Raw genomic sequence first — 90,037 nt, forward strand, 5'->3', positions numbered from 1 at the left:
GCACAGCAGGGTCGCCCTTTCTTTGGTGACTTTCTTTCGGCGAGACGAAAGAAAGTTACTCGCCCGCCGGGGCGAAATCCCGGCCCCGGGAAGCAAAGGCCCAGCACCCGCCAGCACCGCCCCGGCAGCACGCCCAGGCTTCGCCAAGCTAACCCCGAAGGGTCTGTTTCCTCGGTCGCTACAAGCAAGACTTCACCAACAAACCGAGATCCGTAGTAGCAAGCGCCCACCCACAGGGCGCAAAGGCGGAAAACAAAAAAAAACGCCCGGGAACCCCGGGCACCCGCCAACCGCCAACCGCCAGCCAACGCGAAAGCAAGTCAATTCATTGCGGTACAGGGCAGGAAGGGAAAGGCGGATCAGCTTCACACCCCACCCTTCCTCACCCCGCTCAAACCCTGAGCGCCTCTCTCAACCGCTCACCCGCCCACCCCTGGGCCTCCCGAGCCTTCTCCAACACTGCAGCCGCCCCAAAGAATTCGTGCGCAACCCCTTCGTAATCGCGCCGCTCCACAGGCACACCGGCCTCCTGCAGCGCATCTTCCAGCTTCGCCCCGTCACCCCGCAGCGGATCGATGCGGGCATTGATGATCGTGACCGGGGGCAGGCCCTTCAGGTCCGCGTCGACCAGGCTCAGGCGCGGGTCCTTCAGGTCGTCCTCCGAGTGGATCAGGTGGTCCACGAACCACTTCACCATGGCGCGGTTCAGCGGTTTCGCGATGGCGTTCTCAAGATATGACTCGGTATTCAAGCTGGTCTGCGCGACCGGGTAGACGCTGAGCACATGGCGTGGCGCGGGCAGGCCGGCGTCACGCGCGGCGACGGCCGTGGCCACGGCCAGGTTGCCGCCCGCGCTTTCGCCGGCCAGGGCCAGGCGGTGCTTGTCACCGCCCAGGGTGTCGGCATGGGTCGTCAGCCAGCGGTAGGCCGCCAGGGCATCGTCCCACGCTGCGGGGAACCGGTGTTCGGGCGCTTGCCGGTAGTCCACCGACACGACGATGGCATGCGCCTGCTGGGCCAGGCCTCGCGCGCCGCCGTCGTACACCTTGCGGTCGGCGATCACCCAGCCTCCGCCGTGGAAATACAGCACCACGGGCAGGGGGCCGACGGAGCCGCCTTCGGGCGTGTAGACCGTCGCAGGCAGCGACCCTGCGGCACCGTCCACCATGATCTCCCGCGTCGTCACGCCCGGAACGAGTTGCGTGGGGTCCGTGGAGCGGCCCTGTTCACGCAGCAGGTGGTTCACCGCGTCAGCCACGGTGGGCTGACGGCGGGCCTCGGCCACTTCCAGCTTTTCAATGGCCTTGGGCTCCAGCGCTTCATGCGCCTTCGCCAGGGCCAGCTGGTCGTCGTCCGCGCGGAGAGCGGCCACGGCGTTGGACACGGCGTTGAGAATGGGGTTCGGCTTGCCTTGGTCGTTGTCGCTCATGGGCGTCCTTGATGGGTGAAGCGGTGGGTCGGGGGGATGCAAAAAGGTGGCAAAAAAGCCATCGCAGCAAGCTGCTCGCTGCACTGCACCCACACTATAGAAACCACCCTGACGCCTCTCTGTGGGACGCCGGCCTCGCCGGCCGTGGTCGGCCGACCTGCTGCCGCGAGGGCGTTGCCTGACAAGGGGGGCCATGCGCCCGGCTGTCAACTTGATGACCCGCCCATGGCCCAGCCCCGGCGATACGCGCCGTGAACGCATGCGCCGGAAAGCCCGCGAACAGCATCCCTGCCAGCCAGCGCCATCTCGTTGGCGGGGTGAAATCACCGTCCACCCGGTGTCCCGCGCATCGCGTTCTGCGGCACTGATGGTCGGGCGGAATGGTTTGGGATGCTGGGCGCAGGCAGGCGCCTGAGTGACATCGGGCACTGGCGTGCCGGAAGGGGAGGCTGTGGTCCCCTCAGCAGGAATCGAACCTGCATCTAGCGCTTAGGAGGCACTCGTTCTATCCATTGAACTATGAGGAGGACAGCCCGGCATTGTACGGGCGCCGACAAGAGCCTTCTGGCAGCCCGATGGTGCTGCGCCCTGGCTCCTGCTGCCGCGAGAAAGTGGAGCTCCAGAGCGTGGCGACAAGGGCTGCCAGCCGTTCGCGGTTCAGGTGAAAGCACGGTGGCTGACCGCGCAGATGCAGCCGCGGCGGTGGAAAAAATGCGCCAGCTGCCGTGCCGCCTTTCACACTCTGCAGGTGAGCACGCCCAGGCTCAAAGGACCAGCAGGGCCGTGGCGGCAACGGCGGTGGGCAGCAGCGCACCCAGCAGCAGGGCGCCCACGCTGACGGTGCCATCCTGGAAGCCGGCCTTGAGCAGGGCCACGCCGGCCGGATTGGGCGCGTTGGCGATGACGGTGAGACCGCCACCGGCCACCGCGCCGGCCACCAGCATGTACTTGGCCGGGTCGGAAATGCCGTCGATCAGCGAGCCCAGATAGGTCAACGCGGCGTTGTCGGTGATGGCTGTCAGGCCCAGCGCGCCGAAGAAGAGCATCAGCGGTTCCATGCCTTCGACCATCGGCCGCAGCCACCATTGCTGCATGCCGCCCAGCACCACCAGCCCGCCGAGAAAGAACCCGACGAGCAGGGCTTCCCTGAGAATCAACCGGCTCTGGTGCTGCGGGTAGGCCTGCGCCATGCCCAGGAAGAGCAGGAACAGACCCAGGAAGATCACCGGGTGGTGCGCGCTTGCGATGACCGCTGCCAGCAGCGCGACGTGCAGGGCCACCAGGGCGAGTGGCGTGCGGTCGGCTGCCGCGTCTGCGTCTGCCCGCGTGGTGTGGGTGAGATGCTTGCGCAACACGAAGGTTGCGACGGTGGCATTGATGGCTACCGCCAGCGCGGACTTCCAGCCGAAGTGCGTCAGCATGAACCACGAATCCCAGCCCCAGGTGGCGGCGACCATCAGGACCGGTGGCGCTGCGTACGACGTGAGCGTGCCGCCGATCGACACGTTCACGAACAGCACGCCAAGCGCCAGGTACTTCACGCGCTCGGGCACGTCCTTGCGGAACATCTGGCCGGCCAGCATGAGGGCGGCCAGGGTCATGGCGGCCGGCTCGGTGATGAGCGAGCCGAGCAGGGGAACGACGGCCAGGCCCAGCCATGCCGCCGCCACGGGCGTGCGCACCGGCATGCGCCGGGCAGTCCAGTCCAGCAGCCGTCCGATGGTCTGCACGATGGGCCTGGACGCCGCCATGACCATCACCACGAACACGAACAAGGGTTCGGTGTAGTTGCGGGATTCGGCGTAAGCAATGGCTTCGGCGCCGCCCATGACGGCGGCCATCACGGCGACGAGCACGATGGCCCACAGCCCGAAGACCACTTCCACCTCACCCAGGAAATGGAACACACCGGAATGCCGGGGGAAGCGATGGGCGAGGCGTTCGAACTGCCTGGCAGTGAACGTGTGCACCACGGCCAATGCGAAGAGAAGAGCCGCAATGGACTCCATGGGAAGAGCGGGCATGGGAAGGGTCGACAGAGTTCCGCGAGGCGGCCCGACCTTCGCTCTACCTGCCGCACCCCATGTGACGACACCCTGCGCAGGATTCTAGCGACGCCATCCCCTGCGGCGCGTGGGGAATGCCGCCGGCCGCAGCAGTGGCCAGCGGGTGTGCGCCACCTCGCCCCGGCGCCGGCGCCAGGGCAGGACGTTGCCGACCGCATGCGGGGCGCGGCGCGCTCTGCCACGCAGCCGCGCACGCCCATTTGGTCAGTCGTAGCGCAGCGTGTAGATCAGGTCCACCGCGCTTTGCGCGCCCGTCTGGCCGCGCAGCGTCAGGCGCTGCGACAGGTCATAGAAGATGTAGAGCGTGCCCAGTGCGCCCGACAGGCTGCGCTCATAGGTCACGTACAGGTCCTTGGACAGGCGCTTGCCGAAAGTGAGGGCGGCGGCGCTGGCGTCTTCGCCGCTGCCCGGGCCACGGAAGCCGATCTCGTCCAGGCCGACGCGGCGCGCGAAGTTGCCCGATCCGCCGTCGCCGTTGCCGCCCAGCAGCGCCAGCGCGGCCTGCTGCAGCAATGCGGCTTCGGCCCCGCCGGCGGCGGCACTGCGGCCCAGCACCACCCACGACAGCTTCTCGGCGTCGGGCAGGTCGGGGTCGGAATAGAGCCGCACGCGCGGCGCCTTCGCCGAGCCGGTGACCTGCACGCCCGCGCGCACGCTGATGTTCGGCCGGATGGCCAGGATGTCGAGCGCCGGGTTGTCGTACGGGCCGTTGAAGCGAATCAGGCCGTTCTCGACGTCCAGCGACTGGCCCCAGGCGCGGTAGCGGCCCTGGTCGGTGCGGATCTCGCCCGTCACGCGGGGCGGCGCGGTGGCCGAGCCGGCGCTGCGGATCTCCAGCTCGCCCGTCAGGCGGGTGGTGATGCCATAGCCCTGCAGCGCGAAGTCGTTGCCCAGGTTGAGAGTGACGGCGATGTCGGGCGGCCGGGCGGTTTCGACCTTGGCCGAGGCGGTGGCCGCCTTCTGCGCCTGCTGCATCGCTTCCCGGTCCTTGGCGGCAGAGCGCACGACCACGTCGGAGCCGAGCGTCGGGGCGCCGGCTTCGGGCAGGATGATGGTGGCGCGGTCGGTGGTGAGCCGGCCCCGCAGCGTGAACTGCCCGCCTTGCAGCCGCGCCTGCAGGTTGCCCGACACGCTGACCTGCCGGTCGGCGCGCACCAGCACCTGCAGCGCGTTGGCCTGTGCATTGAAGTCCATCGCGATGCCGGAGCCGCCGCCAGTGCCAGCTCCGGCGGAGCCCACGCCGGCCCAGGACACGTTGCCCGAGCCCGTCAGCGTGCCGCCGGAGCGCGGTGCGTTGGTGCGGTTGCCGCTGAAGCCCGCGATCCGCGCATTGCTGCCGCTGCCGCCGTTCACGCGGAATTCGGTGATCTCCAAACGGTCGCCGCGCAGCACGGCGCGCAGCCGGCCGTCCTGCAGATCCACACCGTCGAGCAGGGAGCGCACGGCCAGCTGGTCGGCGCCGAGCGTGCCGCTCCAGCGTGGTGCGCTGCGGGTGCCCGACAGCGCGGCGTCGGCCTGCAGCGTGCCCTTCACGCGCCAGCCCGGCGGCGCCAGCGCCGACCACACGCCCACGTCCGGCATCTGCGCCTTCACCGTGGCGGCCAGCGGCGCGTCCTCGGGCCACAGCCAGCCGCCGTCTGCGCCACGCGCCAGACGGGTGTTGCCGTCGGCCTGCAAGCGGCCGGCCCGTTCGCTGTCCCACATCACGCGGGCGCGCACCGTCTCGCCTTCGGCATCCAGCCGGACCTCGGCCTGGCGGATGCCGGCGGGCGTGCCCGGCCCCTCGGCTGCCTGCGGGGCGCCGCTGCCGGTACCCTGGCCGCTGCTGCGCACCACGGTGGTGGTGGGCATGCTGTCGCCGGCCAGCACGCGCAGGTCGCCGCTGGCCCGGCGCACACTGGCGCTGGCACGCAAGGTGTCGCCCAGGTCGATGTTCCAGTCGCCATTCAGCACCAGGTTGCCGCCCAGGCCCAGGCGCTGCAGCAGCGGCTGGTCGCCCTGCGCGAAGGCATCGGCCCAGCTGGTGGGCAGGCCCTGCAGCGCGCCCTGCGTGCGCAGGCGCATGTGGCCCTGCGCGGTCTGTTCATACCGCACCGGTTCCCAGCGCAGGCGCACGTCGCCCGGCACGGGGCCGGTCACCGTGGCCTGGCCGGCAGAGGTCTCCACCAGCAGCGTGGGCGCCTGCCGCGCCGTCACTCCCAGAGGCTGGGTCAGCTGCACCGTCCATGGGCCGGGTTGGCCTGCGGGCGATGCGACCACGCGCAGGTCGGCGATCTGCGCACGCCATTGGCCGGCTGCGCCCGTGTTGCCGCCCTCGGCGCGCAGGCGCACGCTGGCGCGCTGCTCGCCCTGGCGCACCTGCCCCTCCAGCGACAGGTTGAGCTGCGGCACGGAGCCCGCCAGCGTGGACTGCAGGTCGGTGAGCTGCAGCGTCTGCGGGCCGGTGTTGGTGCCCGGGCGGGGTGGCAGGTCGGCTTTCAATCGCGGCACGGCGAGCTGTGCCTGCAAGGTGAAGGTGCTGTTGCCGGCGCCTGCAGCCACGGCCGGGCCGCCCAGCAGGCCGGCCACCTGCAGCTGGCGCTGCAGCGTCTGCCAGCCACCGTTCCAGCGTGCGGCCAGGGTGGCGCTGCCTTCCAGCACGGCACCCTGCAGCAGGCCGGCGGCGCCGGGCACGGTGTTCAGCCAGCGCTGCAGTCGCTGGGCGTCCGCCACGCGCAGGTCCAGCGTGCCGGCCCCGGTGCGGGCCGCCATGGCGCCGTTCAATTGCGCGCTGGCGCCCGGCAGCGTGGCCTGCAGCTGGCCTTTGGCGGAGGACTCGGCCAGGTTCACCTGCACCTGCCGGGCACTCACCTGCGCCTGCAGCGCATCGAGCTGCAGGCGCGTCAGGTCGAGCCGGTCGGTGCGCCAGGTGCCCTCGGCCGCCAGGCGGTCGATGCGCAGGGGTGCAGTACGTGCGGCCGTGGCCGTGGTCTTGTTGCGCGCAGCGCTTCTTACCGCGCCCGTCGCGCCTGCGGAAGCCGCACCTGCGGCGCCGCCGCGAATGTCCGCCGTGAAGCGGATCACGCCGTTCTGCTCCCCATCGGCGCTGGCGGTGCCGCTCAGGGGTGTCGCGTCCAGCCGGCTGTCGATCGCGTCGGGGCGCAGGTTGCGCAGTTGCGCCTTGCCTTCCAGCGCACCGGTGGCGGGCGTGTAAGCGCCTTCCGCCTGCAGGCTGCCGGTGCCGACGGTGACCGTGGCCTGCGGCACCGTCCAGCGCGCGCCGTCGAAGGCGGCCTGCGCTTGCAGGGCGCTGACGGGCAGGCGCTGCCGGTCCCAGGGGCCGGGCAGGGCGTTCTGCAGCTGGGCGGCGATGTTCCAGCCCGTGGGTGCCGATGGGGCGGCCGTGCTGTTCGCTGCGGCCTGGCCCGCCGATGCCGCCGCCGTGGGGGCCGTAGCGACAGAGCCCGGAGCCGCGCCTGCCGCAGCCGCAGTGGCCGACGGTTCCACGCGCACGTCGCCGCTCAGCCGGGTGACCGGCGCCTGCGGCCACAGCGCGGCCAGGTCGAGCGCGCGCAGTGCGGCCTGGGCCTGCAGCAGTGGCTGCGGCGCCCAGGGGGCGACCTGTACCTGCACGTCCGCTTCCATGAGCTCGGGCGGCGGGGCCTTGCTGGCGGCCCGCGCGGTGGCGGCGGGCTTGCCCGTGCTTTTGCTGCGGGCGCTTGCCTTGGGCTGCGGCGCGCTGGAGGCGGCCACGGCGCTGGCCGGGGCCGCCGGTGCCGACGCGGTCGCGGCCCCTTCGGCAGCTTCCGCCACCGCCCCGCGCAGCTGCGCTGCCACCTGCAGCCGCGCGGCCTCGGTCGCGAGCGTGCCCTGCACCGTGGCGTGGGCGTTGGCCTGCAGCTCGGGGCCGCCGCCGGGCGGGGCGGTGCGCGCGCTGCCGTCCAGCGTCAGGTCCAGCGGCATGGGGGCTTCGGCGCCCAGCGTGCCCCGCGCCACATACCGGCCTTGCGCGAACTCGACGTTGTCCACCACCAGTTCGTGGCGCGTGCCGTCGTAGCCATAGCGGCCCTGCAATTGGCGGATCGTGACCGGGTCTGCGGCGGGCGGCGCCCACACCACCTCGTCCAGTTGGAAGGGCAGGTCCACCTGCACCGGCAGCGCCAGGCGTTGCAGCGGCTGCGTGGGTTCGGCGGGCTTGTCGATCGGCTGGGGGGTGATGACCACCCGCGCGGCATGCACCTGGCCCAACTGCACCTTGCGCTGCAGCAGCGGCGCCAGGCGCCAGCCGATGTCGGCGTCGTTCACCTCCACCGCCATGCCAGGGCCGCTCCAGCGCAGCCAGCCGATGCGGCCACCGCCGCGCACCGAGCCGGTGACGTCGCGGCTCTCCAGCGTCTGGCCGGCAGGCAGATACCGGGCGACGCGGTTGAGCGTGGCGGCCAGCGACGAGTCGCCGCCGGTCCACCACCATGCCGCGCCCAGCAGCACGGCGACCAGCGCCAGCAAGCCCAGCAGGCTCCATGCGGCGATCAGCCAGCCGTTGCGGCGGCGCGGGTGGGGCTGGGGCGCCGCGGCGGCGGCGTAGGGGTTCTTGGGGGTCTGTGGGATGGCCATGCGAAGAGCGGCGCGCACGCCTTCCGGAAATTGATTAGAAACTGAAGCCCAGCCGCAGGTGCAACCGCACCGCCTGCGACTTCACGCCATAGGCCACATCGGCCTGCAGCGGCCCGACCGGGCTGCGCCAGCGCAGGCCCGCGCCCACGCCCACGCGCGGTTCCAGGTCGCCCGCCTTGTCCGCGACCGCACCGGCGTCGATGAAGACGGCGCTTTCGAAATCGGTGCGGTTGCCGCGCAGCACGATGGGGCGCTGCCATTCGGCGCTGCCCACCGCCAGATAGCGGCCGCCGTAGAGCGTGTCGTTGTCCGTGCGCGCGCCGATCTTGCGATAGCCATAGCCACGCACCGTGGTGTCGCCGCCCGTCAGGAAGAGCTGGGTGACGGGAATGTTGGCGCCTTCGCGCGCCAGCACCGCGCCGCCTTCGGCGCGCAGCGCCAGCCGGCTGTCGCGGCGGATGCCTTCGCCCAGGTCGACCGGCCCGAGCGGCACGTAGCCCTGCCAGCGCAGCAGCGCCCGCACGAACGGGTCGCGCTCGGGCGTCAGCGTGGTGCCGACCCCGATCTCGGAGGCCACGCCCCAGCCGCGGGTGGGGGCGGTGTTGTTGTTGAAGTAGCGGCCCGTCCACGCATAGTTGGCGGTGATGGACGAGCTCGATGGCGGCGCGGCTTCGCCCTGGCTCTTGGCCATGTCGTATTGCAGGAAGTAGCTGCGGTCGATGTGGTCGCTGTTCTTGGTGCGCCCGCCGCGCACGCGCCCGCTGTTGACCTCGTAGCTGCCGGTGGTCTCGCGCTGCAGTTGCGCGCCGGTGAACCAGCGCCAGCCGTTTTCTTCCGGCAGCGCCGTCCATTCGGTGGACGCCAGCTTGTTCTTGCGGTCCACCGACAGCTTGCTGACGGCGCGCCAGCCCAGCCCCGGCATGCGGTTGTGGATGTGGTCCAGGCTCAGCCGCGGGCCGCTGTCGGTCGACAGGCCCACGCCGAACACCACCTTCTTGAGCGGCGCTTCCCGGACCTGGGCGACCACCGGGGCGGCCTGCGGGTCGGTGCCGTCGGTGTCGACGGACAGGAACACCGCGTCGTAGTAGCCGCTGCTGGCCAGCCGTTGCTGGGCGTCGAGCAGCGCGGTTTCGCTGTACTCGTCGCCCTCGGGCAGGCGGGCGATGCGGCGCGCGCCATCGGGGTCGTAGCGCTCGCTGCCCGACACGCGCAGCGCGCCGAACCGATAGGGCGGACCGGGCGCGTAGGTGACGGCGAGCTTGGCTTCATTCTTGTCGGCGTCGATCTCGGCACGGCTGCTGTCGATGCGCGCGGTGGGGTAGCGGCGCGTCTGCAGCTGCCGCAGGCCCTGCGATTTGGCGCTGTCCCAGGCGGACTGGGTGAACGGCTGGCCCGGCTGCAGCGACCAGTCGCGCTGGATGCCGGCCCTGCGCTCGGCGAAACCCGGTGACTCGGCCTCGTCGCCCGTGAAGGCCACGTCGGCGTCGCGCACCACCGTGCGGGGACCGGGCTCCACGGTCACGACGACCACGCGCGGCGGCCGGCCGGGTTCGGAAACTTCGCGCATCTCGATGGTGAGCGTGGGGCTGAAATAGCCCATGGTGCCCAGCAGGTCGCGCGCATTCGCGTCGGCCGCGCCCAGCAGGCGCGACAGCTCGGCGGCCTGCAGATCGGGCAGCTTGCGAAAGCGCTGCAGCTCCATGTGGCGCTCCAGCTGCTCGCGGATGGCGTCGGGCGCCTGTACCTGCAGGGCGAAGGCATCGGGCGCGTTCTTGTCGCCGATGGTCTGCACCGCATCTTCGGCATCAGCGTCGGCATTGCCCTTCTTGGCGCCGGGCAACAGGCTGCAGCCCTGCAGTACCAGCACGCTGCACAGCAGCAGGGCGGACCAGGGGACTTGGCAGGACGGAGGAGACGCGGTGCGGGGGGAAGCTTTCAAGAAACGGAGCCCGGAAGTGGTGGCAAGAGGGTGTCAGAGCGACGGATGGCACCGCGCCCTCATGCGCCCCGACCCTCCGTAGGACTATTTTGACAAAAGCCGCATCGTCTCTTCCAAACCCTTGAGCGACAGCGGATACATGCGGTGGCCCAGGATCTGCTGGATGACGCCGATGCTCTGGCGGTACTGCCAGACGCCCTGCGGCTCCGGGTTGATCCAGGCATGGTGCGGGAAGGCGTGCAGCAGCCGCGTGAGCCACTCGGCGCCGGCCTCCTCGTTGTTGTATTCCACGCTACCGCCGGGCTGCAGGATCTCGTAGGGGCTCATCGTCGCGTCGCCGACGAAGATGAGCTTGTAGTCCTTGTTGTACTTGCGGATGATGTCCCAGGTAGGGAATTTCTCGGCGAAGCGGCGGCGGTTGTTCTTCCACATGAAGTCGTAGACGCAGTTGTGGAAGTAGTAGAACTCCAGGTGCTTGAACTCGCTCTTGACGGCCGAGAACAGCTCTTCCACCCGCTGCACGTGTTCGTCCATGGTGCCGCCCACGTCCATCAGCAGCAGCAGCTTCACGTTGTTGTGGCGCTCGGGCACCATCTTGATGTCGAGGTAGCCGGCGTTGGCCGCCGTGCTGCGGATGGTGCCGTCCAGGTCCAGTTCCAGTTCGTTGCCCTCGCGGGCGAACTTGCGCAGGCGGCGCAGGGCCATCTTGATGTTGCGCGTGCCCAGCTCCTGCGTGTCGTCGTAGTCGCGGTAGGCGCGCTGGTCCCACACCTTCACCGCGCTCTTGTTCTTGCCGGCGCCGCCGATGCGCACGCCCTGCGGGTTGTAGCCACCATGGCCGAAGGGGCTGGTGCCGCCGGTGCCGATCCACTTGCTGCCGCCCTCGTGGCGCTCCTTCTGCTCTTCGAGACGCTTCTTCAGCGTCTCCATCAGCTCGTCCCAATCCATCTTCTCGATGGCGGCCTTCTGCTCGGGCGTCAGTTCGCGCTCCAGCACCTGGCGCAGCCAGTCGGCAGGGATCTCCTTGCGGAAGTCGGCCACCATTTCCACGCCCTTGAAATAGGCGCCGAAGGCCCGGTCGAACTTGTCGAAGTGCTTTTCGTCCTTGACCAGCACCGTGCGGGCCAGGTGGTAGAAGTCGTCGATGCTCCAGCCGTCCTCCGACTTCGGGCCGACCACGCCGGCCTGGAGCGCTTCCAGCAGCGACAGATACTCCTTCACCGACACAGGCAACTGGCCGGCGCGCAGGGTGTAGAAGAAGTCGATCAGCATGCCGTGCTTTCAGTGGGTTTCAAGGTCGAAAGTGCCTGTGGCGCTCATGCCGCCTGGGCTCTTTGCTGCAAAAGATATAGCAGCTGGGCCCGCGCCTCGGGCCATTCGCCCGCGCGCATGCTGTACATCACCGTGTCGCGGATCGTGCCGTCGCGGCGCAGGGCATGGCCGCGCAGCACGCCGTCCTTCTTCGCGCCCAGCCGCTCGATGGCACGCTGCGACGCGAAGTTGAAGTTGTCGGTGCGCCAGCCCACCACGTGGCAGCCCAGCGTGTCGAAGGCATGCGTGAGCAGCAGCAGCTTGGCCGTGGTGTTGACATGGGTGCGCTGAACGCGCTTGGCATACCAGGTCCAGCCGATCTCCACGCGCCGTATGGCCGGCACGATGTCGTGGTAGCTGGTGGTGCCGACCACCTCGCCGCTGGCCTCGTCGATCACCGCGAAGGCGAAGCGGTGCCCTTCGCGGCGCGCCTGCAAGGCGGCCTCGATGTAGGCCCGTGTCTGGTCGGGCTCGGGCACCGACGTGATGCGCAACTGCCAGAGCCGGCCATCGGTCGCCGCGGCGGCCAGGCCCGCTTCATGGGACAGCTCCAGCGGCTCGAGGCGCACGCCGCGATCCTGCAAGGTGACGGGTTCTACAAAGGCCATGGCGTTCCGTGGGCAGAGGGGGGAGGAAAAAGGGGGGAAGACCGTGCCGCTGCGTCAGCGCGGTTCGCTGCGCCGCCGGCGCCAGCGGCGCGCCGCATGCAGGCCCAGCCCGCCGCCCAGGCCCACCAGCGCGATCGCCAGCAGGCTGGCCGTACCGTAGCCCGGCGCGAACAGATCCAGGCCGAGCAGCCGTCCGAGCCAGTAGCCCGCCAGCGCACCGAGGGTGAAGCCCACGGCATCCGAGATGCCTTCGATCAGCAGACGGCGCGCTTCGCTCATGGGCCGGGCTCCAGTCCTTGCGCTAGGCGCACATCAGCGGTTGCGCTGGTTCATGAACACCAGCTTTTCGAACAGGCTCACGTCCTGCTCGTTCTTCAACAGCGCACCCACCAGCGGGGGCACCGACACCTTCTGGTCCGCGCTCTGCAGCGCCGCGAGCGGAATGTCTTCGGCCACCAGCAGTTTCAGCCAGTCGATCAGCTCGCTGGTCGACGGCTTCTTCTTCAGGCCCGGCAGGCCGCGCACGTCGTAGAACGTCTTCATCGCGGCAGACAGCAGATCGCCCTTGAGCGTGGGGAAATGCACCGCCACGATCTGCCGCATGGTGTCGGCTTCCGGGAACTTGATGTAGTGGAAAAAGCAGCGGCGCAGAAACGCGTCCGGCAGTTCCTTTTCATTGTTCGAGGTAATGAACACCAGCGGCCGGTGCTTGGCGCGGATCAATTCCCGCGTTTCATAGCAATAGAACTCCATGCGGTCGATTTCCCGCAACAGGTCGTTCGGGAATTCGATATCGGCCTTGTCGATCTCGTCGATGAGCAGCGCCACCGGCGCATCGGCCGTGAAGGCCTGCCACAGCACGCCCTGCACGATGTAGTTGCGGATGTCCTTGACGCGCTCGCTGCTCTCTGCGTCGCCCAGCTGGCTGTCTCGCAGCCGGCTCACCGCGTCGTATTCGTAGAGGCCCTGCTGTGCCTTGGTGGTGGACTTGACGTGCCACTGCAGCAGCGGCAGCCCGAGCTCGCGCGCGACTTCCTCGGCCAGCATGGTCTTGCCCGTGCCCGGCTCGCCCTTGACCAGCAGGGGCCGTTGCAAGGTGATGGCGGCATTCACCGCCAATTTCAGGTCTTGCGTGGCAACGTAACTCTCGGAACCTTGGAATTTCATGGGCCGTGAATAGGGTAATCGTTGATGAAGGAAGCGGCGGGCCCCCTCCTATAATTCTTCATATTAGAGAGACAACCACCACGGGATTGTGCGCGCAAAATGAACAAAATACGGACCACGGTATTGGGCATGCTTGTCGCTTGTGCGACCGGTGCGGCGTTCGCGCAGGAGATCAAGGGCGACGCCCAGGCCGGTGAGAAGAAGATCGCCATGTGCATCGGCTGCCACGGCATTCCAGGCTATCAGGCCAGCTTTCCCGAAGTCCACCGCGTGCCCATGATCTCCGGCCAGAGCGCACGCTATCTCTCCTCGGCGCTCGACGCCTACAAGAAGGGCGACCGCCGCCACCCCACCATGCGCGGCGTGGCCGATTCGCTCACCGAGCAGGACATCGCCGACGTCTCCGCCTACTACGCCGCGCACCGCGCTCCGGGCGCCGCGCCGGAGGTTCCTTCCAAGCCCCGCCGCGAGCCCAGCGTGCAGGTGGCCGCCCTGCTGCAAAAGGGTGCCTGCGTCTCCTGCCACGGCGACAACTTCGCCAAGCCCATCGACCCGTCCTACCCCAAGATCGCCGGCCAGCATGCCGACTATCTTTATGTGGCGCTCAAGTCGTACAAGGCCGAGAAGAACCCCAACCTGGGCCGCTCCAACGCCATCATGGCGGGCGTCGCCAAGCAATTTACCAATGCCGAATTGAAGGCGATGGCGGGCTACATCGGTTCGCTCGACGGCGATCTGCAGGTCGTGCGGCAGTCGCCGTTCCGCTGACGCTGATGGCGCAGGGCGTCGCGCACGCCCCCATTCGTTCACTCACTCCCTTTCCCACTCGCTCTCCAGGCCCGGACCTCCGGGCCTTTTTCATGCCTGCCCGTCGTTCGGCGCGGCCGCGGGGGCCGTTGCTGCGGTGCGGGGCGCGGGGTCTTCTGCAGACGGCGCCCCCTCATCGGCGAGGCCGATCGTGCGCACCGACAGATCCAGTTCGGGCAGCGGCACCGGATGGCCGAAGCAGAACCCCTGCGCCGCATCGCACTGCAGCGCGCGCAGCCGGCTGGCCTGGGCCTGCGTTTCCACGCCTTCGGCCACCACCGTGACGCCGAGGCCCCGCGCCAGGCTCAGCACCGACTCCACGATGGCGGCGTCGCGCGGCGTCTGCAGCAGCGACCGCACAAAGCGCTGGTCCATCTTCAGGGAGTCGAAGGGCAGATCGGTCAGGTAGGTGAGCGACGAATAGCCCGTGCCGAAATCGTCGATGGCGATCTTCACGCCCAGGGCGCGCAGGGCCGTGAGCCGCGCCCGCGTGCCGCTGTCCCCGTCGCTGATGCGCTGCGACTCGGTCAGCTCCAGCGTCAGCTGCCCCGGCGGCAGCCCGCTGGTGCGCAGCGCCTGCCGCACGCGGGTGGTGAAGTCGGACTGGATCAGCTGCCGCACCGACACGTTCACGTGCAGGTTGAAATCGGGCGGCAGCGAGCCCAGGCGTTCGGCCACGGCCTGCGTTGCCGTGCGCAGCACCCATTCGCCCAGGGGCAGGATCAACCCCGATTCCTCTGCCGCCGGAATGAATGCCGCGGGCGACACCAGCCCGCGCAGCGGATGGTTCCACCGCACCAGGGCTTCGGCGCCGGTGACCCGGCCGCTCGCCAGGTCGATCAGCGGTTGGTAGTGCAGCACCAGCTGCTGCCGGTCCAGCGCCTGCCGCAACTCCGTCACCAGCCGGCCCCGCTGGAGGGACAGCTCCATCATCGGAGCGTCGAACACCACGCACTGGTCGCGGCCGGCCTGCTTGGCCTCGCCCAGCGCCACGCTGGCCTGGCGCAGCCATTCGGGCAGATCGGCGCCCCGCAGCGTGCCGCCGACCACCCCGACCGAGGCGCTCAGCAGCAGTTCGTCCTCGCCTGCGGAGAACGGGGTGGCAAAGAGCTTTTGCACCGCCTTGCCGATCGCCTGCTGCGACAGTCCGTCCACGCCCAGGTGCAGGATGGCGAACTCGTCGCCGGACACCCGCGCGATCAGCAGCGGCTCGGGCAGGCGCGCGCTCAGGCGTGCGGCGACGGCGTGCAGCAGCTGGTTGGCGGTGGCAAAGCCCACGCCGTGGTTGACGGAGCGGAACGCATCCAGCCCGACCAGCGTGAGGGCTGCGGCCCGCTCGTCCGGCCAGTCGGCGCGCTCCAGCAGCCCGCGGCGGGTCAGCACGCCGGTCAGCGGGTCGGTGCGCAGCTGGTCCTGCAGCTGCTCGAACGAGTGCCGCAATTGGGCCGCCATGCGCTGGAAGGCGCGCGACAGCACGGCGGTTTCGCGCAACCCCTCGTGCGGCCGGGCCAGCAGCTCGGAGGCGGTCGACCAGTCGCCCTGGGCCAGCCGGTCGGCGGCCTGCGCGGTCTGCAGGATGGGGCGCGACACCCGCTGCACCGCCCAGAGCGCCGCCAGCAGCGCGATCAGCGCGCCCAGCACTGCGGCGAGCGTCCAGTGGCCCAGCCGCTCCCGCGCGTCGCCCAGCAGGTCGGCCTCGGGCAGCAGCACGACGATGCGCCAGTCCAGGCCCGGCCCGGCGGTGAAGGCCGACACGCGGCCGAAGTAGAGCGCGTTGCCCTGCACCAGACGGAAGCTGTGGCCTTCGGCACCGACCGGGTCCAGGTGCGTGGCCGCCGCCCGCACCAGCGGATCGGCGCTTTGATGGGCATGCAGGCGGGTGCGGGGCGACAGCTGCGAGCTGCCGCCGCGCTCGCCCACGATGGGCGACGGGTGGCTCTGCGCGACCAGTGTGCCGTCGGCCTCGGCGATGAACAGGCTGCCGTGGCCGCGCAGGGGTTCGGCGTGCAGGAACCGCTGCAGCGAGTCGAGCCGGACGTCGGCGCCCACCACCCCGACCGTCTCGCCATCGACCACCACCGGCGTGGCGGCCGAGATGATGACGTCGCCCTGCCGGCTGGCGGAGGTGTAGATGGGCGACCAGGCCGTCTTCCCCGCGTGCAGGGCGGCGGTGTACCACGGCCGCTGGCTGGGCTGGAAGCCGGCCAGCGCACTGGTGACGGCGGTGGTGGTCTCCAGGCCTTCGTGGATGTGCATCAGCCCGCCGGTGGAGCGGTCCTGCAGGATGAGCCGGAAGGCGTCGTCGCGCCGCACGGCGGCATAGGCGTCGTCGCGGCCGCCGAATCCGAGCAGGCCGATCTGTGCGAATTCGCTGTAGCGCCCCGGGAACACGCTGCGCAGATAGGCCGCCACGGCGCTCGCATCGCCAGGCCGCTGGAGCCGCTGGCGGCTGATGGTGTCGGCCAGCGTGCGCTGCACCTGGTAGGGCGTCTCCAGATAGGCCGCCAGCCGGATCTGCGAAGACGCTGTGATGGCGCTCAGCAGCCGAGCGCCTTCCTGGTCGATGAGGTCGTTGATCTGCCGGTGCTGGCTGAGCGCCAGCAGGGCCACGGTGACGCCGAACAGCAGCGCCAGCGGCACCGCGATGGCCGCGCGCAGGGAAGGCTGCCAGCGGCGCGGCATTCAGCGGCGGTCGGCGCCCGGGCACGGGGGCGTCTGGACCAGTGGGAAAGCGCAGAGAATTTGAGTCAAATACGCCTCCGGCGCTCTATCTGTAAGGACATTATGCTATAAATATAATAGCAATTGACTCAGTGGAATGCCGGGGCTGGCGTCAGTCCCGGGTGGCGCGCCGCTGCACGCAGGCGACGTAGGCCTCGCCGTCCGGCGGGCGGCCCGAACGCTGGCTCTGCCAGAGCATCTCGCCCAGGCAGTCCATCACGGCATGGTGGGCGTCGTGCAGCGAATCGAGCCGTGCGGCCAGCAGCTCCACCGCCTGGCGGATGCCGCGCGGCTGGTCGATGCTGCACTGCTCGCTGATGGACAGGTGCATCGACAGGTGCAGGAAGGGGTTGGTCTGGCCCGGTGTCTCGTCGTAGTTGCGCGCCAGGGCGGCATTCACGTCCGCCAGGTCGGCGTGGTATTCCGGGTGTTCGGCGATCCACAGGCTGGCCAGGGTCTCGATGGCCTCCATCGGTGCGCCGGCCTGGCTCTTGGCGTGCACCGCGCAGAAGAAGCGCCGTACGTCGGCTTGGGAAGGGTTGAACATGGATCGATGAGCGTAGCACGCGGGTTGCGCGAACCCAGGCGACTCTTCCGGCGGGCCGGCCATTGCGTCAACAATAACGTCCCGATTCCAGAAACCTGCCGATCCATGTCGCTTTCTCCCCACTTCCGCCTCGCCCTGGGCCTGGCCGCCGCGCTGTGCCTGCCCCTCGCCGCGCAGGCCGACAGCTTCGCCTCGTCCGCCTCCAGCGCGGGGTCTGCCTCCAGCGGCAGCGCTTCCGACTCGCTCAAGGGCTCCAGCAACAGCTCGAGCGGCGGCGACCGCAAGAGCGCCGACGCCGACTACCGCATCACCGACGTGGCCGAAGCGCCCGGCCGCGCCGGCTTCGTGCGCGTGACCATGGAGGCCGCGCCCGCCCAGCGCCTGGTGCTGGAGTTGCCGGCCGCCGTGTTCACGCCCCAGCGCCTGGCCCCGGGCGATGCCATCCACGCCGCCGAGCGCGACTGGGGCATGGAATTCGCCCGCGCCGATACGCGCGAGGCGTTCTTCCTGGTGCTGGCGGACGACTGGCACCGCGAACTGGAGCCGCGCCGGGTGGACCGCGCCTCGTGAGCGGGGCGCGATGCGGCCTCTGGCGCCGTGCAGGCCGCTGGGCCGCAGCGCTGGGCGTCGCGGTCTGCGCGGCGCTGTCGGCCCCGGCCCAGGCCGGCGGCCCGGCCTTTTGCGGCCGCAGCCAGCCGCTGACGGCGCCCGAGCAGGCCCGGCTGCTGCAGTTCACCGGCGTGGTGCGCGCCGCGCTGGCCGGGACGGCGGCGCCGGTGGTGCTCATCAGCCGGGCGGGGCTCGACCTGTCCCGGTTCGGCATCCGCTATTCGCACGCGGCCCTGGCCTGGCGGGACGAGCAGGGCGCCTGGCAGGCGCGCCAGCTCTACTACGCCTGCGACGAAGGTCGCCCGCGCCTGTATGACCAGGGCCTGGCCGGTTTCGTCATGGGCGTGGACGACCCTTCCCAAGGCTACGTCTCCCTGGTGCCCCTGACGGGGGAAACCGCGGCCCAGGTGCGCGCCGCGCTGCTGGACACGCCCCGCGCGCTGCGGCTGCTGTCGGCCCGCTACAGCGCCAACGCCTACGCCTTCGGGCAGGACTACCAGAACTGCAACCAGTGGGTGGCCGAAATGCTGGTGACCGCCTGGGGCGATCTGCCGGACGGGGACGACCTGCGCGCCCGGGCGCAGCAGTGGTTGCGCACCGCAGGCTATGCGCCGGCCCCCGTGCCCGTCGATTCGCACTGGCTGATGTTCGCCGCCGGCTTCGTGCCGCTGATCCATCTGCGCGACCATCCGGAAGAAGACCGCTATGCAATGCAGCTGCACGTGAGCCTGCCCGCCAGCCTGGAAGCCTTCGTGCGCCAGCGGCTGCCCGGGGCCGAGCGCACCGAGTTCTGCCACGACGGCCGGCAGGTGGTGGTGCGGCGCGGCTGGACGCCCATCGCGGAGGGCTGCGTGCCAGCGGCGGGCGACCGGGTTCTGCCGATCGACGGCTGAGAGGCAGCCAGCGCAGCCAGCGCAGCCGGGGCAGGGAGGTGCGGCAGGCCCCGCCAGCGCTACCGCCGCCGCGTGCCCAGCGTGCGCGAGATCGCCTGCGAGGCCTCCAGCAGCGCAGGCAGCAGCTGCTCCTGCATCATCTGCGCGCTGGTGCGGTTGGCCTGGCCGCTGATGTTGAGCGCCGCCACCGTGTGGCCTGCGCGGTTCTTCAGCGGCGCGGCGATGGAGATCAGCCCCTCTTCCAGTTCCTGGTTGACCAGGCACCAGCCCTGTTGGCGTGCCTCGGCGATGCGCGCCAGCAGGGTCGCGTCGTCCAGCGCCGTGTGGGGCGTGAACGCGTGGCGGGGCACCTGCGCCAGCCGGGCGCGCATGTCGTCCTCGGGCAGGGCCGCCAGCAGCACGCGGCCGAGCGACGTCCAGAACGCCGGCAGGCGCGAGCCCACGCCCAGGTTGGTGCTCATGATCTTGTGGGTGTGCACGCGCAGCACGTAGACGATCTCGTGGCCGTCCAGCACCGCGGCCGAGCACGACTCGTGCACCCGGTCCACCAGCGCTTCCATCACCGGCTCGGCCAGGTCCCAGATCGGCATCGACGACAGGTAGGCGAAACCCAGGTCGAGGATGCGCGGCGTGAGGCAGAACAGCCGGCCGTCGCTTTCCACGTAGCCCAGCGTCTGCAGCGTGAGCAGGATGCGCCGCGCGCCGGCGCGCGTGAGGCCGGTGGCTGCGGCCACCTCGCTCAGGGTCTGCTGCGGCGCGGCGGCGCTGAAGGAGCGGATCACCTCCAGCCCACGCGCGAACGACTGCACATAGCTGTCGCCCGGCTTCGGGTTAACACTGAGATCAGAGGGGGTGTCATCCATGGCGATCCATTCTAAAATTCTTTATGCGAACATTTGTTCTATATGCGAACAAATTCTTTCGGGGCAGCAGTGTTGCAGGCCCCGGATTTTCACTTCCAGTCGGGCAGGCACATGATCAACAAGATTGCGGATTCGATAGCAGAGGCGCTGGCAGGCATCCGGGATGGCTCCACGGTGCTGATCGGCGGCTTCGGCACCTCGGGCATTCCGGGTGAACTCATCGACGGCCTGATCGCCCACGGCGCGCGCGATCTGACGGTGGTCAACAACAACGCCGGCAATGGCGACACGGGCCTGGCCGCGCTGCTCAAGGCCGGCCAGGTGCGCAAGATCATCTGCAGCTTTCCGCGCCAGGCCGACAGCTGGGTGTTCGACGAGCTCTACCGCAGCGGCAAGCTGGAGCTGGAACTCGTGCCCCAGGGCAACCTGGCCGAGCGCATGCGCGCCGCCGGTGCCGGCATCGGCGCGTTCTTCTGCCCCACGGCCTATGGCACCGACCTGGCCCAGGGCAAGGAAACGCGCGAGATCAACGGGCGCCACTATGTGCTGGAGTACCCCATCCACGGCGACGTAGCACTGATCAAGGCCGAGCGCGGCGACCGCTGGGGCAACCTCACCTACCGCAAGTCGGCGCGCAACTTCGGCCCGGTGATGGCCACTGCGGCGCGGCGCACCATCGCCACCGTCCACGAGATCGTGGAGCTGGGCGGGCTGGACCCCGAGGCCATCGTCACGCCGGGCATCCACGTCAGCCAGATCGTGCGCATCGAGCGCACGGCGACCCAGGCGGCCGGCTTCAAGAAAGCCGCCTGAAGCCTCGCCCGCACCCGGAAATCACAGTCAAAATGGCCTCCAGCGCCCAAGGAGTCAGCGTGAGCAGCTATCAAAAGAGAAGCAAGGACGACGTGGCCCGCCGCGTTGCGCAAGACATCCACGAGGGGGCCTACGTCAACCTGGGCATCGGCCAGCCGACCCTGGTGGCCAACCACATCCCGGCCGACCGCGAGGTGATCCTGCACAGCGAGAACGGCATCCTGGGCATGGGCCCGGCGCCGGCCGCGGGCGATGAGGACTACGACCTGACGAACGCCGGCAAGCAGCCGGTCACGCTGCTGGCGGGCGGCGCCTACTTCCACCATGCCGACAGCTTCGCCATGATGCGCGGCGGCCATCTGGACATCTGCGTGCTGGGCGCCTTCCAGGTCAGTGCCACGGGCGACCTGGCCAACTGGAGCACGGGCGAGCCCGGCGCCATTCCCGCCGTGGGCGGCGCGATGGACCTGGCCATCGGCGCCAAGCAGACCTGGGTGATGATGGACCTGCTGACCAAGCAGGGCCAGTCCAAGGTCGTGGCGCAGTGCTCCTATCCGCTGACCGGCATCGGCTGCGTCAAGCGCATCTACAGTGACCTGGCCACCCTGGCCTGCACGCCGGACGGCCTGGTGCTGATCGACACCGTACCGGGGCTAGAGCATGCCGAACTCGAACGCCTCGTCGGCCTGCCCATCGGCCGCGTCTGAAACCCACCGGAGACTCCCAATGACCCCCAACGCATCCCAAGCCTTCATCTGCGACGCCATCCGCACGCCCTTCGGCCGCTATGGCGGCGCGCTGTCCAGCGTGCGTACCGACGACCTGGGCGCCATCCCCATCAAGGCGCTGATGGACCGCAACCCCGGCGTGGACTGGGCGGCCGTGACCGACGTGCTCTACGGCTGCGCCAACCAGGCCGGCGAAGACAACCGCAACGTGGCCCGCATGAGCGCGCTGCTGGCCGGCCTGCCCATCGACGTGCCCGGCGCCACCATCAACCGCCTGTGCGGCTCGGGCCTGGACGCGGTGGGCACGGCGGCGCGTGCCATCAAGGCGGGCGAGGCCGGCCTGATGATCGCGGGCGGCGTGGAAAGCATGAGCCGCGCACCGTTCGTCATGCCGAAGGCGGAAACGGCCTTCAGCCGCAACAACGCGGTGTACGACACCACCATCGGCTGGCGCTTCATCAACAAGCTGATGAAGGCGCAGTACGGCGTCGATTCGATGCCCGAGACGGCCGAGAACGTGGCCACCGACTTCGGCATCGAGCGCGAGGCGCAGGACCGCATGGCTCTCGCCAGCCAGCTCAACGCCGTGGCGGCCATCGAGGCCGGCCATCTGGCGCGCGAGATCGTGCCCGTCACCATCCCGCAGAAGAAGGGCGACGCCATCGTGGTGAGCCAGGACGAGCACCCGCGCTCGACCAGCCTGGAGGCGCTGGCCAAGCTCAAGGGCGTGGTGCGGCCGGACGGCACGGTGACCGCCGGCAATGCCAGCGGCGTGAACGACGGCGCCTGCGCGCTGCTGCTGGCCGATGAAGCCAACGCCGCCAGATACGGCCTGAAGCCCCGTGCCCGCGTGGTGGGCATGGCCACGGCTGGCGTGGCGCCGCGCATCATGGGCTTCGGCCCCACGCCCGCCACCCAGAAGGTGCTGGCGCAGACGGGGCTGACCATCGACCACGTGGACGTGATCGAGCTGAACGAAGCCTTCGCCGCGCAGGGCCTGGCCGTGCTGCGCGCATTGGGCCTGAAGGACGACGACGCCCGGGTCAACGCCTGGGGCGGCGCCATCGCCCTGGGCCACCCGCTGGGCGCCAGCGGCGCCCGGTTGGTGACCACCGCCGTCAACCGGCTGCACGAACATGCCGGCCGCTACGCGCTCTGCACCATGTGCATCGGCGTGGGGCAGGGCATCGCCGTGATCCTCGAGCGCGTCTGACCGCGCCGCCTGCCAACCAGAAGGAAAGCCTGTGTCCACCACGACCCTCCAGACCCCGGGTGGCGCGTTCTGCGTGCGCCTGGACGGCCCCGCCGACGCACCGGTGCTGGTGCTGTCCAACTCGCTCGGCACCACGCTCGAGATGTGGGACGCGCAGGCCGCGCGCTTCGCCCAGACCCATCGCGTGCTGCGCTACGACACGCGCGGCCACGGCGGCAGCGTGGTGTCGCCCGGCCCCTACACCTTCGACCAACTGGGCGGCGACGTGCTGGCGCTGCTGGATGCGCTGGGCATCGAGCGCGCGAGCTTCTGCGGTATCTCGATGGGCGGCTTCACCGGCCTCTGGCTGGGTGTGCATGCACCCGGACGGCTGAACCATCTCGTGGTGGCGAACAGCGCAGCCAAGATCGGCACGGCAGAGGGCTGGACGTCGCGGGCCGCCCTGGTGCGCGACACGGGCGCGGCCGGCATGGCCGAACTGGCGGCATCGTCGCCGGGCCGCTGGTTCACGGCCGCCTTCGCCGCGGCGCAGCCCGCTGTGGTGCAGCGTGCGCAGGGCTGGATCGCCGGCATTGCGCCCGAAGGCTACGCCGCCTGCTGCGAAGCCCTGGCGCAGGCCGACCTGCGCAGCGCCATCGGGGGCATCACCGTGCCCACGCTGCTGATCGCCGGCAGCGCCGATCCGGTCACCACCGTGGCCGATGCGCAGGCCATGCAGGCTGCCATCGCGGGCGCGCAGCTGGCCGAAGTGCCGGCCTCGCACCTGTCCAACCTCGAGGCGCCCGAAGCCTTCGACGCCGCGCTGGCGCGGTTCGTGGCGCCTGTCTAGGAACGTGCCCATGGAACAACCTCCACACACCCAACCCCGCTGGAAGCACCGCCCGGCAGGTTCCACCTGGGGCGACTTCGGTCCGGACGACCAGCTGGGCCGCCTGAACCTGCTGACGCCCGAGAAGGTGCGCCAGGGCGTGGCCGAAGTGCGCGAGGGCTTGAGCTTCGCGCTCAGCCTGCCGCTGGACTACCCCGGCGGCAGCGCGCTCAACCCGGCGCGCCATCCGCCCGTGCTGCGGCCCACGGTGCGCAGGGGGCTGGTCAACTTCAACTGCCTGCTGGCCGAACTGGACGCGGGGCGCACCGACGTCATGTCGGACGACCTGGCCATCCTGTACCTGCAGTACTCCACGCAGTGGGACAGTCTGGCGCATGCCGGCTCGATGTTCGACGCCAACGGCGACGGCCTGCCCGAGGCCCTTTACTACAACGGCTATGCGGCCGGGCGCCACGTGGTCGGGCCGCAGCACCTGGACGATACGGGTGTGCCCGCCACGCCGGGCGCGGCCGGCGCCAGCACCTCGGCCGCGCATGCGCTGGGCATCGAGAACATGGCCCGCACCGGCGTGCAAGGCCGCGGCGTGATGATCGACCTGCGCGCCCACCTGGGCGATTCGCGCACGCTGGTGGGCTACGACACGCTGATGCGCGTGCTGGAGGCTGACGGCGTGGCGGTGGAGCCGGGCGACATCGTCTGCCTGCACACGGGCTTTGCCGACGTGGTGCTGGGCATGCGCCGCCACCCTGACCCGGCCGTGCTGCAGAACGCCTGCGCGGTGCTGGACGGCCGCGACGAGCGGCTGCTGCAATGGATCACCGACAGCCAGCTCGCCGCCATCGCGGCCGACAACTACGCCGTCGAAGGGCTGCCTGCGCGCCCGGGGCCCGCGTGCTGCGCGGCGCTGCCGCTGCACGAGCACTGCCTCTTCAAGCTGGGCGTGCACCTGGGCGAGCTGTGGCACCTCACGCCGCTGGCCGAATGGCTGCGCGCCCAGGGCCGCCATCGCTTTTTGCTGACCGCGCCACCGCTGAACCTGCCCGGCGCCGTGGGTTCGCCCGTGACGCCCGTCGCCACGGTCTGAGCCGTTTCTTTTTTTGCCGTCGTGACGCAGCGAGCCGGCCTCGGGGGATGCCCCGGGTCGTCGGCCTGCTGCGCCGTGTGTTCCTCTCCTTTCTGAAGGCCACGCCATGCCCTACATCATCGAAACCTTCGACAAGCCCGGCCACCAGCACGTGCGCCAGGCCCACCGCGCCGCACACCTCGAATTCCTGAATCGGCACAAGGAGTTGCTGCTGGCCTGCGGCGCCAAGCTGGACGACGACGGCACAGACCTGGGCGGCGGCCTCTACGTGGTGGCGCTGGATTCCCGCGAGGAGGCGCAGCGGTTCATCGAAGCCGACCCGTTCCATGCCGCTGGTCTGTTCGAGCGCGTGACGCTCACGCGCTGGCGCAAGGCCTATGTGGCCGGCCAGTGCTATCTGTGAACGCCTTCTCCAACCCCTCGATCGACGGACCCTCACCATGACCCAGGCATCTGCACGCGAACGCGTCCTCATCACCGGCGGAGGCGCCGGCATCGGCGCGGCCACGGCCGAGCGCTGCCGCGCCGACGGCTACGAGCCAGTCGTCATCGACCGCAGCGTGGACCATGTTCCCGGCGGCATCCAGGCGGATCTGTCCAACCCTGCGGAAACCGCCCGCGCGCTGCAGCAGGCGCTGGCCGGCGGCCCGATCACGCGGCTGGTCAACAACGTCGGCATCGTCGTGCCGGCCGAGGCGGCCGAGCAGACGCTGGAGCAGTTCGACCTGGCCGTGGCGCTGAACCTGCGCTGCAGCCTGCAGTGCATGCAGGCGCTGCTGCCCGGCATGCAGGCGGCGGGCTTCGGCCGCATCGTGAACATGTCCTCCCGCGCCGCACTGGGCAAGGAACTGCGCACGGCGTATTCGGCCACCAAGGCGGGCCTGATCGGCATGACTCGCGTGTGGGCGCTGGAGCTGGGGCGCCACGGCATCACCGCCAACGCCATCGGCCCGGGGCCCATCCGCACCGAGCTGTTCGATCGCGCCAACCCGCCCGATGCGCCGCGCACGCAGGCCATCATCGATGCGGTGCCGGTCAAGCGCGTGGGCACGCCAGATGACGTGGCGCATGCCGTTTCCTATCTGCTCGATGCGCGCAGCGGCTTCGTCACGGGTCAGGTGCTGTACGTGTGTGGCGGCATGACCGTTGGTGTCGCCGGGGTCTGACGGCCGCCTTTTCCCGCTCTCTCTTTCTCAAAAACTCACAACACCAAAGAGACAAGTCACATGTCGAAAATCACCGCCTTCTTCACCGAACTGATGCGGCGCTACCTGCCCGATCCGTTCGTCTTCGCGATCCTGCTCACGCTGCTGACCATGGCGCTCGCCTTCGGTGTGGAAAGCCGCCCCATCGATGCCGTGGTGCAGGACTGGGGCAAGGGTTTCTGGAGCCTGCTGGCCTTCACCACGCAGATGGCCGTCATCCTGGTGATGGGCTACGTGCTGGCGGCCGCGCCCATCGTGGACCGGTCCCTCGACCGCATCGCGGCGCGGGTCAGCACGCCGCGCCAGGCCATCATCGTCGCGACGATCGTGGGCTGCGTGGGCAGCTACCTCAACTGGGGCTTCGGTCTCGTGATCGGCGGCATCATGGCGCGCAAGCTGGCGTTGAAAGTGAAGGGCGTGCACTACCCGCTCATCATCGCGGCGGCCTATACCGGCTTCACCATGTACAGCCTGGGCTTCTCGGCGACGATCCCCGTGCTCATCTCCACCAAGGGCCATGCCTTCGAGGGCACGATGGGGCTGATCCCGCTCACGCAGACGATCTTCTCCGCCCCCATTTTGCTGACCAGCCTGGCCGTGCTGATCGCGCTGCCGCTGCTGAACGCCACCATGCACCCCAAGGCCGGCGAGAAGGTCGTCGAGCTGGACCCGGCCACCGTGGCCGATGCGAAGCCCGCCGCCAGCGCCGAAGGGTTGCTGGGCGACGAGAAGACGCTGGCTTGGCGCCTGAACAACAGCCGCGTGCTGAGCCTCTTGATCGGCCTGTGCGGCATGGCGTACGTGGCCATGCACTTCATGAAAGGCGGCAACCTCGACCTGAACATGATCAACTTCTTCATCCTGTTCCTTGGCGTGCTGCTGCTGGGCACGCCGATGAAGTACGTGGAGAAGGTCAACGAGGGCGTGAAGACCATCGGCGGGATCATCCTGCAGTTCCCGTTCTACGCCGGGATCATGGCGATCATGCATGGCTCGGGGCTGGTGGAATCGATTGCCCATGTCTTCGTGAACATCTCCACCGCCGCCACGCTGCCGCTCTGGGGCCTGGTCAGCTCCTTCGTCATCAACTTCTTCGCGCCCTCGGGCGGCGGCCACTGGGTGCTGCAGGGCCCGTTCATGATCAACGCGGCCACCACGCTCGGCGCCTCGCAGGCGCAGACGGCCATGTCGGTGATGCTGGGCAACGGCTGGAACGATTTGGTGCAGCCGTTCTGGATCCTGCCGGCGCTGGCGCTGTCCAAGCTCAAGCTCAAGGACATCATGGGCTACACGGTGGTGTCGATGCTGCTGGTGGGCGCCATCTACGCCGTGACCATGCTGGTCTGGCCGCTTCTCTGACCGCGTTCCCGTTTCCATCCTCGCCTTCTTCACCACTTTCTCTTTTCCAAGGAGCAAACCATGCTGTTCATGGCTGAAATGACCGTCCGCATCCCGTCCACGCTGGCCCCCGAAGTGGCCGACGAGATCAAGCGCAAGGAAAAGGAATATGCGCAGCAACTGCAGCGCAACGGCCAATGGCGCCACCTGTGGCGCGTCGTCGGCGAATACGCCAACGTGAGCATCTTCGACGTGTCCGGCAACGACGAGCTGCACACCATCCTGAGCGGTCTGCCGCTGTTCCCGTACATGGAGATCAAGGTGACGCCGCTGGCCAACCACCCGTCGTCCATCGTGCAGGAATGAGGCGGCGGCAGCGCCTCCACCTCATTCACCATCCATCAGAGACCTGAGGAGACAACCATGACCATCGCCCATTTCACATCCCGCCGCGGCCTGCTGGCCGCCGCTGCCGCCTGCGCCCTGTGGCCCGCGCTTGCAGCCGCCCAGGCTTTCCCCACCAAGCCGATCACCATCATCGTGCCCTTCGCGGCCGGCGGCACCACCGACATCCTGGCGCGCATCATCGCCCAGGGCCTCACGGCCGAACTGGGCCAGTCGGTGGTGGTGGACAACCGTGCCGGCGCGGGCGGCAACATCGGCGGGCAGGCGGCGGCGCGCTCTGCGGCCGACGGCTATACGCTCTTCATGGGCACGGTGGGCACGCACGCCATCAACGCGGCGCTCTACAAGAAGATGCCGTTCGATCCGGTCAAGGACTTCGCGCCGCTGACCCGCGTGGCCAACGTGCCCAACCTGCTCGTCGCCAACCCCGCTCAGCCCTTCAAGACGGTGCAGGAGCTGATCGCCTATGCCAAGGCCAACCCGGGCAAGATCAATTTCGGCTCCTCGGGCAGCGGCAGCTCCATCCACCTGTCGGGCGAGCTGTTCAAGAGCATGGCCAAGGTGGACATGCAGCATGTGCCCTACAAGGGCAGCGCGCCGGCCGTGACCGACCTGCTGGGCAACCAGATCGCGATCATGTTCGACAACATGCCCTCGGCCATCCAGCACGTGCGCTCGGGCAAGCTGCGCGCCATCGCCGTCACCACCGCCAAGCGCTCGCCCGAGCTGCCCGACGTGCCGACCATCGCCGAGGCCGGCGTGCCCGGCTACGAAGCCACCTCGTGGTTCGGCATGTTCGCGCCCGCCGCCACTCCGGCGCCTGTGGTCGGCCAATTGAACAAGGCCCTGGTGAAGGTGCTGGCACAGCCCGACATCAAGAAGAAGATCAATGAGCAGGGCGCCGAGACGGCCGGCGAAACGCCCGAGCAGTTCGCCGCGTTCATCCAGCAGGAATCGGTCAAGTGGGGCAAGGTGGTGCGGGAGTCCGGCGCCAGCGTGGACTGAGCGGCTGGGGCTTGCGGATCGCGGATCGCGGATCGCGCGCCGGCGCGCCTGCCCTGGCCGGGCCTTTCGCCCGCCCCGCTCCAAGCAACAAGCCCCGCGGCACCGAGCGCTCTGCTCGCGTTGCCGCGGGGCTTGTTGCTTTTCAGGGCAGGGGCCCGGCTGGGCGCCCTGTACCGTCAATCAATACTTGGTGGCCTTGATGTCGGCCTTGGCCTTCTCGTGGTCAGCCTTCGCCTGCTTTTCGCAAGCATTCTTGGCATCGCCGGACTGGTCGTCGCACTTTTCCTTGGCGACGTCGTACATGCCTTCTGCACGCACTTCGGCCACCTTGCGGGCGTGGGATGCGCTGGGCTTGTACTGCTGTTCCAGTTCGGCCTTGGCCAGCTTTTCCTTGGCTTCGGCCTGCTTTTCGCACACGTCCTTGGCGTTGTCCTTTAGGGTGTCGCACTGCGCCTTGTCCGACTTGTAGGTCGCTTCGATCTGGGCCTTGGAGGCCTTGTGCTGATCGCCCGTCATGCCTTGGGCCTGGGCGCCGGCACCCAGGAGAAAGCTGGAAGCGAAGAGGGCTGCGATGACTTGGGTCTTCATGGGAACGTCCTTGGATGAAATGGAGACAGTGCACTGTCGCTTTCCCCGCACCGTGGCACTGTAGGCGGGCGGCAGACATGGCTGTCGGCCGCAGCCTGCGAAATGCCCAAGTGCTTCTGCAGCCCTTCGCGTCGCCGCTCTCTATGGCTTCGCGAACCGATAGCGCCTGCACGGCTTGCCCTCGGCGCGGTTCGCACCACACGATATCGAAGCCGACACCCAGGGCGATCTGGCCCTCGTGGAACGCCGTATCGCCCGCACCGAGGACGACAGGGCGGGCAGCGGGCGCGAAGCAGGCTACGAAGCGCTCGGCGTCGCAGTGCGGAGCGGTGCACTGCGGCGCCTGGCGCAGAAGCGCACCGCCGACGGTCAGAAGCCGTGTGCGCTCCACACAGCGCCGCCGGGCGCAGGGTTCGAGCAGCTCGGGCAGCCTGTGCGCGCCACGGTCACCAGCCAGGCGGGAGTGCCAGCCTGCAGCCATTCGTTCGCCGTGCGGAGTACCAGGCTGTCGAGATCAGTGGACTCCACCGTCAGCCGTGGAGTACGGCGCGCACGGCTTCCGGTGTGAACGGGGCCTGGTAGAAGCGCCGACCTGTGGCGTCAAACAGCGCGTTGGCCAGCGCAGCGGGGCCCGGCACCGACGCGGATTCGCCGGCACCCATGGGCGGCTCGTCCTGGCGCGGCATCAGCACGACTTCGATGGGCGGTACGTCGCGAAAGCCGAGGATGGGATAGCCGCCCCATTCGCGGCTGGCCACACCTTGGTCGTCGAAGGCGACGCGTTCCAGCAGGCTGCGGCTCAGGGTCTGGATGACGTTGCCGTGGATCTGGTGGCGCACGCCGTCGGGGTTGACCATCATGCCCGTGTCCTGGCCGACGACGATGCGCCCCACGGCGATGCGGCCGCTCGCCGGATCGACCTCGATATCGACGACCCACGCGGCCCAGGCCGCGCCGAAGCCGGGAAAGCGGCTGTGCACATAGCGCGCATAGGCCACGCCGCGCCCGTGCAGCAGGCCATGGGCGCCGGGCCGGCCCCGGCTGCCCGGCTGCCCGCGCTGCCAGCCGGCATGGCGGGCCGTGGCGTCGATCAGCGCGATGGCGCGCGGGTCGTCCAGGTGGCGGATGCGGTAGTCCACCGGGTCGGCACCGGCCGCCTGAGCCAGCTCGTCAATCATGCAATCGTGGGCGAAGGAATTGGGCAGGGCGGACACGCCGCGCAGCCACGAGGAGCGCACCAGCGGCGCCATGTCGTGGCAGGCGATGCGGCGGCGCGCGTAGCGGTAGGGTGGCACGGCGGTGCGGTCGCCCATCTCCAGCGTGCGCGGTTGGCCCGGCACGCGGCCGGTGAGCAGCAGGGCCAGCAGGGGCGCGTCGTTGGAGGGATAGCGCACGGCGAAGTCATAGGCCTGCAGGCTGCCATCGTGGCCGATGGCCGCGCGCACGTCCATCAGCTGGCCCGTGCCCTTGGGCTCCCACTGGTGTTCCTGCTCGCGCGTGAGCTGCACGCGCACCGGCGCGCCCACGGCCATGGCGAGCAGGGCGGCGTCGGCGCACACGTCGTCGGCGCAGTTGCGGCCGTAGCAACCCGCGGCCTCCAGGCGCACGATGTCGATACAGTCCTCGCCCAGCCGCAGCAGCCGGTCCAGGTCGGTGCGCAGCATGTGCGGGTTCTGCGTGCCGGACCACACGGTGAGCCGCACGCCATCAAAGTCGGCCACCGCGCAGGAGGGGCCGATGGAGGCATGCATCTGGTAGGGCCAGACGTAGCTGCGCTGCAGCACCACGGCGGTGTGGGCGCCAGCGAAGGCGGCGTCCACGTCGCCCTCGTCCACCAGCGCGCGGCGCCGCGCGGGGTTCGCGCGGATCGCGCCGGCCACGTCGCGCAGATCGGGCGCGGGCGGTACGGGCCGCCATTGCACGCGTAGCGCGCGCAGGGCGGCGATGGCCTGTTCTTCGCGGTCGGCCACCACGCCGACGAAGTCGCCCTCGGTGACCACCTGCACGTTGCCCGGCAGGTGGGCAACGGAGGCATGGTCCACCGCGACGAGGCAGTGGCCGATGAAATCGCCGCCGTCGCGGCCCGGGTGCGGCGGGCGCACGACGCGGCCGTGGCGCATGCCGGGCACGCGGACGTCATGCACGAAGCTCAGCTCGCCGGTGGCCTTGGCGGGAATGTCCACGCGCGCAGCCCCCCGGCCCACCAGCCGGTATTCGCTCGCGGGCTTGAGCTTCACCGGCTGCTCGGGCGGCGCCAGCGGCAGGTGCAGGCGCTGTCCCTGGAGCCCCTGCAATAGTTGGCCGTAAGGGAGCGTGCGCGCATCGCTGCCATCCGTGAAACGCACGAGGCCATCGCGTGCGTGCAGGCTCCCGGCATCCACGCCCCATTGCGCGGCGGCGAGCGCCAGCAGCTGCTCGCGTGCCTGGGCGGCCGCGCGGCGCAGCGGCACGGCGGAAATCTGGATGCTCGCGCTGGCGATGGTCGGCCCCTGGTTGGGCGATGCGGCCGTGTGGCCCAGCACCATCTCTAGGCGGGCGAGAGGCACTTCCAGTTCTTCCGCCACGATCTGCGCGAGCGCGGTGCGGATGCCCGTGCCCAGGTCCACGTGGCCGTTGAAGGCCAGGGCGCGCCAGCCCGCTTCCGCGTCCGGGTCTGCCAGCACGGCCACAAAGATCTCCGGCGTGGCCTGGACGTAGTCGGTGCCCGAGCCCGGCTGCCCCGGTGCCGGTTTCGGAGGCGCCACGGGCTGGCGCACGACCAGCAGGGTGTCGGGGCGATCCAGCAGCGGGGCGTGCAGGTCGTGGGGCTGGAGCAGGGTCATGGAGCGGCGTTCCTCACTGGCACGCGATCATGCATGCCCGGCATGGCGGAAAGTGTCAGCGCGCGAGCGCGTCGGTGGCGGCCAGGGCCTGGTCGAGGGGCATCACGGCCGCGTACTTCTGCGCCATGTCGAACAGGTTGGCCTCGTGCGGGCCCAGGGCGCGGTCGCCGCAGCAGTCGGCCACCACCAGCGGGCGGAAGCCCGACTGCATGGCATCGACCACGCTGGCGCGCACGCAGCCGCTGGTCACGCAACCGGCCACCAGCAGCGTCTGCACGCCGCGCTGGGCCAGCCAGGGCGAGAGCATGGTGCCGAAGAAAGCCGAAGGCGTGCTCTTGCGCACCACGTATTCGCCCGGGGCAGGGGCCAGCTCGGGAACGATGGCGCTGGCGGGGCTGTCCTCCTTCAGCGTCAGCATGCCGGGCACCTTCAGGCAGAAGATGTTGCTGTCCGCGTCGTCGTCGGAGAAAACGATGCGGCTGTGCGCCACGGGCCAGCCGTGCTCGCGCGCATGGGCCAGCAGGCCGCGCGTGCGGGCGATCGCCTCGGGAATGTTGCCGCCGCCGAACACGGCCGGGTCGGCGAAGCCGTTGACGAAGTCGATGATCAGCAGCCCGAAGGGCGCCTTGAGCGGCAGCGGCGTGCCGAAGCCCTGGCGGGCGTAGGCGGAGATATCGCCCTGCACGGCCCCGGCGGGGATGTGCTGGGCTCCGGCGGTGGTGCTGGTGGTGCTGGTGGTGCTGGTGGTGCTGGTGGTGCTGGTGGTGGGATTCGTCATGCGGTGTCCTTGCCTTGCGGCGATCTTTTGGCGGCGCGCGCCAGCCCTGCTTCGTCCTGCACCACGCCTTCGATCAACACGGGTGTGCCGTCCAGCGCCACCGTGCAGTGGCGCATGGGAATGTCGATGTGGCAGGCGGTGGTGCGGCTGCCGCCGGCCTCGTTGTTGGGCCCCATGGACCAGAGGAAGTTGCCCTCGAAGGCGCGCGCGTCCATGCCGATGTGGGTTTCCTTGTTGTAGTGCGCCAGCATCGACCAGTGGGCGCGCGGCTGCAGGCCCCATCCCACGTGCGAGACGGCATAGGCCTCCGGGTCCTCGTAGGAGGCCATGTACTCCTTGAGAATCTCGGCCTGCAGGCCGCCGCTGATGCGCGTCACGTAGCCCCGCTCGATCGTGAGCTCGATGGGATCGGTCACGTAGTCCTTCATGGGCAGCAGGATGTCGCCGCGGTCCAGCACCACGCGGCCGTAACTTCCGCCTTCATCGGGCCAGGTCAGCACGAAGCCGCTCGGCCAGTGGTCCCAACGGCCAGGCTCGTCCACGAAGCCGTATTCGCAGATGGCGGGGAACTCGCCCAAGGCACAGCGCAGGTCGGTGCCGGCTGCGGAGGTGATGTGCATCTGCTTGGCCGCCTCGATGCGCTTCGATGCGGCCCGCACGCGCGCGCGGTCGGCCTCGGTGGGCACCAGGCGGCACAGCACCTCGGGCGGCTCCACGGCCAGCAGGATCTTGGTGCCGGTCTGCAGGATCTCGTGCTGTTCGGGCGAGAACAGCAGGGTCATGAGATCGAGCACCAGGTCGCTGGCCTTGAGCGCGGCGATGGCGGCGGGGTTGCCGGTCAACGGCGTGGTGCCCAGGTAGGCCAGGGAATCGCGGCTGAGCGATTTCTCGGCGTTGACGGGCGGAAGGTCCAGCCGGTTGACGCGCGCGCCCAAGTCGCTGGAAGCCGCGATCGCGCAGCGCAGCGTCTGCGGATGCGTGTCGGCACCGGTGAGCACGGTGACCGTCTGGCCCGGCTCGAGCCGGGACAGCGTGAGCACCTGCTTCCAGGCGTGGATCAGATCGTTGTCGCTGACGGACATGCGGGGCTCCTTGGCGGTGTGGTGGCGGGGAAGTGGCGGCAGGCGGGCATTCAGTCGACCTTGGCGCCGAGGAAGTCACCGAGCGCTTCGTAGAACCCGGCCTCGTTGTCCCAGGGGATCATGTGACCGGCGCCGGGCACGCGCACGTGCTGTGTCTGGGGCGCGAGGCCCTGCCACTCGGCCACGTCCGCGTCGCGCACCACGTCCCCGCGCTCGGCGGTGACGAGCAGCAGCGGCTGTGCGATGTGCGGCAGGTCGGCGTGGATGTCGTCGCGGCCGAAATCCTCGAAGCTCTGCACGATGGCAGGTTCATGGCAGGTGTGCAGCCATTGCGCGCGCAGCTGGCGCTGCTCCTCCGTCCAGGTGGGGCAGAAGGCGCGCATGGCCTCGGCATCCATGCCCTGCGTGGCCTGGCGGATCGAATCCACGTACCAGGGCAGGGCGGCGGGGTAGGCGCGGCGACCGGGGCCGGAGACGGGTGGATCCAAGACGACCAGGCGCGTGAGCCCGGCCGGCTGGCCACGGGCCGCCCGCACGGCGATGCGCCCGCCCATGGAGTGGCCGATCAGGGCCCAGCGCTGCAGCCCGAGGGCCTGCGCCAGCGCGACCACGTCGGCGGCCTGGGCGTCGAGCCCATAGTTCAGCCCGGGGCCGGACGACGACAGCCCGCGGCCCCGCACGTCCAGCACGTAGGTGTCGAACTGGCGGCCCAGGTGCTCCGCGACGAAGCCCCAGGTCACGGCCGGGCTGGTGATGCCGGGGATCAGGATGACGGCATCGCGCCCTGCGCGCTCGCCTTCGGCGCCGCCGTAGCGAAGGTAGTGCTGGCGGATGCCGTTGGCATGGACGTGGCCGCCGTAGCGGAAGTTGCTCGGGGTGCTGGCGTGGTCGCTCATGCAATGCTCCTCAGGCCTGGGCCGCAGCGCCGTACGGATAGACGCCCGACAGCAGCGCGCCCGCGCCCGGCACCACCGGATCCAGTCCCAGTTCCTTCAGGATGGCGTAGGTGGTGGCGATCGATGCCGTGAGCACGGGCTTGCCCGTGGCCGCTTCCACCTGCGCGACCGCCGGCAGCGAGGGCATCTGCACGCACGCCGACAGCACGATCACGTCGGCATCGGCGTAGTCCATGCCGGCGACGATGCCTGGCAGCCTGGCGGGGTCGTGGCGGCCCACCTCGAGGTTGTCGGGAATCTCCAGCGCGCGCCAGTCCACGATCTCGAAACCCTCGGCGGCGATGTAGTCCATCACCAGCTGGGTGAGCGGAATCATGTAGGGCGCCACCAGGGCGATCTTCTTCGCGCCCATCACTTTCAGCGCGTCGACCAGTGCGCCCGCGCTGGTGATGACCGGTGCCGTGGCACCGTTGCTGGCCGTGCGTTCCGTCAGGCGCTGCTGCGACACGCGGTGGTAGCCCTTGCCCATCGCCATGATGGCCACGAGGCAGGCATAGCCCAGCACGTCCACGCGCGCATCGCTCAGCTCCAGCGCGCAGCGGTCGCTCTCGGCATCCATGGCGGCCAGCTCTTCCTTCTGCACTTTCTTCATACGCATGCGGCTGGAGTGGAAAGTGAAGCGGTCCTGCGGACGCAGCGCGGAATGGGCCTGCAGCATGGCTGGCACCTCGGTCTCCATCGTGGTGTTGGAGCTGGGAACGATCTGGCCGATGCGGTATGTCTGGGTCATGGAGTGCCTTGTTCGCGCCATGCGCGTTTGATGAAGATCAGATGGGTGTGTACGCTTCATTTTTGCAAAACCCGTGCCGTATGGCAAACGCTGATTTCATCGGGGTTTGCACCTATGTTGTGCAAGAAATGCACCAAAAAATGCCATGGCAGCTTTATCCTTGCATGCCGTGGTGCACTTGATTTGTCTCAATAAATAGAGTGCATACACCTGAATTGGCTCGGTTTCTTGCATGGCATGGATAGTGCTTTTCACCCTGGCAAGAGCCAGCCGCAGCGACGGCCGTCCACCCGACTCAACACCATTCCCGCAAGGAGAGAAACCATGTCACGATCCCCCCGTATCGCCGTCGTCGGCGCCGGCCTGGGTGGCGCCGCCGCCGCCAAGCTGCTGCTGCAGGAAGGCTTCGATGTCCGCGTCTACGAACAGGCGCCCAGCTTCTCGCGCCTGGGGGCCGGCATTCACGTCGGGCCCAACGTGATGAAGATCCTGCGCCGCATCGGCATCGAGGACGCGCTCAACGCGCAGGGATCGCATCCCGACTACTGGTACAGCCGCCACTGGCAGACCGGCGACGTGCTCGCGCAGATCCCGCTGGGCGACTACGCCGTGAAAGAGTACGGCGCCAGCTACCTCACGGTGCACCGCGGCGATTTCCATGCACTGCTGATCGATGCGCTGCCGGGCAGCGTGATGGCCTACGGCAAGAACCTGACGAAGGTCGAGGACCGGGGCGATGTCGTGGTGATGCACTTCGCCGACGGCACGACGGAAGAGGCCGACATCGTGATCGGCGCGGATGGCGTGAACTCCCGCATTCGCGAGGAGCTGCTCGGGCCCGAGCTGCCGAAGTACGCGGGCTACCTGGCCCACCGCGCCGTGTTTCCCACGCCCGAGGTCAAGGCCGGCATGCTGCCCTTCGACGCCTGCGTGAAGTGGTGGAGCGAGGACCGCCACATGATGACCTACTTCGTCACCGGCAAGCAGGACGAGCTCTACTACGTGACCGGCGTGCCCGTCGAGCAGTGGGATCTGAACGACCGCTGGCTGCCCAGCAGCAAGGACGAGATGCGCGAAGCCTTCTCGGGCTGGCATCCCACGGTGCAGGCGCTGATCGACGCGACGGTGGAAGTGACCAAGTGGTCGCTGCTGGAGCGCGATCCGCTGCCCCTCTGGAGCCGCGGCCGCCTGGTGTTGCTGGGCGATGCCTGCCACCCGATGAAGCCCCACATGGCGCAGGGCGCGGCGATGGCGATCGAGGACGGCGCCATGCTGGCGCGCTGCCTGAAGGAGGTCGGCGCGCATAACCACGAACTCGCCTTCTCACTGTACGAGGCCAACCGCGCAGAGCGCGCGAGCAAGGTGCAGCGCATCTCGCACGACAACACCTGGCTGCGCACGAACGAGGACCCGTCGTGGTGCTTCGGCTACGACGTGTTCAATATCCCCCTGGTGGAACCGAAGGTCGTCGCCCCGGCCTGATACTCGCTGCCGCAGCCGAAACGCACCCATGGGACACCCCCTTCAATCCAGCAACGCGGCCCCCGGCCTCCGTCTGCGGGTCAACGGCCACGTCTGCGACGTGCCCGCCGCGCCCGGCACGGCGCTGCTGCACGTGCTGCGCAACGACCTGGAGCTGAATGGCCCGAAGTATGGCTGCGGCCTGGGCGAGTGCGGTGCCTGCACGGTGCTGATCGACGGCGTGGCCGCGCGCTCCTGCGTGATCCCCGTGCAGGCCGCCGTGGGCCGCGAGGTGACCACGCTTGAAGGGCTCGGCTCGCGCGCATGCCCGGGCCCCACGCAGCAGGCCTTCATCGACTGCCAGGCGGCCCAGTGTGGCTACTGCCTGAACGGCATGGTCATGACCGTCGAGGCGCTGCTGCGCCGCAATCCCGATCCGTCGGAGCAAGAAGTGCGCAGCGAACTGCACCACAACCTCTGCCGCTGCGGCACCCATGTGGAGATTTTGCAGGCTGCGCTGCGCGCCGCGCGGTTGCGCTTGGGCGGCGCGGGCGGCACGGGTGCGGATGGCGAACCTGCGGCACTGGAGGTGCGGCCATGAACCTGCCCGACCGCTCCATAGCGGCGCCCGCTCCGGCCTCTGCATCCTCAGTGGCAGGAACGCCCGCGGACCTGCTGCATGGCCTGGCGGTCCGCCCGCCGCGCATGGGCTGGGACGGGCTGCGCTACCAGGGCGACGCACTGGCCGATGCCCGGTTGGACGCGGTGCGCGCCATGGCCGGCGTGGTGTCCGTGGTGCGCCAGGCCAACTTCCTGGGCGTGGTCGCCATGGCACCGGTCCATGCGCAGCAGGCGGCTGCGGCCCTGGTGCCGGTGTGGAACGGGATGGCTGGCGATGCCGGTGCGCGAACACCGCTGACCGATTCGCCGGCAGGCGATGCGTTCGTCTGGCATGCGTCCCCTGCCGACGCGCCGGCCGGCGCGCGCGCCATCGCTTGGTGCGTGGACGGTCATGCCAGTCTCTGGTTGCCCGCTTGCCCGCCGGAGGTGCAAGCCCTGATCGCCGGCGAAATCGCCGCGCTGCTGCAGCTGCCGGTGCAAGCCGTGCGCCTGTTGCTGCTGGATGGCCTCGCGCCGCACGCCCTGGCATTGATGGATGCGGCGGCCGACGCGGCGCTGCTGTCGCGGGCCGTGGCCCGGCCCGTGGGCGTGCCTTGCCGGATGGCCGGCGAACCGCATCCTCTGGTGCTGCGTGCCGTGCAGGAGCAGCCCATCGCGCCCGGCGATGCGTTGCGGCCAGCGGATGGCTCTGGTGCCGATGCTGCCGTGACCGCGCCCGCGTCTCTTGGTTTTTCCTCGCCGCTGCCCTGGGCCGTGCGGCCCAGCTGCGCGCGCCTGCTCGGCCAGCCCGGCGCGGCGCACGCCGCGGCCTGGCCCAGCGTGCGCGGCGCCGGCACCGTGCACCCCGGGCGCCATGCCTGCGCTCTCGCACAGGCCGGGGTGGACGACTTCAACGCCGCCCAGGTGTTCGCCAGCGAAAGCCTGTGGCACGAGCAGGCCCTGGCGCAGGGACACGATCCGCTGGACTGGCGCCTGCGGCACCTGCCCGAAGGCCCGGCGCGCGACTTGGCCGCGCGTGTGGCGAAGAGCGCGCAGTGGCCGGGCGACTTGCCGCAAGCCGATGGACGCCTGCACGGCAAGGGCTTCGCAACCGCCTGCGTGCAGAGCCTCGATCCCGAAGGCCAGGACCGCGTGGTCTGGAGCGCGTGGGTGGCCGAGGTCGCCGTCCATCCGCAGACGGGCGAGATCGAGGTCACCCGCGTGGTCGCGGGTCACGACAGCCAGCACCTGCAACCAGCGCAGGGCGCCAGCGTGCATGCACAGACTGTGGAGCAGGACGCGCACTGGCTGGCCGGAGCGCGCCGGCTGCTGGGCGCGCCGCCCGCGTTCGATGACTGGCGCAGTCCTGCAGGCGCTGCCGCCACCGGTGCGCCAGCCGCAGCCGGCGCGCTCGTCGCCGGCGGTCCGGAAGACGGCACCCTCGTGCGCCAGGGCCAGCTGGGCCTGGACGGCGTGGCTACCTTGCCCGCCGCCGCCGCGATCGCCAATGCCATCCGCCATGCCACGGGCGTGCGCCTGCGCGAGGTACCGTTCCAGACCGAGCCGCTGCGCCTCGCGCTGGCCGGCGAGTCGGATGCGGGCGCACAGTCCGCGCGCAGCATGCTGCGCCGCAGCCTGGGCTGGCTCGCGGCCGCTGCCGCCGGCATCGCGGGCCTGGCCGCAGTGGCTTGGCCCATGAAGCCGGCCTTGCCGCTCACCGACGGGCCCGATGCGTCGCTCTATTCCCCGCAGGCGATCGAGCGGGGGCGGCTGGTCGCGGCGGCCGGCGATTGCGTCGTCTGCCACACCGCGCCGGGCGGCGCCCCCAATGCGGGTGGACTGGGCCTGGAGACGCCGTTCGGCACCATCTACACGACCAACATCACACCCGACACGGACATCGGCATCGGCCGGTGGTCGTATGCGGCCTTCGAGCGCGCCATGCGCCAGGGCATCCACCAGGACGGACGGCAGCTCTACCCGGCTTTCCCTTACACGGCCTTCGCCAAGCTCAGCGACGGCGACCTGCAGGCGCTGTACGGCTACCTGATGTCACAGCCCGCCGTGAAGGCTCGGCCGACCGAGACACAACTCGCCTTTCCCTACAGCCTGCGCCCCGCCCTGGCGGGCTGGAACCTGCTGTTCCACGATGCCACGCCATTCAAAGCAGACCCATCGCGCAGCCCCGAATGGAATCGGGGGGCCTATCTGGTGGAGGGGGCGGGCCACTGCGCGGCCTGCCATTCGCCGCGCAACGCGCTGGGTGCCGAAAAAACGGGCCTTCACTATCTGGACGGTGGCGAGGCGGAGGGTTGGAGCGCCCCGGCGCTGAACCGGCTGGCCGCCGGCAAGCTGCCCTGGAATCGCGAAGAGCTGTACCAATACCTGCGGACCGGCTTCTCCGCACGCCACGGCGTGGCTGCGGGGCCCATGGCTCCCGTGATCCACGGCCTGGCCGAGTTGCCAGATGCCGATGTGCGCGCCATGGCCACCTATCTGATGGAGCTGCCGGGCCAGACCCCGCTGGAAGCGGCTGTTCCCATCACCGCCGCCGCGTCGCCCCGGATGCCGGAGCCAGCGCCCTCGGCGAGCCCGGATCGCCATGTCAACGGCGAGCGCATTTACCAGAACGCTTGTGCGGTCTGCCATGAGGCCGGCAGCGGCCCGACCCTCTTCGGCATCAAGCCGCTGCTGGAGCTCAACACCAATCTGCATGCCGCGACGCCGGACAACCTGGTCCAGATCATCCTCAACGGCATACAGACACCCGCCGACGACGCCCTGGGCTACATGCCGGGCTTCAGGCACAGCCTGGACGACCGGCAGGTCGCTGATCTGCTGGGCTATCTACGCACGAGATTTGCACCGGAGGAAAAAGCGTGGCCAGACGACACGACGACCATTAGACGGCTGCGTGCTGCGGCACATGCGGCGCCGTGAGCCCGTGGGGCCCGGCAGCGGCGGCCGGCCAGCGGCGCGGCGCAGCAGCGGCCTCCGCCTGATGCCGCTCTGACGCCGGAACCGGCCGGGCGTCACGGCGGCGAGCGGGCGCGGGACAGCAGTGGCGATATGCGGTTTCTCTTGAACGACCCTCCCAGAGGGCCGGCGGGACCGCTTGCGCCAGAGACTTTCGGGCAGGGCGTGCCGGAATGCCCTGCCGGAACGAGGAATCAACGGGTACGCGATGAACAACCAAGGAGTTTCCATGTCATCTTCATTTGTTTCGGTGGAAAAAGGCATCCAGCTAGCGGGTGTCGGCCGGTTCCAGTACCGGCTGTTCGTGATCTTCGGCCTGGTCTGGCTGGCCGACGCCATGCAGGTGCTGTCCATCGGCTTCAGCGCGCCGTCCATCGCCAAGACCTTCGGCAAGACGGTGCCCGAGGCGCTGCAGACCGGTACCTTCTTCTTCATCGGCATGCTGATCGGCGCCTTCGTCTTCGGTCGCCTGGCCGACCGCATCGGGCGCCGCCCGGTGCTGATGATGGCGGTGGTGATCGATGCCTGCGCCGGGGTGGCTTCGGCGTTCGCGCCCGAATTCGCCTGGCTGCTGGTGCTGCGTTTCATCACCGGCATCGGCGTGGGCGGCACGCTGCCCGTCGACTACACCATGATGGCCGAGTTCCTGCCCAGCGACCGCCGCGGCCGCTGGCTGGTGCTGCTGGAATCGTTCTGGGCTGTGGGCACCATCTTCCTGGCCATCCTGGCGCTGGTCGCCGTCTCCTGGGACAACGACGCCTGGCGCGTGATCTTCTTCGTGACCGGCATCCCGGCGCTGATCGGTGTGGTGCTGCGGTTCTACATCCCCGAGTCGCCGATGTTCCTGAACCGCAACGGCAAGACCGACCAGGCCCGCGAAGTGCTGGAGCGCGTTGCCAAGGTCAACGGCAACACCACGCCGATCCCGCCGCTGCAGCCCGAGAAGCAGGAGCGCAAGTCCCTGTTCTCGCTGTTCTCGGCCGAACTGCGCCGCCGCAGCCTGGCGCTGTTCCTGGCCTGGGCGCTGATCTCCATCGCCTACTACGGCGTCTTCGTCTACCTGCCCGTCAAGCTCAGCAGCGAGGGCTTCGCCTTCATGCGCGGCCAGGTCTTCCTGGTGGTGCTGGCGCTGGTGCAACTGCCTGGCTTCGCCCTGTCGGCCTACGGCGTGGAGCGCTGGGGCCGCAAGCCCACGCTGATCGGCTTCCTGCTGCTGAGCGCCGTGGGCTGCATGCTCTACAGCCTGGGCTCATCGCCATTCGTGGTGATCGGCTCGACCCTGCTCATGAGCTTCTCGCTGCTGGGCACCTGGGGCGCGCTCTACGCCTTCACGCCCGAGGTGTACCCCACCGATCTGCGCGCCAGCGGCATGGGCATGGCGGGCGCCGTCGCGCGCTTCGGCGGTCTGTTCGCGCCAGCCATCATCGCGCCGATCATGGCCACCCATTTCACGCTGGCCCTGGCCGTGCTGTCCGCCATGCTGGTGGGCGGCGCGCTGTCGATATGGGCGGTGGACGTGGAGTCCCGCAACCGCGCGCTCGACTGAATGAGCCCCCCGTCGCGAGCAGGCCGCCGGGCCCGCGAACGGGGGGGCAAGCCCGCCCACCCACAGCGGTCGTTAATCAAAGGGGAGCGCACGCTTGCGGCCGGCGGGTCGAACCGCGCAACCCGCTCGGAACCCGGTTCCGAAGGACGCCGTGACGGGCCCTCCACGCAGGGCCCAGCCATGGCCGCTACCTACAATGGATGCATGCCAAACAAGACCGATAGCCAGGAAGAGGGTTATGTGTTCTCCGAACAGGTGGGGCACTTGCTTCGCCGCGTCTATCAGCGGCATACGGCGCTCTTCCAGGAGTACATCCCGGATTCCCAGCTGACGGCAGCGCAGTTCGTGGTGCTCTGCTCTCTGCACGACCAAGGCAGCAGTTCGCTGGCCGAGGTGGTCAAGGCGACGGTGATCGATCAGGCCACCATCCGGGGCGTGGTCGACCGGCTCAAGCAACGCGGGCTGATCAGCGTGGATCACGACCGCGTGGACCGGCGCAAGGTCGTGATCGAGCTGACCAGCGAGGGCCGACATCTGGTGCGCGAGATGCAGCCGTTCGCCCGCGCGATCACCCAGAGCACCTACGGCAAGCTCAACCCGGCCGAGCGCCTGGCGCTGGATTACCTGCTGCGCAAAATGCTGGAGAGCAGCGAGGACGAGTAGGCAGAACGGCACCTCGTGGTCGCCACCATGCGCCGCCGCGGTTGGCCTGATGGTTTCCAAGGCTTCGCGACCGGCAGGCCGGCGCTCACTGCATTGCACGCATGCGCCGCCGGAAATCCGGATCGACCGTCCGAACGCGTCAGGCGCAGTTGCGTGAACCGGCGGTGCAGGTCGATGGTGGCGCAGTTCAGGGCCGAAGCCGTTCACGCACCCTGTGCCAACTGCGCGGCGTGGCCGAGTCTGGGTGGAAGACTCACGCTCCGTGGCAAGCGTGCGGGGCGTGGCGGGGGCGGCAGGTGCCTGCTAGCCGGATGGGGCCAGGAGATTTGCCATGTTTCCTGGCCCACGCGATTCCTTGGTGGGATGCCGGCCGCTGCAGGCTCAGAAGAAATACGTCAGCCCGACACTGAAGCTGCGCGGCATCGCGGGCGACACCACGTTCGCATTGATCGCGCCGTCGTAGTAGGCCCGGTCGAACACGTTCTTCACGCCCGCAGTGATGCGGTAGTTGGAGCCGGCATAACCCACCGACAGGTCGGCCACGGTATAGGCCGGCAGGGTGAACGGATAGGAGCCGATTTGCTCGCTGACGTGGCGGGCGCCTGCGCCCAAGGTGATCTGCGGCATTTGCGGCAGCTTGTACGTGGCCCACAACGCCAGCGTGTGGCGCGGCGTCAGGTTCAGCGGCAGCCCCACGATGGCGGTGTTGTTGTCGCGGGTGACCTTCGTGTCGGTGTACGTGTAGGCGCCGGTCAGCTTCAGGTTCCGGCGCAGTTCGGCGCCGACCTCCAGCTCCAGGCCGCGGGATCGCTGCTCACCCGTCTGCACGCTGAAACCCGTGTTGGCGGGGTCGGCCGTGGTGACGTTGCTGCGCTTCAGGTCGTAGAGCGCGAGCGAGCCGGTCAGGCCGCCGCCGGGCTGCTCGTACTTCAGCCCGGCCTCCCACTGCTTGCCGGTTTCGGGTCGGAAGGGCGATCCGCCGAACGCAGCGCCCGATACCGGCAGGAACGACTCGCCGTAGCTGGTGTAGGCCGCCCAGCCGGGCGTGAACTCGTACACCAGACCGGCGGACAGCGTGGTGGCCGCATCCTTCTGGCGGGTCTGAACGCGGGTCAGGCGGTTGTCGATCTCGCTGGTGGACCAGTCGCGGCGCAGGCCGACCAGTGCCGTCCACTGCGGGCCGAGCTTGATCTGGTCCTGGGCGTAGAGGCCCAGCACGTCGAGCTTTTCCGGCGCGTCGGCGGTCAGGTTGACGGGGCAGTTGGCTGCCACGCCATACACCGGGTTGAACAGGTTGATCGCGCCGATGCTGCAGCGGCGCTGCCCTTGGTAGCTGTGGCTGCGCTGCACGTCGAGCCCGGTCACCAGGCGGTGCTGCACGCCCAGGGCCGCGAACTGCGACAGCAGCGACGTGTCGGCCGCCAGCATGTCGTCGTCCAGGTACTGGCGGGTGGCCTGCCGGTTCTGCAGGCGCTGGTTGGGCTGCAGCGCCAGGTTGGAGACGAAGTTGCCGTCACCTTTTTCGGATTCGTAGCGCACGTTCTGGCGCAGCGTCAGCGCTGGCGAGAAGCGGTGCTCCAGCGCGTAGCCTACCGAGGTGCTTTGCACGTCGTAGTGACCGAAGCTGGGGTCGCCGGTGTAGAGCGTGGTCGCCACCGTGCCGTTGCGGTTGGGCAGCACCGTGCCGTAGGGCGTGATGCCCTGCTGGCGCATCCAGTTGCTCTGGCTGTAGGTGGCGAACAGCACCAGGTCGGTCTGTGCGCCCAGGTCGAGCGACAGCGACGGCGCGATCCAGCGGTCACGGCGGTAGACGAAGTCGGTCGGATCGTCGCTGTTGGAAACCTGCGCGTTGATGCGTAAGGCCGCCTTGCCCGATTCGTTCAGCGGCCGGTTGATGTCGGCCTGCAGCGTGCGCTGCCCGTAGCTGCCCACTTCGACGCCCACTTCGTTCAGCGCGTCGCGCTTGGGCCGCTTGCTCACCGCGTTGACGATGCCGCCGGGCTGCACCTGCCCGTAGAGCACCGACGCCGCGCCTTTGAGCACCTCGAAGCGCTCGTAGCCATAGGGCGTGAGCCGGGTCCACATGCCGGGGCTCTGCACCAGGCCGTCGATGAGGATCGATTCGGTCGAGCGAAATCCGCGGATGTTGATGTCGTCGAAGCCGCGCCGGCCGAAGTTCACCGGGCTGACGCCCGCCACTGTCTGCAGCGCCTGCTGCAGGTTGGCGATCTGGCGCGACTCCATCTGCTCGCGCGTCACCACGCTGACCGACTGCGGCGTCTCCAGCCGGCGCATGGGTGCCTTGCCGGCGGTCTGCGCTTCCACGGGCGCGAAGCCCACGTCCTTTTCCGTGCTGGCGTTGATGCGCACTTCCTGCAGTTGCGGGGCGGCATCGGGCGCCGGCTGGGCCAGCGCGGCTTGCGACAGGCAGAGCGCCAGCGGGCTCAAGGCCCAGAGCGCAGGAGCCGGCTTGCGGCGGGCCGGCGATGCCGCTCCGGTGCAGGTGGAGGGGCACACGCGGGCGGGCAGGGCGGGCAGGGCGCGCAGGGCGCGAGAAGGCGAAGCAGAGGTCATGGACGGAATCGGGCAGCGGGCGGGGGAGGAGGGAGCGCCGGCTCGTTGCCGTCCTGGGGAGTGGTCAGCAGGTCGAACGCGGTACGGGCAGCATTCTAATGAGAATCATTTTCATCTCTGTTGCTTTTCCGCCCGGTGGAAGGAACGGTCTCGCCAGCCCCGTTGCCGGCAGGGCGCCGTCCCGGGGCTGGCTGCAACGTGCCCGTTCAGTGAGGTTCTGCGCTGACGGACGGTGCAGGCGCCGCCGTCTGCTGCGGTGCTTGGCCTGCCGCCTGCGCGCGTGCGGCTTCCTCCTCCTGCCGCTCCTTGGCCATCTGCTCCACCAGCTGCTGGCGCCCCTGCCGCGCCACGGCGATGAATTTCTCCTGGTCCTTGTGGTGCGGATACATGCGGTTGGCCAGCGAGATATTGTGTTCGCGGAAGCGGTCGGCCACCCGCTGCGCGTCTTCCGGCGCGAAGCCCATCAGCTCCAGCACGGTGCGCGCCGTCTTCAGGCTGGACTCGAACACCTCGCGCTCGACATGCTCCACGCCCAGGTCGCGCAGCGCGTTCCAGTGCGTCACGTTGCGGGCGCGGGCGACGATCCGCAGGTCGGGGAAATGTTCGCGCGCCAGCCCGGCGATCTTGAGCGACTGGTCGGCGTCGTCCACCGCGATGACCAGGATGCGCGCCTGCGCCGCCCCGGCGATGCGCAGCAACTCCAGCCGCGTGGCGTCGCCGTAGAACACGCGGTAGCCGAAGGTGTGTGCCACCTCCAGCATTTCGACGCTGTGGTCCAGCACCGTGGTCGGCACGCCCTGCAGCAGCATGGTCCGCGCGACGATCTGGCCGTAGCGGCCGAAGCCCGCGATGATGACCGGCGCCTCCTGCGGCTCCGACAGCTTGTCGGCGTCCGGCACCTCGGTCTTGAGCTGGGCGTAGCGGCGCAGCAGCACCCGGTCTAGCAGCACCAGCAGCAACGGCGACAGCAGCATCGACAGCGCCACCGCGCCGATCAGCAGCGACGCCGTCTCGCCGGGCAGCGCCCCGGCCGTGGCTGCCGCCTGGAACACCACGAAGGCGAACTCGCCGCCCTGCGCCAGCAGCAGCGTGAACACCGGCCGCTCCTGATAGGGCGTGCCCGTCACCCGCGCGAGCAGGTAGATCACCACGCCCTTGATGACCAGCAGGCCCACCAGCACCAGCGCCATCAGGCCCGGCGAACGCATCAGCACGCCGAAGTCGATGGACATGCCCACGGCGATGAAAAAGAGGCCCAGCAGCAGGCCCTTGAACGGCTCGATGTCGGCTTCCAGCTCGCGGCGGTATTCGCTGTCGGCCAGCAGCACGCCGGCCAGGAAGGCGCCCAGCGCCATCGACAGGCCCACCAGCACCATCAGATAGGCGATGCCCACCACCAGCAGCAGCGAGGCGGCGGTGAAGATCTCGGGCGTTCTGCTGCGGGCGATCCAGCGCAGCAGCGGGCGCAGCGCCAGCCGGCCGCCCAGCACGATGGCCGCCACCACGCCGACGATCTTGCCCGCCTCCAGCGCCATCTCGGCAGGGGTGTGGTGGGGCGCCGCGCCGCTGCCGCCGTCGCCCATGGCCGCCGCGCCCAGCAGCGGCAGCAGCGCCAGGATGGGGATGGCCGCCACGTCCTGGAAGAGCAGGATGGAAAAGGCTTTCCGACCGCTGTCGGTACGCATCAGATTGCGCTCGGCCAGCGTCTGCAGCGCGATCGCCGTGGAGGAGAGCGCCAGCCCCAGCGCGGCCACCAGCGCGGTCGACCATGCCACGCCGCAGGCCCAGGCGGCCAGCCACAGCAGCGCGGTGCAGCCCAGCACCTGGGCGGAGCCAAGCCCGAAGATGGGCCGGCGCAGCGCCCAGAGCCGGCTGGGCTGCAGTTCCAGCCCGACCAGGAACAGCATCAGCACCACGCCGAATTCGGCGAAATGCAGGATGTCCTGCACGTTGCTCACCAGCCCCAGCCCCCACGGCCCGATGGCGATGCCCGCTGCCAGGTAGCCGATGATGGCGCCCAGCCCCAGCGCGCGGGCGATGGGCACGGCCACCACGGCGGCGGCGAGATACAGAAATCCGTAATTGAGCCAGGCGGGGACGTGTTCCATGGAAGAGCAGGTGGTGGCGTGGGTGGCGATCCGCCGGGCAGGCGTCGGGACGGGTGTCGAATCAGGCGGTGGTACGCGGCCGGCGACCGACGACCGACGACCGGCAGAGCAGGGCGCAAAGCGCTTGAATCACGCCATTTTATGCTATAAATATAATAGCATTATGTGCTTGATTCACGGGCGCTGGAGCCCTATTTTGCATGGAATCGCGGCGGGCTGCGCCCACGGGCTGCAATCCTGGCCGTATCGGGCTGCCGGGGCGCCGCCAGGCCAGCGCGCCGGCCGCCCCTAGAATTCCCCTCGCCCGATCTCCGTCGCCCATTCCTTTCGCTCGACCCCCCCATGGACCTGCATACCTGGATCGCCTTTCTCGCCGCATCGTGCCTCATCGCCGTGTCTCCCGGTTCGGGCGCCGTGCTGTCCATGAGCCACGGCCTGTCCTACGGCGTGCGCAAGACCAGCGCCACCATCGCCGGCCTGCAGCTGGGGCTGCTGCTCATTCTGGTGATCGCCGGCGCCGGTGTGGGCTCGCTGCTGATCGCGTCCGAAATGGCCTTCAGCGCGGTCAAGGTGCTGGGCGCCTGCTATCTCATCTATCTGGGCTTCAGCCAGTGGCGCGCAGGAGGCAAGGCGGCCCTGGCCGGCCCGGAAGAAGCCGCGCCGGTGGCTGCCGGCTCCTGGCAGCGCCGGGCGCTGACCGGTTTCCTCACCAACGCCACCAACCCGAAGGGCATCATCTTCATGGTGGCCGTGCTGCCGCAGTTCATGACCGACGCCCGCCCGCTCTGGACGCAGTTGCTCGTCATGGCGGCGACCACCGTCGCGGTGGACCTGGCGGTGATGCATGGCTATGCCGCCAGTGCCAGCGCGCTGCGCCGCTGGATGCGCAGCCCGCGCGCCGCCCGCAACCAGAACCGCGTCTTCGGCGGCCTGCTGATGGCGGTGGGCGCGGGGCTCTTCTTCGTCAAGCGCGGCGGGCAGCACGCCAGCTGATTTGCTATGAAAAAGATAGCGTCTTGCGCTGGATGGGTGGGCGCAAGGGCTTGATGTGACCCGGATTCCCATGCCGGCCTCCCGGACTGTCACCGCCCGGCGCTACCATCGCCTTGCAGCCGCCGAGGGCTGCGCTCCCCGTGGTGGCTGCCACGCTTAGTTCCCAGGAGGTCCGCATGCCGGTGGTCGTTGTCGCCAATCCCAAGGGCGGCGTGGGCAAGTCCACGCTGTCGACGCAGATCGCCGGCCATTACGCCAGCCAGGGGCACGTCGTGATCCTGGGCGACGCCGACCGGCAGCGGTCGTCCCACCTTTGGCTCGGGCAGCGCCCGCCGCAGGCCCGGCCGATCGGGAAATGGGACGTGTCGCACGACCTCATCACCCGCCCGCCGCACGGCACCACCCACGCGGTGCTGGATACGCCCGCCGGCCTGCACGGCTGGCGGCTGAAGGACGTGCTCAAGCTGGCCGACAAGATCGTCGTGCCGCTGCAGCCCAGCGTGTTCGACATCTTCGCCACGCGCGACTTTCTGGACGAACTGGCCGGCCATCGCTACGGCGGACAGGCGCAGGTGGGCATCGTCGGCATGCGGGTGGACGCGCGCACGCTGGCGGCCGACCGGCTGCAGGAATTCGTGAGCGGGCTGGGCCTGCCGGTGCTGGGCTATTTGCGCGACACGCAGAACTACGTGCATCTGGCCGCGCACGGGCTCAGCTTGTTCGACGTGGCGCCCGGCCGCGTGGTGCGCGACCTGGAGCAGTGGCGGCCGATCTGCGACTGGCTGGACGCCGCGTAGCTGCGGCGCGGCGGGCGAGGCCAGGCCACCTGCCTTGTCGCCGGCTGGACACCGCCCGGCGCCGCCACGGCGCTAGAGTGGCCGCATGAAAACCTTCCAGAGCTATTCCGAGCTGGCCGCCTGCGTGGGCCAGGAAGTGGCCGTGACCGACTGGATCACGGTGACGCAACAGCAGATCGACCTGTTCGCCGAAGCGACCGGCGACCACCAGTGGATCCACGTGGACCCGCAGCGCGCTGCGCAGGGCCCGTTCGGCACCACCATCGCCCACGGGTTCCTCACGCTCTCGCTCATCCCGCGCTTCTTCGAGGCGGCCTTCACCATCGCCGGGGCCCGCATGGGCGTGAACTACGGCCTCAACCGAGTGCGCTTCATGGCGCCGGTGCCGGCCGGCAGCCGGGTGCGGGCCCGGCTGATGCTGATGGCGCTGGAACCCGCCGCGCCCGACGGTGTGCAGATGACCTGGCAGGTCACCATGGAGCGGGAAGGCGGCGACAAGCCGGTGTGCGTGGCCGAGTCGCTGGCGCGCAACTACGGCGCGGCGCCCTGAAAACCGCCGGGGCAGGGCCGCCCAAGGCGGAGGCTGCCTTCTGGATGGCGCTCAGGCGCCGTCGGCAGGCGCCACCGGGTTCTGCAGGAAACTGTTCTGCCGCCAGGCCTCGAACACCGTCACCGCCACGGCGTTGGACAGGTTCAGGCTGCGCTGGCCCGGCACCATGGGCAGCCGCAGGCGCTGCGCCGGCGGAAAGGTCTCGCGCAGCTCCGGCGGCAGCCCGCGCGTTTCGGCGCCGAACACCAGCCAGTCGCCCGCCCGGAAGCCCGTGTCGTAGACCGATTGCGAGGCGTGGGTCGTCATGGCGAACATGCGCGACAGATCGGGCTCTTCGTCGCGCAGCAGAGACGTCCAGCCGGCATGCCGGCGCACGGGCGTGTACTCGTGATAGTCGAGGCCTGCCCGTCGCATCAGCCGGTCTTCCATCGAAAAGCCCAGCGGCTCCACCAGATGCAGCGTGCAGCCCGTGTTGGCCGCCAGGCGGATCACATTGCCGGTGTTCGGCGGAATTTCGGGCTCGACGAGGACGATGTGGAACATGGCGCCATTCTCGGGCGCCGGCAGGCAGCGTGGCGGCGAAGGGGCTCATGTTAGGCAACAAAACGTTTCGCGGCGGGGAGTGCCGGGTCTCGCAGCCAGCGCGGCGCCGCCGAACCGGCATGGACGCGGTGCGCCATAACCCATCACCGCATCACCCCATCACCCCATCACCCCATCACCGCATCACCGCATCACCGCATCACCGCATCACCGCATCACCGCATCACCGCATCACCGCATCACCCGGTTCCAGCATGCACCATCACGCCGTGCGCGCCAGGACCAATCCGGTGATGTGCGCCACGCCCGCCTGCCTGAGCACCAGCGCCGCCGTCTGCAGCGTGGCCCCGGTGGTCATCACGTCGTCCAGCAGCACCACGCGCCGGCCGGCCAGTTGAGCGGCTGCCATCGGGTCCAGCGCGAAAGCGCCGCGCAGGTTGCGCAGGCGCTGGGCACGGGTCAGGCTGCTCTGGGCCTCGGTGGCGCGCAGCCGCAGCAGCCAGTCGCTGCGGGTGCGGGCCCGGTCCAGTTGCCGGGCCAGCAGCAGCGCTTGATTGAAGCCGCGTTCCCTCAGCCGCTCGGCCGACAGCGGGACGGGCAGCAGCCAGTCGGCCGCCTGCAGAGCCTGCTCCACACCCGGCGCGGACCGCAACCGGGCGGCCAGCGGCGCGGCCCAGCCCGGGTCGTGCTGGAACTTGAATTGCGCCAGCAGACCGGCCCACGGATAGCTGTAGTCCACCGCAGCCAGGCAGGCATCGAGCGGGGGCGAGTGGCGGATACAGCGGCCGCACTGCACGGCCTCCGGAGGCAGCGGCAGGGCGCAGTTGCGGCATCGGTGACGGGGCAGGGCGAAGCGGGCCACGCAGTCGCCGCAGAGGCGCTCGGCCGGCCACGCGTGGCAGACGGCGCACTGGCTCGGCACCGCAGGAATGCGCCGCGCCTGCAACGCCAGCCACGCCAAGGCCTGGCGCCAGCCGGCGCGGGCCTGGCATATCCCTTGGGGCAGCGAAGGGGGCATCGGCTCAATATACTCGCGCCCACCGGCCGCAACGGCCTGGGTCCGCCCTCCGGCTTCACGCCCCGTCCTCTGCGCCAGCGCTTTCATGTCCGACTCTCTGCCCCCCACCATCGACCCGGTTGCCGCGGCCCGCTGGCACGCTGACGCGCCGACCGAGTCTCCCTGGCTGCACGAGGAGATCGCCCGCCGCATGGACGACCGGCTGCAGTGGATTACCCGCCCGCCCGCATCCTGGTGCGACTGGGATCCGATGCGCGGCGGCCTGCAGGGCCATGCCCTGGTGCGCCAGCGCTATCCGCAGGCGCAGTGCCACATCGCCGAGACGTCCTCTCCGCGCGGCCGGGCGCTGGCCGAAGCGCATTTCGCCACACCCTGGTGGAACCCGTCGCGCTGGACGGGCCAAGCCCCCCGCCTGGGCGTGCCTGCCGATGGCAGCGTGCAGATGCTGTGGGCCAACATGGCGCTGCACATGGCGGCCGACCCGCAGGCGCTGATCGCCCGCTGGCACCGCGCCCTGGCGGTCGATGGCTACCTGATGTTCTCCTGCCTCGGGCCCGACACGGTCCAGGAACTGCACCGCGTCTACGCTGCCCTGGGCTGGCCGCCCGCCGGCCACGCCATGACCGATATGCACGACTGGGGCGACATGCTGGTGCAGGCCGGCTTCGCCGAGCCGGTGATGGACATGGAGCGCGTCACGCTCACCTTCGCCACGCCCGAGCGGCTGCTCGAAGAGCTGCGCGGCCTGGGCTGTAACCTGCACCCGCAGCGGTTTCCCGCCCTGCGCGGGCGCGGCTGGCGACGGCGGCTGGAACAGGCCCTGGCCGACCAGCTGGCCGATCCGGCCCAGGGGGGGCAGCTCGCATTGACCTTCGAGATCGTCTACGGCCATGCTTTCAAGCCGGCGCCGCGCGTGCGCATGAGCGACAGCAGCGCCGTGTCGCTGCAGGACATGCGCGCCATGCTGCACAGCGGCCGCGGCCCGGGCGGCTGAGGCGCCGCCCCGGGCCCCCGGGGCGCTCGCCCGGCACCGCGGCGGCGCGCGAAAGCCGGGCGGGCTACAATTTTGGCTTTTCCGCGCGCGTGGCGAGGGCCGCCCTGTTCATCTCCTGCGGGTCTCGACGGGGTGGGGATGCGCTCTTTCGCTCTCCCTCTCTTTGTCTGCGCGCCAGCGCATCACCAGCCGCCCGGTGGCATCGCGCCCCCGGGCGTTCCTACGTCGCCGCCACGCCACTGTCCCCGGGCTATTGCGTATTGCATTAGTCAGCGCGGGTGGGCATGCTCGCCCTCGGATGGAGACAAGCCGGTTTCATGTGGAGCCGGGCTCCCGGTGGGCGCAGCCAGCGGCCGCGCACCGGGTGTCGGCACGAGACGTTCGCATGGCCTTGCACGCAGCCTGACCCCACGCAGGCGCGGCAGGCAAGGGTCCAAATTGAGGCAGGGAAGTTAAGTGAGAACTATGAAGAGCATTTCCAAAACGCTGGCTTCTTTGCTGCTGGTGTCCACGGCGGGCCTGGGTGCCCTGGCCCATGCGGTGCAGGACCTGCCTGGCGGGCCTGCCGTGCGTCAGCTCAACCTGGCGCCGCCGGTCACGCGCATTGCCGAGGAGCAGCACTACCTGCACTGGATGATGCTCATCATCTGCACGGTGATCTTCGTGGGCGTGTTCGCGGTGATGTTCTATTCCATCTGGAAGCACCGCAAGTCGCGTGGCGCCCGCCCCGCGAACTTCCATGAATCGGTGGCGGTCGAGGTGGCGTGGACCATCGTGCCCTTCATCATCGTGATCCTCATGGCGCTGCCCGCCACCAAGGTGCTGGTGGCCCAGAAGGACACCACCAACGCCGACCTCACCATCAAGGCCACCGGCTACCAGTGGAAGTGGGGCTACGACTACATCACCGGCGAAGGCGAGGGCCTGGCCTTCATCTCCACCCTGGACAGCAGCCATCGCCAGATGTCCGACAGCGGCAAGGTGGCCGATGCGCCTCCCGACTACCTCCTCAAGGTGGACAACCCGCTGGTGGTTCCGGTGGGCAAGAAGATCCGCGTCATCACCACCGCCAACGACGTGATCCATGCCTTCATGGTGCCGGCCTTCGGCATCAAGCAGGACGCCATCCCCGGCTTCGTGCGCGACACCTGGTTCCGCGCCGAAAAGGTGGGCGACTACTACGGCCAGTGCGCCGAGCTGTGCGGCAAGGAGCACGCCTACATGCCGATCCATGTGAAGGTCGTCTCCGCTGCCGACTACACCCAATGGGTGGCGGACGAGAAGAAGAAGGCCGCCGCCAAGCTGGACGACCCCACCAAGGTCTGGACGCTGGAGGCCATGCTGCCGCGCGGCGAGAAGGTCTATGCCGCCAACTGCGCCGCCTGCCACCAGGCGAACGGCAAGGGCGCCGGCCCGATCAAGCCGCTGGACGGCTCGGCCATCGTCAAGGACGAAGACCACAGCAAGCAGATCCAGATCCTGCTCAAGGGCGCGGCTGGCGGTGCCATGCCGTCCTGGGCGCAGCTGAGCGACACCGATCTGGCGGCCGTGGCCACCTATACGAAGAACGCATGGTCCAACAAGACCGGCCAGCTGGTGCAGCCCGCCGAAGTCCTGGCCCAGCGCGGCAAGTGAGCCGAGCGCCCACGCCCCCAGCATTGAGGAAAACAAGATGAGCGCAGTTATCGACAACCATGCACCCGTGGGCGGCCACGTCCATGGCACGCACGACGCCGGCCATGACGACCACCATCACCATGCCACGCCCACCGGCTGGCGGCGCTGGGTGTTCGCCACCAACCACAAGGACATCGGCACGCTGTACCTGCTGTTCTCGTTCACCATGCTGATGGTGGGCGGGGTGCTGGCGCTGATGATCCGCGCGGAGCTGTTCCAGCCCGGCCTGCAGATCGTCAACCCCGAGCTCTTCAACCAGCTCACCACCATGCACGGCCTGATCATGGTGTTCGGCGCCATCATGCCGGCCTTCGTGGGCTTCGCGAACTGGATGATCCCGCTGCAGATCGGCGCGTCCGACATGGCTTTCGCGCGCATGAACAACTTCAGCTTCTGGCTGATGATTCCCGCGGCGATCACGCTGGTGTCGTCCTTCTTCATGCCCGGCGGCGCACCGGCCGCGGGCTGGACGCTCTATGCCCCGCTCACGCTGCAGATGGGCCCCTCGATGGACGCCGGCATCTTCGCCATGCACATCCTGGGCGCCTCGTCGATCATGGGGTCGATCAACATCATCGTCACCATCCTGAACATGCGCGCGCCCGGCATGACGCTGATGAAGATGCCCATGTTCGTCTGGACCTGGCTCATCACCGCGTACCTGCTGATCGCCGTCATGCCTGTGCTGGCCGGCGCCATCACCATGACGCTGACCGACCGCCACTTCGGCACCAGCTTCTTCAACCCCGCCGGCGGCGGCGATCCGGTGATGTACCAGCACATCTTCTGGTTCTTCGGCCACCCCGAGGTCTACATCATGATCCTGCCGGCCTTCGGCATCATCAGCCAGATCGTGCCGGCGTTCAGCCGCAAGAAGCTCTTCGGCTACGCCTCCATGGTGTATGCCACCTCGTCCATCGCCATCCTGTCGTTCATCGTGTGGGCGCACCACATGTTCACCACGGGCATGCCGGTCACGGGCCAGCTGTTCTTCATGTACGCGACCATGCTGATCTCGGTGCCCACGGCCGTGAAGATCTTCAACTGGATCGCCACCATGTGGCGCGGCTCCATGACCTTCGAGACGCCCATGCTGTTCGCCGTGGGCTTCATCTTCGTGTTCACCATGGGCGGCTTCACCGGGCTGATCCTGTCGATGGCGCCCATCGACATCCAGCTGCAGGACACCTACTACGTGGTGGCCCACTTCCACTACGTGCTGGTGGCGGGCTCGCTCTTTTCCATGTTCGCGGCCTACTACTACTGGGCGCCGAAGTGGACGGGCGTGATGTATTCCGAGCGCCGGGGCCAGATCCACTTCTGGGGCTCGCTCATCACCTTCAACATCACCTTCTTCCCGATGCACTTCCTGGGCCTGGCCGGCATGCCCCGCCGCTATGCCGACTACCCCATGCAGTTCGCCGACTTCAACATGGTGGCCTCCATCGGCGCGTTCGGCTTCGGCTTCATGCAGGTCTATTTCTTCCTGGCCGTCGTGCTGCCCGCCATGCGCGGCAAGGGCGTGCCCGCGCCGCAGCGTCCCTGGGAAGCGGCCGAGGGCCTGGAGTGGGAAGTGCCATCGCCCGCTCCGTTCCACACGTACGAGACGCCGCCCAAGCTCGACTCCTCGGCCACGCGGGTCATCGGCTGATCGCGGGAGTGATGCACATGGCCACGCCCGAGCAGAAGAAGTCCAACCTGCGCATGGGTCTCATCCTGGCGTCGATAGCGCTCGCGTTCTTCATCGGCTTCATGGTCAAGATGACGTGGTTGCAATGACGCACCCCCTGAGTCGCTGCGCGCCTTCCCCCTGCAGGGGGACGACGCCCGTGGCCCGGCGAAGCCGGTTCCACGGCGTCTGCTGGCGTGGCCTGCTCCGCGGCCGTCGCACGCAGGAGGCTGCGTGGGTGCCCCTGACGGTTTCCCTCGCGTGCGAAGAAGGGGCGATTCGGTGAGCCTGCGCCGCGAGAACTTCAAGATGGTGGGCAAGCTGGCCGTGATCTCGGCCGGCATGTTCGCCTTCGGCTACGTGCTGATCCCGATCTACAAGCACATCTGCGAGATGACCGGCATCAACATCCTGTCGCTGTCCGAGCGGCAGGTGCCGGGCAACGGCGTGGCGGGGCGCGATGTGAAGGTGCCCACCAACAGCCAGGTGGACACCAGCCGCACGATCACCGTGGAGTTCGACGCCAACGCGCGCGGCCCGTGGGACTTCAAGCCCGCGCAGCGGTCGATCCAGGTCCATCCGGGCGAGCTGACCACCGTGATGTACGAGTTCCAGAACATCCAGAACCGCCGCATGGCGGCCCAGGCCATTCCCAGCTATGCGCCGCGCCAGGCGGCTGCGCATTTCAACAAGCTGGAGTGCTTCTGCTTCAACCAGTACACGCTGGAGCCGGGCGAGAAAAAGGAGTGGCCGGTGGCCTTCGTCATCGACCCCAAGCTCTCCAAGGACGTGACCACCATCACGCTGTCCTACACCTTCTTCGAGGTGGGCGGCAAGACGCCACCCGCCCCGGAGTCCACCGCGGCCCTGCCCGCGACGGCCTTGCCGGCGGGTTCGTGAGCGATGCGCAATGAACGAGCAGCGCCCGCCGCCTCCCCCCGTCGGCCCCACACGCCGCAGCGGCTCGCTGCCGCGCACCATCCGCGCGGTGGCGTGGTCGCTCATCGGGCTGCGCAAGGGCGCCGAGTACGAACAGGACCTGCAGAAGATCAACCCCGTGCATCTCTTCATCGTCGGCCTGTTGGCGGTGTTCCTGCTGGTGGGGCTGCTGATTTTGCTGGTCAACTGGGTGGTGCGGGCATGACGGTGGCTGGCCATTTCGCCGGGGGCCGACAGGCTGGCCACCCGGCCCGCATCTTCCAGAAGACCTGTGGCAGGTCCAACAACAACGATTCGAGACTGAGGAGCTGACATGAGCGCATCCACCCACGGCACCACGCCCGCGACGCCCGCCACGCCGTATTACTACGTCCCCGCCGAGTCGCGCCACCCGGTGCTGGCGGCGGCGGGGCTGTTCTTCGTGATCCTGGGCGCGGCCCAGTGGATCAACGGCCACGACTGGGGCAAGTATTCGCTGGCGCTCGGGCTGGTCTGGTGGCTCTTCGTGCTCTACCAGTGGTTCCGCGATTCGGTGCACGAGAGCGAAGCCGGCCTCTACGGGCACAAGATCGATCTGTCGTACCGCTGGAGCATGAGCTGGTTCATCTTCTCGGAAGTGATGTTCTTCGGCGCGTTCTTCACCGCCCTCTGGTGGGCACGCGCGCATTCGATTCCGGCGCTGGGCAGCCTGGACAACGCCTTGCTCTGGCCCGACTTCAAGGCGGTCTGGCCCAGCATGGCAGCCGGCGCCACCGCCTCGCCCGCCGGCATCGTCGAGCCGTTCCAGACCGTGGGTCCGTTCTGGCTGCCCACCATCAACACCGCGCTGCTGCTGACCTCCGGCGTGACGCTGACCATCGCCCACCACGCGCTGCGGGAAGGCCACCGCGCCCGCACCGTCGCCTTCATGTGGGCCACCGTGCTGCTCGGCTTCGTGTTCCTGTGCGTGCAGGGCTACGAGTACTACCACCTCTACAACGACCTGAACCTGAAGCTCAACTCGGGCGTGTTCGGCTCCACCTTCTTCATGCTGACCGGCTTCCACGGCTTCCACGTGTTCATCGGCATGCTGATGCTGCTGTTCATCACGCTGCGGCTGCAAAAGGGCCACTTCACGGCAGAACGCCACTTCGGTTTCGAGGGGGCCGCCTGGTACTGGCACTTCGTGGACGTGGTGTGGCTGGGCCTTTACGTGCTGGTGTACTGGTTCTGAGCGACCCTTTCTCCCATGAAACAAGCGCCTTCAGGCGCTTTTTTCATGGGCGAGAGAAAACGAACGGTGCGGGCCTGGCCGCCGGCCCGCCTCAGCGGGGCGACGCCGGCAGGCCGGTGGGCTGCATGTAGCCCAGCTTCCACGCCGCGATCAGGCTGAGGAAGAGCACAATCGACAGCGCCACGCGCAGCGCCAGCGCTCCGGCCATGCGGCCACCGCGCGTCTTGTCGTCCCGGCCGTTGCGCATCATGAAGAACAACGCGGAACCGAGACTCGCCAGAATGCCGAGAAAAGCCAGCACCACTACGTATCGCATGCAGGGCATTATCCAGTGAACGTCGCCCAACGCACAGGGGGCGCACGGCTCGGCGCCCGTTTCTGGATCATCGCCGTGGCAGCCCTCGCCGCCGTGGTGCTGACCGCGTCACTCGGCCGGTGGCAGCTGTCCCGTGCGGCGCAGAAAGAGGCGCTGCAGGCCGCCATGGACGAGCGGGCCGCCCAACCGCCCGTGGGCGGGTCGGCCATCGCTGCCGCGGCCGGGGCTGCCACGGCGCCTGCCGGGCCCCCCGAGGCTGCCGCTGCCACGGCGGACCGCGTCCAGCCGCTGCTGCACCGCACTGCCGTGCTGCGTGGCCACTGGGTCACCGATGCCACCGTGTTCCTCGACAACCGCCAGCTGCAGGGCCGCCCCGGTTTCTTCGTGCTGACGCCACTGCGGCTGTCGGCCGACCCCGCCATCGCCGTGGTCGTGCAGCGCGGCTGGGTGCCGCGCGATTTCCAGGACCGGACCCGCTTGCCCCAGGTTGCCACGCCCGCCGGCGAGGTGAAGGTCACCGGGCGCATCGCGCCGCCGCCGTCCCGCCTTTACGAGCCCGGTGGAGCCGGCGCGGCCGAGGGGTCTTCCCGCATCCGGCAAAATCTGGACCTGGCCGCCTATGGTGCCGAACACCGCTTGGTGCTGGCGCCGCTTTCGCTGTGGCAGACCGGCGATGGCGGCGGCGACGATGCCGGCCCGCAGGGGCTGCGGCGCGACTGGCCCGCCATCGACAGCGGCGTCGCCAAGCATTACGGCTACGCATTCCAATGGTTCGGGCTCAGCGGCCTGGTGGTGATCCTCTATGTCTGGTTCCAAATCGTCCGACGCTTCCTTCGCCCACGCGGCGAGCCATCCGCCTGCCCCTGAGGCGGCGGGCGAAGCGCACCCGCTCGGGCTGACCGTGCACAGCCTGCCAGGCACGGCGGCGGCGCTGGACGAGGCCGAGCAGTCGCGCAAGGGCCGCTGGAAGATGATCGGCGTGATGCTGGTCTGCGCGGCGCCTGTCGTCGCCTCGTACTTCACCTACTACGTGCTGCGCCCCGAGGGCCGCCGCAACTACGGCGAACTGATCGAACCGCAGCGCGCCGTGCCGGAGCAGTCCCCCGTCACCGCGCTGGACGGCCGCCCCGCTGGCGTGCTGGGCCAGCTCAAGGGGCAGTGGCTGATCGTGAGCGTGGCGCCAGGCGCCTGTGCCGAGGCCTGTCGCAACCATCTTTACCTGCAGCGCCAGCTGCGCGAGAGCCTGGGCAAGGAAAAGGCCCGCATGGACTGGGTCTGGCTGGTGTCCGATACCGCTCCCGCGCCGGCCGACATCGCCCCCGGTCTGCAGACCGCGACGGTGCTGCGCGCCGACCCGGCCGCGCTGGCGCAGTGGCTGGCGCCCGCGCCGGGCCAGGCGCTGGCCGACCACCTCTACGTGGTCGACCCCATGGGCCACTGGATGATGCGCTTTCCCGCCGGCATGGACCGTGCCGGCGCCGCCAAGGCCAAGCGCGACATCGACCGCCTGCTGCGGGCATCGTCGTCCTGGGACCAGGCCGGCCGCGCGGAGGCGACCCGCCCATGACCGATGCCCAGCCGCTTTACGACCTGGCGCCGCTCTTGCGCCTGATGCTCCTGGGCGCTGTCATCGCCCTGGGGCCGCTCGCCTGGGTGTGGCTGCGCAACCGCCGCAGCACGCCGCTGCGCCGGCTGCAGGCGCTCACCGTGCTGACGCTGTTCCTCACTTTCGATCTGGTGCTGTTCGGCGCCTTCACCCGCTTGACCGATTCCGGCCTGGGCTGCCCCGACTGGCCGGGCTGCTACGGCAATGCGAGCCCCGTGGGGGCGCATGCGGAAATCTCGGCCGCCCAGCAGGCCATGCCCACCGGCCCGGTCACCCACGGCAAGGCCTGGGTGGAGATGATCCACCGCTACCTCGCCACCGGGGTCGGCGTGCTCATCATCGTGCTCACCGTCGGGGCCTGGCGGCAGCAGCGCGCCGCCCGCCGTGCGAACGGCCCGCCGCCGCCGCCGCTCAGCGCCTGGTGGCCCACCGCCACGCTCGTCTGGGTCTGCCTGCAGGGCGCGTTCGGCGCGCTCACCGTCACGATGAAGCTGTTTCCAGCCATCGTCACGCTGCATCTGATCGGGGGCCTGGTGCTGCTGGCCCTGCTGTGCGTGCAGGCCGTGCGGCAGACGCAGGCGGCGCTGGGCACGTCGCCCGCGCCGCTGCGGCCTGTGCTGCGCCGCCTGCTGTGGGCCACGCTGGCGCTGGTGACGCTGCAGGTGGTGCTGGGCGGCTGGGTGAGCACCAACTACGCCGTGCTGGCCTGCACCACCTTCCCCACCTGCCAGGGCAGCTGGTGGCCCGACATGGACTTTGCGCACGCGTTCCAGGTCTGGCGTCCACTGGGGCTGCTGCAGGACGGCTCCAGCATCAGCTTCGCCGGGCTCACCGCCATCCATTACATCCACCGGCTGGCGGCCTATGTCGTGCTGGCCACGCTGGCCTGGCTGGTCTGGCGCCTGCGCCGCGACCAGGTGCTGCGGGCGCCGGCCCGCTGGCTGGCGGCGCTGGCGCTGCTGCAATTCGCCACGGGCCTGTCCAACGTGGTGCTGGACTGGCCCCTGGTGGCCGCCGTACTCCACACCGGCGGCGCCGCCGCGCTGATCGTGGTGCTGACCTGGGCGCTGAGCGCCAGCCGCACCCAGGGCGCCTGGGCCACCGGTCTTCCTTCACCCTCCGGCGCGGACACCGCGCCCGGGCGGACCACAACGTCCACCCACGCCCCGAGAGCTTCCGCATGAGTGCAGCCCCCGCCCCCGCGCCCGCCGCGCCGCCGGCGATCACCCTGACGTCGCGCTGGTCGCAGTTCTACGCGCTGACCAAGCCGCGCGTCGTGCAGCTGATTGTCTTTTGTGCCTTCATCGGCATGGTGCTGGCCGTGCCCGGCCTGCCGGACGCCGGCCAGTGGACACGCATGGCGCTGGCCTCGGCCGGCATCTGGCTGGTGGCGGGCGCCGCCGCGGCGTTCAATTGCGTGGTGGAGCAGGGCATCGACGCACGCATGAAGCGCACCGCCTGGCGGCCCACCGCCAAGGGGGAGCTGTCGAACACGCAGACGCTGCTGTTCTCCGCGGCGCTGTGCGCGGCGGGCTCGGCGCTGCTCTACGTGATGGTCAACCCGCTGACCATGTGGCTCACCTTCGCCACCTTCGTGGGCTACGCAGTGATCTACACCGTGGTGCTCAAGCCGCTCACGCCGCAGAACATCGTCATCGGCGGCGCCTCCGGCGCCATGCCGCCGGTGCTGGGCTGGGCCGCGATGACGGGCGAGGTCAGCCCGGAAGCGCTGATCCTCTTTCTCATCATCTTCCTGTGGACGCCGCCGCATTTCTGGGCGCTGGCGCTCTACCGGGTGGAGGACTACCGCCGCGCCGGCCTGCCCATGCTGCCCGTCACGCACGGCAACGAATTCACGCGCCTGCAGGTGTTCCTCTACACGCTGATCCTTTTCGCGGGCTGCCTGATGCCCTTCGTTTACGGCATGAGTTCCTGGATCTACCTGGCTGCCGCCGTGGTGCTGGGCCTGGGCTTCTGCGGCTACGGCTTCGCGCTGTGGCGCAACTACTCCGACGCGCTGGCGCGCAAGACCTTCCGTTTCTCGCTGATCCACCTGAGCCTGCTGTTCGCGGCGCTGCTGGTGGACCACTACGTGCTCTAAGAACGTGTTTACGATCCCCTGCGAGATCGTAAACACGTTCTAAGAAGCTGTGAACGAACCCGTCATGGCTTCTCGTACCGCAAAAAAACGCCCCTTCGGCGTTGCAAATGCTCGCCATAGCCCGAGCTATGGCTGCGTTTTGCGCCTTGACGGGACGCGTTTGTGCGGCCCGCTCGGGCGCGCCGGATTCACTCACACCTTCTGACCCATGAAAAAACGCAATGCTCTTCGACTGATAGCGGCCGGCGCCCTGTACATGGGGGCTGGCGGCCTGCTGGCCGCCTGCTCCAAGCCGGAGCCGAAAACCGTGTTCCGGGGCGTGGACGTCACCGGCGCCGAATACGCCCGCGACTTCCAGCTGCCCGACCAGAACGGCCAGGTCCGCAGCCTGAAGGACTTCGCCGGCAAGGTGGTGGTGGTGTTCTTCGGCTACACGCAATGCCCTGACGTGTGCCCCACCTCGATGGTGGAGCTGGCCGAGGTCAAGCGATCGCTGGGCGCCCAGGGCGAGCGCCTGCAGGGCATCTTCATCACGGTCGATCCGGAGCGGGACACGCCCGAGGTGCTGCGCGCCTACATGGCCAATTTCGACCCCGGATTCCTGGCGCTGCGCGGCTCGCCCGAGCAGCTGGCCGCCGTCGCCAAGGACTTCAAGGTCTACTACAAGAAGGTCGATGGCCAGACCCCCACCAGCTACACGCTGGACCATTCCGCCGGCAGCTACGTGTACGACCCGCAGGGCCGGCTGCGCGTGTACAACCGCTACGGCAGCGGTGCGCAGGCGCTCGCGGCCGACGTGCAGGCACTGCTGAACGAGCCCGCCAAGCCGGCCTGACGGGCTGGAGCGGTCGAGGCGGTGGCGGCGGCGGCAGCGGTCGGGCCTGCCGCAGCCTGCCCCGCGCCGTGGCCGGGCTGCTGCCCTCGCGCCAGCTCGGTCAGCCGGTTGCGCACGATTTCGCCGTGCCACCGGTCGTGCCGCACCAGCCCGCCTTCGCGCGTGAGCAGTGCCACCCCGCGCGCGACGGTTTCGCGGGTGGTGAAGAGCAGCGCCGCCAGCACCGAATGGCTGGGCAGGCGCACCAGGCTGCTGCGCTGCAGATCCGCGATCAGCAGCAGGGCACCCGCCAGCTGCCCGGCCGAACCACGGATGTGCAGAATGCGCGCCCAGTCGGCCAACAGGGCCTGGCCCTTCCACTGGTCGATCGCCAGTTCGCGGAAGAAGTCGTTGCCCAGCAGCCCGTTGCGCTGCAGCCGCGCCACGTCGATCTCGCAGACCCGCCCGGGCGCAACCGCCACGCACGACAGATCGGCCGGCCGCTGCAGCAGCGCCGACGTACCCATGGCCTGGCCGCAGCCCGCCATGCCCACCGGGCGATCGACGCCGTCTGCCGCCCGGCGCTGCAGCAGCACCGTGCCCACTTTCAACACCTGGGTCGTGGCCGGCACATGGCCCTGCCGCTGCAGCACCTCGCCCTTGCGGAACCGGCGCTCGCGCACATGGGGCTCCCAGGCGGCGCGCACCGCCTCGTCCTGCCGGCCCAACAGGCAGCGCGTGCGGCAGGCGCAGTCGGGGCAGGCCTTGCGGTCCAGGGTCGTCAAGGGCGCGGCGGAAAGCGTTTCAAGGGTCAAATCGGCCTCTGGCGCCCGTATATCAAGGGCATGGTGCTATAAATATAATAGCAATTGCTGGCGTGTGTGCCCTGGCGTGCGGCGAACGCTGCGGGGCGGCCGGCACGCAGGCGCGGGGCGCGATGGCGCCCGCCCACGGCGCGAGTCTGCCGCCCACCGCGCGCCAACGCCTTGACCTGCATCAACGCGCGGCGGCGGCGCGAGCCACCACCACCACCACCAGGGCCTGCAGCCATCGGGCGGGGATCATTCCGCGCGGATACCTTGTTCGCGGATCACGCGGCCCAGCGTGGCAGTGTCGGCGTCGATGCGGTTGGCCAGACCTTCGGGCGACGAGCCCACCGTCTGCCACCCCTGCTGGAACAGCTTGGCCCGGACGTCGGGCGACCGGGCGATGTCGGCCAGCACGCCCGCCAGCCGCGCGCGCACCGGTGCCGCCATGCCGGCAGGCGCAGCGAAGGCGTTCCAGATTTCCAGGTTGAAATCCTTCACGCCCACCTCGGCCATGCTGGCCACGCCAGGCGCCAGCGCGCTGCGGCCTGCGGAGGTGACGCCGATCAGCCGGAGCTTGCCCGTGCGCTCCTGCGCCAGCGCCAGGGCGGGCGGCAGCAACGCCATCTGCAACTGCCCACCCAGCATGCCGGTGGCCACCTGCGGGTAGCCGGGGTAGGGCACGTGCACCGGGGCGATGCCGGCGCGGGCCTTGAGCAGCTCGGTGCCCAGGTGGCCGACCGTGCCCACGCCTGGCGTGCCGTAGCTCCAGCGGTCGCCCGCACGGCGTGCGGCGTCGAGGAAGGCCCGGCCGTTGGCCCCGGCCGGCACGTCGGGCTGGCTGGCGGGAGCCGTCAGCACCAGCGGCGACACCCCGATGAGGCTCAGCGGCGCCAGATCCTTGCGCGGGTCGTAGGGCAGTTGCGGGTTGATCAGGCGCGCGATGGTCAGGTTGCCGTTGATGAAGAGACCGATGGTGTGGCCGTCGGTGGCCTTGGCGACCGCATCGGCGCCGATGTTGCCGCCCGCGCCGACCTTGTTTTCCACGATCACCGGCTGGCCCAGGGCCTGCGACAGCGGTTCGGAGAAGGTGCGCGCCGTCAGGTCGGGCGACGAGCCCGGCGGAAAGCCCACGATGATGCGCAGCGGTTTGGCGGGCCAGCCGGGGGTGGCGATGGCCGTCTGGGCCATGGCGCTGCCGGCGAAGCAAAAGGGCAGGGCCACTGCGGCCAGGCTGGCGGCAAGCCAGGCCCGGCGGGCGGGGTCGGGGCGAGTCATAGGTGCTGATTCCGTTCGGTTCAAGGGGCGCCGCGCGTCCGCCAGGGACGCTGGCGGGGGTGCGCGGGCGGCGGCAGCGGACTGCAATGCAGTGCTTGCCGTTGCGCCATTTTTAACCAAACGTTATGCGGCCGTTAAAGGTTCGTTGTTGCGAACCCGGCGCACGGGGCTGCGGCGGCCGTTTTTCGAGGCGCCTGGGCGGTGCTGGCAGACGGATCTTGGGACGAGCGGTGCGGGCGCTGCGTCACCTGTCACCACGGCGCGGAACCAAGGCTGCGGCCGGTATCAGGCCGGGAGCCGATGCGAACCTGCGGCGGACGTACTGATGGGCCGCTGAGGGCTCGATGGGGCTCCCGGAGTTCTGGTGGCTGGCCGCAGGGCTAGACCCTGCACCGGCGCGGCCGTCCTCGCGCGCGGCTTGGGGACAGATCGCTTGCGCGGCCGGGCGTCAGGGAGTGTGCGGGCGGCTGCGTTGGCCGTCCACCGCCACCGGCACGTCGCCCATCACCGTGACCCGCTGCATCACGCGCAGCCGGTCGCCGTAGTCGTTGATGGCGTAGTGCTGAGTGGCCCGGTTGTCCCACAGGGCCAGGTCACCCGAGGCCCAGCGCCAGCGGATCGTGTTCTCCAGCCGGGTGATGTGCGCCTGGAAGATCTCGTAGAGGCGGTCGGAGTCGTGGGTGTTGAAATGGACGAAACGCTGCGCATAGTGGCCCAGCAGCAGGCTTCGCTCGCCCGTTTCCGGATGCACGCGCACGACAGGGTGCTCGTGCTTGATGATCTGGGCGGCATAGTTGCGGCGGTATTCCCGGGCTGCGCTGTCGTGCAGCAACTCGACCCGGCTGGCGGCATAGTCGAAGTCGTTGCCGTGCACCGCCCAGAGCTGGTCAGCCAGAGCCCGCAGCGCCACCGGCAGGTGCTGGTAGGCGGCCACCGTGTTGGCCCACACCGTGTCTCCGCCCAGGTCTGGCAGGGTCACCGCCCGCAGCACGGAGAGCTGGGGTGGGCTGAGTTCGAAGGTGACGTCGGTATGCCAGGAGTTGGCCCGTCCGCCGCGGTGCGAGTGCAGCTCCAGAATCGCTGGCTCCGCATGGTTGGCCACCGTGGGGTGGCTCACGACAGGGCCGAAGTGCGCGGCGAGGTGCAGTTGTGCCTGCGTGGTCAGCTGCTGTTGATCCCGCAGAAACACCACCCGGTGCTTCAGCAGCGCTTGGCGGATGAATTCCCTGTCCGCGTGGGGCGTTGCCTCGTGGATCTGGATGCCTTCGATGACGGCACCCAGTGAATCGGAAAGCGGAACGGCACGCGGCATGAATGGAAGACGACTGGGCCCGTGGGCGATTGGATTGGGGCGCGCCAGCCGAGCTGGTGGCCCGAGGCGCTATGAGATGGGGGCTCAGCTGCAGACTGCTGGGAGTGCAAATCCGCGCGTTGCCGCCGAAGCTGAACGACGACTACTTCTTGCACTCCCCCGTCCCAACGACACGCTTTTTGCCGGGCTCTGCCGGGCGGCCCATGACAGACCGCCTTTCATATCCCGAAGCGTTTTTCTTCCCCTCCCTCGCAAGCCTTTCGGCTTTTCTCTCTTATGCAGATCCCATCTGTGGATACTGGCGAGCCCGCGCAGGCATCGCACAATATCGATTATTTTTTTTAAGTGCCCTATTGGTGGGACACCATATATTTGAATAACGCAGAGGTTTGTTTTAATTGTCCGCTCGGCAACATTGTAATAATAAGTGAAAATCTCGGGCGCAATAATAAAATATGCAGAAGCTACACTTAATGATTCGTGATGAAGTCAGCTGAGTGGTAGCGCCTCGCCCGCCGCCAAGGCGTGCTAGGCGGGCGCGACCTGCGTATCGCAGCGCGGTGAACAGCGCTTTTGTTGTCTCTGCCCTCGCGCCAAGCTACCCTCATCCCGATGGAAATGAACGACAAGACATCTACCGACCCGCACACCGCCCGCACGCAACGGGCCCCCGTCACACCGGCGCAGGCGGAAAGACTGCGCGGCCGCATGCTGGATCTGGAGCTGCTGAGGACCTTCGTCGCCGTCGTGGAGCGGCGCGGCGCCACCCATGCCGCCCGGCACCTCCACCGCACGCAGGCTGCGGTCAGCCAGCAAATCTCCCGGCTGGAAGACATCGTGGGTGTCGACCTGTTCCAGGGCCCGAAGCGCCAGATGAACTTGACCGGCGCCGGCACGGTACTGCTCGACTACGGCCGGCGCATGCTGGCACTGAACCACGAGGCCATGGAACGCCTGCGCCCCGGCGTCGTGGGCGGCACCGTGCGCATGGGCGCGACGCACTACTACGCGACCACCGTGCTGCCGGCGCTGCTGGCGGAGTTCTCCAGCCTCTACCCCATGGTGCACATCGACATGGAAGTGGGCGTGGCCGACGAGATGCAGCGCAAGCTGGGACGCTCCTACGACCTGATCATCAACGCCTTCTCGCACGGCGCCGGACAGGGCGTGCTGTTGCGCCAGGATGCCGCCGTGTGGGCCGTGTCGCGGCAAGCCAACCCCGGCAACCGCACGCCCATTCCCCTGGCCGTGCTACCCCAAGGCTCGCTGCTGCGCAAATGGGCGGAAGCGGCATTGACCCAGGCGGGCCAGCGGTGGGTGGTGGTGCAGGAGAGCCTGAGCATCGAGGTGCTGAAGGCCTCGGTGCTGGCGGGGGTGGCCGTCGGCGTGTTCCAGGAGGCCACCGTGCTCTCGACGCCGCAGATGCGCGTGCTGACGCCAGAGGAGGGCTTCCCAGCGCTGCCCTTCACCGAAATGTGGCTGGACAAGGCAGACCGCGAACTGCCCCAGGCCGCCCAGTGCCTCTACGACTACCTGAGACGGCAGCTGTCGCCAGCGGCGGGCGTCGTCGCGACCTGACAGCTCCGGGCACCGGTGCCAATCCCGGTGCTGGTGTGGCGCCGGTGAGCTGACGCGCCAAAGCAAAAAGCGCAGCCCAGAGGCTGCGCTTGTTGCTTTGCCCGCTCGGCCTGACCGCAATGGCGGCCAGAGAGCGTCCGGCGGTCCGCCGTCAGGCGTATTCGGCCAGCGACTTCTTCATCTTCTTCATCGCGGCGACCTCGATCTGGCGGATGCGCTCGGCGCTCACGCCGTACACCGCTGCCAGCTCGTGCAGCGTCATGCCGCCGGAGCCGTCGTCGTTGACCTTCAACCAGCGCTCTTCCACGATGCGGCGGCTGCGCTCGTCCAGACTCTCCAGTGCCGAGGCGATGCCGTCGGTCGCCAGCACGTCGCGCTGGCGCGTCTCCAGCATGGCGGCGGGCTCATGGGCCTTGTCCGCCAGGTAGGCGATGGGGCCGAAAGCCTGCTCCCCGTCATCGGAAGGCGCGGGGTCGAGCAGCACGTCACCGCCCGAGAGGCGGGTTTCCATCTCGATGACTTCCTCGCGCTTGACGTTCAACTGCGCCGCGACCAGATCGATCTCCTTGTCGGAGAGCGTGTCGCGGTGCGTGGCGGCGTCCTGCGCGGCGGCATCGGCCTTGAAACCCTGCTTCATCGAGCGCAGGTTGAAAAACAGCTTGCGCTGGCTCTTGGTGGTCGCCACCTTCACCATGCGCCAGTTCTTCAGCACGTATTCGTGGATCTCGGCCTTGATCCAGTGCATGGCGTAGCTCACCAGCCGCACGTTCTGGTCGGGGTCGAATCGCTTGACGGCCTTCATCAGGCCCACGTTGCCTTCCTGGATCAGGTCGCCGTGCGGCAGGCCGTAGCCCAGGTATTGGCGGGCGATGGACACCACCAGGCGCAGGTGCGACATCACCAGGCGGCCGGCGGCATCCACGTCGCCGTTGTCCTTCAACTGGCGGGCGTAGGTACGCTCCTCGTCGGCCGTCAGCATCGGCAGCCGGTTCACGGCCGAGATGTACGCGTCAAGGTTGCCCAGCGGAGGGATCAGTGCCCAACTGTTGGCCGGCGCCAGGGCGGTTGCAGCGGTTCCAGACTGAAGCGTCATTCCAGAAATCCTTTCTTCCATCGAAACACTTTAGCAGTCTCTTGGAGGGAGTGCCAAAGCAGAAGTTCCTGGCCCTGCGTAGGACAGGGGCGGCCGCTACCGCCCGCCGATGGCTAGCCCAACGCCAGCGCAGGCCGGGCTGCGGATGGCACCGTCAACTGGGCCGCGCGAACAGGCCCGTGGCCGGGAATCGGCTGCGAGCCGGCAGGCGCCCGGCCGTCGCCCAGCTTGAAGGCCGATACGCCCTGCACCAGATCGCCGGCCTGCTTCTTCAGGCTGCCCGCCGCGGCGGCCATTTCCTCGACCAGGGCCGCGTTCTGCTGGGTGGCGTGGTCCATCTGCGTCACGGCCTGGCCGACCTGGACGACGCCCGACGCCTGCTCGGCGCTGGCGGCGCTGATCTCCGCCACGATGGCGGTGACCCGATGGATGGCCTCGACGATCTCGTTCATGGTGGCGCCCGCCTGGTCGACCAGCACGTTGCCGGTCGAGACCCGGTCCACGCTCGCCACGATCAGGCCCTTGATCTCCTTGGCGGCGTCGGCCGAGCGGCCGGCCAGGCTGCGCACCTCGCTGGCCACCACGGCAAAGCCGCGGCCCTGCTCGCCGGCGCGGGCCGCTTCCACGGCTGCGTTCAGCGCGAGGATGTTGGTCTGGAACGCGATGCTGTCGATGACCTGGATGATGTCCGAGATCTGGCGCGAGGATTCGTTGATGCCACGCATGGTCTCCACGACCTGTCCGACCACCGTACCCCCCTGGGTTGCCACGGCAGCGGCGTTCTGGGCCAGGTGGTTCGCCTGGCGGGCGCTGTCGGCATTGCGCTGCACGGCCGAGCCCAGCTCCTCCATCGAGGCGGCCGTCTGCTCCAGCGCGCTGGCCTGGCTCTCGGTGCGGCCGCTCAGGTCCTGGTTGCCCTGCGAGATCTCGGCGCTGGCGGTCGCCACCGCTTCCGCGTTCTGGCGCACGTTGCCGACGGTGGCGCGCAGTTGCTCGCGCATGGATTCCAGCGCCTGCATCATCTGCGCCAGCTCGTCGCGGCCCGACACCGCCAGGCTCTGGCCCAGGTCGCCACCGGCCATGCGCTGGGCCGCCTCGCCGCACAGCCGTGCCCGGCGCGCCAGGCTGCCCGACAGCACGAAGGCGATGGCCACGCCCAGCACCACCATGGCGATCAGCCCGATGAGCAGCTGCAGCCGGCCCTGGTGGTAGACCTGCGTGGCCAGCGCGCCGGCCTGGTCGCTGCCCCTGTTGTTGATGGCGATCAGGTCGTCCAGCGCCTTGTTGGAGGCCCGGTAGGCGACGGCGGCGGGGCCGACGAAGATGCCCTTGACGGCGTCGATGTCGTTGGCGCGGGCGAATTGCAGTTGCTGCGGCACGGTCGACGTATAGGCGGCCACCTGGGTGCGCAGCTCTTGGTAGATGGCGCGTTCCTCGGCGCTGGTGAAGAGCGGCGCCGCGGCGTCCACGGCCGCCTGCAGCCCGGTCACCGAGGTTTCGACCAGCGCGATGGCCTGGGCCATCGAGGTGTTGGGGCCCGTCATGATCAGCCCCAGCCGGGCGATCCGCAGGCTGGACAGCTGCCGGTTGATCGCTCCGGACGCCGCCACGCTGGGCAGGGCCTTCTTCGATATCTCAGCCGTCCGGTCGTTCATGCTGCCCAGGTTTGCGATGCCCAACAGGCTGACCACGCAGGCGATGAGAAGAACGATGGCGAAGCCCGCCAGCAGTTTGGAGCGGATCATCCAGTTGTCGAGAGTCATGTCGTTGGGAACCAGGTCGGTGGCTTGCACCAGATGCGGAAAGAATTGCGAGATGCGGAATATGCCAAAAAATTTGTGACTATTTGTGTAGGAGGTAACGAGGTCTTTGCATTTCCAGGGCTTTGCCGTCGGCTGCGCGCCCGGCCGGACGCCGGGCAGGCGAAAAAAAGCCCCCCGGACTCTGCGTCCGGGAGGCTCTGGCGGGGCCGCCCGCATGACTTTGCGAAGTCGCGCCGTCGCGACGGCGCGAGGTCGTCAGGTCAGAAGCGCCTGCGCGAATTCGCGGGCGTTGAAGGTCTCCAGGTCTTCGAGCTTCTCCCCCACGCCGATGAAGTAGACCGGGATCGGCCGCTCCTGCGCGATGGCGGCCAGCACGCCGCCCTTGGCCGTGCCGTCCAGCTTGGTGACGATCAGGCCCGTCAGCTGCAGGGCGTCGTCGAAGGCGCGCACCTGCGCCAGGGCGTTCTGCCCGGTGTTGCCGTCGATGACCAGCAGCACCTCGTGCGGCGCCGTCGCGTCGGCCTTGGTGACCACGCGGCGGATCTTCTGCAGCTCCTGCATCAGGTGCAGCTGCGTGGGCAGGCGGCCGGCCGTGTCGACCAGCACCACGTCCTTGCGGCGCGCCTTGCCGGCCGTGACCGCGTCGAAGCTGACGGCCGAGGGGTCGCCGCCCTCCTGGCTCACGATCTCGACGGTGTTGCGGTCGGCCCAGACGCCCAGCTGCTCGCGGGCGGCGGCGCGGAAGGTGTCGGCCGCAGCCAGCAGCACGGCCGCGCCTTCGCCGGCCAGGTGCTTGGTCAGCTTGCCGATGGAGGTGGTCTTGCCCGCCCCGTTCACGCCCGCCACCATGATGACGGTGGGTGTGTACTGGCCGATCACGAGCGATTTCTCGAGCGGCTTCAGCAGGTCGGTCAGCGCGTCGGCCAGCAGGCCCTTGACCGCCGCCGGTTCGGTGGCCTTGGCGTCCTTCACGCGGCGCTTCAGGTCGGCCAGCAGATGCTGCGTGGCCTTCACGCCGGTGTCGGCCATCAGCAGCGCCTCTTCCAGCTCTTCGTACAGCGCATCGTTGATCTGCGTGCCGGTGAACACCGTGGTGATGCTGCTGCCCGTCTTGCGCAGGCCTGTCTTGAGCCGGTCGAGCCAGCCCTTGCGCTCCGCGAGCGAGGCTGGCTGGCCGGCTGCCGAACCGGCAGGCGGCAGCGGCGGCAGCGGCGACAGCGACGACGGCGGCAGGGTGGGCTGGCCAGCGGCTGCGGACGGCGCGAACGACACGGGCGCGGCCGCAGGGGCCGATGGGGGCGCAGCCGCTGGCGCCGGCGCGTGCACCGGGTCGGCGTCTGCAGCCGCAGCGGCCTTGCCGCCGAACGGGTTGCGCAGCCAGCCCATGCCCTTGGCCGCCAGCGACTCCGCCTCCGGCGCGGCAGGCGCCGCGCCGGGCGGCAGGGCCGGAGTGGGGGGCGGCGGCGCGTCAGCCGGTGGCAAGGCGGGCGCGGCCGCGGGAGAGGGCGCGGCCTCGGCAGTGGTGGGGGTCTTTTTCTTGAAAAAACTGAACATTGGCGGGTTCTTAGAATCGCAGCCATTCTATGAAACGCGCTATCACCCTCCTGGGCCTGCTGGCCTGCGTGCATGCCGGGGCGCAGACCCCCGCTGCACAAGCTTCTCCGGCCGCGCCGTCCCCCGCGGCGCACGCCACCCCCGCAGCCACTGCGCCGGCCCCGGCCGCCTCGCCCGGCGCCGCCGCCCTGGCGCCCCGGCAGTTCACGCTCAAGAACGGCATGCAGCTCATCGTGCAGCCCGACCGCCGCGCGCCCACGGCGTTGCACATGGTCTGGGTGCGGGTGGGCTCCATCGACGAGGTGGACGGCACCTCGGGCGTGGCCCATGCGCTGGAACACATGATGTTCAAGGGCTCCAAGACGGTGAAGCCGGGCGAATTCTCCCGCCGCGTGGCGGCCCTGGGCGGGCAGGAAAACGCCTTCACCAGCTACGACTACACCGGCTACTACCAGCAGATCCCGGCCAGCCGGCTGGCCGATGTGATGAAGCTCGAATCGGACCGCTTCGCCAACAACCAGTGGCCCGACGACGAATTCAAGCGCGAGATCGAGGTCATCAAGGAAGAGCGCCGCATGCGCACCGACGACCAGCCCCGCGCCGCGCTGATGGAGCAGCTCTATGCCGCCACCTTCGTCGCGTCGCCCTACCACCGGCCCGTGATCGGCTGGATGGGCGACCTCGATTCGATGACCGCGGATGACGTGCGCGCCTTCCACCGCCAGTGGTATGTGCCGGCCAATGCCGTGGTGGTGGTCGCGGGCGACGTCGACCCGGAGCGCGTGCGCGCGCTGGCCGAGCAGACCTATGGCCGCATTCCCGCCCGCGCCGTGCCCGCGCGCAAGCCCCGGCCCGAGCCCGATCAGCGCGGCATCCGCCGCATCGCCTTCAAGGCGCCCGCCGAGCAGGCCTACGTGGCGCTGGCCTACCGCGTGCCCAGCATGCGCCGCATCGAGAACCTCACGGCCACCGACCGCGACGCGCTGGGCCTGGTGGTGCTGTCGGCCGTGCTCAGCGGCTACGACGGCGCCCGACTCGACCGCGCCCTGCGCCAGGGCGAGGGCCGCGTGGCCGACGGCGCCAGCAGCTCCGCCTCGGTGTTCGGGCGCGGCCCGAGCCTCTTCCTGCTGACGGGCGTGCCCTCGGCCGGCAAGACGGCCGCGCAGGTCGAAGAGGGCCTGCGCGCCGAGGTGGCCCGCATCGCCAAGGACGGCGTGAGCGAGGCCGAGCTCAACCGCGTCAAGACGCAGTGGGCGGCGTCCACCATCTACGAGCGCGATTCGCTGCAGAGCCAGGCCAGCGATCTGGGCAGCAACTGGGTCATGGGCCTGCCGCTCGATGCCGACACCAAGCTGCTGGCGCTGTTGCGCGGCGTGACGCCGGCCGAAGTGCAGGCCGTGGCCGCGCGCTACTTCGGCGACGACCAGCTCACCGTGGGCACGCTGCTGCCCCAGCCTCTCGACCCCAACGCCCGCCGCGCGCCGGCCCTGCCCGCCGAAGCCGGCGGCCGTCTGCACTGAGCCGGGAGCCCTGAATCCATGAAGCTGACCAAAACTATTAAAAAGATAGCTACCCGCGCCCTGTTCATCAGCGCGGGAGCCATTTTTTATACCAATTCCGCCTGGGCGCTGCTGCCGATCCAGCACTGGACGGAGCCCAGCGGCGCCCGCGTCTGGCTGGTCGAAAGCCCCGGCATCCCGATGGTCGATGTGCAGGTGGACTTCGACGCCGGCAGCCGGCGCGACCCTGCCGCGCAGGCCGGCCTGGCCAGCGCCGCCGGAGCGATGACATCCAAGGGCGTGAAGGCCGGGCCGGGCGATGCGCCCGCGATGGACGAGAACGCCCTGGGCGAAGCCTGGGCCGACCTGGGTGCGTCGTTCGACGCCGGGGCGGACCGCGATGCGCTGAGCTATTCGCTGCGCTCGCTGACCGACCCCGGGCTGTTGGACCGCGCCGCCCGGCTGGCCGCCCGCCAGCTGGGCCAGCCCAGCTACCCGGCCGACATCTGGCAGCGCGAGCGCGCCCGCTGGAGCGCCGCGCTGAAGGAAGCCGAAACACGCCCCGGCACCATCGCCGCCAAGGCGTTTTCCGCCGCCGTGTACGGCAGCCATCCCTACGGCCTGCGTGCCACGCCCGAGACGCTGGCCCGCATCGAGGCCGGCGACCTGCAGGCCTTCCATCAGCGCTACGTGCAGCCCTGCCGGGCCAAGGTCGCCATCGTCGGCGCGGTGACGCGCGCCCAGGCGCAGACCCTGGTGCAGACGCTGCTGTCGCAGCTGCCCGCGCCGCAGGCGGGCGACGCGGCCAGCGCCTGCGCGCCGCTGCCGCCGGTGCCGGCCGTGCAGCCGCTGACGCGCGCGGTGCGGCAGGACATCCCGTTCGCCTCGGCCCAGGCGCACGTCTTCATCGGCCAGCCCGGCTTCGAGCGCAAGGACCCGGATTTCCTCGCCCTGCTGGTGGGCAACCACATCCTGGGCGGCGGCAGCTTCACGTCGCGCCTGATGAACGAGGTTCGCGAAAAGCGGGGCCTGAGCTACAGCGTGGGCAGCGGTTTCTCGCCGGGCCTGAATGCCGGCTCGTTCACCGTCGGCCTGCAGACCCGGCCGGACCAGGCGGCCCAGGCCGTGCAGGTGTCGCAGGACGTGATCAAACGCTTCGTCGAGCAGGGGCCCACCGAGGCCGAACTGCGCGCCGCGAAGGACAACCTGATCGGCGGCTTCGCACTGCGCATCGACAGCAACCGCAAGCTGCTGGCGAACGTGATGAACATCGCCACCAACGACCTGCCGCTGGACTATCTGGAGCACTGGACCGACCGGGTCGCCGCACTCAGCGTGGCCGACATCCGCGCCGCCATGCAGCGCAAGCTGCAGCCCGACCGCATGGTGACCGTGGTGGTGGGCGGTGCGGGGGCCGCGGGTGGCGATGGCGACACGCCGGCCCCGGCCGGTGCGGCTACGGCTACGGCGCCGGCCGCCCCGGCCGCCCCTGCCACACCTGCCACACCTGCCACCCCTGCGGGAGCCCAGCCATGAGCGCGCGCAAGACCGCTCCTGCCCGGCCCGGCGCATCGCGCCCTTCCGCCCGCGCCGGTGCTCCGGCGCCCGCCGGCGGCGCCAAGGCGCCCCGGTCGGGTGGTGCCGGCGAGATCCGCATCGTCGGCGGGCTGTGGAAGCGCACCCGCCTGGCGGTGGCCGACCGGCCGGGCCTGCGCCCCACGCCCGACCGGGTGCGCGAGACGTTGTTCAACTGGCTGGGCCAGGACCTGACCGGCTGGCGCTGCATCGACGCCTTCGCCGGCACCGGCGCGCTGGGGCTGGAGGCTGCTTCGCGTGGCGCGGCGCAGGTCGTGCTGGTGGAAAGCGACGCCGCCCTGGCCACGCAACTGGAAGCCGTGCGCCGCAAGCTGGGCGCAGAGGCCGTGCGCGTGCAGCGCGGCGACGGCGTGGCGGCCCTGCGCGCGCTCGCGCCTGGCAGCCAGCACCTGGTGCTGATCGATCCCCCGTTCAGCGGCGAGCTGTTCGAGCCGGCCCTGCAGGCCGCTGCGCGGGCCATCGCGCCGGACGGCTTCATCTACCTGGAGGCACCCGCCGCCTGGGCGGACGAAGCCCTGCTGCCACTGGGCCTGGCGATCCATCGGCACCTGAAGGCAGGCGCGGTGCACGCGCACCTGCTGAGGCCCGCCGCCGCGATGCCGGCCGCTGCCGCCCCTGCCGATCCGGCCGATCCGTCGGGTGCTGTCTAGTAATGCTATAAAAATAATAGCTAAAGGTGCCGGGAAATCAAGCGCTGCAGCCTGTTTTCATGCCGATGCCGGTGGGCGGAGGGGGCCGCGCCGGGCACTGCATAATCCGCCCATCTCCACGCTTGACTCCCCACCGCCATGGCCCAGAACGTGCTCGCCGTCTATCCTGGAACCTTCGACCCCATCACCTTGGGCCACGAAGACGTGGTGCGCCGCGCCACGCAGCTCTTCGGCCGGGTGATCGTCGCGGTGGCGGCCGGGCACCACAAGAAGACCATGTTCAGCCTGGAAGAGCGCATCGCCCTGGTGCGCGAAGCCGTGGCGCCATACCCGCAGGTGCAGGTGGAAAGCTTTTCGGGCCTGCTGCGCGACTTCGTGGTGGACCGTGGCGCCAAGGCCATGGTGCGGGGCCTGCGCGCGGTGACCGACTTCGACTACGAATTCCAGCTGGCCGGCATGAACCGCACCCTCATGCCCGAGGTGGAGACCGTCTTCCTGACGCCGAGCGACCGTTTCCAGTTCATCAGCAGCACCTTCGTGCGCGAGATCGCCACGCTGGGCGGCGAGGTGGACAAGTTCGTCTCGCCCGCCGTGCTGCAGCACCTGCTGGTCAAGGTCGGCCGCCAGCCGGGCTGATCGGGCGGGTGCGGCCGGGCGAAGTCCGGGGACATGGGCTCGGGACTTGCTAGCATGGCGGGCATATGTCCATCCATGCCGCACTCCATCACGTCACCCACTACACGTACGACCGGCCCATCGGATTGGGCCCCCAGATCGTGCGCCTGCGGCCCGCGCCCCATTGCCGCAGCCATGTGGTGTCGTACTCGCTGACCGTCGAGCCGGCCAACCACTTCATCAACTGGCAGCAGGACCCGTTCGCCAACTACCAGGCGCGGCTGGTCTTCCCGGAGAAAGCCACCGAATTCAAGGTCACGGTCGACCTGGTGGTGGAGATGTCGGTCTACAACCCGTTCGACTTCTTCCTGGAGCCGCATGCGGAAACCTTCCCCTTCCGCTACAGCGCCGAACAGGCGCAGGAACTGGCGCCCTACCTGGCGACCGAGCCCGTCACTCCGCTGCTGCAGGACTATCTGGACAGGATCGACGTCGCCGAGCGGCCGACCATGGACTTTCTTGTCGCCATCAACCAGAAGGTGGCGCAAGACATCAAGTACCTCATCCGCATGGAGCCCGGCGTGCAGACGCCCGAGGAGACGCTGACCAACGCCAGCGGCTCCTGCCGCGATTCGGGCTGGCTGCTGGTGCAGCTGCTGCGCAACCTGGGCCTGGCTGCGCGATTCGTGTCGGGCTACCTCATCCAGCTGACGCCCGACGTCAAGTCGCTCGACGGCCCGAGCGGCACCGAGCACGACTTCACCGACCTGCACGCCTGGTGCGAGGTGTATCTGCCCGGCGCGGGCTGGGTCGGGCTGGACGCCACCAGCGGCCTGATGGCCGGCGAGGGCCACATTCCGCTGGCCTGCACGCCCCAGCCTTCCACCGCCGCGCCCATCGAAGGGCTGGTGGACGAGGCCGAAGTGGTGTTCCATCACGACATGCGGGTCACCCGCATCCATGAATCGCCCCGCGTCACCAAGCCCTACACGGAAGAGCAGTGGCAGGCCGTGCTGGCGCTGGGCCATGCGGTCGATGCCGACCTGGTGGCGGGCGACGTGCGCCTGACCATGGGGGGCGAGCCCACCTTCGTCGCCGTCGCCGATCGCGACGCGCCCGAGTGGAACACCGACGCGCTGGGGCCCACCAAGCGCGGCTATGCCACCGAACTCGTGCACAAGCTGCGCGCCGAATACGGCGACGGCGGCTTCCTGCATTTCGGCCAGGGCAAGTGGTACCCCGGTGAGCAGCTGCCGCGCTGGGCGCTGTCGATCTGCTGGCGCGCCGACGGGCAGCCGGCCTGGAGCAACCCCCAGCTCTTCGCCGACGAACGCCAGCCGCAGCACTACACCAGCGACGACGCGCGGCGCTTCATCCACCACCTGACGGCCAAGCTGGGCCTGGACGACGGCTTCATCCAGCCGGGCTATGAAGACACCTGGTACTACCTCTGGCGCGAGCGCCGGCTGCCGGTCAACGTCGACCCCTTCGACGCCCGGCTGGACGACGAACTGGAACGCGCCCGCCTGCGCCGCGTCTTCGCGCAGAAGCTCGACAGCGTGATCGGCTACATGCTGCCGCTCGAGCCGGCGGAAGGGTCGCCGCCGCTCGCCGGCACGTCCTGGAAGACCGGCCCCTGGTTCTTCCGCGACGAGCGCATGTACCTCATCCCCGGCGACTCGCCCATGGGCTACCGCCTGCCACTCGACTCGCTGCCCTGGGTCAGCGAGTCCGACTACCCCTACCTCGTCGAGCAGGACCCGTCGGTCGCCACGCAGGGCCTGCCGGCTTCCACTGCGCTGCAGGCGCGCTACGCCGCGCCGGCGGGCCGCCCTGTGGCGGGCGGTCGCGACCTGCCCTACCTGGCCGGCGCCAGCGCGCCGGGCGAGGCGCGCCGCGCGTTCCAGGTCCGGCCCGACGCCGTGAGCGGGACAGGCACGGGTGCCTGGGGCGCTGCGGGCCCGGCGGGCACGGCGGGCGCGGCGGCAAGCGCTGCGGGTTCGGCAAGCGGTGGCGGCGTGCCGGGCCAGGCCCAGGCCCAGGCCGAGCCCGCCGACTTCGTGAAGGCGCCGGGCCGCTTCGAGTCGGCCCAGGGCCACACCCGCACGGCGCTGTGCGTGGAAGCCCGCGACCCGCGCCGCGCCAACGGGCCCAAGTCCGAGTTGGTAGGCGAAGCCTCCAGCGTTCTCTACGTCTTCATGCCGCCGCTGGCCCGGCTGGACGACTACCTCGATCTGCTGTCCGCCGTGGAAGCCACGGCCCAAGAGTTGGGCGTGCAGATCGTGCTGGAAGGCTATCCGCCGCCGCGTGACGCGCGCCTGAAGCTGCTGCAGGTGACGCCCGACCCCGGCGTGATCGAGGTGAACATCCACCCCGCACACCACTGGGGCGAACTGGTGCAGCACACCGAATTCCTCTACCAGAGCGCCTTCGAGACGCGCCTGTCGGCCGAGAAGTTCATGACCGACGGCCGCCACACCGGCACCGGCGGCGGCAACCATTTCGTGATGGGCGGCGCCACGCCAGCCGATTCACCCTTCCTGCGCAAGCCGGAATTGCTCGCCAGCCTGATCCTCTACTGGCACAACCACCCGTCGCTGAGCTATCTCTTCAGCGGCATGTTCATCGGCCCGACCAGCCAGGCGCCGCGCGTCGACGAAGCGCGCAACGACCAGCTGTACGAGCTGGAGATCGCGCTGCGCGAGATCGAGAACAACCGCGCCATCCACGGCCAGGACATGCCGCCCTGGCTGGTCGACCGCACGCTGCGCAACATCCTGATCGACGTGACGGGCAACACCCACCGCAGCGAGTTCTGCATCGACAAGATGTATTCGCCCGACAGCAGCACCGGCCGCCTGGGCCTGCTGGAGCTGCGCGCCTTCGAGATGCCGCCGCATGCGCGCATGAGCGTGGTGCAGCAACTGCTGCTGCGCGCCATGATCGCGCGCTTCTGGAATGCACCCTACAAGGCGCCGGCCGCGCGCTGGGGCACCGAGCTGCACGACCGCTGGCTGCTGCCCGCCTTCGTGCGGCAGGACCTGCACGACGTGCTGGCCGAAATGCGCGAGGCCGGCTATGCGTTCGACGACGCCTGGTTCGCGCCGCACTTCGAATTCCGCTTCCCGATGATCGGCCATGTGCAGTCGCGCGGCGTGGAACTCACCCTGCGCAACGCGCTGGAGCCCTGGCACGTGATGGGCGAGGAAGGCGTCATCGGCGGCACCATGCGCTACGTCGATTCGTCGCTGGAGCGCATCGAGGTGGCGGTCACCGGCTTCAACGAAAGCCGCTACGTCGTCACCGTGAACGGCGAGCCGCTGCCGCTGCAGCCCACCGGCACCACGGGCGAATACGTGGCCGGCGTGCGCTACAAGGCCTGGAACCCGCCCAGTGCGCTGCATCCGACCATCGGCGTGCATGCACCGCTCACCTTCGACATCGTGGACACCTGGTCGCGCCGCTCGCTCGGCGGCTGCCAGTACCACGTGGCGCACCCCGGCGGCCGCAACTATTCCACCTTCCCGGTGAACGCGTACGAGGCCGAGAGCCGCCGGCTGGCGCGCTTCTTCCGCATGGGCCACACGCCCGGCCGCATGGACGTGCCGCCCGCCACCATCGAACTGCCCGGCAGCCGCGAGTTTCCGTTCACGCTCGACCTGCGCCGCGCCATGCGGCCTTGACGCCGGCCCCGGACGTCCCGGCAGCGGCGCGCGCCACCGCCGGGACGCTGGCACCGCCGGTGCCCCTGCCGACGGCGGAAGGCGCGGTGGCGGAGCGGGGCGGCGGGCATGCCGCGCTGGATGGCATCCTCCACGGCTCCGAACTCCCGCACAATCCCGGGGCTGTGGAACATCCCAACGAATCCCTGTTCGCGCCCGACACGCCCGAGACGCCCGCCCAGCTGGCGGCCGCGCTTGCGCCCCTGGCCTTGCCGGGGCATTACGACGAGCTGCGTGGCGTGGGCGTGCCGGCCGCTGGCGGCGGCGGCGTCGACGGGGCGGCCCGGCCGCCCGTTGCAGCGGAGGCGCCGCTGACGCCGGCCTGGGCCGAATTCTTCGGCCACCTGGGCGCCGATGGCTTCAGCGACCTGGACCGCCGCACGCTCAGCCTGCGCCGGCAGGTGCGCGACAACGGCATCACCTACAACGTCTACGCAGACGGCCACGGCCCGCAGCGGCCCTGGGCGGTGGACCTGTTTCCGCTCATCGTCACGGCCGAAAGCTGGGCGCGCATCGAGGCCGGCGTGCTGCAGCGCACGCGCCTGCTCGAAGGCATCCTGGCCGATGTCTATGGACCGCAGCGGCTGCTGTCGAAGGGGCTGCTGCCCAGCGCGCTGGTGCAGGGCCACCCGGGCTACCTGCGGCCCATGCACGGCGTGGTGCCGGTGGGCGGCACGCACCTGCACATCGCCGCCTTCGATCTGTCGCGCGACGAGCAGGGCGACTGGTGGGTCGTGTCGCAGCGCACCCAGGCGCCCTCGGGCCTGGGTTATCTGCTGGAGAACCGGCTGCTGGTGTCGCGGCTCTTTCCCGAGGCCTTCGGGCAGATGCCGGTGCAGCACCTGGCCGCCACCTACCGGGCGCTGCTCGACAGCCTGCGCCAGCGCACGCCGGCCGGCCAGGGCGCGCGCATCGTGCTGCTCACGCCCGGGCCCTACAACGAGACCTACTTCGAGCACGCCTACCTGGCGCGCTACCTGGGCCTGACGCTGGTGGAGGGGAGCGATCTGACCGTGCGCGGCGAGCACCTCTACCTCAAGACGCTGCACGGACTGCAGCCGGTGCACGGCATCCTCAAGCGGCTGGACGACGAATTCCTCGACCCGCTGGAGCTGCGCAGCGATTCGCGCCTGGGCGTGCCCGGGCTGCTGCAGGTGGTCCGTGCGGGCAACGTGCTGGTGGCCAACGCGCCCGGCTCGGCCTTCCTCGAATCGACCGCGCTGCTGGGCTTCCTGCCGGCGCTGTCCCGCGAGCTGCTGGGCGAGGAACTGGCGCTGCCGTCGCTGCCGACCTGGTGGTGCGGCGAAGACGCGGCGCGCCAGGGCGTGCTGCCCCATCTGGCGCAGAGCGTGATCCGCCCGACCTGGCCCGGCGTGGGCGCCCAGGGCGAAATGCCGGTGCTCTGCCACGGGCTGACCGGCCCCGAACTCGCCACCTGGGCGCAGCGCATCGCGCAGGAGGGCGATGCCTATACGGTGCAGGCCTATCAGCCGCTGTCGCAAACGCCCACCTGGCGCACCGTGGCGGACGGCCGGCGCATCGCGCCGCGCTCGGTCATGCTGCGGGTGTTTGCCGTGTCCGACGGGCCGGGCGCCTGGCGCGTGCTGCCCGGCGGCCTCGCGCGCATCGCCACCGGCACGCACGAGATCACCTCGATGCAGCGCGGCGGCAGCAGCGCCGACGTGTGGGCGCTGACCGATGGCGCGGTGGACACCACCACCTTGCTGCCGGCCGCGCAGGCGGCGCCCGCCGTGGCGCACCGCAGCCGGCAGGTGACGAGCCGGTCGGCCGAAAACCTGTTCTGGCTGGGCCGCTACACGGAGCGGGCGGAGAACACCATCCGGCTGGCCCGCCTGGCGCTGCAGAGCCTCAACGGCGAGGACCAGTCGTCCCAGCCGCTGCTGGCCTGGCTCAGCGCGCTGGCCCGCAGCCAGGGCCTGGTGGCGCCCGGCGTGCCCGGCGCGGCGCAGGGGCGGCGCGTGTTCGAGCGTTCGCTGATCGCGGGGCTGGCCGACACCGTGCGCGCCACCAGCGTGGGCTACAACCTGCGCGGCATCAAGGGCGCGGCGGGGGCGGTGCGCGACCGGCTGTCGCAGGAGCAGTGGAACCTGATCGTGCGCGCCGAGGCCGACTTCTTCCAGCAATGCCCGAACGGATCGCATGGCGGCGACTATTCGGCGCCCGAGTCGCTGCGGGTGCTGGAGGTGCTCAGCGGGCACATGGCGGCCATGACCGGGGCACAGACCGACCGCATGATGCGCGACGACGGCTGGCGGCTGCTGTCCGTCGGCCGGCACATCGAACGGCTGGGTTTCCTGGCCGACGCGCTGGCGCGCGGCTTCGACACCGGTGCGGTGGCCGACGAAGGGGGCTTCGAGGCCATCGTGGCGCTGTTCGACAGCACCATCACCTTCCGCGCGCAATACCAGTTGCGGCACGACGTGCCGGCGCTGGTCGACCTGCTGGTGCTCGACCCCGACAACCCCCGCTCCCTGGCTTGGGTCGCGCGCACGCTGCGGGGCCGCGTGGCCAAGCTGCATCGCAACGCGCATGGCAGCGCCGACCGTGCCGAGGGTGGCACAGAGAACACGCCCGACGGCGAGCCCGTGGCCGCCGCCGAGCTGTTCGATCCGACGGAGCTAGCGCTGGAGGCCCTGTGCGCGCAGGATTCCACCGGCGCCTACCCGGCGCTGGCTGCCATGCTCTCGCGCTGCGCGGGCGACGCCTGGCGGCTGTCCGACCAGCTGGGCGCCCGCTATTTCACCCACTCCGGCGACCAGCGCCAGAGCCTGGGCAGCTGAATCCCCCAAGCCATTCCGCCTCAACATGCTGCTGCGCGTCATTCACGAAACGGTGTACGAATACGCTCCGGCCGTCAGCAACGCGCAGCACGTGGCGCATCTGCGGCCGGTCGAAACGGCGGGGCAGAAGCTGCTGGAGCATGCCCTGCTCATCGACCCGCTGCCGGCGCAGCGCAGCGAGGTGACGGACGTCTTCGGCAATACCCGCACCTTCTTCAGCCTGCCTTTCACGCACGGAGCGCTGGGCGTGCGGGCAGAGAGCCTGCTGGAGACGGGGACGCCGCCGCCCGTCGCCCACCCGGCGGAGGAAGAGAGCGTGGCCTGGGAAGCGGTGCGCGACGGCCTGCGCTACCACCGGGGCGCGCCGTACGCCTGCGCTGCCGAGTTCACCTTCGCGTCGCCCTATGTGCCGCGCCATGCCGACTTCGTCGCCTACGCCCGTCCCAGCTTTCCGCCGGGCCGTGCGCTGCTGCCTGCGGCGCGCGACCTGATGGCGCGCATCCACGCCGACTTCACCTATTCATCGTCGTCCACCGATGTGGGCACGCCGGCACTGGAGGCGCTGGCGATGCGCCGAGGCGTGTGCCAGGACTTCGCCCACATCATGATCGCCTGCCTGCGCGGTCTCGGGCTGGCCGCCCGCTATGTCAGCGGCTACCTGTTGACGCAGCCGCCGCCCGGCCAGCCCCGGCTCATCGGCAGCGATGCATCGCATGCCTGGGTGGCGGTGTGGGTGCCGCATGCGCCGCAGGACAGCGGCGGGGGAGAGCGTGGAGAGGGCGAGCCGGGCGAACGCGGCGAACGAGGCGAACGAGGGGCTGCGGTGAGCGGGGCCTGGCATGACCTCGACCCCACCAACGACCGCGCGCCGGGCGAGGACTACGTCACGCTCGCGGTCGGGCGCGACTATGCCGACGTGTCGCCATTGCGCGGCGTCATCCACGGCGGCGCACGGCATGTCCTGAAGGTGGCGGTGACGGTGGCGCCTGCGGACGACCCGGCGGTCGCCGGGCTGGCTGTTGGCACTGATCTGGGCGGGCCGGCGTCCGCCTGACCTGCGCCGCGCTGCCGGGCTCCGCTGCCAGCGGCGTCCTGCAACCTGGTGACCAACGTCCCGGCACGGGAACCGTCAACCAAATTTATGCATCAAAATGGCCTCAGGCGCTCGTCATTGCTATGTTTAGTGCTATTAAAACAATAGCATAAGCGTAGTGCTAAGCGGCCTGCGCATCCGGTCACCCGCTCAAACTCGTAGCCGGAATGCAGGCGCCCTGACGTGGGCGCCCGCGGCCGTCATTTCTGCAGGGCCGGCTCGGGCGCCATAGGCGCGTTGTTGCCCGCCGGGACTGGTGCGGTTCCATCCACGGGCTGTGTCACCACGGGCCCGTCGTTCAGCTGCGCGACCGCCAGCTGCGCCGGGTCCTGCGTGGCGGGGGCCGGCACGCTACCATCCTGCATGGCAGGTGCGGGCATCGCGTCGTTCACCATGGGAGGAGGCGCCACGTCGGCGGCGTCCGCAGGGGCGGGCGCGTCTGCCAGCGGCGGGGCTTCCGTGGCGGCGGGCTGCTGCGTGTCCTCCTGGACCGGCTGCGTCACCGGCGTCAACTGGCCGTTCACCAGCGCGTGGACGAAGCGCAGCTTTTCCTTCACGCCCGCACCCATGGCGAATGGATAGGCATCCAACTGGCCCAGGCTGCGGTTCAGGCTGTTGAGCAGCAGGGTCAGCGGCACCCACGCCTGCATCATCGCGTCGAAGTCCGGCACCGCCTCGGTGAACGGATTGACCATGGCGTAGCGGGGTTCACCCAGCGGGCCGGGGATGGCCACTTCGGTGCGGTAGCTCTGCGCGGTTTCCAGCAGGTCCACCATGTGCAGGTAGTGCGCCCAGGTCTCGGCCCAGTCTTCCCAGGGGTGGGAGGTGGCGTAGTCGCTGATGAAATCGTTCTGCCAGCCCGTGTGCGGCGCGCTGGCGTAATGCGCCTTCAGGGCCTCGCCGTAATCGGCGCGCTCGTCGCCGAACACTTCGCGATAGGCATCGACATGCCCGCCGAGCAGCACCAGCACGTCCCAGTAGTAATGGCCCGATTCATGGCGCAGATGGCCCAGCAGCGTGCGGTAGGGCTCGCCCAGCTCGATGCGCCGGCGGGTGCGCTCGTCGTCGTCGGCCTCAGCCACGTTGAGCGTGATCACGCCGGCGTCATGGCCGGTCATCACCGGGGCTTCCGGGGTGTCGGCCTTGAATTCATAGACCGGACCGGGCTCGCCCTCGATCTGGGCGATGTCGAGTTGGGCCAGCGAGTAATAGAGGCGGCGCTTGGCGATCTCGATGTTGGTCCACCGGCGCACGTTGTCGGGGTCGGACAGGTCGGGAAGAATCCGGGTCTGCTCGCACGACACGCAGAGCATCGGGGCAGCGTCGGCGACCGGAGCAGGGGTGCTGCCATCCGGAGCCGCGTCACCGCCAGCCGTGCCGTCCATGGGCGCGGGCTGGGCCGGCGATGGCTCGCCGGAGGCTGCAGCCTGCGGCACGTCGTGGCACGGAATGGCGAAGTTGCACGCGTTGTGGGCTTCGCGGTTGGCGCACATGCGAAAGCGCGATGCCGGTGCGGGGACCGCCGCCGCGGAGCCGTTGGCCGGCTCTACGGAGCCGGGCACGTCGTTGAGCCGCTCCCACAGCGTCGGATCGTCTGTGGCCGGCTGCAACGCCATCATCTCCAGGCGCTCCGGGTCGAATGCCAGGGCGCTGCCGCAGGCCAGGCATTCGGAGCTGTCGAAGAACACCAGGGATCCGCAGTGGGTGCAGTGAAAGAGTCGCATGATGAATTACCGGTGAATAGCGGGTCGGGCGAAGGGCAGGGCAGAACAGGGGGCTGGGCGTGGGGCAGAAGCGGCACGCGCAACAACGACGACGGGCGGGCTCACATAAAAAAGCCACGGCTTTCCGGATTGGAAACCGTGGCCTGCGAAGGTCCGGAGGGTGTGCCGGCGGCGCCCTCGTCAAAAGGGCTCGCCGGTGATGCCCTTCCGGGCTTCAGGTCGCTCAGGGACGAACGACGATGCTGTTGCGCACGTCGCGCACATGCTTGGTGTTGCGGGCGATGGCTTCAGCCTGGTTCTTTTCTGCTTGCGACTTGGCGAAGCCCGACAGTTGCACCGTGCCATTCAGCGTTTCCACGCTGATCGCAGTGGCGGAGACCGACTTGTCTTCTGCCATCTTGGCCTTCACTGCGGTGGTGATGCCTGCGTCGTCGACGTAGGAGCCCACGGATTGCTGGTCACGGGCGACCGAGCAACCGGCGGAGATGATGGTGGCGCCAGCCAGAGCTGCGAAAGCGAGGGCACGTGCGTATTTCATGATTGTTTCCTTAGTATGGTTGAACACGGGTGCTGGGAGACTCCAGCTCATCGGCCTGTTGCACCCTCCGTGGCCGATGGACTGTTGGGGGACTAGCCAGCCGCTTCTCAGCGGTGCAGCCAGTCCTTCAATTCGTCGGCATGCTCTTCTTCGTCCGCCAGGATGCCCTCGAGCATGCGGCGGGTGGTCGGGTCCTTGTCGCCGATCAGCGTGATCATCTGGCGGTACGCTTCGACGGCAATGCGTTCGGCCACCAGGTTCGCGCGCACCATGGCCTTCAGGTCGGACGATTCGTCGTACTGCGCATGGCTGCGGGAAGTCAGGCTGTCGGGCGAGAAGTCCGGCTCGCCGCCCAGCTGGACGATGCGCTGGGCGATCATGTCGGCGTGTGCGGCTTCTTCGTTCGCATGCACCAGGAACTCGGCCGCGATGGCCGGCGACTCCAGGCCATCCGCCGTGAAATAGTGGCGCTTGTAGCGCAGCACGCACACCAGCTCGGTGGCCAGTGCGTCGTTCAGCAGCTTGACGATGGCGTCACGGTGCGGGCCGTAGGCCGGCGTAACGGCGCCTTCGTCGAGGTCTTCGGTCGCGGCTTGCTTCAGGGCTTGCTCGTCGAGCACCAGCGTATCGCCGTCATCGGCATTGGCTGCCTGGTTCATCTTGTCGTTGTTCATGGGACGCTCTGTTTTGGATCGTGGGGTCAGCCGGGGCTGTGATGATGGAGGCGCATTCCCTGGGCGGCAGGCTCAGTAGTCGCGGCGGCGGCCACTGCTGTCTCGCGACAGGAAGATGATGGTGGCGAAGGCGGCGCCGGCAGCGGCAGCGATGAGCAGCGACTTGCCGGGCTGGTCGACCACGTAGCGGGTGGTTGTGTCCGCCACCTGGTTCAGCTGGCGGCGGGCGCGTTCGCTGGTTTCAGCGCAGTAGTTGATGCCGCGGTTGGCCAGTTCCTGGGCCCGTGCGGCCAGATCGTCGATGGCGGGGTTCACGCCGTCCTTCAGGCTGTCCACGCCGGCTTCTGCCTTGTCGAGCGTGTTGGCGGCGGCACGGCGGGTGGCGCTCACCGCGTCCTTGGCGGAGTCCAGCACGCCTTCAGCGACGGTGTGGGCGGTGTTGGCGGCTTTTTCGGTGGCGGATTGCAGAGTCATGGAAATACCTTTCTAGAGAGGGCGGCGTGAGGGCGAGAGCGGTGGGACGTGGCAGCGATGCCGGGGTGCGGCGCCTGTTACCCGCGCTTCATCAGGCCCATGACGAAGGTGACGATGGCCATGATCACGAACACGAAGAACAGGATCTTGGCGATGCCGACCGCGCCGGCAGCGATGCCGCCAAAACCGAACAGGGCGGCGACCAGGGCGATGACCAGAAAAACGACTGCGTAGTGCAACATAACCATCTCCTGTGAACCGGCCCGAGGGCCGTTGGTTTGACTTCAGCACCGGGCTTCGTGGTGCATGAAGCCAATGTATTCAGCAGGGTGTCGCCGGAATGCCGGTGCCGTGCGCGCCACGCTGTAGGACTGCATCCCTGCGGAATCGCTCGTTGCCAACGCGGGTGCCGCAGGCGAAATGCGGCTACCCGCACCCGGGGTGGCGCACCACCGGGCGTGGGTAGGTCGGCCGCTTCAGGCGTGGGGAAGCACAGCCGCCACCAGCGTGCCTTCGCCCAGGTCGGAGGTCACCGTGAGGCGGCCCCCTGCGGCTTCCACGCGATGCCGCATGCCCATGAGCCCGTGGGAGCTGGCGTTGATGGTGGAGGTGTCGAATCCGTTGCCGTCGTCCCGGATCTGCACCGACACATGGGTGGGGTAGTTGTGCACCGCCACGAGCACCTTGCGTGCTTCTGCGTAGCGCCCGATGTTGGTGAGCGATTCCTGCACCACCCGGTAGACCGTCAGCTGCACCGGCTCGGGCAGGTCCACCGTCTCCAGGTTGACCTCCACTTCGATGCCGCTGCGCTCGGCGAACTCGCGGGTCAGGATTTCCAGCGACGCGGTAAGGCCCAGGTTGAACAGCGACGAAGGCCGCAGGTCTTCGATGATGCGTCTCTTGAGGGCGATCCCGCTGTTCAGCGTTTCGGTCAGATGGCGAAGGCGTTCCGCGATCTCGGGTACCTGCACGTCCACCCGCGATTTCAACCGGGCCACGTCCAGCTTGGCAGCCGTCAGCAGCGCGCCCAGTTCGTCATGCAGTTCGCGCGCGAGGTGCCCGCGTTCGTCTTCCCGCACCTGCTGCAGGTGGTTCGCCAACTCGGTCAGCGACGCGGTGCGCTCGCGCACCAGGCCTTCGAGCCGGTCGCGTTCGCGCGCCAGCACTTCCTGCTCGCGCTCGCTGACGGCCTGCAGGGTGATCGCCTGGTGGAGGTACATGTAGAAGGCCAGCAGCACGATGGCCGCGAACGCAGCGATACCGACGCGCGACAGCAAGAGCGAGTGCAGGATGTCCTGCGTGCTGTGCGCCGTGCGCTGCGCGCTGCGCTCGATCAGCAGCGAGGCCTGCGTGCGGATCGCGTCCATGTTCTCCTTGCCCACGTCGGTGGACAGAACGAACTTCCATGCATCGTCGTTGTTCTGCCGGCGCAGCCGCAGGCTCAAGTCGAGCTCGGACATCTTGCGTGCGATCTGCCGCGAGAGCTGGGCGAAGTCCGCCAGATCTTCCGGTGAATCGACGAACAGGGCGCGCAGCTCGTCCAGGTTGCTGTTCAGCGTGGTGATCGACTTCTGATAGGGCTCGAGGTAGCGCTCGTCGCCCGTGAGCAGATAGCCCCGCAGGCCAGTCTCCGCGTCCAGCGTGTTCTGCATCAGCCGGTCGAGTGCGGCCCGCGTGGTGTGGGTGCGCGTCAAGGCGCTCACCGCGTCGCGCGAGCGGGAGTAACCGACCTCGTTGATGCCCACCAGCACAGACACCGCCAGCAATGCCAAAGGCAGGCTGACAGCCATCTTGCGGAAATTGGGCCAGCGCATATATAGGTTTCTCCGGACGACAGGTCAATGTTTTCTGGATAATGTGAATTGCCGCAGCCGGCTTGACGGGTGCAGGCATGCTGATGCACCCTGCAGCGGCTTACGATAACGCTAAAGAGCGACCTTCTGAAAGAAAGCTTAATGATCAAGATTGGGATTGTTGATGACCATGCCATTGTCCGTTCCGGACTGCGGCAATTTCTTTCTGAGCACGTGGACCTGCGTGTCGTGGGAGAAGCCTCCAACGGTCGCGAGGCGATTGACCTGGTGCGCGCCGAAGAAATCGACGTGCTGTTGATGGACTTGTCCATGCCCGGCCAGAGCGGCCTGGATGCGTTGGCCATGCTGCGCGCCAAGGCGCCTGACATGGGCATCCTGATCCTGAGCGGCTACCCCGAAGAGCACTACGCGATCAACCTGATCCGCCAGGGTGCGAGCGGCTACCTCAACAAGGAATGCGACCCCAAGGAAATCGTGGAGGCGATCCGCACGATCTCGCTGGGCCGCCGCTATCTCACCCCTGCCGTGGCCGACCTGCTGGCGCAGCAACTCAACCGCAAGGACGACGCGCCTCCGCACGAGCAGCTGTCGGAGCGGGAATTCCAGGTGTTCCTGAAGCTGGCCAAGGGCGAGACGGCGGGCGACATCGCCAAGTCGCTGTCGTTGAGCGTCAAGACCGTGAGCACCTACCGCACCCGTTTGATGGAAAAGATGGCGCTGTCGTCCAACAGCGACCTGACGTACTACGCCCTCAAGAACAAGCTGATCGATTGATCCATTGATCGATCGATCTGCCGAGCTGGAGACGGCTCGGGCCGGGCCGGCAGCACTGCCGGCCGCGCCGGTCCACGGGGGCTGGACGCTTCTATAAGTGACCCGTCCTGCATAGCGTTGACACTGAGGGACTGTTAAAACTCCAGCCGGACTATCCGGCCAATGACGCCCGATGCACTGCATCGGGCGTTCGCATTTTCAGCGACAGATGCGGTCGCTCGCAGTTGTAGATCCTGATCGACTGCGCAACCATGCGCCTGGCCTGCTCCAGGCCTGCAGGGCGATGCAGCAGGAACTCGGTCTTCAGGATGCCGTTGACCCGCTCGGCCAGTGCGTTCTGGTAGCAGTCGTAGCCGTCGGTCATCGAGCAGGTCACACCGTGGCGCTGGTGC

At 69.3% G+C, this 90,037-nt stretch carries 77 protein-coding genes and 1 tRNA gene; 42 read left to right on the forward strand and 36 right to left on the reverse strand.

Features of this window, described 5'->3' with window-relative positions; translation table 11 throughout:
* Window positions 1-391 precede the first annotated feature (391 nt).
* The 9 genes from ASF94_RS04490 to ASF94_RS04530 form a co-directional block, all read right to left on the reverse strand.
* Window positions 392-1,429 carry an alpha/beta hydrolase gene (locus tag ASF94_RS04490; RefSeq protein ID WP_056662225.1) on the reverse strand — a complete coding sequence of 346 codons (1,038 nt, stop codon included), beginning with the start codon at window positions 1,427-1,429 and terminating at the stop codon, window positions 392-394.
* 452 nt (window positions 1,430-1,881) lie between these two features.
* Window positions 1,882-1,956 (reverse strand) — tRNA-Arg (locus ASF94_RS04495).
* 237 nt (window positions 1,957-2,193) lie between these two features.
* Window positions 2,194-3,453, reverse strand: a complete 1,260-nt coding sequence (locus ASF94_RS04500; RefSeq protein ID WP_056662228.1) for a putative Na+/H+ antiporter — start codon at window positions 3,451-3,453, stop codon at window positions 2,194-2,196.
* 246 nt (window positions 3,454-3,699) lie between these two features.
* Window positions 3,700-8,088, reverse strand: a complete 4,389-nt coding sequence (locus ASF94_RS04505) for a translocation/assembly module TamB domain-containing protein (RefSeq protein WP_056662231.1) — start codon at window positions 8,086-8,088, stop codon at window positions 3,700-3,702.
* Between the two features lie 34 nt (window positions 8,089-8,122).
* Window positions 8,123-10,027 (reverse strand): autotransporter assembly complex family protein, encoded by a 1,905-nt coding sequence (locus ASF94_RS04510; protein ID WP_056662234.1) that lies wholly within the window; start codon window positions 10,025-10,027, stop codon window positions 8,123-8,125.
* A gap of 84 nt (window positions 10,028-10,111) precedes the next feature.
* Complete coding sequence (locus tag ASF94_RS04515) at window positions 10,112-11,299, reverse strand: VWA domain-containing protein (protein WP_056662237.1); 1,188 nt, start codon at window positions 11,297-11,299, stop codon at window positions 10,112-10,114.
* A gap of 44 nt (window positions 11,300-11,343) precedes the next feature.
* Window positions 11,344-11,946, reverse strand: coding sequence for a GNAT family N-acetyltransferase (locus ASF94_RS04520; RefSeq protein ID WP_056662240.1), 603 nt, complete (start codon window positions 11,944-11,946; stop codon window positions 11,344-11,346).
* A 54-nt stretch (window positions 11,947-12,000) separates the two neighbouring features.
* Window positions 12,001-12,225 carry a hypothetical protein gene (locus tag ASF94_RS04525; RefSeq protein ID WP_056662244.1) on the reverse strand — a complete coding sequence of 75 codons (225 nt, stop codon included), beginning with the start codon at window positions 12,223-12,225 and terminating at the stop codon, window positions 12,001-12,003.
* A gap of 33 nt (window positions 12,226-12,258) precedes the next feature.
* The gene (locus ASF94_RS04530) at window positions 12,259-13,113 is read right to left on the reverse strand and encodes a MoxR family ATPase (RefSeq protein WP_056662247.1); all 855 of its coding nucleotides are present in this window, start codon (window positions 13,111-13,113) and stop codon (window positions 12,259-12,261) included.
* Window positions 13,114-13,212: 99 nt separating this feature from the next.
* Here ASF94_RS04530 and ASF94_RS04535 point away from each other — a divergent pair, with 99 nt between their 5' ends.
* Window positions 13,213-13,881 (forward strand): cytochrome c, encoded by a 669-nt coding sequence (locus ASF94_RS04535; RefSeq protein WP_056662250.1) that lies wholly within the window; start codon window positions 13,213-13,215, stop codon window positions 13,879-13,881.
* Window positions 13,882-13,971: 90 nt separating this feature from the next.
* Here the strand turns inward: ASF94_RS04535 and ASF94_RS04540 are convergent, their stop codons facing one another.
* Window positions 13,972-16,602, reverse strand: a complete 2,631-nt coding sequence (locus ASF94_RS04540; RefSeq protein ID WP_082492988.1) for an EAL domain-containing protein — start codon at window positions 16,600-16,602, stop codon at window positions 13,972-13,974.
* 151 nt (window positions 16,603-16,753) lie between these two features.
* Window positions 16,754-17,188 carry a DUF1841 family protein gene (locus ASF94_RS04545; RefSeq protein ID WP_056662253.1) on the reverse strand — a complete coding sequence of 145 codons (435 nt, stop codon included), beginning with the start codon at window positions 17,186-17,188 and terminating at the stop codon, window positions 16,754-16,756.
* A 105-nt stretch (window positions 17,189-17,293) separates the two neighbouring features.
* Between ASF94_RS04545 and ASF94_RS04550 the strand changes: the two genes are divergently transcribed.
* The gene (locus ASF94_RS04550) at window positions 17,294-17,758 is read left to right on the forward strand and encodes a hypothetical protein (protein WP_056662255.1); all 465 of its coding nucleotides are present in this window, start codon (window positions 17,294-17,296) and stop codon (window positions 17,756-17,758) included.
* Window positions 17,755-18,690 (forward strand): DUF2145 domain-containing protein, encoded by a 936-nt coding sequence (locus ASF94_RS04555; RefSeq protein WP_056662258.1) that lies wholly within the window; start codon window positions 17,755-17,757, stop codon window positions 18,688-18,690. Before ASF94_RS04550 ends, ASF94_RS04555 begins: the two co-directional genes overlap by 4 nt.
* A 59-nt stretch (window positions 18,691-18,749) precedes the next feature.
* Here the strand turns inward: ASF94_RS04555 and ASF94_RS04560 are convergent, their stop codons facing one another.
* A complete protein-coding gene (locus ASF94_RS04560; RefSeq protein WP_056662262.1) occupies window positions 18,750-19,553 on the reverse strand; it encodes an IclR family transcriptional regulator in 804 nt (267 codons plus the stop codon).
* A 111-nt stretch (window positions 19,554-19,664) separates the two neighbouring features.
* On the opposite strand from ASF94_RS04560, the gene ASF94_RS04565 reads away from it, so the two are divergent.
* The 10 genes from ASF94_RS04565 to ASF94_RS04610 all read left to right on the forward strand — a co-directional run bounded on the left by ASF94_RS04565 (window position 19,665) and on the right by ASF94_RS04610 (window position 28,173).
* On the forward strand, window positions 19,665-20,366 hold the full coding sequence (locus ASF94_RS04565) for a 3-oxoacid CoA-transferase subunit A (RefSeq protein ID WP_056662265.1): 702 nt from the start codon (window positions 19,665-19,667) through the stop codon (window positions 20,364-20,366).
* Window positions 20,367-20,425: 59 nt separating this feature from the next.
* The gene (locus ASF94_RS04570; RefSeq protein WP_056662418.1) at window positions 20,426-21,073 is read left to right on the forward strand and encodes a 3-oxoacid CoA-transferase subunit B; all 648 of its coding nucleotides are present in this window, start codon (window positions 20,426-20,428) and stop codon (window positions 21,071-21,073) included.
* 19 nt (window positions 21,074-21,092) lie between these two features.
* Window positions 21,093-22,307, forward strand: a complete 1,215-nt coding sequence (gene pcaF / locus ASF94_RS04575; RefSeq protein WP_056662267.1) for a 3-oxoadipyl-CoA thiolase — start codon at window positions 21,093-21,095, stop codon at window positions 22,305-22,307.
* A gap of 31 nt (window positions 22,308-22,338) precedes the next feature.
* Window positions 22,339-23,136, forward strand: coding sequence for a 3-oxoadipate enol-lactonase (pcaD, locus tag ASF94_RS04580; RefSeq protein WP_056662270.1), 798 nt, complete (start codon window positions 22,339-22,341; stop codon window positions 23,134-23,136).
* Window positions 23,137-23,146: 10 nt separating this feature from the next.
* Window positions 23,147-24,220, forward strand: a complete 1,074-nt coding sequence (locus tag ASF94_RS04585) for a cyclase family protein (protein ID WP_056662273.1) — start codon at window positions 23,147-23,149, stop codon at window positions 24,218-24,220.
* 106 nt (window positions 24,221-24,326) lie between these two features.
* Window positions 24,327-24,623, forward strand: a complete 297-nt coding sequence (locus ASF94_RS04590) for a YciI family protein (RefSeq protein WP_056662274.1) — start codon at window positions 24,327-24,329, stop codon at window positions 24,621-24,623.
* Between the two features lie 37 nt (window positions 24,624-24,660).
* Complete coding sequence (locus ASF94_RS04595; RefSeq protein WP_056662276.1) at window positions 24,661-25,386, forward strand: SDR family oxidoreductase; 726 nt, start codon at window positions 24,661-24,663, stop codon at window positions 25,384-25,386.
* Between the two features lie 60 nt (window positions 25,387-25,446).
* The gene (locus ASF94_RS04600) at window positions 25,447-26,784 is read left to right on the forward strand and encodes a short-chain fatty acid transporter (RefSeq protein ID WP_056662278.1); all 1,338 of its coding nucleotides are present in this window, start codon (window positions 25,447-25,449) and stop codon (window positions 26,782-26,784) included.
* 60 nt (window positions 26,785-26,844) lie between these two features.
* On the forward strand, window positions 26,845-27,129 hold the full coding sequence (gene catC, locus ASF94_RS04605; RefSeq protein ID WP_056662281.1) for a muconolactone Delta-isomerase: 285 nt from the start codon (window positions 26,845-26,847) through the stop codon (window positions 27,127-27,129).
* 57 nt (window positions 27,130-27,186) lie between these two features.
* Window positions 27,187-28,173 carry a tripartite tricarboxylate transporter substrate binding protein gene (locus ASF94_RS04610; protein ID WP_056662284.1) on the forward strand — a complete coding sequence of 329 codons (987 nt, stop codon included), beginning with the start codon at window positions 27,187-27,189 and terminating at the stop codon, window positions 28,171-28,173.
* Window positions 28,174-28,353: 180 nt separating this feature from the next.
* Here the strand turns inward: ASF94_RS04610 and ASF94_RS04615 are convergent, their stop codons facing one another.
* The 6 genes from ASF94_RS04615 to ASF94_RS04640 all read right to left on the reverse strand — a co-directional run bounded on the left by ASF94_RS04615 (window position 28,354) and on the right by ASF94_RS04640 (window position 35,129).
* Window positions 28,354-28,761, reverse strand: coding sequence for a hypothetical protein (locus tag ASF94_RS04615; RefSeq protein WP_056662287.1), 408 nt, complete (start codon window positions 28,759-28,761; stop codon window positions 28,354-28,356).
* A 530-nt stretch (window positions 28,762-29,291) separates the two neighbouring features.
* On the reverse strand, window positions 29,292-31,583 hold the full coding sequence (locus ASF94_RS04620) for a molybdopterin cofactor-binding domain-containing protein (protein ID WP_056662290.1): 2,292 nt from the start codon (window positions 31,581-31,583) through the stop codon (window positions 29,292-29,294).
* A gap of 55 nt (window positions 31,584-31,638) precedes the next feature.
* A complete protein-coding gene (locus tag ASF94_RS04625; protein ID WP_056662293.1) occupies window positions 31,639-32,361 on the reverse strand; it encodes an isochorismatase family protein in 723 nt (240 codons plus the stop codon).
* Window positions 32,358-33,443 carry a hypothetical protein gene (locus ASF94_RS04630; RefSeq protein WP_056662295.1) on the reverse strand — a complete coding sequence of 362 codons (1,086 nt, stop codon included), beginning with the start codon at window positions 33,441-33,443 and terminating at the stop codon, window positions 32,358-32,360. Before ASF94_RS04630 ends, ASF94_RS04625 begins: the two co-directional genes overlap by 4 nt.
* Before the next feature lie 50 nt (window positions 33,444-33,493).
* Window positions 33,494-34,339, reverse strand: a complete 846-nt coding sequence (locus tag ASF94_RS04635; RefSeq protein ID WP_056662298.1) for an alpha/beta fold hydrolase — start codon at window positions 34,337-34,339, stop codon at window positions 33,494-33,496.
* Between the two features lie 10 nt (window positions 34,340-34,349).
* Complete coding sequence (locus tag ASF94_RS04640; protein ID WP_056662301.1) at window positions 34,350-35,129, reverse strand: Asp/Glu racemase; 780 nt, start codon at window positions 35,127-35,129, stop codon at window positions 34,350-34,352.
* A 324-nt stretch (window positions 35,130-35,453) separates the two neighbouring features.
* Here ASF94_RS04640 and ASF94_RS04645 point away from each other — a divergent pair, with 324 nt between their 5' ends.
* The 5 genes from ASF94_RS04645 to ASF94_RS04665 all read left to right on the forward strand — a co-directional run bounded on the left by ASF94_RS04645 (window position 35,454) and on the right by ASF94_RS04665 (window position 42,375).
* Window positions 35,454-36,611, forward strand: a complete 1,158-nt coding sequence (locus ASF94_RS04645; protein ID WP_056662304.1) for an FAD-dependent monooxygenase — start codon at window positions 35,454-35,456, stop codon at window positions 36,609-36,611.
* A gap of 28 nt (window positions 36,612-36,639) precedes the next feature.
* The gene (locus tag ASF94_RS04650) at window positions 36,640-37,191 is read left to right on the forward strand and encodes a (2Fe-2S)-binding protein (RefSeq protein WP_056662307.1); all 552 of its coding nucleotides are present in this window, start codon (window positions 36,640-36,642) and stop codon (window positions 37,189-37,191) included.
* Entirely contained in the window at window positions 37,188-40,130 is a 2,943-nt protein-coding gene (locus ASF94_RS04655) for a cytochrome c (RefSeq protein WP_056662310.1), read from the forward strand. Before ASF94_RS04650 ends, ASF94_RS04655 begins: the two co-directional genes overlap by 4 nt.
* A gap of 265 nt (window positions 40,131-40,395) precedes the next feature.
* Window positions 40,396-41,712, forward strand: coding sequence for an MFS transporter (locus tag ASF94_RS04660; RefSeq protein WP_056662313.1), 1,317 nt, complete (start codon window positions 40,396-40,398; stop codon window positions 41,710-41,712).
* Between the two features lie 204 nt (window positions 41,713-41,916).
* Window positions 41,917-42,375: a MarR family winged helix-turn-helix transcriptional regulator gene (locus tag ASF94_RS04665; protein WP_056662317.1), complete on the forward strand. Its 459-nt coding sequence runs from the start codon at window positions 41,917-41,919 to the stop codon at window positions 42,373-42,375.
* A 381-nt stretch (window positions 42,376-42,756) separates the two neighbouring features.
* Here ASF94_RS04665 and ASF94_RS04670 read toward each other — a convergent pair whose 3' ends face one another.
* On the reverse strand, window positions 42,757-44,949 hold the full coding sequence (locus ASF94_RS04670) for a TonB-dependent siderophore receptor (RefSeq protein WP_082492989.1): 2,193 nt from the start codon (window positions 44,947-44,949) through the stop codon (window positions 42,757-42,759).
* Between the two features lie 206 nt (window positions 44,950-45,155).
* Window positions 45,156-47,057, reverse strand: a complete 1,902-nt coding sequence (gene kefC / locus ASF94_RS04675; RefSeq protein ID WP_056662320.1) for a glutathione-regulated potassium-efflux system protein KefC — start codon at window positions 47,055-47,057, stop codon at window positions 45,156-45,158.
* 342 nt (window positions 47,058-47,399) lie between these two features.
* On the opposite strand from kefC, the gene ASF94_RS04680 reads away from it, so the two are divergent.
* From ASF94_RS04680 to ASF94_RS04690, 3 genes are all read left to right on the forward strand, one after another.
* The gene (locus ASF94_RS04680; RefSeq protein ID WP_056662322.1) at window positions 47,400-48,050 is read left to right on the forward strand and encodes a LysE family transporter; all 651 of its coding nucleotides are present in this window, start codon (window positions 47,400-47,402) and stop codon (window positions 48,048-48,050) included.
* Window positions 48,051-48,226: 176 nt separating this feature from the next.
* Window positions 48,227-48,847 (forward strand): ParA family protein, encoded by a 621-nt coding sequence (locus ASF94_RS04685; protein ID WP_056662326.1) that lies wholly within the window; start codon window positions 48,227-48,229, stop codon window positions 48,845-48,847.
* 85 nt (window positions 48,848-48,932) lie between these two features.
* The gene (locus tag ASF94_RS04690; RefSeq protein WP_056662329.1) at window positions 48,933-49,397 is read left to right on the forward strand and encodes a MaoC family dehydratase; all 465 of its coding nucleotides are present in this window, start codon (window positions 48,933-48,935) and stop codon (window positions 49,395-49,397) included.
* 51 nt (window positions 49,398-49,448) lie between these two features.
* Here ASF94_RS04690 and ASF94_RS04695 read toward each other — a convergent pair whose 3' ends face one another.
* Together ASF94_RS04695 and ASF94_RS04700 are read right to left on the reverse strand one after the other, a co-directional pair.
* Window positions 49,449-49,940: a tRNA (cytidine(34)-2'-O)-methyltransferase gene (locus tag ASF94_RS04695; RefSeq protein WP_056662333.1), complete on the reverse strand. Its 492-nt coding sequence runs from the start codon at window positions 49,938-49,940 to the stop codon at window positions 49,449-49,451.
* A gap of 262 nt (window positions 49,941-50,202) precedes the next feature.
* A complete protein-coding gene (locus tag ASF94_RS04700) occupies window positions 50,203-50,958 on the reverse strand; it encodes a ComF family protein (protein WP_056662336.1) in 756 nt (251 codons plus the stop codon).
* An 85-nt stretch (window positions 50,959-51,043) separates the two neighbouring features.
* Here ASF94_RS04700 and ASF94_RS04705 point away from each other — a divergent pair, with 85 nt between their 5' ends.
* From ASF94_RS04705 to ASF94_RS04730, 7 genes are all read left to right on the forward strand, one after another.
* Window positions 51,044-51,952: a class I SAM-dependent methyltransferase gene (locus ASF94_RS04705; RefSeq protein WP_056662339.1), complete on the forward strand. Its 909-nt coding sequence runs from the start codon at window positions 51,044-51,046 to the stop codon at window positions 51,950-51,952.
* 465 nt (window positions 51,953-52,417) lie between these two features.
* A complete protein-coding gene (gene coxB, locus ASF94_RS04710) occupies window positions 52,418-53,587 on the forward strand; it encodes a cytochrome c oxidase subunit II (protein ID WP_056662344.1) in 1,170 nt (389 codons plus the stop codon).
* Window positions 53,588-53,624: 37 nt separating this feature from the next.
* Window positions 53,625-55,280, forward strand: coding sequence for a cytochrome c oxidase subunit I (ctaD, locus tag ASF94_RS04715; RefSeq protein WP_056662349.1), 1,656 nt, complete (start codon window positions 53,625-53,627; stop codon window positions 55,278-55,280).
* A 17-nt stretch (window positions 55,281-55,297) separates the two neighbouring features.
* Window positions 55,298-55,408, forward strand: coding sequence for a cytochrome oxidase small assembly protein (locus ASF94_RS21705; protein WP_235505264.1), 111 nt, complete (start codon window positions 55,298-55,300; stop codon window positions 55,406-55,408).
* Between the two features lie 172 nt (window positions 55,409-55,580).
* Window positions 55,581-56,198, forward strand: coding sequence for a cytochrome c oxidase assembly protein (locus ASF94_RS04720; RefSeq protein WP_056662352.1), 618 nt, complete (start codon window positions 55,581-55,583; stop codon window positions 56,196-56,198).
* A 10-nt stretch (window positions 56,199-56,208) separates the two neighbouring features.
* The gene (locus tag ASF94_RS04725) at window positions 56,209-56,442 is read left to right on the forward strand and encodes a DUF2970 domain-containing protein (protein WP_056662355.1); all 234 of its coding nucleotides are present in this window, start codon (window positions 56,209-56,211) and stop codon (window positions 56,440-56,442) included.
* A gap of 108 nt (window positions 56,443-56,550) precedes the next feature.
* Window positions 56,551-57,450 carry a cytochrome c oxidase subunit 3 gene (locus ASF94_RS04730; RefSeq protein WP_056662358.1) on the forward strand — a complete coding sequence of 300 codons (900 nt, stop codon included), beginning with the start codon at window positions 56,551-56,553 and terminating at the stop codon, window positions 57,448-57,450.
* 91 nt (window positions 57,451-57,541) lie between these two features.
* Here ASF94_RS04730 and ASF94_RS04735 read toward each other — a convergent pair whose 3' ends face one another.
* Window positions 57,542-57,766, reverse strand: coding sequence for a twin transmembrane helix small protein (locus ASF94_RS04735; protein WP_200933019.1), 225 nt, complete (start codon window positions 57,764-57,766; stop codon window positions 57,542-57,544).
* A 75-nt stretch (window positions 57,767-57,841) separates the two neighbouring features.
* On the opposite strand from ASF94_RS04735, the gene ASF94_RS04740 reads away from it, so the two are divergent.
* The 5 genes from ASF94_RS04740 (at window position 57,842) to ASF94_RS04760 (ending at window position 62,308) form a co-directional block, all read left to right on the forward strand.
* Entirely contained in the window at window positions 57,842-58,633 is a 792-nt protein-coding gene (locus ASF94_RS04740) for an SURF1 family protein (RefSeq protein WP_369818633.1), read from the forward strand.
* Complete coding sequence (locus tag ASF94_RS04745) at window positions 58,569-59,333, forward strand: hypothetical protein (RefSeq protein WP_056662367.1); 765 nt, start codon at window positions 58,569-58,571, stop codon at window positions 59,331-59,333. The genes ASF94_RS04740 and ASF94_RS04745 overlap by 65 nt, the downstream gene beginning before the upstream one ends.
* Window positions 59,330-60,556, forward strand: a complete 1,227-nt coding sequence (locus ASF94_RS04750) for a heme A synthase (RefSeq protein ID WP_056662370.1) — start codon at window positions 59,330-59,332, stop codon at window positions 60,554-60,556. The genes ASF94_RS04745 and ASF94_RS04750 overlap by 4 nt, the downstream gene beginning before the upstream one ends.
* A complete protein-coding gene (cyoE, locus tag ASF94_RS04755) occupies window positions 60,553-61,473 on the forward strand; it encodes a heme o synthase (protein WP_056662372.1) in 921 nt (306 codons plus the stop codon). The genes ASF94_RS04750 and cyoE overlap by 4 nt, the downstream gene beginning before the upstream one ends.
* A 208-nt stretch (window positions 61,474-61,681) precedes the next feature.
* Window positions 61,682-62,308, forward strand: a complete 627-nt coding sequence (locus ASF94_RS04760; RefSeq protein WP_235505265.1) for an SCO family protein — start codon at window positions 61,682-61,684, stop codon at window positions 62,306-62,308.
* Here the strand turns inward: ASF94_RS04760 and ASF94_RS04765 are convergent.
* The 3 genes from ASF94_RS04765 to ASF94_RS04775 all read right to left on the reverse strand — a co-directional run bounded on the left by ASF94_RS04765 (window position 62,236) and on the right by ASF94_RS04775 (window position 65,683).
* On the reverse strand, window positions 62,236-63,072 hold the full coding sequence (locus ASF94_RS04765; protein WP_056662378.1) for a Crp/Fnr family transcriptional regulator: 837 nt from the start codon (window positions 63,070-63,072) through the stop codon (window positions 62,236-62,238). The two genes, ASF94_RS04760 and ASF94_RS04765, sit on opposite strands and share 73 nt — an antisense overlap.
* Window positions 63,073-63,348: 276 nt before the next feature.
* Window positions 63,349-64,371: a tripartite tricarboxylate transporter substrate binding protein gene (locus tag ASF94_RS04770; protein ID WP_056662381.1), complete on the reverse strand. Its 1,023-nt coding sequence runs from the start codon at window positions 64,369-64,371 to the stop codon at window positions 63,349-63,351.
* A 448-nt stretch (window positions 64,372-64,819) separates the two neighbouring features.
* Complete coding sequence (locus tag ASF94_RS04775; protein WP_056662384.1) at window positions 64,820-65,683, reverse strand: TauD/TfdA family dioxygenase; 864 nt, start codon at window positions 65,681-65,683, stop codon at window positions 64,820-64,822.
* Window positions 65,684-66,295: 612 nt separating this feature from the next.
* On the opposite strand from ASF94_RS04775, the gene ASF94_RS04780 reads away from it, so the two are divergent.
* Window positions 66,296-67,261: a LysR substrate-binding domain-containing protein gene (locus ASF94_RS04780; RefSeq protein WP_235505266.1), complete on the forward strand. Its 966-nt coding sequence runs from the start codon at window positions 66,296-66,298 to the stop codon at window positions 67,259-67,261.
* Window positions 67,262-67,412: 151 nt separating this feature from the next.
* Here the strand turns inward: ASF94_RS04780 and rpoH are convergent, their stop codons facing one another.
* The 3 genes from rpoH to ftsY all read right to left on the reverse strand — a co-directional run bounded on the left by rpoH (window position 67,413) and on the right by ftsY (window position 71,671).
* The gene (gene rpoH, locus ASF94_RS04785; RefSeq protein ID WP_056662386.1) at window positions 67,413-68,354 is read right to left on the reverse strand and encodes an RNA polymerase sigma factor RpoH; all 942 of its coding nucleotides are present in this window, start codon (window positions 68,352-68,354) and stop codon (window positions 67,413-67,415) included.
* 113 nt (window positions 68,355-68,467) lie between these two features.
* Window positions 68,468-70,147: a methyl-accepting chemotaxis protein gene (locus ASF94_RS04790; RefSeq protein ID WP_304439498.1), complete on the reverse strand. Its 1,680-nt coding sequence runs from the start codon at window positions 70,145-70,147 to the stop codon at window positions 68,468-68,470.
* A gap of 225 nt (window positions 70,148-70,372) precedes the next feature.
* Window positions 70,373-71,671 (reverse strand): signal recognition particle-docking protein FtsY, encoded by a 1,299-nt coding sequence (gene ftsY, locus ASF94_RS04795; RefSeq protein WP_082492990.1) that lies wholly within the window; start codon window positions 71,669-71,671, stop codon window positions 70,373-70,375.
* A gap of 29 nt (window positions 71,672-71,700) precedes the next feature.
* On the opposite strand from ftsY, the gene ASF94_RS04800 reads away from it, so the two are divergent.
* The 7 genes from ASF94_RS04800 to ASF94_RS04830 all read left to right on the forward strand — a co-directional run bounded on the left by ASF94_RS04800 (window position 71,701) and on the right by ASF94_RS04830 (window position 83,608).
* Complete coding sequence (locus ASF94_RS04800) at window positions 71,701-73,191, forward strand: pitrilysin family protein (protein ID WP_056662390.1); 1,491 nt, start codon at window positions 71,701-71,703, stop codon at window positions 73,189-73,191.
* An 18-nt stretch (window positions 73,192-73,209) separates the two neighbouring features.
* Window positions 73,210-74,706 carry a pitrilysin family protein gene (locus tag ASF94_RS04805; protein ID WP_200933020.1) on the forward strand — a complete coding sequence of 499 codons (1,497 nt, stop codon included), beginning with the start codon at window positions 73,210-73,212 and terminating at the stop codon, window positions 74,704-74,706.
* The gene (gene rsmD, locus ASF94_RS04810) at window positions 74,703-75,416 is read left to right on the forward strand and encodes a 16S rRNA (guanine(966)-N(2))-methyltransferase RsmD (protein ID WP_056662393.1); all 714 of its coding nucleotides are present in this window, start codon (window positions 74,703-74,705) and stop codon (window positions 75,414-75,416) included. Before ASF94_RS04805 ends, rsmD begins: the two co-directional genes overlap by 4 nt.
* Window positions 75,417-75,554: 138 nt before the next feature.
* On the forward strand, window positions 75,555-76,052 hold the full coding sequence (coaD, locus tag ASF94_RS04815) for a pantetheine-phosphate adenylyltransferase (RefSeq protein WP_056662396.1): 498 nt from the start codon (window positions 75,555-75,557) through the stop codon (window positions 76,050-76,052).
* A 65-nt stretch (window positions 76,053-76,117) separates the two neighbouring features.
* On the forward strand, window positions 76,118-79,714 hold the full coding sequence (locus ASF94_RS04820; RefSeq protein ID WP_056662398.1) for a DUF2126 domain-containing protein: 3,597 nt from the start codon (window positions 76,118-76,120) through the stop codon (window positions 79,712-79,714).
* A gap of 164 nt (window positions 79,715-79,878) precedes the next feature.
* Complete coding sequence (locus ASF94_RS04825) at window positions 79,879-82,554, forward strand: circularly permuted type 2 ATP-grasp protein (RefSeq protein WP_056662433.1); 2,676 nt, start codon at window positions 79,879-79,881, stop codon at window positions 82,552-82,554.
* 25 nt (window positions 82,555-82,579) lie between these two features.
* Window positions 82,580-83,608 (forward strand): transglutaminase family protein, encoded by a 1,029-nt coding sequence (locus tag ASF94_RS04830; RefSeq protein WP_056662401.1) that lies wholly within the window; start codon window positions 82,580-82,582, stop codon window positions 83,606-83,608.
* Window positions 83,609-83,847: 239 nt separating this feature from the next.
* Here the strand turns inward: ASF94_RS04830 and ASF94_RS21965 are convergent, their stop codons facing one another.
* The 6 genes from ASF94_RS21965 to ASF94_RS04855 form a co-directional block, all read right to left on the reverse strand.
* Window positions 83,848-85,371 (reverse strand): putative zinc-binding metallopeptidase, encoded by a 1,524-nt coding sequence (locus ASF94_RS21965; protein ID WP_082492991.1) that lies wholly within the window; start codon window positions 85,369-85,371, stop codon window positions 83,848-83,850.
* Between the two features lie 223 nt (window positions 85,372-85,594).
* Complete coding sequence (locus ASF94_RS04840; protein WP_056662403.1) at window positions 85,595-85,909, reverse strand: BON domain-containing protein; 315 nt, start codon at window positions 85,907-85,909, stop codon at window positions 85,595-85,597.
* A 107-nt stretch (window positions 85,910-86,016) separates the two neighbouring features.
* The gene (locus tag ASF94_RS04845; RefSeq protein WP_200933021.1) at window positions 86,017-86,583 is read right to left on the reverse strand and encodes a bacterioferritin; all 567 of its coding nucleotides are present in this window, start codon (window positions 86,581-86,583) and stop codon (window positions 86,017-86,019) included.
* 72 nt (window positions 86,584-86,655) lie between these two features.
* On the reverse strand, window positions 86,656-87,057 hold the full coding sequence (locus ASF94_RS04850) for a hypothetical protein (protein WP_056662406.1): 402 nt from the start codon (window positions 87,055-87,057) through the stop codon (window positions 86,656-86,658).
* A 77-nt stretch (window positions 87,058-87,134) separates the two neighbouring features.
* Window positions 87,135-87,299, reverse strand: coding sequence for a DUF1328 domain-containing protein (locus tag ASF94_RS20670; RefSeq protein ID WP_082492992.1), 165 nt, complete (start codon window positions 87,297-87,299; stop codon window positions 87,135-87,137).
* 234 nt (window positions 87,300-87,533) lie between these two features.
* A complete protein-coding gene (locus ASF94_RS04855; protein ID WP_056662410.1) occupies window positions 87,534-88,871 on the reverse strand; it encodes a CHASE3 domain-containing protein in 1,338 nt (445 codons plus the stop codon).
* A 141-nt stretch (window positions 88,872-89,012) separates the two neighbouring features.
* On the opposite strand from ASF94_RS04855, the gene ASF94_RS04860 reads away from it, so the two are divergent.
* Window positions 89,013-89,645, forward strand: coding sequence for a response regulator transcription factor (locus ASF94_RS04860; RefSeq protein WP_056662412.1), 633 nt, complete (start codon window positions 89,013-89,015; stop codon window positions 89,643-89,645).
* 151 nt (window positions 89,646-89,796) lie between these two features.
* On the opposite strand, the gene ASF94_RS04865 is transcribed toward ASF94_RS04860, so the two are convergent.
* Window positions 89,797-90,037 (reverse strand): integrase core domain-containing protein (locus ASF94_RS04865; RefSeq protein WP_156382424.1); only part of this gene is annotated, 241 nt, incomplete at its 5' end.

It is taken from the genome of Acidovorax sp. Leaf160 (assembly GCF_001424265.1).
Classification (GTDB): domain Bacteria; phylum Pseudomonadota; class Gammaproteobacteria; order Burkholderiales; family Burkholderiaceae_C; genus Paracidovorax.

Excerpts from the sequence above, each read along its gene's own strand:
- ASF94_RS04535 (WP_056662250.1), top strand. The coding sequence starts at position 13,213 with ATGAACAAAATACGGACCACGGTATTGGGCATGCTTGTCGCTTGTGCG.
- ASF94_RS04680 (WP_056662322.1), top strand. The coding sequence starts at position 47,400 with ATGGACCTGCATACCTGGATCGCCTTTCTCGCCGCATCGTGCCTCATC.
- ASF94_RS04760 (WP_235505265.1), top strand. The coding sequence starts at position 61,682 with ATGAAAAAACGCAATGCTCTTCGACTGATAGCGGCCGGCGCCCTGTAC.
- ASF94_RS04530 (WP_056662247.1), bottom strand. The coding sequence starts at position 13,113 with ATGAAATTCCAAGGTTCCGAGAGTTACGTTGCCACGCAAGACCTGAAA.
- ASF94_RS04545 (WP_056662253.1), bottom strand. The coding sequence starts at position 17,188 with ATGTTCAACCCTTCCCAAGCCGACGTACGGCGCTTCTTCTGCGCGGTG.
- cyoE (WP_056662372.1), top strand. The coding sequence starts at position 60,553 with ATGAGTGCAGCCCCCGCCCCCGCGCCCGCCGCGCCGCCGGCGATCACC.
- ASF94_RS04845 (WP_200933021.1), bottom strand. The coding sequence starts at position 86,583 with ATGAACAACGACAAGATGAACCAGGCAGCCAATGCCGATGACGGCGAT.
- ASF94_RS04515 (WP_056662237.1), bottom strand. The coding sequence starts at position 11,299 with ATGCTGATCGACTTCTTCTACACCCTGCGCGCCGGCCAGTTGCCTGTG.
- ASF94_RS04630 (WP_056662295.1), bottom strand. The coding sequence starts at position 33,443 with ATGTCCGTCAGCGACAACGATCTGATCCACGCCTGGAAGCAGGTGCTC.
- ASF94_RS04610 (WP_056662284.1), top strand. The coding sequence starts at position 27,187 with ATGACCATCGCCCATTTCACATCCCGCCGCGGCCTGCTGGCCGCCGCT.
- ASF94_RS04620 (WP_056662290.1), bottom strand. The coding sequence starts at position 31,583 with ATGACCCTGCTCCAGCCCCACGACCTGCACGCCCCGCTGCTGGATCGC.
- ASF94_RS04770 (WP_056662381.1), bottom strand. The coding sequence starts at position 64,371 with ATGACTCGCCCCGACCCCGCCCGCCGGGCCTGGCTTGCCGCCAGCCTG.
- ASF94_RS04525 (WP_056662244.1), bottom strand. The coding sequence starts at position 12,225 with ATGAGCGAAGCGCGCCGTCTGCTGATCGAAGGCATCTCGGATGCCGTG.
- ASF94_RS04635 (WP_056662298.1), bottom strand. The coding sequence starts at position 34,339 with ATGAGCGACCACGCCAGCACCCCGAGCAACTTCCGCTACGGCGGCCAC.
- ASF94_RS04800 (WP_056662390.1), top strand. The coding sequence starts at position 71,701 with ATGAAACGCGCTATCACCCTCCTGGGCCTGCTGGCCTGCGTGCATGCC.
- ASF94_RS04615 (WP_056662287.1), bottom strand. The coding sequence starts at position 28,761 with ATGAAGACCCAAGTCATCGCAGCCCTCTTCGCTTCCAGCTTTCTCCTG.
- ASF94_RS04780 (WP_235505266.1), top strand. The coding sequence starts at position 66,296 with ATGGAAATGAACGACAAGACATCTACCGACCCGCACACCGCCCGCACG.
- rpoH (WP_056662386.1), bottom strand. The coding sequence starts at position 68,354 with ATGACGCTTCAGTCTGGAACCGCTGCAACCGCCCTGGCGCCGGCCAAC.
- ASF94_RS04505 (WP_056662231.1), bottom strand. The coding sequence starts at position 8,088 with ATGGCCATCCCACAGACCCCCAAGAACCCCTACGCCGCCGCCGCGGCG.
- ASF94_RS04650 (WP_056662307.1), top strand. The coding sequence starts at position 36,640 with ATGGGACACCCCCTTCAATCCAGCAACGCGGCCCCCGGCCTCCGTCTG.
- ftsY (WP_082492990.1), bottom strand. The coding sequence starts at position 71,671 with ATGTTCAGTTTTTTCAAGAAAAAGACCCCCACCACTGCCGAGGCCGCG.
- ASF94_RS04640 (WP_056662301.1), bottom strand. The coding sequence starts at position 35,129 with ATGACCCAGACATACCGCATCGGCCAGATCGTTCCCAGCTCCAACACC.
- ASF94_RS04735 (WP_200933019.1), bottom strand. The coding sequence starts at position 57,766 with ATGCGATACGTAGTGGTGCTGGCTTTTCTCGGCATTCTGGCGAGTCTC.
- ASF94_RS04600 (WP_056662278.1), top strand. The coding sequence starts at position 25,447 with ATGTCGAAAATCACCGCCTTCTTCACCGAACTGATGCGGCGCTACCTG.
- ASF94_RS04540 (WP_082492988.1), bottom strand. The coding sequence starts at position 16,602 with ATGCCGCGCCGCTGGCAGCCTTCCCTGCGCGCGGCCATCGCGGTGCCG.
- catC (WP_056662281.1), top strand. The coding sequence starts at position 26,845 with ATGCTGTTCATGGCTGAAATGACCGTCCGCATCCCGTCCACGCTGGCC.
- coaD (WP_056662396.1), top strand. The coding sequence starts at position 75,555 with ATGGCCCAGAACGTGCTCGCCGTCTATCCTGGAACCTTCGACCCCATC.
- ASF94_RS04560 (WP_056662262.1), bottom strand. The coding sequence starts at position 19,553 with ATGGATGACACCCCCTCTGATCTCAGTGTTAACCCGAAGCCGGGCGAC.
- ASF94_RS04565 (WP_056662265.1), top strand. The coding sequence starts at position 19,665 with ATGATCAACAAGATTGCGGATTCGATAGCAGAGGCGCTGGCAGGCATC.
- ASF94_RS21965 (WP_082492991.1), bottom strand. The coding sequence starts at position 85,371 with ATGCGACTCTTTCACTGCACCCACTGCGGATCCCTGGTGTTCTTCGAC.
- ASF94_RS04590 (WP_056662274.1), top strand. The coding sequence starts at position 24,327 with ATGCCCTACATCATCGAAACCTTCGACAAGCCCGGCCACCAGCACGTG.
- ASF94_RS20670 (WP_082492992.1), bottom strand. The coding sequence starts at position 87,299 with ATGTTGCACTACGCAGTCGTTTTTCTGGTCATCGCCCTGGTCGCCGCC.
- ASF94_RS04520 (WP_056662240.1), bottom strand. The coding sequence starts at position 11,946 with ATGGCCTTTGTAGAACCCGTCACCTTGCAGGATCGCGGCGTGCGCCTC.
- ASF94_RS04840 (WP_056662403.1), bottom strand. The coding sequence starts at position 85,909 with ATGAAATACGCACGTGCCCTCGCTTTCGCAGCTCTGGCTGGCGCCACC.
- ASF94_RS04625 (WP_056662293.1), bottom strand. The coding sequence starts at position 32,361 with ATGACGAATCCCACCACCAGCACCACCAGCACCACCAGCACCACCAGC.
- ASF94_RS21705 (WP_235505264.1), top strand. The coding sequence starts at position 55,298 with ATGGCCACGCCCGAGCAGAAGAAGTCCAACCTGCGCATGGGTCTCATC.
- ASF94_RS04805 (WP_200933020.1), top strand. The coding sequence starts at position 73,210 with ATGAAGCTGACCAAAACTATTAAAAAGATAGCTACCCGCGCCCTGTTC.
- ASF94_RS04730 (WP_056662358.1), top strand. The coding sequence starts at position 56,551 with ATGAGCGCATCCACCCACGGCACCACGCCCGCGACGCCCGCCACGCCG.
- ASF94_RS04670 (WP_082492989.1), bottom strand. The coding sequence starts at position 44,949 with ATGACCTCTGCTTCGCCTTCTCGCGCCCTGCGCGCCCTGCCCGCCCTG.
- kefC (WP_056662320.1), bottom strand. The coding sequence starts at position 47,057 with ATGGAACACGTCCCCGCCTGGCTCAATTACGGATTTCTGTATCTCGCC.
- ASF94_RS04550 (WP_056662255.1), top strand. The coding sequence starts at position 17,294 with ATGTCGCTTTCTCCCCACTTCCGCCTCGCCCTGGGCCTGGCCGCCGCG.
- ASF94_RS04660 (WP_056662313.1), top strand. The coding sequence starts at position 40,396 with ATGTCATCTTCATTTGTTTCGGTGGAAAAAGGCATCCAGCTAGCGGGT.
- ASF94_RS04595 (WP_056662276.1), top strand. The coding sequence starts at position 24,661 with ATGACCCAGGCATCTGCACGCGAACGCGTCCTCATCACCGGCGGAGGC.
- ASF94_RS04685 (WP_056662326.1), top strand. The coding sequence starts at position 48,227 with ATGCCGGTGGTCGTTGTCGCCAATCCCAAGGGCGGCGTGGGCAAGTCC.
- coxB (WP_056662344.1), top strand. The coding sequence starts at position 52,418 with ATGAAGAGCATTTCCAAAACGCTGGCTTCTTTGCTGCTGGTGTCCACG.
- ASF94_RS04860 (WP_056662412.1), top strand. The coding sequence starts at position 89,013 with ATGATCAAGATTGGGATTGTTGATGACCATGCCATTGTCCGTTCCGGA.
- ASF94_RS04750 (WP_056662370.1), top strand. The coding sequence starts at position 59,330 with ATGACCGATGCCCAGCCGCTTTACGACCTGGCGCCGCTCTTGCGCCTG.
- ASF94_RS04820 (WP_056662398.1), top strand. The coding sequence starts at position 76,118 with ATGTCCATCCATGCCGCACTCCATCACGTCACCCACTACACGTACGAC.
- ASF94_RS04705 (WP_056662339.1), top strand. The coding sequence starts at position 51,044 with ATGTCCGACTCTCTGCCCCCCACCATCGACCCGGTTGCCGCGGCCCGC.
- ASF94_RS04655 (WP_056662310.1), top strand. The coding sequence starts at position 37,188 with ATGAACCTGCCCGACCGCTCCATAGCGGCGCCCGCTCCGGCCTCTGCA.
- ASF94_RS04645 (WP_056662304.1), top strand. The coding sequence starts at position 35,454 with ATGTCACGATCCCCCCGTATCGCCGTCGTCGGCGCCGGCCTGGGTGGC.
- pcaF (WP_056662267.1), top strand. The coding sequence starts at position 21,093 with ATGACCCCCAACGCATCCCAAGCCTTCATCTGCGACGCCATCCGCACG.
- ASF94_RS04500 (WP_056662228.1), bottom strand. The coding sequence starts at position 3,453 with ATGCCCGCTCTTCCCATGGAGTCCATTGCGGCTCTTCTCTTCGCATTG.
- ASF94_RS04700 (WP_056662336.1), bottom strand. The coding sequence starts at position 50,958 with ATGCCCCCTTCGCTGCCCCAAGGGATATGCCAGGCCCGCGCCGGCTGG.
- ASF94_RS04775 (WP_056662384.1), bottom strand. The coding sequence starts at position 65,683 with ATGCCGCGTGCCGTTCCGCTTTCCGATTCACTGGGTGCCGTCATCGAA.
- ASF94_RS04830 (WP_056662401.1), top strand. The coding sequence starts at position 82,580 with ATGCTGCTGCGCGTCATTCACGAAACGGTGTACGAATACGCTCCGGCC.
- ASF94_RS04690 (WP_056662329.1), top strand. The coding sequence starts at position 48,933 with ATGAAAACCTTCCAGAGCTATTCCGAGCTGGCCGCCTGCGTGGGCCAG.
- ASF94_RS04850 (WP_056662406.1), bottom strand. The coding sequence starts at position 87,057 with ATGACTCTGCAATCCGCCACCGAAAAAGCCGCCAACACCGCCCACACC.
- ASF94_RS04665 (WP_056662317.1), top strand. The coding sequence starts at position 41,917 with ATGCCAAACAAGACCGATAGCCAGGAAGAGGGTTATGTGTTCTCCGAA.
- ASF94_RS04855 (WP_056662410.1), bottom strand. The coding sequence starts at position 88,871 with ATGCGCTGGCCCAATTTCCGCAAGATGGCTGTCAGCCTGCCTTTGGCA.
- ASF94_RS04585 (WP_056662273.1), top strand. The coding sequence starts at position 23,147 with ATGGAACAACCTCCACACACCCAACCCCGCTGGAAGCACCGCCCGGCA.
- ASF94_RS04695 (WP_056662333.1), bottom strand. The coding sequence starts at position 49,940 with ATGTTCCACATCGTCCTCGTCGAGCCCGAAATTCCGCCGAACACCGGC.
- rsmD (WP_056662393.1), top strand. The coding sequence starts at position 74,703 with ATGAGCGCGCGCAAGACCGCTCCTGCCCGGCCCGGCGCATCGCGCCCT.
- ASF94_RS04490 (WP_056662225.1), bottom strand. The coding sequence starts at position 1,429 with ATGAGCGACAACGACCAAGGCAAGCCGAACCCCATTCTCAACGCCGTG.
- ASF94_RS04725 (WP_056662355.1), top strand. The coding sequence starts at position 56,209 with ATGAACGAGCAGCGCCCGCCGCCTCCCCCCGTCGGCCCCACACGCCGC.
- ctaD (WP_056662349.1), top strand. The coding sequence starts at position 53,625 with ATGAGCGCAGTTATCGACAACCATGCACCCGTGGGCGGCCACGTCCAT.
- ASF94_RS04745 (WP_056662367.1), top strand. The coding sequence starts at position 58,569 with ATGTCTGGTTCCAAATCGTCCGACGCTTCCTTCGCCCACGCGGCGAGC.